This is a genomic window from Pseudoalteromonas rhizosphaerae, from assembly GCF_902498845.1.
Lineage (GTDB): Bacteria > Pseudomonadota > Gammaproteobacteria > Enterobacterales > Alteromonadaceae > Pseudoalteromonas > Pseudoalteromonas rhizosphaerae.
On sequence record NZ_CABVLM010000006.1, the window covers coordinates 57,538 to 172,880 of the forward strand.

The following is a 115,343-nucleotide window of genomic DNA, read 5'->3' on the forward strand; positions in this document are numbered from 1 at the left end:
GAAGCAATCAATTGCTCTAAACTACCATCATGATAATCATCACGAAATAGTTTATCTAAGCCTAACATGGTTGAAAGTAACGCAGCGACCCAAATAATACCAGGTGCCATACGGCTAAGTAGACCGGGCTCAGGACCAATTGCTAACGGAAATAATGTAATAACAATTAAGAAGAACAAAATGGGGTTTACGATTTCAGCACGCTGGCGAAATGCCAGCTGTAAATCTTTTTTACAAACGGCACTAAATAGCTGCCAATATGAATGCTGGCGTAACATCAGTGTCGGTACTCCAGAGTAACGGTTTGCAACTCATTAAAGTGGGTCGTTAAGTCTTGGTGGGTGGTTAATAAAATCGCCCCACCTTGTGCTAGGTGAGCTAAAAAGCGTTGCTGCAAAAATGCGATACCGGCTTTATCTAAGGCTGTAAATGGCTCATCCAGCACCCATAACTTCGCATCATTAAGCCAAAGTCTGATCAACGCAACACGACGTTGTTGACCAGCAGATAGAGTACGCACAGGTACATCTTCAAGACCAACTAAGCCAATTTTAGCTAATAATGAGTAAAGATCTTGCTCAGTGTCGTAACCTTGAATCTGTAACCAAAATCGCAGGTTTTCAATCGCACTAAGTTGGCTATTCACCCCTGTTTTATGGCCGATAAATAACAATTGCCGGGCAAATTCATCATAATTTTTAGCAATTGATTCACCTTGCCACATAACTTGTCCTTCATCGGGCGCAGAAAAACCCGCAATTATACGCAGCAAGGATGTTTTACCAGCCCCATTTGGGCCTGCTAATTGCATGATTTGGCCTGATTTCAAGCTGAAATTAAGATCCGCAAACAAACAACGTTCTTGCTTGATGCAGGTGACGGACTTAATGTGTAACAAGATGATGATTCTCTATACCCAAAATTAGGCGTTAGTCTAGCATAATGATAGGGTAATACGAATAATGCTTTGCACCGATTAACAAAAACTTGATTTAAAATAATGAACAAACCTACACAGATAACATTAGCGAATTCGCTTCCTGTCAGTCATTCGTCGCACAATGGCGTTGCACAGCAATTACCTGTTTTCAGCGAGCAAACACTCAGCGCTAAAAACATCGTGTTCGCCAAAGGCTCTGTGCAGATGGAAGTCTATGTTGATAAGCATTGGCAAACATTACGTTTAGCTACAACTGGCACTGAAACAAACACTCAAAAAATTGCCAGTGCCGATATTCAACTCAGTAATGATGGTAAACAACTCACTATTTTACCAAAGCAAGCTGAGATCAGCTTGCGTCAAACAAACCAACTGCAAAGTGTTTTAAATTTAATTAACAGTGGTGTTCAGGTCGAGAATAAACCTTTGTCGTTGCAAATTATTTTACAGCCTGCTGCAAAATTACTGTTAAATCAGTTACACGCCAGTATTCCTATCAATAAAGAAGTCGCCCAACTACTGCACAGTGAGCAAGATCTAAAAGCAATAATTACCCCGAACCGCAATAATTTTACCTTAAGTGTTGTTAATCGCTTTGCTGATACACTCCACCAGCAGCCAATCAGCCAAGCAAAACTTGCTCTTTGGCTCAGTAAACTGGTACCGAATGGGCAGCTACAGCTAGATAAAAATACCGCAGTACTGAGCTTTAATAATTATAATGGCAATATTAAGCTCGCACTGCAGCAACCGTTAAATAATCACAGCACACACTCAACTCAGCCTGGTGGGGTAATTCAAAAAGTACAATTAAATGCGCTTAATGAACAATTAATAATAAAAACGCAGCTACCAAAAATAGCTCTGCAGTTAAAAAATTCATTAGCCCATACTTTTAATTCATTGCTACAAAAAAGCCATGTAGCTGGTCAGTTTAATACGCAAACAAGTGTCGCACCTAGCAGCCCCTTATTGGTCAGCAGCAGCCCAATAAGCTCGTGGTTGCAAGACAGTTTTGCTGACTTAAAAACCCGGATCAGTGACGCTGTACGCTATTTTGAAAGCAAACCATTTAGTCAAGTCACCAATAAATCAGCTGTAGCACAATCACTAACACCAACAGATCAAACTGCACAAACCTTACTACCCAAATCACTCAGGCAAATAAACCTTGTGGCAATGGCGACAAGCAACACCCAACCATTACTGACAGATATTAGCCAAGGTACCGCGCTGCCAAAGCATTATCATCAATCGCCTCCCCTGGTACAGTTATTTCAGCGATTAAAAGCCGGTTTAGCAAGTATTACAGAGCCTAATGCGGTTAAAAATAACAGTACTAATGCGGCGCCACTGAGCAAAGATACCGATAACTACAAACAATTAAATAAACTAGCTGCCGCGATTCAATCCAGCGAGCAAACTACAGTAGCGCAAAATAAAACACCGCAGGTTACTGTTAATCCAAAACAAGCAGCATCTGATATTAATGCTCAACCTGCTCAGCTAAACAAAGAACCTATCGCTAAAGCGCTAGCACACAGTCCCGAACAAGTTCTACCCAGCAAAACCAATAGTACAACTGTCAATGTCAGTGATAATAGCGCTGTCGCCAAAACAGTTATAGCCGATGCTCAGCAAAAATTAAAAACAACTCCACCTTTTGCTGCAGGAGTAGATACCAAAGTAGCATCTCTAACAGCACAGCTAAACAACGACAATCTAAAAGCAAGTACTCACTTACATATAGAAGCACTATTAAAAGGACCGATAACCAGCGCTTTGCCAGCCAGCCAGATTAGCTTGCCACTGGAAGCCAAATTATTGGCACCACTTTTAAAAACGCCTATCGAAAAGCCGCTACCTAATTTTAAATCAGCAGCAAACTACGATAAACAGCATATCGCTTCACAAATTAATAAACTAGCAGCGACCAAAGTAAGTGATAATGTCGATTTAAATCGGCTAGTCAATCAAGCTTTTAGCCGCATGATTGACAGCCAATCGTTGCAACCGTTAACCATTCAACGAGAAATACTCAGTGTTTTGCGTCCAGAAAGCTTAACAACTAGTGCCCTGCAAAATAGTTTTAGCCAATCTATTGAGCATTTGGCAGTGGCGATTTTAGCGGCTCCAAGCTTAGCAAATATCAGTGCGTTGAATTTTAACAGTCAAAGCTCACTTGATGCTTTATTACAAATATTAGTGCCTAACTTTAAAGCAACTAACCCACAGAAACTGCAAGAACAATTACTACAGCCACAATCACAAGCCTTAGCGGCTGAGCTGAGCCAAATAAAAACTGCAATTAGCCAAATTAACAGCACCCCCATCAATCAGCAGCCTGATAATAATCCGTTAGTACAATTTTTACTGCCGATGCGACTGCCACCGGAAACCGCACAAACAGAAATTTCATTAGGACAATATAAAAAACCAAGCCAAAATAAACTCGAAGATAAAAATGTTTGGTTTGTGCGACTTAATTTTGATTACGCTGAGCTTGGCCAATTACAGATCACCGCTGAATTAATGGATAAAGCACTCGATTGTCAATTACTTGCCTCAAGCCAAGATATCACCGCAATGGCTCATCCGCACCTTGAGAGTTTGCGTCATAAATTAACAGCTCATGGCCTACAAGTTGGTGAAATGAAGCTAAGCCAAGGTGCGCCGCAACACCAAGCTTTTTATCAATCCCATGCCATTATTAATATTAAGGTTTAAGCCATGAGTGAGATACCAAAACATAAGTCTGCAATTGGTTTAGTTTACGAAGCCGGTCGTACTCCTACAGTCAGTAGTAAAGGGTTTGGTGAGCTCGCAGAAGAGATCATTAAAGCTGCAGAAGAAAAAGGAATTTTGATCCACAAAGATGAAGCATTGGCTAAAACGTTATCGCATTTAGAGCTTGGCGAAGAGATCCCAAGAGAACTGTATTATGTGATTGCCGAACTGATTGCTTTTTCATATGTACTACGGGGTAAATTCCCACCAGGCTGGCAAGACTTTCAAGGCAAGTTAAATATTCAGGCGTAAAAAGTAAAAGGCGCTAATTAGCGCCCTTTTGATGATGTAACGACATTAATAGTTCTGCTTCGGCACGCGGAAGTTCACACTCTCGTATGATCTCTTCAATATCGGCACCTAGTTCAACCATTTTCACTGCTCGAGAATAAATTTTCGCATCAGGATCGTCATATTTTTGCGCATCTTGTAACTGCGCTAACTCTTGATTTCGCTGCTCTACAGCAACTAAGCGCTTACCAATACTTAGCATACCGGTGCGCATTTCTGCGACTTCACTGCGTAAAATACTGAGCTGTTGTTGAGTTTCTTGCAGTTGCAGTATTTTGCTTTTTAATGCTGCAGCGTACTTATTATTATTAATAAAAATTAGTCCCAAGCATACTAACACCAGTACAATTGAGACTCCAAGCAACGAGTATAACAACATAGTTTTTCCGTAAGCGTTATAAATCGCTCAACTCATCCCACTCTTCGTCATTTAGTAATTTATTTAAATCAACTAAAATCAATAATTCACCATCACGATTACTGACACCTTGAATAAACTTGGCACTTTCTTCAGTACCAATGTTTGGTGCACTATCAATTTCTGAGCTACGCAAATAAACCACTTCTGCTACACTGTCGGCTAAGATACCAATGACTTGCTCTTCAGCTTCAATAATTAATACTCGTGAATTGTCTGTTGCTTCTGCAGACATCAAACCAAATCGTGCACGCGTATCTATTACTGTTACAACATTGCCACGTAAATTAATAATCCCTAAAACATAGCTTGGAGCACCTGGTACTGGAGCAATTTCTGTGTAACGCAAAATCTCTTGCACTTGCATCACATTCACACCATAGGTTTCTGATTCAAGCTTAAAAGTTACCCACTGCAATACTTCATCATTGCCATCGGTATTTTTACTGCTTGATAATAATCTTTGTTCACTCATGTTATTACTCCGAATATCGTTACTGGTCGCGGCTATCTAAACCTTGCTCTAATAATTGACCTAAGCTTTGCACATCAATTAAGGCACACATTTTTTCTTTAATTACACCTGCAAGCCAAGGCCGCTTGCCACTTTTAGCTCGCCATTTCACATCTTCACTGCGTAGTGTAATGTTATTAACCAGCTTTTCAGCCAACAATCCCCATTGGCTATTACCTAAAGTAATTAAGTATTGGTAGTTTAATTTGTCTTCTAACTCTTGGGTATACTTTTCTGGCATCACCCAAAGCGCTGTATCAACTACATTAAGATTCTCATCACGATTTAGCATCACTCCTTTAAACCACTTGGGTTTACCAAAAAGCTGATTAACTTCACCTAATTGATGAATACCACCTAATGCTTTTAATGGTACTGCGAGGGTAAGCCCTGCCACTTCAAAGAATAACGCCTGAAACTCACCATCAAAATAATCTTCTTGACGCTGTACAGGAGTTTTAGCTTCAGCAACATTTAGCTGTTCACTCACTTTAGCTATATCTTTGATATTAGCTTGGATCTGTGGTTTCTCAAGGGGCGCGGGTATTTCTTCCTCAATACTAGTCTTTGGCTCATCAAGTGCGTTTGGCTGCACAATGGTTTGCTGCGACGCCTTGAGTGGCATTTTATTGCTACTTTCTGTGGATGGAACTTGTTCGAGTAATTTTGCAACCGGGTGTAAGTCTGTTGACTCATCGTCTTCGCACAGTAAAGCCCCCAAGTACTGGGTCATTACTTTTTCATTAGCAAATAATTGCTTACTCATTCATTAACCTTGTTCAATCAAATAATCGAGTAATGCGCGATAAGCATAAACACCTCTTGAGCGTGGACAATACTGAATCGGTACTTGTTGAGCTAAACTTGCATCACGGAACTTAGTGTCTACGGGTATTACCCCTGGCCATACTTTTTCTTGGTACGTTTGCTGTAATGTTTTATATGCTTCAAGGGATGCATTAGTGCGCTTATCATACATTGTAGGGATAATGGTATATTGATACTGCTTTGATTGCGAGCTTTGCATTAATTCCATGGTCCGCATCATTCGGTCAAGTCCTTTGAGTGCTAAAAACTCAGTTTGTACTGGCACTAAAATGCGTTCACTTGCAGCCAATGCGTTAACCATTAATACACCTAACACTGGCGGACAGTCTAAAATAGCGTAATCATAGTGCTCACTAATTTTTGCTAAAGCTTTTTTTAAGATAAGCCCCATTCCGGTCTTATTACCCATACTGCGGTCAAGTGTCGCGATTGCCATCGTTGCAGGAAGAATATCTAAGTTATCTATGTTCGATGGACACAAAGCTTGCAATATTTCTTCACTTGCCATGCTGTTTCCACGGGCAAATATATCATATACACTGACTTCTAAATCTTCTGAATCAATGCCAAAGTAATACGTTAAAGATGCATGAGGATCGGTATCAATCAGTAATACTCGCTTTCCTTGCAGCGCTAATATACCAGCTAAGCTCACAGCCGTGGTCGTCTTCCCTACTCCACCTTTTTGATTTGCTACCGTCCAAATTTTCACATCACACCTTATTTTTGTTCGTTGCGCGTTGTAATTCTTATACCACCGTGTGGGAGTTGGATCACTTTAATAGTGTTGTCATCACTTGGCAACTCAATTGGTTGCTCTGCTTCAGTTTCTGTTGCTGGTTGCTCGGTTGTAACAATGGGCTTGGGTGGCAAACCATATTTTGATAATGCAACGACTACTTTACGATTTTCAGCACGTCCTTGCTCTGTATCATTATCAGCAAAAGGTGAATACTGTCCATATCCTTCAATAGCCATGCGCGCAGGGTTGATACCTAATGCATCAAGTTCGACTAAAATCGAGGTCGCTCTTGCAACAGATAGCTCCCAATTAGAACGAAACATTTCATTATGAATGGTTTCATTATCGGTATAACCACGCACTCTGACGTAGTTATCTACTGGGGCAATAATATCGTTTACTAATTTTATCACTGCTTTCGCGCGTTGATGCGCCACCGCACTGCCACTGGAAAATAACATTCCTGAGCTTAATTCAATGATCAACCAGTCTTGGTGCAACTCTAAACTTGCTTCGCCATCGCGTATTTCATCGATCAAGGCTGATTGTAATTTAGTTAATAAGCTATCTAAAGGTTTGCCTAAGTGTTTTTGTTTTATATTACTGGTATCGCTTTGTCCATCCAGTAACTCTGGGCCAGCTTCTTGCTTTTGAATACTTTCACCAAACAGTAGTTCGTTTTCAGGAGTCACTCTATCGGTTAATAAACCGGTCCCCGTCACGCCTTGACCCTCTTGACTATACTGACGAGCTGACTTGTCAAAAACCTGCTCTAGCGAATCAGATAAAATTTGGAAGCTTTCTTCTTTATTAATCGCAATCGCATACATCACTACAAAGAATGCAAACATAATAGTCATGTAATCAGCGTACGACACTAGCCAACGTTCTGTATGCTGACTTTTGGTCGATGAGTGACGAAGTCGACGGCGCATCATAATAATTATTCTTGCAGCTGACTTGGACGCTCTACACGATACGCTTCAAGTTTCAGCTCAATATTGACAGGGCTATCACCTTGGCTCATGGCAATAATTCCTTCAGCTAATAACTCATGAAACAGCATCTTTTGTTCTACTTGTTGTTTGAGCTTATTAGCCATAGGTAAAAACAATAAATTTGCTAAGCCAACACCATAAATGGTGGCAAGAAAAGCAGTCGCAACCCCTGCACCTAACTTTTCAGGTTCAGTGATAAATGACATCGCTTGGATCAGACCAAGCACTGCGCCTAATATACCGATGGTAGGACTGTAACCGCCCAACGCCTCATACACTCGACTGGCTTCAAGCAGCCGTTCTCTTTCTAGCAACAAATCAATTTCTAGTGTGTCTCTGAGTTTTTGCTCACTGTTGCCATCAATCAGCAAACTCAAGCCTTTGGCAACGTAAGGATCTGGATGGGTTAACGCTATTTCTTCAAGTGCTAAATACCCTTCTTGGCGGGCTTTTTGTGACCAACTTTTAACTTGCTCAATTGCTCTGTTGATATCGTAACTTGGTGGGAAAAATACCCAGTGGCTTATTCTTAATGCTTTATTAAACGTACTTGCTGGTGTTTGTAGCATTACAGCACCTAACGTACCGCCCAACACAATAATTAATGCCGGGCCATTAAATAAAGCACTCACAACACCGCCTTCTAGTGAGTAGCCATAACCAATCGCCAAAAGTGCAACGAACAGGCCTAGAAACGACAACTTATCCACAACCAATCTCTCGAACTAACCGATTAGCAACGTCTTCAAGCGCAATGCTTGCTGATGTTAACCCTGCGTTAGCAACCGCTTGTGGCATACCATATACCACACTGGTTTTTTCATCTTGTGCCCAAATAGTAGCGCCGGCTTGTTTAAGCATTCTTGCACCGTCTCTTCCATCTGCGCCCATGCCTGTAAGTACCACAGCTAATACATCACCTTGGAACGATTTGGCTGTACTTGCAAAAGTAACATCAACACTTGGTTTATAGGTGATCCGGGCACTATCGTCTTCAAAAACACGTAAAGTGCGATTGCCAGCCCGTCCCTCAATCAACATTTGTTGACCGCCCGGCGCTAGATACGCGACGCCTGGAATTAATCGATCGCCTTGTTGCGCCTCTTTTACTTTTATTTTGCACAAGCCGTTTAAACGTGCGGCAAATGCTGGCGTAAACGCAGCTGGCATATGCTGTATTAACAAAATAGGGTGCGGAAAATTAGCGGGCAACTGAGTCAGAATTGTTTGCAGTGCAACAGGTCCTCCCGTTGAAGTACCTATTGCAACTATTTGATATTTCTTTCCTGAAGCGCGAGTGTTAGCTGCAATATTAGTCGCAGGTGCAGCGCTCCGGTTAAAGCTTCGATCTGGTTGAGTTATCGCAGGGCGACTTGTTGTACCTGCAGAAACGGGAGGTATTGGTGCCGATGCAGGAGGCGTTGTCGGCCGACTAAAGCGCGAAAGACGCTTGCGTCCAATTTCTTTTACTTTATTTTGTAATAACTTAATCGCATCTTCATTATTACGAGCAATATCTTCAAATTTTTTCGGTAAAAAATCTAGAGCACCCGCATCAAGTGCGTCTAAGGTTGCTGTTGCGCCATCACGAGTCAGTGAGGAGAACATCAGAATAGGGGTTGGATTTGCTGCCATGATTTCTTTTACAGCACTAATGCCATCAAGCACGGGCATTTCAACATCCATGGTGATTACATCTGGACGAAGTTGATTTGTTTTATCGACCGCTTCTCGGCCATTTACCGCAAAACCAATTACTTCGATATCCTTATCTTGCTCGAGTATTTCGCTCACTCTGCGGCGAAAGAAACTTGAATCATCAACAACTAAAACTTTAACTGCCATTGGCATACTCTTGTTAAATTTTATCTGTGAGAGCCATATTTAGCCCTCACAATAAGATAAGAATTGGCCTAACCTGCGTAGTGTTTTAACAGGTTTGGAACATCTAAGATCAGCGCTATACCACCGTCAGACGTGATCGTTGCACCTGCCATACCAGGTGTTCCTTGTAGTAAAGCATCAAGCGGTTTAATAACAACTTCTTCTTGACCAATCAATGAATCCACTACAAAACCAACTTGTTGCGTACCAATTTGTACAATTACAACATGGCCTTGAGCTTTGCGTAATGATCTGTCAGCACCTTTAACTAACCAATGTTCTAAATAAAACAACGGTCGTGCTTTCTTACGAACAATAATGGTTAATTGACCATCAACTACATTCGTTTTAGTTAGATCTAGGTGGAATATTTCATTAACACCAGCCAGTGGTAATGCAAATGTTTGCTCACCGACAACCACCATCAATGTCGGCAAAATAGCCAACGTTAACGGTACTTTAATTTCTAGGATTGTGCCTACACCTAGCTCAGATTGAATACTCACAGAACCATTTAGTTGGGTAATTTTGGTTTTCACCACATCCATACCCACACCACGACCCGAAATATCAGAGATCTGTTCTTTGGTGGAAAAGCCTGGTGCAAAAATAAGGTTATAGGCTTCTGTATCAGATAATCGAGCTGCTTGCTCGTGATCAAGCACCCCTTTATTGATTGCTATTTTTTTCAGTTTTTCAGGGTCCATACCTGCACCATCATCACGAATGGTGAGCAAAATATGATCACCCTCTTGCGATGCTGATAAAGTAACAGTCCCAGTTCTTGACTTACCTGCCGCTTCACGCACATCAGGCATTTCAATACCATGGTCAACCGAGTTGCGCACCAAGTGGACTAAAGGATCTGCCAGTGCCTCAACTAAGTTTTTATCTAAATCGGTTTCTTCACCCACGAGCAGTAAGTTAATGTCTTTTCTCAAACTGCGGGCTAAATCACGGACTACGCGAGGAAAACGACCAAACACTTTCTTGATCGGTTGCATCCGCGTTTTCATTACCGCACCTTGCAAGTCTGCGGTTACTACATCAAGATTCGAAATGGCTTTACCCATCGCTTCACTTTCAGTATTGGTTGCTAAACTGACTAAACGATTGCGAACCAATACCAGTTCACCAACCATGTTCATTATTTGATCTAGGCGTTTTGTATCAACACGCACCGTTGTATCGGCTTGTGGAGGAGCTGGTTTTTTAGCAACAGCTGTCGTCGCTGGTGCGGATTTTTCAGCTGCTTTCACAGGCTCAGACACTGCTGGTTTGGGCACTGGCTTTGCTGCGGCAACAGGTGCAGGTGTTGGTGCTGCTGCTTTTTTAGCAGGTGCTGGCTCAGTCTCAGCGACCGCTTGTGGCGCGCTGCCTTTACCATGTAATTCATCAAGTAAAGCTTCAAATTCATCATCGCTGATTTCATCTGGACCATTACTTTTCGTCGGTGATGAAGGTGCTTGGGCCGGCTTAGGCGCAGCACTTTCGGTGCCTGCAGTATCTTTATTACTTACTAGACCGAAGCTACCAATACCGTGCAATTCATCCAATAAATTATCAAATTCATCGTCAGTAATATCACTATTTGATGATTCATTGCTGACAGTGGTTGTTGGCGTTATAGGACTTTGCCCTTGTCCGTGGAGCTCATCAAGCAGACTCTCAAATTCATCTTCTGTTATCTCATCGATTTGAACATCTTTTTGATCGCTATCAACTTGACCATCAAATAATGAGTCTAGCGCAAATGGATCGTCAGAATCATCTAAAATATCATCAGCATCAACAACAGGGATATCGCCTGCAGGTTCAGCACTGCCAGTTAATTCTTCAGCCGTTGGCGGCAGCCCCAATTTATGTAAAACAGCGAGTAATTCTGGATTTGCTGGTTCTGGTTTTTCTCTACTTTGGATAGTCGCAAACATTTCGTTAATGGTATCGAGTGCTTGCAAGATCACGTCCATCAGCTCGGAATTAACCTTACGAACACCTTGACGCAATAAATCGAAAACGTTCTCTGCACCATGGCAAGCATCGACTAGTTCAGTCATGCTTAAAAAGCCTGCGCCGCCTTTTACCGTATGAAAACCACGGAAAATTGCATTGAGTAATTCAGTATCATCTGGGTTATTTTCAAGCTCCACCAGCTGTTCTGACAAAAGCTCAAGAATTTCTCCAGCCTCTACTAGAAAATCTTGTAAAATATCTTCATCGACTTCAAAGCTCATGCAGTTTTCTCCTCTTAGAAGCCCAAGCTTGATAATAAATCATCAACATCATCTTGTCCTGAGACAACATCATCACGAGATTCTTTATCAATAATTGGCCCTTCAGGGCCTGCAAGTGTATTTTCAGCAGGCGGTTTTTCAATGACTGGTGCTATTGTTTTTGTTTCGTTATCATCTTGGCTGCCAAATGCTGTCAACAAGTGGATCAAGCTGTCTTCTACTTCTCTAACAAGCTCGATAACCCGACGGATCACTTGACCGGTTAAATCTTGAAAATCTTGTGCCATTAACACATTGGTCATGAGTCCTTGCAACTCATCCGTTTTAGTTTGCGAGCTATTCATGAACTTATCTAAGCTATGGCAAAGTGTTTTAAATTCACCTAGCTCGATTTCACGATTCATTAAACGATCCCAAGTGGGTTTAATGTCTGAAATGTCATCTGCAAGCTGTTGGGCAATGGGTAAACTTGCTTCTACAGCATCCATGGTTTTATTAGCAGCGTTTTCGGTCATTTCCATAACATAGTTAAGACGCTGCTTCGCGTCGGGTAGTGCATCTTTGGTCAAATCAGCTAAACGTGTATCAAGCTCAAAATTTTTCAACGCATCATGAAGCTGACGCGTAAGTTTGCCTACTTCGGCAAATAATTCTGATTGCTCTTTTGACGCCGCATCAATAATTAACTGATCAGCTTTATCTTGTTCACCGTTTTCAAGGTAAACCACAAGCTGACGGGCTTGTTCTAAACTGATCTGAGGCGCAGCAGGTGCTGACATAAGCCTCTCCTATTTATTTAACCTAAACGCTCAAACACTTTTTCCAATTTGGTTTTCAGTGTTGCAGCTGTAAATGGTTTAACGATATAACCGTTAACACCAGCTTGTGCAGCAGCAACAATTTGTTCTTTTTTAGCTTCTGCTGTTACCATTAAAACAGGAATGTGTTTCAGGCTGTCATCGGCCCTAATAGCGCGCAAGAGATCGATTCCTTGCATGCCAGGCATGTTCCAATCTGTAACTACAAAATCAAATTCTTGATTCTGCAACATCGGTAAAGCTGTTGAGCCATCGTCAGCTTCTTGTACATTTGTAAAACCCAAATCTCTTAACAGATTTTTGATAATACGTCTCATCGTCGAAAAATCATCAACAACAAGAATTTTCATGTTTTTATCCAAAACATCCTCCGGTGAGGTCTGAACCTATATTTACTTACTACTAATTAATCCAGTCATTGATTTTTGCTTTGAGCTTAATCATCGCCTGACCATGTATCTGACTCACACGCGATTCACTTACATCGAGTATATGTCCAATCTCTTTTAAATTCATTTCATCGTTATAATACAGCGACAATACTAACCCATCTCGTTCAGGTAAAGATTGTATAGCTGTTAATAATGATTGATTAAAGCGTTCATTTTTAACGTTATTAAAGGGCTTGTCCAGTGCTAAATCATGTCCCACTGGTGTGATAACATCTTCATCTACCCCTAAGTCTTCTATACCTAACACTTTACTTGAATTTACATCACTAAGAATATGATGGTACTCATCTAGCGTAATATCAAGTTTTTCAGCAACTTCACTGTCTTTAGGTTCTCGATTCAGGCTGCTTTCTAGCTCACTAATCGCTTCAGCGACTCTGCGGCTATTACGGTGCACTGAGCGTGGAGCCCAATCACCTCGGCGCATTTCATCCAGCATCGCACCACGGATACGAATGCCTGCAAAGGTTTCAAAGCTTGCACCTTTAGTCGCATCAAAGTTCTTTGATGCTTCAATTAACCCTATCATCCCCGATTGAATCAAATCATCGAGTTGCACACTCGCGGGTAAACGAGCGATTAAATGACAAGCCACTTTTTTGACTAAGGAAGCATGTCGCTCAACAATCACATTTAAATTTTGTGTCGATTGATATCCCATCGCTTTATTCACCGATGCCGTCATAGTTAGCCGTTTACTAATTTTTCTATGAAAAATTCTAAATGACCAGATGGTTGATTAGGTATAGGCCATTTAACTGCTTTTGTCGCTAATGTTTTAAATGCTATTGCTGCTGGGGAACTTGGAAATAAATCAACAATCACTTTCTGGCGACGAGTTGCTTTACGCATATTTTCATCATACGGGACTGTTGCCACCAATTCCATTGAGACATCCAAAAAACGATCCGTTACTTTTGAGAGCTTAGCAAATAGTTCCTGGCCTTCACGCATGCTGCGTACCATATTAGCAACGATTTTAAATTTATACACACCGTGCTCACGACTCAATACTTTGATTAATGCATAAGCATCAGTTATTGAGCTCGGTTCATCACATACTACTACCATGACATCTTGCGCTGCGCGCGAAAAACTTAATACCATGTCAGAAATACCAGCAGCAGTATCAACAATTAATATATCAAATTCGGTATTTAATTCACTAAAAGCGCGAATTAACCCAGCATGTTCTGATGGTGAAAGCTCCACCATACTTTGCGAGCCTGACGTCGCTGGTACTATTTTAATTCCTGCAGGCCCTTCAACTAAAATTTCATCGAGCTCGCATTCACCTGATAGTACATGAGATAGATTACGCTCTACCCTAAGTCCTAACATCACATCACAATTTGCTAAACCCAAATCGGCATCCAGTACTAATACTCGGTTTCCGAGCTGACCCAACGCAATCGCAGTGTTAAGTGAGACGTTAGTTTTCCCTACGCCACCTTTGCCACCTGTTACAGCGATAACTTTAACGCCGTTATTATTGTTTTGACTCATTTTACGCAGGCCACTTGCTTGATCTAATACTGTGTTAATCATACATCCCTACTGTGCTTGACGCTACTGCTTGGCGTCGTGAATGTTGTGCTTTTGTTCTTTTTAAATACAATTGTTCTGCTTTTTTTACTAATTTCTCTGCATTGGCGACCCGAATGTCCTCTGGAACGCGCTGACCGTTAGTAAGATACCCTATTGGAAGGCGATTTTGAATCGCTATACTAATAATCTCACCTAAACTTAATGATTCGTCTAATTTAGTGAAAATACAGCCACTTAATTGTACCTTCTTAAAGTGTCTTACGGTTTCTTGTAAAACATTAATTTGTGCGGTCGCACTGAGCACTAAATAATTGCGAATATCGACACGTTGATTACGCATTAGTGTATTTAACTGCTCAGTTAAACGTAAATCACGTTGGCTCATTCCCGCTGTATCTATTAATACTAGACGCTTATTTCGTAAATGATATAAAACTTCTGCTAATTCATTGGCATCTTTAACTTGTTTTACACCACAACCGATGATTCGGCCATAAGTAGCAAGCTGTTCATAAGCGCCAATACGGTAAGTATCAGTGGTAATAAGCGCAACTTTATCTGCGCCATATTTTTGTGCGCCAAGGGCTGCAAGTTTTGCCACGGTTGTAGTTTTACCAACCCCGGTAGGGCCAACAAGTGCATATACGCCGCCTTGGCGTAGTATTTCATTATTTGTAGTATGCATTTGGTTTTCAACCATTTGCAATAGCGCTTGCCATGCTTGCTGACGTGACACATCGTCCGGAATAAAACAGGCCATTTGCTCTGCAACTTCACTGTCGATACCCATTCCGACTAAACGATCGATCATGCATGCGCGAGTAGGGTCGCGACGCGCTAAATCTTGTTGCATCAAGCCAGATACTTGATACTCAAGTAATTGACGCATCGCTGCCATTTCATCACGCATGGCGGTAATTTCATCTGTTTTGGCTGCACTCTTTGTTGGCATCGGAGTATCTAAATCATCAAAACCACTTTCTAGATCATCATCAAAACCTAAGCTATGTGCTTGCGTTTGTGGACGCGGCGCAGTATCGCGACGAGCAAAATCATTATGTGCTTGTGGTTCATGGCGAGTTTGCTGTGCTTGATGTTGTTGCTGTGGTTGATACTGAGTTGATGTATCAATCCCTGACTGGCTAAACATCGATGCAAGCTCAGGTGAGCGTGGACGCGGTGATTGGCGCTCTAATAATGCTTGTAAGCTATCAGCTACCGCAGCTTGCGGCTCAGGCTGTGAACGTTGTGGCGCAGGTTTAACAAAGTTAGCATTTGTTTGTGCTTGTGCCGTAGCAACATGTGCTTGTGCAGGTGCTTTCGGGGCTGCTTTTTCATAATCAACGGCGGCAACAATCTCTACCCCATTGGCTAATTTTTTATTTGACATGATTACAGCATCTACACCGAGTTCATCTTTAACTTCTTTCAGTGCGGTGCGCATATCTTTAGCAAAAAAACGTTTTATTTTCATGGTTCAACCCCTTTAAAATCCGATTATTGGCCTACTGAGCTGACAATCTTGATCTGTCTTTCGTCTGGTACCTCTTGATAAGACATCACTCGCAATCCTGGAATGGTGTACTTAACAAAACGAGATAACACAGTGCGTAACATTCCTGACGTTAGCAATATCGAAGGTTCACCGGCCATTTCTTGGTTTTGATGCGCTTCATTTAATGATTGTTGAAGTCGCTCTGCAAGTCCTGGCTCTATTCCGGCACCTTCGTCGCCTGCATTTTGTAGTGACTGATGCAACATCTGTTCCAACTCAGGCGCCAAGGTTATGACAGGGATTTCTGATGACATTCCAACCGCGTCTTGAACAATTAATCTGCGCAGTGAAATTCGCACTGCTGCGGTTAATACATCAGGATCTTGGCTTCGAGGGCCATACTCAACAAGGGTTTGTACAATTGAACGCATATCGCGAATAGCAACGCCTTCATTTAATAAATTTTGTAATACTTTAACAATTGCTGTTAGTGGTAAAATATCTGGCACTAGCCCTTCAACTAAACGAGGATGACTTTTTGCCAGCATATCTAATAGATTTTGCACTTCCTCGTGGCCGAGTAACAAGGCCGCGCTGTTAGTTAGTAACTGACTAATATGTGTTGCTACCACTGTTGCTGCATCAACCACGGTATAACCGAGTGATTGTGCTTCATCTTTTTGATCTGGTTTGATCCAAATAGCGTCTAGACCAAAGGCCGGATCTTTAGTAGCAATGCCTTTTATTGGACCAAATACTTGGCCAGGATTAATGGCCAACTCATCACCGTGCTTAAGCTCCCCCTCACCACTTGAAACACCCATCATGGTAATTCTGTATGCATTTGGGTCTAACTCTAAGTTGTCGCGAATATGCACCGGTGGAATTAAAAAACCAAGTTCTTGAGATAACTTTTTACGTACCCCTTTAATCCGGTTTAATAGTTCGCCACCTTGTGATTGATCAACTAATGGAATTAAGCGATAGCCAACTTCAAGGCCAATTACATCAACTTGTTGTACATCATCCCAACCTAGCTCTTTTTGCTCTTGCTTGTTAGCAACACCAGTGCCTGTTGCACCACCATTGGTAGCTTCTGCTTCTTTTGCTGCTGCTTCTTTTAGCTTATTTTGCTGGGTGTAATACGCTAAGTAACCAAGTAATGCACCAAGACTTAAAAAGGCAAAATGTGGCATACCCGGTACTAAACCCATCACGATTAAAATACCCGAGGCGATAAATAATGATTTCTCGTTACCGAGTTGTTTCTTAAATTGATCGCCCATGTTGAGCGATTCATTTTGACGAGTAACAACAATTGCAGTGCCAATTGATAACAGTAATGATGGTAATTGTGCAACTAAGCCATCACCAATGGTCAGCAAGGTATACACTTCCATGGCGTTGCCAAAGCTTAAATCATGCTGGATCATACCAACAAACAAGCCGCCAACAATATTGATGATCAGTATTACAATACCAGCAATCGCATCACCTTTTACAAACTTGCTCGCACCATCCATAGAGCCATAAAAGTCCGCTTCACGGGTGACTTCTTCACGGCGATCTCGTGCTTGCTCTGCACTAATAAAACCCGCATTCAAGTCAGCATCAATGGCCATTTGTTTGCCTGGCATCGCATCTAAGGTAAAGCGTGCCGATACTTCAGAGATCCTGCCTGCGCCTTTGGTGATTACCACAAAGTTGATGATAATCAAAATCAAAAACACCACTAAACCAACCGCGTAGTTGCCACCAATTACCACTGAACCAAACGCTTCAATAACTTTACCTGCGGCATCACCACCGTTATGACCTTCAAGCAGCACCACCCGGGTACTGGCAACATTTAGTGCCAAACGCATAATCGTTGCAATCAATAGCACTGCTGGAAACATACCAAATTCAACAGGCTTCATGGTGTAAACTGTCACTAACAACACCACTAATGCTAAAGCTATATTAAACGAGAAAAGAATGTCGAGTAAAAATGGCGGTAACGGTAAAATCACCATGCCCAACGCAGCGAGCACCAGCAAAGGTGTACCAACACCTTTTAAATACTCTTTTTTATCTTTATTAAGTTGTTGTAATACAGCTTTAAATTCCATAATTCTACAATTTCAAAAAATTGACACTAAACGGAATTTGCAATAACTATTCCAAGTTATTAATTACTAGCTTAAAAGAATACTGATTATTCAAATCAATACTTATAGGCATCTGGAATTGGGAGTGTTTTATTCAATTTTGTAGGGCGTTTACCACGGCCTTTTTGAAAGCGTTTAAGCTGAAATACATAAGCTAAAACTTGTGCGACTGCAGTAAATAGTTGGTCAGGGATTTGCTCTCCTACTTCAGCAGTATGATACAGTGCTCGAGTTAGCATGGGGGATTCAAGGATGGGTACCTCGTTACCTATGGCTATTTTCCTAATTTGCATCGCCATCTCATCAACGCCTTTGGCAACGACTATCGGCGCGCCAGCGCGCTCTGTGTCGTACTTTAATGCCACAGAGTAATGAGTAGGGTTGGTAACAACTACATCGGCATCTGGCACATCCTGCATCATGCGTCGCTGCGACATTTGTCTTTGCGTTTGTCTTATACGCGCTTTAATTTGCGGATCACCTTCAGAATTTTTATATTCATCTTTGACTTCTTGTAGAGTCATTTTTAATTCTTTGTGATGTTTATGACTTTGATATGGCGCATCAATCGCAGCAATAATGGTTAAGGTGCAGGTCAGTCCTAAAAACATCCATGCGAGTATCTCTAAGGCATGAATGATATTGCCCGGCGCACTTTCAATACTCAGATGAAGAATTTCATCAAAGAAGGTGTTGATCAAAAAGATAGCAAAGCCAGCTACTACCACAAACTTTAAAATCGATTTCACCAACTCGACGCCCGCTTGTGGACCTAACATCCGCTTTATACCTTTTGCTGGTGACATTTTACTGGCTTTAGGTGCTGCCGCCTCCCAACTAAAGTTAAAACCACCTAACAAGGTATTACCTATGATACCCGCCAGCACAATAATAAACACAAACATCGCCATCGGAAACACTAGCGCATCGGCCACCGCTCCCCACACAGAAAACATTTTAGTGGTATCGTACGTTTCATTACGGTTCAAGCTGAGCATGCGACCCATTATATTATACAGTCCCTTGCCAATCTCAGGTCCGTACATAAGTAATGAAATGGCTGAAAAAATAAGTACAAACATGGTGCCAAGCTCTTTTGAGCGCGCAACTTGACCTTTCTTTTTCGCGTCGCTTACTTTTTTCCCCGTGGGTTCTTCGGTTTTTTCTTGACCTGAATCTTCAGCCATCACTCTCTCCTATGGGGAACAACCAACTAAAGTACACATTAACTCAATCATTTTTAACCATTGAAATTCAAATTGAGTAACAAAGTTACCTAAGGTTGCCCAAATAATGACTAAACCTGCAACCAAGGTAAACGGAAAACCGATTGAAAAAATGTTTAACTGCGGTGCTGCACGGGTCATCACACCAAACGACATATTAATCACCAGCATAGCTGTTAAAGGAGCCAAAGATAGCACCAAGGCGGTAGTAAACATCCAGCCGCCCCACGTCACTATGTCCCAATAATGATCAACCGCCCACCAATTACCGTCGATTGGCAGCACTTCAAAGCTATGCACTACCATTTGGATCATCATTAAATGGCCATTAAATACAAAGAATAATAGCGTTGCTAGAATCAAATAAAACTGCCCAACAGCAGGCACACTCATACCATTAGAAGGATCAACAACTGAGGCGAAACCAAGACCAGTTTGCATTGCTAATATTTGCCCTGCTAACACAAAAGTATTCAACATCAATACAGAAGCAAAACCTATCGCAACACCGATTAACATTTGTTGAATAACTACCAAGATCATCTCAAAAGAGAATAAGTTATTAAATGTCGCAGGCGGAAGTACTGGTACAACTAAAAAGGTAATCATTACCGCTAGACCCATCTTGATCCGCGTAGGCACATTTTTAGCACCCAGCCCCGCCATGATCATAATCATCGAGCTGATCCGTACTAGTGGTAACAAAAAGTCACTCAGCCACTGAATAATAACCGAAAATGGGAATTCCATACTAGCCTGCAATTTCAGGAATAATTAACACTATTCGACTAAAAAAATCCATTAACTCTTGCGTTAACCAATGCCCTCCGACAATCAAGGCGCTGATAGTAATTAATAGCCGCGGCAAAAAGCTTAATGTTTGTTCATTGATTGATGTAGCAGCTTGAAAAACGGCAACCACTAAACCCACTAATAAACCTGGTACCACAATTGCCGATACTAATTTAATAACTAAAAATAATGCATTACTGAGAATATCGACGAAGATTTCTGGTTCCATGGTGCCCTCCTAACCTTTGTAGGCAAAGTATTGTATTTCTATATCAAGTACCTAAGCCAAAACTCTTCGCTAAAGTGCCCATTACTAAACTCCAGCCATCGACAAGAACAAACAACATAATTTTAAACGGCATAGACACAATCATCGGCGAGAGCATCATCATACCCATAGCCATTAAAACTGACGCAACTACTAAATCGACTATCAAAAATGGAATAAAAAACATAAAACCAATAATAAATGCGGTTTGTAATTCACTCGTTATAAATGCGGGGATCAATACAATTAATGGCGTCGCTTCAGGTGAGTCTAACTTGTCATACCCAGCAATTTTAGCGAAGGTTTCTAAATCTTTTATGCGCACCTGTGAGAGCATGAATTCCTTCATCGGCTCTTTAGCTAGTTCAAGTGCTTGAATCGAGGTCACCTGCTCATTTAAATATGGTTCAATGGCTTGCTGATTCACTTTTTGATAAACCGGCGTCATTATAAAAATACTTAAAAATAGCGACATACCTAACAGTATTTGATTTGATGGTGTTTGTTGCAAACCAATTGCTTGGCGCAAAATAGCCAGTACTACAATAATGCGAGTAAATGAGGTCATCATGATCACCGCAGCGGGTATAAAGCTCAGCGCGGTCATAATAGCCAGAACTTGCAAGGTTACAGAGTAATCTTGCGAGCCATCTGGATTAGTCGTAATACTTAACGCTTCAATGCCTTCGGCGTTAACTGAGGGAATAAAAACTAATGCAAAAAGTATAAGCAGCCACTTAGTCATATTATTAATTCTTTTTAATGTGGTTAGTTTGTGGGTTTAATAGCTTGCCAAAACGTTGTGCTAGGGCTGGCAACTCTTTTTCTGTTAACGGGGTTTCTAATTTATGCAGGTAGTTAATACTATGCGGCGTTACACCTAATAAATGCTGACAATTATCAATTTCGACGACCATTAATCGCTCTCGCGCACTTAATGGTAAACTACGCACCACTTTAAATTCGTCGGTATTTGCTAAATTGGGGTTTAGTTTTTTAACCAAAAATGCCAGTACCACAATCAGTACTAGCACCATGATTAAAGACATTACCATTGAGAGTAAGTCGCCCATAGGTGTCGCTGCGGGCAGCACTGAGCTTGCTGCAGTCGATAAAAAAAGCCAACTGCTCATCGCAGCTTTTTGATCCGTTCAACTTGGCTGATCACGTCAGTCAGGCGGATACCAAATTTATCATTAACTACGACTACTTCACCGTGCGCTATCAATGTACCATTAACTAATACATCCAGTGGTTCACCGGCAACACGATCAAGCTCAACAACTGAACCTTGGTTAAGCTGAAGTAAGTTACGAATATTGATTTTTGAACGCCCAACTTCCATCGAAATAGTTACCGGGATATCTAAAATTGTATCGAGTTTGCGTTTTTCTTCGCCACTCATTTCATGTCTAGTATCACTTAACTCATCAAGTTCAGTTACTTTGGCACCGTCAGAACTGTCAGTTCCTTCGGCTTCGGCTAAAGCAGCCGCCCATTCGTCCATTGTATCTTGGTCATCACTCATACTATTAAACCTTTTAATTCTCTTACCAGTCTAAATCTACGCCTTCTGAAAGGTGTAGATCATCTTCTAGTTCTGCTAATTCAGCATCTGAATCAAGCTTTTTGCCACCTTTTGTAAAGACATGCAACTCTGATTTTACTGATTCAGGACGTCTAATTTTTTCACTAATTTGCAGCGCAACGTTATCACGAGAACGACCCATTTTCGCCCTAAAGGTCGGCAGCTCTTCGACAAACACCGTTATGTGCTCTGGCATTTCAACAGGAATAATATCCCCAGCCTTAAGCTCCATAATTTGCGCTAAGGTTAAATCAACTTCAAGCAGTTGTGTTGATATTTCAACTTCAACATCCATAATTTCATCACGTAAGGCTTTGCTCCAACGTAAATCGGTATCTTCAGTGTCTGATTGCACACCAGCATCGAGTAATTCACGAATAGGTTCAAGCATTGAATACGGCAATGCGATATGGAAATCTCCGCCACCGCCATCCAGCTCAATATGGAATGAACTGATCACTACTACTTCGGTGGGGCTGACGATATTCGCCATTGCTGGATTAACTTCTGAATCAAGATATTCAAAAGACACGTCCATTACCGGTGCCCATGCTTCTTTGTAATCTTCAAAGATTATTTTTAATAGCATTTGTACAATACGGCGCTCAGTAGGCGTAAATTCACGACCTTCTATTTTCGCATGATAGCGACCATCGCCACCAAAAAAGTTATCAACCAAGATAAACACTAACCGTGCTTCCATGGTGATTAATCCAGTGCCTTTAAGCGGGCGAAAGCGCACCATGTTAAGACTGGTAGGAACAAATAAAGTGTGGATATATTCACCAAACTTTATCATTTGTACGCCATTGATAGAAACCTCAGCAGTGCGGCGCATCATATTAAACAAGCTAATTCGCATGTGTCGAGCAAATCGTTCGTTCACAATCTCCAGAGTCGGCATGCGACCACGAACAATACGATCTTGTGAAGAAAAATCGTATTGTAGCGTATTACCGCTGCCATCATCACCGTCCTGTAGATCCTCCTCTTCGACTTCATCGACACCATGCAACAGGGCATCGATTTCATCTTGGGATAATAAATCGCTCACGCTGACCCCTTATTGCATTACAAAGCCGGTAAACAACACCCGCTCGATTACTTTACTTCCCTCTACATCCATTAACGCCGCTTGTACTTTATCAAGCGCTGCTACTCGCAGGGTTTCTTTTCCTTCGCTAGTGCCCAGTTCATCTGCGGTGGTGGTTGAAAACACACCAAGCAATGTACCTTCAATTAGTGGAATATGCTTTTTGGCCGTTTCTTCATTCACATCACCGCGCACTAATAATTGCACTTTTATTTGCACAATACGGTCACGACTTGCACCTGGTACGTTAAAAATAAAAGGTCGAGGCATCGCAACATATAAAGCACTGCCAACCTTTGCACCACTGCCACTTACCTCTGCAGTTTCAGTTGCAGGTGCAACCGATTCGTCTGCAAGTGTTTCAGGAGCAGCGTCTGAGCCTGACATCAAGAAAAAGCCAGCGGCACCACCAATTACCAATACCGCAGCAATAATAATTATAATCAGCTTTTTTTTACTTTTACTGCCATCTTCAATTTCTAAATTTGCTTCTTCAGCCATGCCGCTTTCCTTTATGCCTTGATAATAGCGATATTACGAGTGTCACCGCGCACCATCAAGTTATTTATTTTTATAGTCTTATACCTCATATAATAGCAGGTGTTAGGCATAGTAATCTATTGATGATGAAGATTGTTGCCCAGAGCCGCGAATTGGTTGCTGAGTTAATGCAGTTTCCTCTTCATTTTGTTGCTGATTTGCCTGTTGACCACGACCATTTTGTTGTCCGTCACCACCAGTATCACTTTGACTATTCCCCTGCTGGATACTGCTTTCACCCAGTTCAATTCCCTGCTGCGCTAACATTTCCCGTAATCTCGGCATTGATTGCTCAAGGGCTTCTTTGGCTTGCTGATTTTGCACCACAAAGTTAATGTGAGCTTGTTCTGCATCGCTACGAATACGAATTTGCATACTGCCCATTTCTGGCGGATCAAGACGTATTTCAGCTTCTTTATTATTAATGCTTAACAATGCACTCACTCGTTCTTGCAGTAACTTGGCAGCATCACTTTTCATGATATTCAACGCTTGTAGCGCAGTTGGATCAATATTTATTTGTCTTGTCTGTGATGTAGGACTCGCTTGCTGAGCATGCATTACTTGCATATCAGCCAAAGCTTGTTGATAACTTTGCTCACTCCCTTCTACAGCCGTGGCTGTTGTAACTGCAGTGGTTAATCCGGTGAGCTGGCCAAACAATTGATTTACACGTGCCAATGTGTTGTCGCGCACAGGGCTTTGCTCTGCTTTAATATTTTCAGCAAATTGCTCGCTTTTTAGAACATTATCTTGTACTGCCAGTTTCACTTCTTGCTCTTTGCTTGCAGCCTTTATAAGTGCATCTTGTGGAGCAGATACTTTATTTGTATCTGATTTAGCGGTGCTGCTATTGGTAATTGTAGTGCTTACTAAATTATCTGCCATTGACTGAACCGTCAATTGAGCTTTTGACTCAGTCCTTTTTTCAGTACTCTCTGGCTGGGCTAATTCAGTAATCGCCTTATTGATCTGAGTTAATAAAGCCCCTTTGGGCTGCTCATTGCTCACAAAATTTTGTAATTGCTGGCTTAATGCCTGTTTTTGCATAGGGCTTAATAGCGAAATATCTTTACTTAGTTGATTTAGCTCTGCGGTGTTAATTGTCGCAACTGCCGTGGTAGGTTTTGCAACTTCTTTACTATTAAGCGCTACAAATTCAGCCAGCATTTTTTTTAAGTCAGTTATGTTAGCCGGTGATGGATCTTGCTGACGAATGACATCAACCTGAGTTTGTAGCTGTTTTTGCTGCTCCGGTGTTAAGCTCGCCAACAGTGGATTTTCATTTTTTTGCACAGTTGTCGTTGAGTTAAGTAATACCTTGCTGATTTGCTCTAATACAGCACTATTATTATGCTTTGACTGTTCAGCTGCTTTTTCTGATACATCAGTTTGAGAGCTTGAAGCAACACCTTTAACCGCTTCAGCGTCCATTGCTACTTCAGTAGCATTTTTGATTGCTTGTTTAGCGTTAGCAGTAACGTTAGTAACTGCTGCATCTGCAGTTAGTGCTGCGCTCTGTTGAGGTTTTCCTTGCTGAGCAAGCATAGCGTCGGAACCTTTAGCTAATACTTCACGGTCTTGTGGTTTACCTTGGCTTGTATTTGCAGCAGCAATTATTTGAGCTGCGTCATTGTCAACTTGCCCGCTTTTTAACGTAGTCGTAGTAGCAACCGCTTGTTGGATTGTTGGCTGCATTGCCATCGCTTTATTTTGCGATGTCTCTTTTGCGACTTGAATATCATCAATAATAGGAGTAACCGCATCATCAGGCGGAGTGTTCCCCTTTAGCTGAAGTTGTTTATCAATTGCCTCTGCCAGCACCGTTTTTTCTGTAAGTAACGATGGTTTTAGCTGTTTATCGACTAATTGTGCAATCGGATCATCAGTAGCAGGAATCTCTGTATCAATAATAGGCGTAACATCATCAATTGGACGGGCTCCAATGACTTTAACAAGCGTAGGGTCTATTTTTTCCTCGCTGTATTTCCCCAACGTTGAAAGTAATGAGGAATTTTCAACAGTTGGCGTATTATTTACCCGAGTGTCCATGTTATTAGCCGCCGTTATTTGCGCAAGCATTGCATCACCAGACATCGCATTTTCATCACTGTTGTCAGCAGACGTTTCTTGTGCTTTTTCAGCAACAATTACGGCTTCAGCTGAACGAGGCTCAGCACCCGTTGAATTGACCTTGGTAGATGTTTCCGCAGCATTATTGGCACTTTGTAATTGGCTAAAAAAGTCACTATCAGTGCTTTCTTTATCTGCTGCCGCACTACCTTTGGCACTGTCTTTTTTATTTAACTGAACATCCTGCTCAGTTGAGATAAACACTGAAAGATCACTAATAGCCATAATTCACCTAGATTAAAAGTGGCAATTTGCCGCCGCAGTTTGCCAGAATAAATACTTATTACATTAAACAAGCAAATAATATGCCTAAGCTGATTTGAATTAATAAATAACCCTATTTTGGGCAATAGACTATAAAACGCGACGTCTTTGGTAAAATTGATTTGCGGAAAATTCATCAAGCATTTTTTGTTCATTTTTTTGTGCGATCACATTCGCTTTAAGTTGCTGTTTTTCTATTAATTTAGCAACCGCTTTAGCCTTAATCTGCTGTTTCAGCCATAAACTTTGGCGTTGTGAGACAACTTGTTTAGCAGTACTAACTGTATTCGCTTGTTGACGAATGGCTTCTTCGATTTTGGCAATGAAAGCATGATATTGACTAAACCCGGCACTACTTAAACCGGACTTTCCTTTTACATGTAATTGCTGAGTATATTCTAAGCGGAAGTTATTCAAGCCTTGCAATTTTTGTTGATTGCCTTGCAAGTTTTGCTGCGCTTGTAAATAATTTATCCGTAAAGCTTCTTCTTTATCATTTTCTATTTTCAGCAATAAACTGAGCTTATTTGTTGCCATTATGCTTGTCCTAATAATTGCGCAAGCCCTTGTAGGCCATCGTCATAGCTGATCACATCCTTCATGCCTTGTTGTAAAAATGCATTCACTCTTGGCATCATATTAATGGCCTGATCAAGCATTTGGTCGGTGCCTTTTTGATAAGCACCTAAAGTAATCATATCTTTATTTTGCTGGAACATTGAATACACTTGTTTTAACACTCGCGCTTGTTGCATATGTGCTTCTGAGACAACTTGTGGCATCACCCGTGAAATCGATTTTTCTATATCAATAGCAGGATAATGACCACTGTCAGCGAGCTCTCTGGATAACACGATATGACCGTCTAAAATGGCTCGCGCCGCATCAGCAATCGGATCTTGCATATCATCCCCTTCACTCAGTACAGTAAAAAACGCTGTGATAGAGCCTTGCCCTTCGCCGCCATTACCAGCACGTTCCACCAGCGCGGGTAGCTTTGCAAATACTGAAGGCGGATAACCTTTAGTCGCCGGTGGTTCACCAACCGCAAGCGCTATTTCGCGCTGCGCCATGGCATAACGCGTTACAGAATCCAGTAGCAATAAAACATTTAAACCTTGATCGCGAAAGTACTCCGCGATAGTTACCGCACTTTCACAACCTTTCAATCGCATTAATGGCGATGCATCGGCTGGAGCAGCAACTACGACAGAACGCTTACGCCCTTCCACACCGAGTATTTCTTCGATAAATTCTTTTACTTCGCGGCCACGCTCCCCCACTAAACCAACAACTATTACATCAGCTTCTGAGCCTCGGGTCATCATACCCAGTAATACCGACTTACCCACCCCGGAGCCTGCAAATAGCCCCATGCGCTGGCCTTGGCCAACAGTTATCACTGAATTAATAGCGCGTACGCCAACATCCATCGGCTGCGTAATTGGTCGTCGAGATAATGGGTTAATGGAATTTTGTGCAAATTTTAAGTAATGCTCTGCTTTAATAGCTCCAAGCCCATCCAACGGACGCCCTAAGCCATCAACAACACGACCAAGTAAACACATACCAACAGGCAGTCCGGTATCATTTACTTGTGGGATCACTCGCGCACCAGGTAGTACACCAGAAATATGGTCATTTGGCATCAAGTAAAGCGTCTGGTCATTAAAACCAACAATTTCAGCATCAACAAAACCATTCATGGTTTCAATTTTACATTGGCTGCCAACTGGCGCGCGTAATCCTTTCGCCTCTAATGTTAACCCTACAACACGGGTTAAAATTCCCGCAACAGCAGGCGTTGGACTATGAATATGTTTTTGATACTGTTGTAAGCGTTCACTTAATGGGCGTGGTTGAGAACTCATTGCAAACCAAAAATGGAGTTAGATACCACTACTATGCAAAAAACTATCCAACGTTTCTTTGACGCGGGTTTTTATAGTCATATCAATAGATGATTGTGGTGTTTTTACTTGGCAACCACCGCGATCTAAAGTCGGCTCTGCAACTAACTGCCAATGGTTTTCAGCTAGTGCAGCTTCGCCATAACTATTTTTAACCAGTTCAATGTCTTCAGGGTGTAAATGAATACGCACACTTTGCTGCTCATTGGCTAACGCATCGATACACTGCTTTAAACTTTGCAAAATGATTTCAGGGGAGGTTTTAATTTCTTGATAAACTAACGCTTCGGTTAGCATTACGGTTAACTGTACAAGTTGCTTTTCGGCGTCATCATCGACTTTAGCTAATGGCGCTGACAAACTATCTAACAATGCTTTTAGACCCGTTAGCTGTTCTTCAATCAGTGGTTTTACTTCTTCTTGACCTTGTGTTTTACCAAGCTCAATGCCTTCTTTATAACCGGCTTCTTTTCCTTCACCTACGCCTTTTTCAAAACCATCAATATAACCCTGCTCGTGGCCTTGTTTTAAGCCTTCTTCGTAGGCATCTTGACGAATTCGTTCCAGCTCAGCCATCGTTAACGAAGGCAGCTCAGGCTCTTCGGGCTCTAGTGCTTGTTCACTTTCTTCAAGCTCTTTACGATATAAATCGGCCAGCGGTGTACCAAACGCCGTTGAACGACCATCGAATTTTCGAGTGTCTTGCGTGACATCTGGAATTGGCCAGTTTTCTAATAATTCATCAACTGCTTCACTGGCACGTAAAGGACGACCTTGATATTGAGTAGGTTTGCTCATGGTTTACAAGAACTCCTCACCACCACCACCACCAAGCATAATTTCACCTGAATCAGCGAGACGACGTGCCGTAGATAAGATCTCTTTTTGCGCGGCTTCAACTTCGCTGATCCGCACAGGTGCCATTGCTTCTAAATCATCAGCAAGCATCTCTGCAGCCCGTTTTGACATATTGCCGAGGATTTTCTCTTTCAATGCATCATCTGTACCTTTGATGGCTTTCATCAGTACATCTTGTTGGACTTCACGCAAGATAGCTTGAATACCACGATCATCGACATCCATTAAGTTTTCAAATACGAACATTAAATCTTGGATTTGTTGCGACATCTCTTCGTCATGCTCACGGATAGAATCCATCAACTGACCTTCAATATTGGTATCGAGGTAGTTCATAATATCAGCCGCCGCTTTCAAGCCGCCCATTTTCGCAGCTTGCGCACCAGCTTGTCCGGCAAATTGTTTTTCCATGATCTCGTTCAATTCTTGTAAAGCCGCAGGTTGTACTTCTTCAAGGTTGGCGATGCGCATGGTTAAATCTAAGCGCACTTTTTCAGGAAACTGCGCTAAAATTTCGGCCGATTGCTCAGGCTCCAAATACGATAAAACGATAGTTTGTATTTGCGGATGCTCATTGCGAATAATATTGGCAACTTGCTTTGAGTCCATCCATTTCAATGAATCAAGGCCTTTGGCACCGGATCCCATAACAATTTGATCTATCAGGCTTGCCGCTTTATCTTCACCAAGTGCTGCAGTAAGCGCTTTTTTGATAAAATCTTCTGATTGGAAACCAATCGTACTAAAGCTTTGTATTTGCTCTATAAACAAGTTGTGCACGGCACTGATTTTGGCTTGCGATAGATCATCTATCGCCGCCATTGCCATACCCACTTTTTGCACCTGTTTAGGTTCAAGGTGCTTTAATATTTGCGCTGCATCTTCTTCGGATAAGCTTAGCAATAAAATTGCTGCTTTATCTACACCGTCTAATTTATCAACATCAAACGCTGCTGGCAGTTGTTTTTGTTCTTGATCAGTCATCTTCAGTTAACCACGCTTTCACAACTTGTGAGGAGAGTTCTGGCTCATTTGCTACCAAGGCACGAACAGCTTTTAATAAGTCTTCATCGCCATGTAGGTCTGGTAACTGTAGTGTACCATCACTTGAGAAGCCAACCGAAGCAGAATCAAAATCTTTATTTAGCATATCTAGGGTGTTATCACCAATATCTACACCAGAACTAAGCGCATCATCATCATACTCTTCAAGGGTATCATCTGGGTAAATCAAGCGTTTCAACATAGGTTTAACCACCGCCATAATTAGCACTATGATAACCAACGCACCAAGCACTAAACGCACAACTTTCATAAACCAGTTTTGTTCCCACAGTGGTACTTCAATAGCTAAGTCCATCGGTTCACGTACAAACGGTACTGTCACTACTTCTAATGCATCACCACGCTGTAAGTCAAAACCCACACCACCTTGCAGTAAACGACGAATATTTGACAGTGCTTCAACTGAGCGAGGCTCCATAGTCGTTTCACCATTTTCCCCCACTTTTGCCACATAATCGACTGCCACAGACACACTAATTCGACGAATAACACCACTTTGCTGACGTGTGTGGGAGATAGTAGTATCAAGTTCATAGTTACGTGTCGCTTCTTTATGAGTGCGACTGGGTGATGAACCAGAGCCTGCACCACCTTGACCGGCAACTTCAGGAATATTTGAATCTGTTGGAGGCTGATTTGTCAGCGCGCCAGGAATACCGATAGCTAACCCGCCGATGTTGTTTTCTTCAAAAGTGGTTTCGCTGCGTACCGCTGGTAAATCAGGGTTGTAGCGTTTTTGAGTTTCTTCAATCGCGCTAAAGTCCATACTTAAATCGACTTGTGCAGTGTAGTTACCCATGCCAATAACTGGCATTAAGATACCATCTATTTTATCTAGATATTCTTGTTCACGTTTACGTTCAATATCGTATTCTTTGCGTGAGCGAGCAGCTAACGCACTTTGCGAGCCTGAATTAAGTAATCGGCCATTTTGGTCTGTTACAGTTACTCGTGACGGCTCTAAACCTTGCACTGCTGAACCAATAATATCAACAATGGCGTCCACTTCTTCACTACCGAGCATACGACCACGTTTTAAAGTTAATACCACTGTTGCGGATGGTTTTTTCTCACGACGAGCAAAAACATTTTCTTTCGGGATTGCCAATAATACTTTTGCACGCGTGACATTTTGTAGTTCCTCAATCGTGCGCGCCAATTGTTGTTCACGACCATGCTTTAAACGTTCACGCTCTAAACGCTGACTAACACCAAAACCCATATCTTGCATGATAATATCAGTACCCGAGTTCGGCGCTTGCTCAATACCTTCGCGGGTCATTAACAATTTAATATTTTGATATTCATTTTCAGGAACAGAAACCACATTGCCATCAAGTTGATAGTCAATTTTTTGTGCATCTAAAAAATCGAGCGTTTGAATTAGCTCTTCCGTTGGCATTTTTCCAAGTGGACGCATATCTGGTTGACGTGCCCAAATAATCACAAAAATAGCAATCGCTAAACAAATCGCTAATGCAATAATTAAAGTGACCTGACGTAATACATCAACGCCGTTTAATGCACTTAAATAGCCTGACTTTTGTTCTTGTTGATCGTCATTATCAGTTTGGTCGATACCGCCGCCGGCCAAAGCAAGATCTGTTGATTGATTAGATTGCGCCACAATAATTCTCCACTACCTAGTTAAACAGGCATGTTCATGATTTCTTTATAGGCTTCTACAAGTTTGTTACGAACTTGTACAGTAGCTTCAAAGGCAACCGATGATTTTTGTGATGCGATCATCGCATCCGCTAATGACACATTTCGGTCGCCCATTTCTACTGCTGTTACTTTTTGTTTTGCATCAGCTTGAAGGCCATTCACTGTATTGAGAGCATCACTTAACAAATCGCCAAATTGGGCGCTCGAAGTAGGCTGCGCCTGCGTCGGTAATTTGTTTACTTGATTACTACGACCAGCTTCGAGAGCCATAGATTGCATTTCTTGAAATAATGCGCTGTTTTGAATTTTCATAATTGTCTCTGACGATGCAGTTTACTAATAACTTAATAAAGCACAAAGCATGCCAACTAACAAATCATTTAATATCAATCGTTTGAGGTGTGTTTTTGTTGTCAGAGTTTTGACAAGTTTACGCCCAGCAAGGCTGAGCGTAAATTAAATAGTGAAGGAAAACAAAAATTATAGAGGCTTAAGCAGGTAAGGTGATCCCCAAATCACGCATTTGTGCCAATTTATAACGTAATGTTCGTGGGCTGATCCCTAATGTTTCAGCTACATCTTTACGCTTGCCTTGACAACGATTTAGGGTCTCTAAAATAATTCTATGCTCTTTATCTTTAAGTTCATCTTTGTAACTTCCCGAATCCAAGCTTGGTAATTCTTCACGCAGCTGATTGCGTTCTGCTGTCGCTTTTATTGCTGGCGCTTGCAGATCATAATAAGCATCATTAGTTGGTGAACTTGTAACCGCCGAAGTAGTGCTTTCTGGTGCTGAATTAACCGGCACTAAACTTGCTGATAAGGCCGCAGTTAGAGGTGTCTGGGTTAAATTTTCAATAAAAATAGCACTTTCGTCAATCATATCACCGTGGCGTAATATCAGCGCACGCTGGATCACATTATCCAGTTCACGCACATTACCTGGCCAAGTATGAGCTAATAATTTTTTCTCTGCTGGTTCGCTAAGAACAGCGATAGGCTCTTTGCTTTTATTGAGATGACGTTCAATTAAATGCTTTGCCAACACGACAATATCGCCTGGACGTTGACAAAGTGGACGCCACATCAACGGAAATACATTTAACCGATAATATAAATCTTCTCTAAACTGGTGCTTAGCCACAGCCTCTTTTAAATCACGGTTACTGGTAGCCAAAATACGCACATCTAGCTTAATAGTTTTGCGACCACCTAAACGTTCAACTTCGCGTTCTTGTAATACGCGTAGTAACTTAGCCTGTAGGCCTAAATCCATCTCAGTGATTTCATCAAGTAAAATTGTGCCACCTTGTGCTTGCTCAAATTTACCCGGACAAGCTTGAATCGCACCAGTAAACGCGCCTTTCTCGTAGCCAAATAATGTAGCTTCGAGCATATTTTCAGGGATCGCAGCACAGTTTATTGCGACGAATGGCTGCTCTGCGCGATCTGATTTATCATGGATAAAGCGTGCGAGTACTTCTTTACCTGAGCCACTAGGACCAAGCACCATCACACTGGCATCCGATTTAGCAACCCGACTTGCAAGTTCTAATAGCTGAATACTACTCGGATCAGCGACAATCGGGCCATCTGTTTCTTTTTCTGGCTCAGGTAGATAGCGGCTTACCATATTAAGTAGCACTTCGGGCGCAAACGGTTTGGCCATATAGTCAATTGCCCCTAACCGCATAGCCTCAACAGCATCATCAATAGTCGCATACGCTGTCATCATTAAAACCGGTAGATCAGGGTAATTAAGATTAATGCTGCGCAGTAAATCAAGACCACTCATCGCGCCCATTTGCACATCGCTCACGACCAGCGAAAAGCTGTCTTTTTTAAGTAGCACCATAGCTTGCTCGGCACTGTCAGCCGCAACGCAATCTATTCCAGACATTTCAAGCGTATCAATCAAGGCTTCACGAAGCCCTGCATCATCTTCAACCACTAAAATCGTGTTGTTCATATTGCCTCCGCCGATGTTGACTTTGTACAAATAGGTAACAGTAAACTAAAGCAGGCTCCGCCTTGAGCATTGTTCGTTACTGCAACTCGTCCTTGGTGTGCATTTGCGACTGAACTAACCACCGCTAAGCCTAAACCTGTGCCTTGGCTTCGGGTAGTAAAAAATGGTTCAAATAATTTATCAAGTAAGCTTAAATCGACCCCAGGGCCATTATCACTTACAGTAATACACACTAGCTCGGGATCACTCACATCCCGCTGCGCACTTAATTGAACGAGTGCATTACTGCCAACGACTTGAATACTATTGTGAATAAGATTTTGAATGGCACTAGCAAGCGCAGTTTTATTACCCATTATCTCGATATCAGGCTCAGGTAAACTGACCTGTAGTTCACTATTATTAAGTGCGATCATAGCATCAGCGCCAGTTTTCACTTCAGTTAATAATTGCTGCATGGAAACATGTTCAACAACTTGCTGATCGCCACTTTTTGCGAACAACAACATATCGTTTACTTGGGTTTCGAGATCTTTTAAACGCGACATTAACTTAGTATGAAAATTGCCTCGCGAGCTTTCGGGTAACCGCTTTGAACCTAAATTAGCGGCATACAAAATCGCAGCAGACAGTGGTGTTCGCACTTGATGTGCCAAAGATGCCACCATTTTACCCAATGCACTTAAACGCTGCATATGTGCAACGCGTGTTTGTAGACGACGCGTTTCGGTTAAGTCAGTCATTAAGATTAATTGCCCTGGCTCTGGCGCTAATGCCGTTATTTCTAACTTAATTAAGCGTCCATCTTTTAGCGATACTTCATGGCCATCATCTTGTTGGGGCCGAAACGAGCGCTGGATCACACTGAACCACTTTTCACCTTCGAGTGGCTCCCCTAGCATGTCTGTTGCAATTTGATTAGCTTTAGCGATCAAACCGCGACCATCAAGCACCACAACACCCGCAGGCATTGTATCTACTAAATGACTTAACCAACTGGCTTGCTGGCGTAATTCACTTAACTCACCAATGTACTCTTCTTGCAGTAAACATGGGTTATACTGGGTCGCTGTGATAAATTGTGGTTTTAAGACATTAGCTAAGGCCATAATGCATTCTCATTTACAGGATCTAACTAGCTAAATGCACAAATTGTACCAACAATTATATTGATTAATTTCATTTGCTTAGCGTATAAATAACGCGACAAAAAAATGACAAACTAAAATAAGCAAAGCAAGGAGACACTATGAATTCAACAAATTTATGTCGCTGCCCTTGGCTCGATACCAGTAAAGATGACTATGTTGCCTATCACGATGATGAATGGGGGATCCCAGTATATGATGACCAAACACTTTTTGAATTTATTACTCTGGAATCAGCACAAGCAGGATTAAGTTGGTATACGATTTTAAAGAAACGTGATGGCTATCGTCGTGCATTTTTGGATTTTGATGTAGAAAAAGTCGCACAAATGAACGAGCACGATGTTGAACGATTAATGCTTGATGAAACAATTATACGTAATCGTTTAAAAATTGTAGCAACTATAAATAACGCCAAACGTTTTATTGAAATTCAGCAAGAATTTGGCAGCTTCAGTAACTATCAATGGCAGTTTGTAGGTGGTAAGCCGTTAGTGAATGAGTTAGATAAACTTAGTGACTACCCTGCAATCACAGAGGCCTCAACTGCATTTGCAAAAGATTTAAAAAAACGGGGATTTAAGTTTTTAGGTCCAACCACAGTGTACGCCCATATGCAGGCCTGTGGTATGGTGAATGATCACAGTAATGATTGTTTTCGTAAAGCTGAGATTATTGAAAAATACTAGGTGAAAGGTGCTAGGTGCTAGGTGCTAGAAAATCTTCTCTTTGCGCAATTAATCTTGTTGGCGCGGGTTTATCCCGCGCAATTAAAATGTATTCACAAAGAGGCTAAGAGTACGCTGCGCTTATGAAAAATAAAGGTATTAGATTTTTGGGTATTCGAAGCTCGTCGCTCGAAGCCCGTGGCATTTTTTCTTCTCATTTACCCTCATTGTCTTCTCTTTGTGCAAAAGGTTTTTTAGTGATATTCACCATAGCACACCCCGAATTAAAGACGGTGTGCGCGTCAGCAAGCTTAACGCCTACAAGTAATGACGAAACCCATTCTACAGGTGTAATCTCCATCGTCCTTGGTTAATTTTTGCCTAAAGCCTACTACATAACACCTGCTCTTAGCTGTTAATCTCGTGATAGGTTATATTTTTTCATTTTTTCAACTAAGGTTGTGCGGCGTACACCCAAAATCTCCGCTGCACGCGCTACAACATAATCATAACGCTCTAAGGCCTGAGTGATCAGGCTAATTTCCAGCTCAGCTAAATAATCTTTTAACTCAATCCCTTCATCGGGTAAAAGATCTGCCGATGGCTGAATTGCTTCAACTTCTGGCTCATCGTCATAATCACTAAAACCAGTACTGAAAATATCATTGAAAGCATCACGCTCCATCAGCTCTTCAGGATATTGTGGTTCATAAGCATCAACTTCAATATAACGATATTTTGCTGGTAGATCGGGAATATCAACCACTTTATCTGGCAACATGATCACCATACGCTCAACTAAGTTCGCTAACTCGCGAATATTCCCCGGCCATGTGTGCTCTTTTAAACTATCAATTGCCCGCTCAGTGAACTTAGCAGTAGTACCACTTTGCTCATTAATACGGCGCATTAACTCTTTTAATAATAATGGAATATCATCAGCACGTTCTGCAAGAGATGGGTTTTCGATAGGAAAAACATTGAGTCGATAGTATAAATCTTCGCGGAAACTTCCTTGCTCTATCATTTGTTCAAGATCACGATGCGTAGCAGCAATCACCCGCACATCCGCTTGAATTGGTTTTGTACCACCAACCCGCTCATAGCTGCGCTCTTGTAACACTCGCAATAACTTTACTTGCATTTGCAGCGGCATATCGCCAATTTCATCTAAAAACAGCGTCCCCCCTTGAGCAAGTTCAAAGCGGCCCTTGCGCGCTGAAATAGCACCGGTGAACGCGCCTTTTTCATGACCAAACAACTCACTTTCTAACAGCTCCGCAGGTATAGCCCCACAGTTAACGGGTACAAATGGCCCTGTATTACGTTTTGATAGTAAATGAACATTACGAGCAACCACTTCTTTACCAGTACCTGATTCGCCTAAAATTAATACATTAGCGTCCGTTTTAGCAACTTGTTCAATTAAAAAGCGTACATCTTTAACCGCTTCAGTTTCACCAACTAAGCCATCAAAGGTTTTGTGCGGTTTTGCGTGTTTATGCTCATTTGGTAACATCCGTTGATACTGTTGGCAATCATGCAGTAATTGAGTCGTTACATCATGGTTAAAAGGTTCACAGATAAGGCCAACTACATTGGCAATGCTCAACAGTGGTTTAAGGGTTTCACCAATTAATAGAAATGGTATTGTTGGATGGCGCTTGATCACGCTTTCATGATCTAAGCTTTGCAATGCACCGAGGATCACCATACATGATTGCTTTTGGTATTTTTCACATTCTTGTTCAAGGCTTGCATCGTCAAGCAGTTGCACTGCCTCACCAATAAAGGTAAGCGCAGCATGTAAACCAATCGCACGATTATTATTATTGTCTAAAATCAAGATCATTATTTAGCGAACCACAGTTACTACAAGCTATTAATAATTTAAATTGTAAGCGAGTTTGACAGGGATGCAAGCACAAAGCGGCAGTTTTTTGACATAGATGCCAAAAAACAGACACTAAGCTAATTGCAAGTAATACTTAAGAATTACTGTTTTATCATAGCCGTTATAATAACCCTAAAATAGATTCAGCCGATTGGTTAGCTTGGCCACGCAGTGCTATTGACGCTTGAGCTAAAATATCATTTGATACCTGCTGTGAAACCGCCTGAGCATAATCGGTATCTTGAATTCGACTTTGGCTCGCGGCAATATTTTCTTGCTGAGTACCCAGGCCTTTAATAGTGCTAGCCAATGTATTTTGAAAAGCACCAAGTTCAGCACGCTGGGCGTTAATTTCGTCCGCCGCTTGGTCACTAATATCAATTGCAGCTTGTGCACCTGCTTGAGTAGAAATATCAATTGTTGATATTACTGATGCAAAACTACCATCCGAAGGAGTAACCGTTTGATTTGCATTCGCATCTGGACCAACTTGAAACGACACCGACTGACCATCAAACAAAGGTTTACCTGCAAAATTGGCATTTTCAAACGTCTCTGTAATCTGACTTTGTAATTGCACCACTTCTTCTTGCAAAGCAGCACGGTCATTATCATTTAATGCGCCATTACCTGCTTGAATAGATAATTCACGAATACGCGAGACAGCATCGTTGACACCCGACAAGTTTGACTCGGTCGCTTGCGAATAAGAAATACCATCATAGGCATTATTCACCGCTTGGCTGTAACCGTCTTGCTGGGAGGTTAACCGATCTATAATTTGCAATGCCGCGGCATCATCTGCCGCAGAGTTGACTTTTTTACCCGTAGCAAGTTGCTCTGCAAGCTTGTTACTGGTTTGCTGTGTTTGGTTTAAAAAACTAGTTGCTGGTGATTGAATTTTCATAACAGGCTCCGACACGCTGATTGGTTAAATTATAGCTTAATTTGCCAAATTTTGCACTTTGTACCATTGTTTAATTAAATTAACTTGGCATCGTGCTTGCTAACCTACTCTGTTAATAGGTAAAGTACTGAGCAGTGTATTAAATTTCACTTTTTGCGTATTTCATTTTTTACTATAACTACGCCAATGATAAATAACTTGGGTAAAACTATGTTCGATAACAAAACAATTTTAATTACCGGTGGTACCGGATCATTCGGTAAAAAATACGTAAAAACGTTACTTGAGCGATACAAGCCAAAAAAAATAATTATTTTCTCTCGTGATGAGTTAAAACAATTTGAAATGCAGCAAGACTTTGATCAACCATGTATGCGTTACTTCATCGGTGATGTTCGCGACAAAGACCGCTTACGCCGTGCAATGCGTGGAGTAAATTACGTTATTCATGCTGCAGCTCTTAAACAGGTCCCTGCCGCAGAATATAACCCGATGGAATGCATCAAAACTAACATTAATGGTGCTGAAAATGTCATTGATGCTGCCTTAGACAATAATGTTGAAAAAGTCATTGCGCTTTCTACTGATAAAGCAGCCAACCCAATTAATTTATATGGTGCGACAAAATTAGCATCCGATAAATTGTTTGTTGCCGCTAATAATATTGCCGGTGGTAATCGCACCACATTTTCAGTTGTTCGCTACGGTAATGTAGTCTGCTCGCGCGGTTCAGTAGTGCCTATTTTCCAAAAGTTTATTGATCAAGGCCGCGACCATATCCCTATCACCCATGAAGAAATGACCCGCTTTTGGATCAGCCTTCAGCAAGGTGTTGATTTCGTTTTAACTAACTTTGAGAGGATGTTAGGGGGAGAAATTTTTGTTCCCAAGATCCCATCAATTCGTATTACTGATTTAGCAACAGCAATGGCACCAAACCTGCCACAAAAAAATATCGGTATTCGCCCGGGCGAAAAATTACATGAGGTGATGTGCCCTTCTGATTTGTGTTTTGATACCTACGAATTTGATGATCATTTTGTGATTGCACCTGGCATTAAATTTAGTAGTCGCAGCAATAATTTTGATACAAATGCATTAAATGAGTGCGGTAGGAAAGTTGAGATCGGATTTGAATATAGTTCTTTAAGTAACCCCCACTTCTTAACGATAGAAGAAATAGCAGCTTTTAATATTCAGGCACTTTTATGATCCCATATGGAAAGCAATCTATTGACCAAGCAGATATTGATGCGGTACTCAATGTCTTACAATCTGACTGGCTCACGCAAGGTCCTAAAGTACCCGCATTTGAAGCTGGCATTGCTAGTTACTGTAAAGTAAAGCATGGCATTGCAGTAAATAGTGCAACATCGGCGTTACATATCGCATGCCTAGCATTAGGCGTTGGAGAAAACGATATAGTCTGGACATCTCCTATTTCTTTTGTAGCATCAAGTAATTGCGCACTTTATTGTGGTGCTAAGATTGACTTTGTTGATATTGACTTAGATACCGGCAACATGTCGATTAAGGAACTTGAGCAGAAGCTGATCCTAGCAGAAAAAAATAACTGCTTACCTAAAGTTGTAATACCGGTACACTTGGCGGGTCAATCATGCGATATGCAAGCCATTTATCAGCTCGCTACTAAATATGATTTTAAAATTATCGAAGATGCCTCTCACGCCATTGGTGCTAAATATTTAGATAAGCCTGTTGGTAATTGTGAGTTTTCAGATATTTGCGTATTCAGCTTTCATCCTGTGAAAATCATCACGTCAGCTGAAGGCGGTATGGCGGTTACAAATGATGATAATTTAGCAAAGCGTTTAAAAAGATTAAGAAGCCATGGGATCACATCAGATGAAAGTGAAATGACCGATGCAAGCCATGGGCCTTGGTACTATCAGCAAATCGAGCTTGGCTTTAATTATCGAATGACTGATTTACACGCAGCGTTAGGGCTTAGCCAACTAAGTAAAGTTGACGAATTTATTAAGCAGCGACATCACCTTGCTAAAATATATGATACACATCTTAATTTAAATTTGGTTCGTCCATTGCAACAAATTGATACCTGTTATTCCGCTTATCACTTGTACATAATTCAACTTAATAATAGCGACGCAACTCGTCATAAAAACGCTGTAACTCAGCTTCGAGCAGTAGGGATCATTGGCCACGTTCATTATATTCCAATACATTTACAGCCATACTATCAAGCTCTAGGCTTTAAGGCTGGTGATTTCCCTAATGCTGAAAAATATTATCAAGGTGCTATCACCCTTCCTCTTCATCCATCGTTGAAAGAGCAAGAAGTGCATTTTATACTGAACACTCTACAGCAAATCTTAAATTAAAGTTTTCAACCTTTTTGACGATATAAACATATTATTTAATGAACCTTGAGGCAACTATGTTACAAACTCACCCGACTTTCAAACTTGCTTTTATTGGCGGGGGTAACACGTCAGCTGTTGGCTATGTACACTTTTGCGCAGCTCACATGGATCATAAATTTCAAGTTGTTGCCGGTGCCTTTTGTCGTAATCAAGAAAATAATCAAGCTACAGGTATTCATTGGGGGATCCCAGCAGAATGTGTTTACGCAGATTGGAAAGAAATGGTCGAAGCTGAAAAGGGTCACATTGATGCTTTTGTAGTGCTCACTCCAACACCGCATCATTTAGAAGTTTTACAGTATTTATTCGAAAAAAAATTACCCGTAATCTGTGAAAAAGCGATGGTTTGTGGACCACGAGAAATTGCAATTCTTCGCCCTTATTATGATCCAAAGAAACAATTTTTAGCTGTTACTTTTAACTACAGTGGCTACGCAATGGTACGTGAGTTAAAGCATTTAATAAATTCAGGAAAGCTGGGAACAATTCAAAAAATTCATTTAGAAATGCCGCAAGAAGGCTTTCGCCGCCCCCCCGATATCGCGGGAAAAACATCACAACCGCAGGCGTGGCGTCTGCGAGATGCTGAAGTACCAACCATTTGCTTAGATTTAGGTGTTCACCTTCATCACCTAAGTAGCTTTTTATTGGGTGAGGAACCAACTCACACATTAGCTGAATTTAGTAACCACTCTCAATATGCTAATTTAGTCGATGACGTACAAATGCTAGTAAAGTATGCCAGTGGCGTCAAAGGCAGCATGTGGATGTCAAAAACGGCTATTGGTCATCGTAACGGTTTACAGATCAGAGTGTATGGAGATACCGGAAGTGTTAAATGGTTACAGCTCAACCCCGATGAGTTAGAACTAAATTTTAATGATGGTAGGCGAGAGATATTAGACCGAGCGGGTCAGTGCGACTACGCCCACCAATTTAGATATAACCGCATGAAACCAGGCCATCCCACTGGTTTTGTAGAAGCATTTGCAAACTTATACAGCGACATCGCTGAAGATTTACAATGTTTTCAACTAGGGCAAAAAAATAACCAACCATACGTATTTGGTTTAGAACACGCCGCAGATGGCTTAAAGTTATTTGCTGCTGCTAAACGTTCGACACAAACACTTGGCTGGGAAAGCGTGTAATACGCTTAATTACAACTCTCTAGATATGCTTGCTTGATACTCGGTTTATGGATTTTACCCATTTCGGTTTTTGGCAGCCTTTTCATCTCAAACAAAATTCGCGGTTGCTGATAGTCAGTAAGTTCTTTGAATAAATGCATTTGCAACTGCATTTTTGCATTCACTGGCGCAATATCATTACAAACAAAAGATAATAAAATGACTTCTCCAAATTTATCATCACTTACTCCAAAAGCCGCACACTCAGCAATCCAAGGTAAGTAATTAGTTACCAACTCAATATCGCTCGGGTAAACATTGACCCCGCCCGATTTAATAACTTCTTTTGTTCGACCAACATAATAAAGATAATTATCATCATCCAAATAACCAAGGTCACCAGTAAAAAAATAACCATCACTGTCGTAACTCTGCGCAGTTTGCTCTGGTAAGTTATAATATTGTGCAAACGCAGTTGGTGAGCGACAAGCTATTTCACCGATATTACCATTAGACAAAGTATTACGTTCAGCATCACATATTTTTATTTTCAGATTTGGTAAAGGCTTACCTACACTATTGATCGGTACATTCGGCTCGGTTATATCAAAATCACTGATCACCCCCATTTCTGATGCCCCATAACATTCATGAAAACGGCAATTCAAGGCTAATAACAGTGACTTTTTGTCGTCGCTTTCAAGCGTTGCAGAAGATGATACAACACACTTCAAGCTTGTTAACTGCGCTTTTGCTAACTCTGGGATCAAGGCCTTTAGTTGACTTGAAACAGCAAATAAAAAACTAATTTTATGAGTATTGATTGCATCAAGCCAAGCATTAACTGAGAACTTGGGTAAAATAACTACACTTGCGCCCAACATTAGTGGCATCAGTAAAGAGCGCTGTGCAAGTGAATGATATAAAGGTGTTGAAACCAACACAACATCGCTTTTATCTAATTGGTAATACTGAGCCGTCGCATCAAATGCGCGAACAATTTTAGTCGCTTGAGTAAATACTATTGGCTTAGGTTGACCAGTAGAACCTGAAGTCATGGTAAGAATATAAGGTAAATTGATATTTTCTACTGGAAACTCATCATATTGCGCCGTGGATGCAGACATTACATTGACCAAATCAATCAAGTTATCACTATTGCCACCTATCGTAATTATATTGTCGGAAGCTAAAACATCATTATTAACAAGTTGTTCAGCCACACTTATCCATGCTATAGCATACTCGCAATCAGCTACTTGTAACGCTTTTGATAAAGCCTGTCCTTTAAGAGTTAGTGGTAATGGCGCAAGCGCAATACCCAGTTTAGCCGCAGCTAATAAACAATATGTAAACTCGAGGTTATTTGGACAAAATAACGCAACTTTATGTCCTTGCTTAATTCCTAACTGAGTCAGGCCAGCAGCTAAAGAATCAACCTTATTTATTAGTTGTTGGTAGTTAATTTGGGTCTGTTGATATATACACGCAATTTTCTCAGGTTGAGTAACCGTATGTGATTGAACAAGCTGGTATATATTTTTATTGTGCATTTGGGTCCCACATTACAAAATTAAACTGCTCATCGGCCAAAGGAAATAACTGTTGCGTTACTTTATATTCTTTTGAATGTATTGGTATTGCCACAAATCCCATATAGCGATTTAGCAAATTTACAAATTTGTTGTCTTTATGGATCACCGCAAGCCAAATAGCATTGGGATGACTCGCTTTACAAAACTCAAGTTGCCATTGAAGGGTCAGCATAGCCAAATTAAAAGGCACATCATTGCACGCCGTAAACCATCCACCATATAAATAATCATTCGATTTTTCAGATATATGCTGATGCCATACATAAACAGCAGGAATACCTCTTTGTTCAACAACGTATGATTTCCTTTCACTTCGAAACCACCATAGGTAATGATCGAGTCTTGGAATATCATTACTGACAGTCATCTTCTGTGAATTACTTGGTAAGTTCCTAGCAATTAAGTAATTATTTACATCGCTATCCTCAACCTCACGTACTGCATATTCTGTTGTAAGTTGGCCAATGTAGTTTACTGCTCCTACTTGGACATTTATATCAGTGACGTGATACGGCTGCGCTTGCAAAATTGCAGCAACTCTCTTTACACCTAAGCCATCAACAGTAACGGTAGCTTTATGACGTAGTCTTTTAATACGAGGTAAATAACTAATAAGATCTGCCAAACGAGTACCCAATAAGATCGCATGAGAATCTAAAAATTTATCTAAATGTAGAAAGTGTCCTAACTGTTGTAAATGGGTAATATCATTTTCTTGATTAACTGCAATAGAAAATGTAATTGCAGGTACTTTTAATGCGGCCAGTTCATATAATGATGTACCCAATGCTCCAATAAATAGATCAGTATTGCGATATTCATTTGCTAGAGACAAGGGAGAACATAAAATCGTTATGTTTTTAAATTTCTCTTCAAGGCGAATAATCGCTTGTTTATTTTCTGCTTTCGGACCAATTACAATCGTAAACTGGACCCGACTATGTAGATAATGAGGTACAGAATTAACTAATGATGCAAAAATGCAAAGATCGCCACCGCCACCCAAAGAGCAAAAAATATTCGTTTTATTTTTACTTTGCGAAACGTGCGTATCCAAAGCCAACGCTTGGCTAAAAGAGGGAGCTAATAATGAAAAATCCGGCCCTAAAAAATGACGAGTTTTTGCTGGTGATTTTTTATCATAACGTTTTTGGGTTAGCTCCCCCATCCACTTAGCATCGAATAAAAAGTCACAATAATGGTCTCTGCCAAGGTCATCAAAAACCGCTAATTTATTGCCCTCGCTATAAATTTGTTTTTCATATTCAACGTCTAAATCGTAATGATCCAGTATTACCAAATCAGCATTTGAGGTTTTTATTACTCTTAATAAAGTAGCAATATCTTGTTGAGACGCCGTTTCAACAAAATGTATATCATCACATACTAGTTCTTGTATAAAAGGCGCTACATCAGCTTTTTGAATATCCAAAACCAAAGTTATACTTGCCTGAGCATTTGACTGCAACTCAAGCAACAGCCATTTTATACGCATTAAATGTCCAATGCCTAAACACGTAGAAACTCGAGCTACAATATTCATTGCTTACTCAATAGCGTTTCAATCAAACCACCCACGGTTGCATTATTCTCATCCATAAGTTCATCTGGACTCAGATGAATATTTGTAAGCATCTCAAGCTCCATGATCATGCTAAGAATTTCAAATGAATCAATGCTACCTGAGCCAATAAAATTAAAATTATTAATATTTTGCTTTGAAATACTAATACCTCGTGCGATTAAAAAATCACAAAAAAAACCCTGCAACAGCTCTTCGTTTATCATGCTAATTATTCCATATCCTGCCAACATAACTGTGTACCACGAGGTAAAAACAGGCGCGCTTTCCTACCAATAACATTCGGTAATTCTTTCGGGGCTAACTCACCACCACCCGGTCGAAGGTTCGCAACATTATCAATGGTTAAAACATCTCCTGATGCAACATCTTTAGTCGTGTATAAGCAACGGCGATTAGGTGAAGGTTTAAGGGGATAATGTATTGTTCCAATAGCTTTTTCGACTTGTCGAACACCATGTATTAATGCTTTAAGTTCATCTGGTGTCATTGAAAAAAAACTATCAGCCGTTTCATTATCTTTGCTTAATACAAAGTGTTTTTCGATAACATGGGCGCCAAAAGCGACTGATGCTATGGGTACATCATTCCCTAAAGTATGATCAGAAAGTCCTACAGGACATTTAAAACTATCCGCTAGATGAGGAATTGTGGCTAAATTTATCGACTCCGCGGGAGCTGGATAAGTACTAGTACATTTTAATACACACAGCTCTTTAACGCCTGCTTGCTCTGCAACTTGAACCGCATCAGTTATTTCAGCTAGGGTTGCACCACCTGTTGACATAATCATCGGCTTTCCAGTCGCAGCCACCTTTCGAATCAGATCATGATCTATCAACTCTGGCGAAGCTATTTTATATGCAGGTGAATCAAAAGATTCCAATAAATCGACTGCAGAATCATCAAATGGTGAAGAAAAAATAGTGATACCGATTTCATTCGCCAGCTGAATTAAAGGGGCGTGAAAATCCCATGGCATATATGCCCCTTCGTATAAATCATATAAATATTGTCCTTGCCATGGACCTGTTGCTTCAAAATGCGGTAATTTACAATCCATTGTTAAAGTATCTGCGCGGTAAGTTTGTAACTTTATCGCATCAGCTCCGGCCTCTTTTGCGGCTCTAACTAACGCTTTCGCCTGCTCTAAATTTTGACCATGGTTTGCTGACATTTCGGCAATAATATACACAGGATGACCTAGCCCAATTTTTCTACCATCGATGGTAATTTCAGAATTAAACGCCATTTGCGCCCCTTAAATTGCACTGTCAAAAAATCATTAAATCAAAGCAAATTTCATACCTAATTATCTACAATAGCTTACAATTTGATAAACTATATTGATCCAAAAGGATTTTAACTTTTAAGTTATGTGCAAGAGTGTAATGATTTGCTATATTTATCTCAATAATAATTACGATTACCAGTGACCATGTCTGATGTATTAATAATAATTCAAGCACGTATGACATCAACCAGATTGCCTGCCAAAGTGATGTTGCCGCTGTGTGGCAAACCCGTGTTACAAATTATGCTTGAACGCTTACCAAACTGGCACGATCAAATCATTGTCGCAACAACTAATGATGGCACTGAGCAGCCTATCTTGGATTTATGCACACAGCTGAATATTAAAACCTACCAAGGAGATACACAAGACGTACTAAGCCGCTATTATCTAGCAGCTAAACACTATGATGCTCAATCAACTACAACCATAGTTAGGTTAACCAGTGATTGCCCACTGATTGATGAAGTGCTTTGTACGCAAGTAATTAATAAAAGAACTAGTCAAAATTATGACATGGTTAATTTAGGCCCGCACAGTGGTTACCCTAGGGGCCTAGATTGTTGTGCTTTTTCTTTCAAATTATTAGAAAATACTTATTTAAAAGCCACATCACCCGCCGATCGTGAACATGTGACGTTAGGCATGGCAAAATTTAATACCATAACGACCCACACATTCAGTGCGCATGAAGATTATAGCCACTTTCGCCTAACACTTGATGAACCAGACGATTACAAAGCAATTACCGCTGTTTATGATCACTTTTTGAATAAAGTTGATTTTTCTTATAATGATTTAATAAAAACATTAAAGGAAAACCCTCACATCACCGATATAAATAAACACGTAGAGCAAAAATCTACTTAAGTTAGGCATAATAATTGTATGTCATTGAACATTATATTTATGACTACCAAAGAATTAGAGAATATTAAATGAATCCAAAAACAATATTAGTTACCGGTGCAACTGGCTATAAAGGAACCGTATTGGTTCCAAAGCTACTGGCTTTAGGCCATCGCGTAATCGCGTTTGACATCCAATGGTTTGGTAATTTTTTGCCCTCTCATGACAACCTCTCAGTCATTAAAGGTGACGTACGCGACACTGATACGATTAACTTAGACGGTGTGGATTCTATTATTCATCTTGCTTCTATCGCAAACGATCCCTGTGGTGATTTAAACCCTAAATTAACATGGGAAGTGAGTGCGTTAGCAACTATGCGCTTAGCCGATAAAGCAAAGCGCTGTGGAATAAAACAGTTTATTTATGCGTCATCGGGTAGCGTATACGGCGTTAAAGATGAAGAGCAAGTAACTGAAGACTTAACGCTTGAGCCTATTTCTGAATACAACAAAACGAAAATGGTTGCAGAGCGTGTACTTCTTAGTTATGCCGACGACATGGCGGTACAAATTTTACGCCCAGCAACTGTATGCGGTTTATCTAAACGAATGCGCTTAGATGTTTCTGTCAATATGCTGACAATGCAAGCTCTAAAAAATGGAAAAATCACAGTGTTTGGCGGCGATCAAGTCAGACCAAATATTCATATTGACGATATTACTGATCTCTATATTTATATGCTGGATAATCCAGAGAAAGTCTCTGGTGTCTTTAATGCAGGGTTTGAAAATATCTCAATTATGGATATAGCAAAAATGGTACAGGCTAAAATAGCATGTGAGATTGAGGTTACTCCTTCAAATGACCCTCGTTGTTACCGTATTAATTCAGATAAGTTACTATCTACCGGTTTTACACCCAATAAAAATGTCGACACAGCCATTACCGAAATTATTACAGCTTACAAACAAGACTTACTTAAAGATGAAGACCATTTTTACAACCTTAAATGGATGCAAAGAGAAGTTTTATGACTAACAACCAATCTGCAACCACTATAGCCAAGGATTCAGTGAAAAACCTGACAACAAACTATGTGAACACCCTAACGGATGTATTAAAACAGTTAGATAGTGAACAAGTTAAGAGTCTTGTTGATACCTTACTTACTATGAAGGCAAATAACGGCACTTTATATTTATGTGGCAATGGCGGCTCAGCAGCAAATGCAATCCACCTTGCAAATGACTTTACATTTGGTATTAGCCCAGAAGGTAATGCATTAAAAGTTGAAGCATTACCAGCAAACAGCTCTGTTTTAACTTGCCTAGGCAATGACATTGGTTATGAAAATATTTTTGCACATCAGCTAAAAGTTAAAGCAAACAGCAATGATATTTTACTTGTTTTATCTGGTAGCGGTAACTCTGAAAATATAATTAGAGCGACTCAACAAGCACTCGACATTGGCATGAAAACAGTGGGCATTTTAGGGTTTTCTGGCGGTCAAGTTAAGCCGATGCTTGACCAAGTTTTCCATTTCGAAGTCCAAGATATGCAGATATCAGAAGATACCCAAGTTATTGTCGGGCATATTTTAATGAAAGCTCTATATCAGGAATTACAGAATGACTGATTCACCAATTATTGTAATAGGAAGTAATTCATTTTCTGGCGCTTCGTTTTGCTCGCACATGCTAAAGCAAGATAAAAAAATAATCGCGATCAGCCGCTCAGAAGAACCTGTGAATGCATTACTTCCTTATAAGTGGCTAGATCACCAAACACAAAACTTAGCGTTTAAGCAACTCGATCTAAATTATCACTTAGATGAAATATTAGCACTCATCAAACAAGAAAATGTTGGCACAATTTATAACTTTGCAGCGCAAAGTATGGTTGGCCAAAGCTGGGAATATCCTGAACATTGGTTTATGACCAACGCAGTATCAACCATAAAGTTACACAATGCACTTCGTCAACTCGATAGTTTAGATAAATACATACATATCTCTACACCTGAAGTATACGGCAGCTGCGAAGGATTGGTTCCTGAGCATAGGAACTACCAACCAAGCACGCCCTATGCTGTATCACGAGCCGCTGCCGATATGAGTCTTCATACATTTTCTGATGTTTATGATTTCCCAGTTGTTTTTACTAGGGCAGCCAACGTGTACGGTGAAGGACAACAACTGTATAGAATAATTCCAAAAACAATACTATCTATATTATTAGGCAAAAAGCTACCGCTTCATGGTGGCGGCTACTCTACCCGCTCATTTATCCATATTGATGATGTGTCTAGTGCAACACAGTTAATTGGAGAGCAAGGACGTAATGGCGAAATTTATCATATTTCAACAGAGCGTATGATCACAATCCGCGCAATTGTGGAGATGTTATGCAAAATGTTAAACGTCCCATTTGAACAGACATGTGAAATAACAGGTGATCGACTTGGTAAAGACGCTGCTTACCTGCTTGATACTCAAAAAATCAGATCAGAATTACAATGGCAAGACAGTATTTCACTCGAAGACGGCCTTGCCAAAACAATTGATTGGGTCAAAAGCAACCTTGATACTCTAAAAACACAACCACATAACTATATTCATAAAGCCTGAGGTATTCATGCTAGGAAAAGAATTAGATTTATTAAAAAACTACCCTAAATCAAAAAGAGACACTAAGGGAAGAGCCAATGTAATTACCGAAGCTGATAGAGAAATTGCTCGCCAATATGGTAAAGATTTTTTTGATGGTGATCGTACCTATGGATACGGTGGTTTTAGCTACATGTCTCGCTTTTGGCAACCGGTTGTTCCTGATCTTCAATCTCACTTTCAATTAACAAAAGAAAGTTCTTTACTGGATGTAGGTTGCGCCAAAGGCTTCATGCTCTATGACCTGCAACAGCATATCAAAGGTATAAAATTAGCTGGGTTGGATATTTCTAGTTATGCTTTAGAGCATGCCAAAGAAGAAGTTAAGCACTTACTTCAACAAGGGGATGCAAAGAGTTTACCTTTCGATGACGACAGCTTTGATGTCGTTATGTCAATCAATACTATCCATAATTTAGATGAAAAAGAATGTGCTATCGCGTTACAAGAAATTGAACGTGTAAGTAAAGGAAAGTCATTTATAACTGTTGATGCCTATCGAAATGATGAAGAAAAAGAGCGTATGCTCGAATGGGCATTAACCGCAAAGACCATCATGCATGTTGATGATTGGAAGGTATTCTTTAAAGACCATGGTTACACTGGCGATTTTTACTGGTTCATACCATAGAGATAACTATGAATTTAGAGCAAATAGCAGCAAAAATTCGATACACATTATGTGACGTATCGAGTAAAACAAAAACCCCACACTTGGGTAGTTCACTGTCATGTACTGATATATTAACAGCACTTTATTGGCAAGTACTCAATGTAGAACCATCAACACCATCAATGCCAAGCAGGGATTACTTCTTGCTTGGTAAAGGCCATGCTGCAAGTGCACTTTATACCACACTTGCCTATAGGGGGTTTTACCCAGTGGCAGACCTTTATCAACACGGGCAAACCGACTCTGTTTTTGAAGAGCACCCCGGTATAAACTCCCCTAAAGGAGTTGATACAGTTTCGGGATCACTTGGCCATGCACTTTCACTTGCAACAGGTATGGCATTAACCTGTAAAATTCAAAAAAGAACCAATCGCTTTTATGTTCTCATGGGCGATGGTGAGCTCAATGAAGGAACGATTTGGGAAGCGGCCATGTTTGCAGCCGGTAAACAATTATCCAATCTCGTTGCCATCATTGATTTTAATAAACTTCAAGGCACTGGTGAAAGCTGTGAAATAATGCACCTTGAACCATTAGAAGAAAAATGGCGGGCATTTGGCTGGCACACAATTCGCCTTGATGGTCATAATATTTCGGCTATCACCGACGCTTTAATGGATGCGCAATCTTACGACAAACCGGTGTGTATAATCGCTGATACAATTAAAGGAAAAGGTATTTCTTTCATGGAAAACGATAACAACTGGCATTATCGTATACCAACCCAAGATGAAGTTGAAAAAGCAAAACAGGAGTTGGGGTTAAAATGAGAAATGCATTTGCAAATTGTTTGACTGAATTAGCTAAATCCGACACCAGTTTAATGCTTTTCTACGCTGATATCGGTAATCGTTTATTCAATAACCTAAAAGAAATTGCTCCCGATAGAACAATCAATGCAGGTATCGCCGAAGCAAATATGGCCTCAATGGCTGCGGGCTCCGCAATGATGGGCCAAAAACCTTTTATTTATACTATTACGCCATTTACTACAGCGAGAAACTTTGAACAAATAAAAATAGATATCGCTTATCAAAACCAACCCGTTATCATCGTTGGCACGGGCTCAGGCTTATCGTACGCAAATTTAGGTCCCACCCATCATTCGTTTGAAGATATCGCATTAATGCGAAGCTTGCCAAATATGAATATTGTATGCCCTGCCGATTCAGACGAACTCAGCGTATTGATGCCCCAATTAATCAAACTCAACCAGCCGTGTTACTTTAGAATTGGTAAAAAAAATGAGCCAAAGGTTCACAAAATTTTACCTAACCTAAAGTTTGGACATGCATATACAATGCAAGAAGGTCAAACAGTCGCAATATTAGCAACGGGCACTATTATGCCACTCGCGCATGATTTACTCATTGAACTTCAAAGTAAAGGCATTAACGCCGAGCTTGTTAGTTTTCATACAGTAAAACCCCTTGATACTCAATATTTAGCCTTAGCTTGTGAGCGCTTTGAACATATAATCACTCTTGAAGAACACAATGTGAATGGCGGCTTTGGCAGTGCCGTACTTGAATATATTAGTGAACAACCTAAAACACCAAGAGTACACCGTTTTGGTATCCCAGATAGGTTTATTGATCAAGTTCATAGTACTGAAGATGCACGTAAAAAAGCAGGTTTAACTGTTTTAGATATAATCACAACACTAAAAAATAGAGCTGTAATATGATTATCGGTATCGATTTTGATAATACTATTGCTGACTATACAGGTGTGTTTCATCGCGTTGGAGTGAAATTAGGCTGGCTTCCAAAACAAGTGGGACAAACAAAAGAAGATGTGAAAGCATACTTTATTAATGCTGGAAATGAACCAAAGTGGACTGAATTACAAGGTATCGTATATGGGAAAGAAATTAACCAAGCTAAACCATACCTAGGTTGCCTAGAGGCAATAAAAAGCTTAAAAAAAGAAGGCCATAGTATTTTCATCGTGTCGCATAAGACTAAATACCCAATTATTGGTGATAAAACTAACTTTCATATTGCGGCCACTAATTGGCTAAAAAGTCATGGTTTTACTAATTGTACCGATGGACCTATAGCCTCTGAAAACATATCATTTCATGAAAAACAAGAAATAAAAATAAAGCGGATTTCAACTCTCCAATGTGATTTTTTTATTGATGATCTTAGTAGTGTCTTAAATAGCGCTTTATTTCCATTACCAACAAAAAAAATTCTTTTTAATCAAAAGCCACATCCGAGCATTGAGTTAAATACGGGTGATTGGAAGAAAGTTCATCCAATGATTAACTCTTTCATAAATAGGAGGAGTTAAAATGGTGATTTGGCTAACAGGTCGTCAAGGTGCAGGGAAGACAACCTTGGCAAAAATATTGCATAACATATTGGATGAAAAGTTAAATAAAGTAATCCTTCTTGATGGAGATAAACTGCGAGAGGTTTTGGGTAATCATAATTACGATAATGACTCTCGCTCAGCACTAGCAATGACCTATGCTAGGCTATCAAATATGCTATCTCAACAAGGAGCTACCGTTATATGTGCAACAGTATCCATGTTTCACAGTGTCAGGGAATGGAATAGGTCAAATAACGAACAGTATTTTGAAGTGTATATTAAAGTTGAACCTGACGTATTAATTAAAAGAAACCAAAAACAGCTATATTCTGAAGCTGCGCTAAATAATAAGAATTATCTACATGGGTATGATATTCCTTTTGAAGAACCATTAGCACCGGATTTAATACTTAATAATAACGGTCTAGAAACGCCGCTTGAAGCAGTCAACAAAATTGTAATGGAATTAATAAAATGAAAAAAAAACTTGGTGATTTCACTGGCCTAGCAAAAAATTACTCATTATATAGACCTAGTTACTGCCCTTTAGTATGTAAAGCCATTTTAGGGTTAGTCGATAAGAATAATAATGAGATCGATTTTGTAGATGTCGGTGCTGGTACTGGTATTTGGACTCGTATGATCAACCACGCTGGCTTAAATAGTACTGTCGCAATTGAGCCTAATGATGATATGAGAAAGCATGGTATTTTGGACAGTCAAAAAACAAACATCACCTGGGTAAATGGCTCTGGTGAAAATACAACGCTAAATGACAACAGTGCCGATTTACTTTCCATGGCTTCATCATTTCACTGGGTAGATTTTGAAAAAGCAATAAAAGAATTTTCTCGAGTACTACGCCCGGGCGGTTTTTTTACAGCAGTATGGAATCCTCGACATATTGAGTGCAATCCATTACTTGTCGAAATTGAAGAAAAGTTATATGAAATAGCGCCTCATATAAAACGCGTATCATCTGGGAACTCTGATTTTACCGATACACTAACTGAACGTCTAAAAAATGCCGATGTATTCTCCGATGCTATTTACTTAGAAGGGTTTCATACTATAAAACAAACACCTGAAGAGTATTTAGGCGTCTGGTGGTCAGTGAACGATATTCGAGCACAAGCAGGTGAAGATAAATTTATACAATTTATGGCTTTTGTCGAAGAAAAAACAAGCAACTTAGATTTTATTGAAACAACCTATAAAACAAGAGCTTGGCTAGCTAGAGTCCGTTAGAATGATTTTTACTACCAAATCGCAAAATCTAATGTCTTTACAGAACATTTTAACAACTGCGAAGATACTCCCGCAATTCTGTTTTACAGCAGAACAATGGAAAAATGAATCTAACGATGTTCTGAATAGTTTTTTTACATTATATAAATGGAGTGATAAAAAGCTAATTGTAAGGAGTAGTGCTGTCTGTGAGGATAGCGCCTTTCAATCATATGCTGGTTATTATGACTCCATACTCAATGTCGTAGGAGTAAAAAAACTAGAAAGTGCGATAGAAAGTGTTTATCAATCATTTGAAAACTACACCCCTAATGATGAAATATTCATTCAACCAATGCTGGAAAATGTAGACATTAGTGGAGTCGCTTTTACAAAAGATCCTTCTAACAATACGCCTTACTATGTTTTAAACTACTCATTGTCCAGTTCAACTGACGCCATAACCGCAGGTACTTCCAATGAGAATGTCAGTTATATATCAAAGCAATTTGATGGATTAGATAAAGATTCTTGGCAATTTAAATTATGCTCTCTATGTAAAGAACTCGAAAAAATATATGGGCTTGATGCACTAGATATTGAATTTGCAGTTGATAAAAACAAACATTTATACCTATTTCAAGTTAGACCCTTGATAATTAAAAGCCTAGATAATTTTTGCGATCAAGAACATTTTAAAATATTAAAAACGCTAGAAGCGACTATAAGCAGATTCATAAAGCCACACCCTTATTTAAATGGAGAACGCTCTGTTTTAGGCATTATGCCTGATTGGAATCCAGCCGAAATTATTGGTGTTCGACCTCGCCCACTCGCTCTTTCTTTATATAAAGAGTTAATTACCGATTCAACATGGGCATATCAAAGAAATAATTATGGTTATAAGCAACTAAGAAGCTTTCCTCTTTTACTTTCCTTAGCTGGCTTACCTTATATTGATGTAAGAGTAAGTTTTAATTCATTTATACCTAAAGATACACCTGATAGGCTTGCTGAAAAATTAGTTAATTATTATATAAACGAATTAAAAAATGCCCCCGAAAAGCATGACAAAGTTGAGTTTGATATTATATTTTCTTGCTTTACTTTAGATTTGAATGAGCGTTTAAAACGCTTAAGTGAAGCTGGATTTTCCGAATCTGAATTAATAACATTCACTGAATCACTAAAAAAATTAACAAATAATATAATTAAAAATGATGGCTTATGGAAAAAAGACATCGAAAAGATTAACACACTCCCTAATCGTCGAATAAAAATATTAAGTAGCGACTTATCTAAAGTAGAGAAAATCCACTGGTTACTGGAAGATTGTAAAAGATATGGCACACTTCCATTTGCAGGGCTTGCGAGAGCTGGTTTTATTGCGGTGCAATTTTTACGCTCAATGGTTGCTAAAAATATAATAACAGAGCAAGACTACAATAAGTTTTTGTCTTCAATTGCGACTGTTAGTTCCACATTAAAACAAGATTTCATTAACCTCCCTCTATCAAGTTTTTTACAGCAGTATGGGCATCTTCGCCCAGGCACATACGACATACTTTCTCCTCGTTATGACAAGGCACCAGAGCGTTACTTTAATCAATCAGATAAAAATGTTGAAGAGCAAACTTTCGATAACTTTACTTTGAGTTTAGAACAGCTTTCCGCCCTTAAAGAGTTATTAGAAAAAAGTGGCATTGAACATGATGTGATATCTCTGTTCTCATTTATAAAAGGTGCAATAGAGGGAAGAGAATATGCCAAGTTTATCTTCACTCATAGCCTAAGTGATGCCCTTGAGCTTATTACAGAGTTAGGACTTGAACATCAGTTAAATACAGATGATATGTCATATGTTGATATATCATCCATACTTAAAACTTATTCAAGTAGCGATGATCTACTAAATATTATTAAAAGCTCTATCGATACTGGGAAAAAAAATCACCTAAAAGCACAACAGATCACACTCCCGCCACTAATATCGAGTCCATCTGATGCATACTTTTTTAACTTGCCTGAAGGTGAACCTAACTATATTACACAAGGTAAAATAGTTGCCGAAACAACGATGAACCCAGCTGCACATGAAGAACTGGCAGGAAAAATTGTTTTTATTCCTTCAGCAGATCCTGGATTTGATTGGTTGTTTTCTCATCCAATTGCAGGGCTTATTACTAAATATGGGGGATGTAATAGCCATATGGCGATTAGAGCTGGTGAACTTAATATACCTTCAGTTATCGGCGCGGGGGAAATTTTATATGCAAAATGGCTTAAAGCCGAAAAATTAGAGCTAGATGCAAACAATAAAAAAGTGATAATTATCAGATGAAATTAATTGGTATAACACAACGAGTTGATATTCATCCAACCTATGGTGAACGTCGTGATGCTTTAGATCAGCGATGGTATCAATTCTTTTTATATTGCGGATTCATACCAATTCTAATCCCTAACTGTATAAAAACTTGTCGTGCTCTGCTTGCTAGAGTCCAGTTAGATGGCTTTGTTTTCACAGGAGGCAATTCGCCAATGCACTATGCTGGGGATGCCCCAGAAAGAGATGATGTAGAGGCTTTTCTAATAGAACATTGCGAAACTGTAGGCTTACCTATTCTAGGCGTATGCAGAGGCATGCAAATGATACAACTTCATTATGGTGGCTCGTTAGACTGTATAAAAGGCCACGTTAATAAGATAATTGAAATAAAAACGGATGAAGAGCAGTTACCTAGATTTGTAAACTCATATCATACTCTAGGGACGACTATAACAAAAAAGCCTTTATTAACAAAAGCTAAAAGTAGTGACAATATAGTCAAAGCAATAGAGCATAGCCACTATAGTATCTTTGGGATTATGTGGCACCCTGAAAGAAATACCCCCTACTGCGATGAAGATATACAACTTTTCAAGGATATATTTTAAAATGAAAGCCATTATACTTGCCGCAGGTACAGGCTCAAGACTCGAGCATTTAACAACAGATAAGCCAAAGTGCTTAGTGGAGTTATGGCACGAACCATTGCTTAAAAGACAATTACGCCAACTCAACTCTTTAGGAGTAAAAGACACATTAGTCATCACAGGGTTTAAAAGTGAAGCAATATTAGAGTATACAAATAACATTGTGATTAATACTGAATACGATAGCTCGAATATGGTATTCAGCTTAGCTAAGTCAATCGATTGGATTAAAAAACATGCTGACGAAGAATTCATTATTCTCTATGCAGACATTGCCTATCATACCGATACATTAAAAGAACTAATTAAGCATAAGTCTTCATTCCCTTTAACTGTCCTTGGTAATTTAAAATGGCAAGAACTTTGGGAAATGCGTATGGAAAACCCATATGATGACGCTGAAAGCTTTATATACAATGATCAATTAACATTAATAAATATTGGTAATAAGCTTACAAGTCAATCACAAGCAATGGCCCAATTTATGGGGATGTTTAAAGTAGAAGCAACAGTGCTAATAGAGCAACTGCAACTATTTATTAATGAATCTCATGATTTTAGTGTAAAAAATATGTATATGACTTCGCTTTTACAAAAATTAGCGAACCAATATTTCGTCGACGTACTTTTAATCGATGGTCGCTGGATTGAACTTGATACATTAGCTGATTACACTCTTTATAATAAACAAAATCGCCTTTTCTTTGGCTTAGACTAAGAATAATAAATGTATACAATAATATATGGTATAAGTTCACCGACAGAACTATTTTTAAAATCTTCAATCAATACAGGTAATAATCTATTTGCTTGTACGGATGGTGGAGAGTCCTACAAAGGCACTCAAGCTCTTAGCCTTGAAGATTTGGCGTTAGTCCCTCATGATCAAATTGATAGAATTATTATTTGTTCCATGTTTGTTTCTGAAATATGTAATGGTTTACGTGAAAAAGGCCTGCCATTAGAGCGCACTTATTTTTTTGACCATACAAAGAAAAAACTAATTCATTACAATGCATTATTAGCTAAGCAAGTCAGTAGTGAAGATATCTTATATGCCGTTTACGACCTATCAGTTCATTTAGCATGTTTTGATGTAATTAACTTTGTGGTGTTAGCTGAAATTGCGAGAATAGAGCAACATAAAACACATATTCAATTTATTTTAGTCCACGATCGTTCAACAGTCGGTGAAAACTTTAATACACTTCGATTTCATGATGCTGATGATTACGCATGGCGGATTGAGAAAATAGTCAAAACAGTTTTTACCTGTGTTCCTAGCTACATATCTATTACTGAATTTCCTTTTAAAGAGGACGCTTTTATTTTCCTTGCAACAAAAGAGAACGTCTTCCCTGAATCGTATTATACAAATAAAAAGTCACCTGCTATCAACACTCTCTTACTAAGAAGTGTACCTTTGAAATATGATATGAGCGTCCTCAGCGCACCTTTAGTAGGTAAAAATCTTGCTGCATCTTTTTTAAATTCATTACCCGATAATAAAAAGATCATCGTAATAACACTTCGAGAATACGAAGCGCAGCCAAAAAGAAATAGTGACATTGCTCAGTGGTCTGCATTCCTTGATTCACTTGATTTGACAATATATTGCCCTGTGATTATAAGAGATACATATCAAAGCACTGAAAAACCTGACGACAGGTTAAAAAAATACATCCACTGCCCCCAAGCTTCAATGGACTTTTGTGTCCGTTTGGCACTGTACGAACTAGCCTATATTAATATGGGAGTGTCTAGTGGGCCTAACTACAGTATTAGCTTTGTTAAGGGGGCCCGCTCTATAATTTTCCAAATGATTGATGAAAACAATCCTGCGAGCTCATCTTGGACAGCAAAGCGTTCGGGTTTAGAAATAGGAAAAGATTTTTTCTTTAATGATAGTAAACTTCAAATGACTATTTGGGAAAAAGACGACTTGAATCATCTACAGCACGCTTTCGATATATTAGTAGCGCGTATTAATACATTAACAAAAATCAATCCCCAACAAGCAGGTCAGTAATATGAACTTTAAAGTCGCGGTCGGAGTATGCTATGGCAGAGGGGGCTCTTTTTTTCTCCACTCACTCCTTGATGGGCATCCAGAAGTCATTAGCCTCCCCCCTTATATGATGAACTTGGCTCAGCATATTTTTAATACAGCGGATCTTGAAAATAAAGAATTTACCGAACAATTCATCTTAGACTTTAACAATCTATTTGTTGAAAGTTACTCTCAATGTGTTAGTAACCAGTATATTAACTTTAATAATAATATGGCTAGAACGCAAACAGGGTTACTAAATTTAGATAAGGAAAAGTTTAAAGAAGCGCTTATTTTAGAGTTAGAAAATAAGCCTAAAGCATTCAATATTCGATTTATAGCTATTCATATTATTATCTATCAGCTTCTAGGCATTAACACTTCAGATAAAAAAGTTATTTTTTATCAATTACATACTCCTAATTATACTGTAATGAGGAAAATGTATGACGAGTTCAATCACTTATTAGTTTGCCATTCAGTAAGAGATCCTATCGCGTCTTTTATTAGGATGTCTCTTGCTCATTGCAATGACTTGCAAAAGTTACCTGACTATGAAATATCGTTAGGGAGATCTACGGTTGAGTCATGCTTTAGACATTTCTTATATGCTGGAAGCGATCTAACTGGATGTGAAAACAGTAAGAGCCTAGCGATAAAGTTAGAACAACTCCATGCAACCCCTCAACAAACACTTCAACTGGTTACCTCATTTTTACAAATAGGATGGCATGATATTTTACTTGCTGAGACGATTAATCATGGTCAAAATTGGCAAGGGATCATCGGGGATACTACAGGCTTTAATCTTGAAAAAACATTAAACAATAATAGAAAGTATCGCTCTTATGTTGATGAATATGACTTAATTCGATTAGAAAAAATTGCTCGCCAACGTTTTTTAAAATGGGAATACCCTCTGCAATATGAAGATATCACAGAAAAATTAGATTTTGAAAAACCCTATGCTTTCGAGACGTTTTCATTAACTGTATCGAATAAAAATAAAAACCTAACAGATAGAAATGTTGATGCCGATATAACAGTCTGTAGAGGCGAATTACATACAGCCATCCTTAAAACGATCAATTATATGCCAGAGCAATTTGGTGCATTTACCTCAATTTCAACAAATGAGTAATTATTATGGATAACCAAGAACCAACTTATATAGAAGACTACCATGACTTTTTAGACGAAACAGAGCAATCAAAGTTGGGACTAATGAGTAATGGAACGTGGGATCTAGATCCAAGACGCCTCGGTATTATGCTTTCACGATATAAATTTGTATCAAAGATGCTCTCTGGACATAAAAAAACGGTGGAGATTGGTTGTGGTGATGCATTTGGTAGTCGTGTCGTCAGACAAGAAGTTAAGGAACTAACCGTTGCCGATATAGAGCCTCGTTTTATCGAAGATATTATTAAACGTAACTCTGTTAAATGGCCATTAATCCCTGTTGTACATGATATTTTAGAGAAGCCATTTGAGAGCACATTTGATTCGGCCTATTCCTTAGATGTACTTGAACATATTCCTGCAAAATTTGAAGATACATTTATCAATAATATAAAACTATCGCTCAACAATGACGGGGTTGTCATTTTAGGTATGCCATCGTTAGAATCTCAACAATATGCATCACCAGCAAGTAAAGCAGGCCATATCAATTGTAAATCTGGCCATGAATTTAAAGCGCTATGTGATAAGCATTTTAAGCATGTGTTTTTATTTTCTATGAATGATGAAGTTGTCCATACAGGCTTTTATCCTATGGCACACTATTTACTTGCTTTGTGTGTTAAATAATTAAATGAACGATTTTTTATATAAGCATTTAAAAGCTCCCTGTCATATAAATGAAATTTCAGGCGGTGCAAATAGTCGTGTGTTTAATGTTAGAGATAGTGAGAATGAGTATATATTTAAGCAATTTTTTACTAAGAACAATGATTATAAAGCTAAATGTGAGCGAGAATTTTTATTTTTAAAGGCACTAACCCAATATAAAAAAAATAACACAGCTACACCAATTGCCTGCGATATTGAGTTGGGTTATTTACTTATGTCAAAACTACCTGGTGAGAAAGTAACTCAACCAACAGAACAAAATATAAAAAGTGCATTTAGTTTTATTGTTAATTGTAACTCTCAGCAGCAACAATTACAGATAATAAATGCAAAAGATGCAGTAAAAAAACTAGCTGACTTTGAATTACTTGTTACCAATCGTTTTTCAATAATTCAAAAGCAAGAGGTTATTTCATCAGCTTTTTTAAGTTTAGTTGAAAATAAAATAATGCCTTTTTTTTATAAAGTACAAAAAGACAACCGTCAACTTAATGGGCAAATGTCGCTTGACTGCAATTACTTATCGCCTTCAGATTTCGGTTTTCATAATATTTTAATTGATCACAATGAGCTTTATTTTTATGATTTTGAGTATGCTGGCATCGACTCACTTTGGAAACTTACAGCCGATTTTTTCTCTCAACCTCAAATCCCTGTGCCTATTGATAAAATAAGCATTATTAAAGAGTTGCCGTTATTTGGTTTTTTAACTAAAAACAAAAGAGAATTTATAACCGCTTTTCAAATGACTAGAATTAAATGGTGTTTTATTATTGGTAATGTCTTTATTTCAGAAATATATAAAAGAAGGGAATTTGCGGATAAAGCACATATTTTAGATGAAGAAAACACCATAGCAAAAATAGAATGTTATTTAATTGAAACGCATTTTCAAACAAAAATATTAGAAGATATTCTTTAAGGATTATAGCTTGTGAAATGTATCATTTGTAATAATAAAATATCCTCAAGTGTGGATATGTTACATATTAATAAACCAATTGCATCTGATTGTCGAAACGTAAGTTTTACTGCTGATATTTTCCAATGCCAACATTGCCAGCATTACCAAAAGAATATAGACGCTCATTATTTAAATAACATAAATGAAATCTACACTCACTATCGACCTTACTCAGTTCAAAATGGTAAAGAGCAGCTTAATTTTACTGCAGATATCCCATTTACTCGTTGTAGTGAAATACTAAAAATATCAGAGGAATTTTTGCCTCACGCAAATGCTCAATTTATTGATATAGGTACTGGCAGCGGTGTAATGTTAGAGGCTGTTTCACAGCGTTATTCAAACTGGACTAAAAGTGCACATGATGTATCGGGTGATTACCAGTTAAACTTAACTCAGAAATATAACCTTGCCTCTTTTTTTAAAGGCGACTTAAGTAAGATAGATCATCGTTTTGATATAATTACATTGATTCATGTTTTAGAGCATATTACCTCACCACCTCAATTTTTAGATAGTATTAATGCCTTATTGTCTAATAATGGCATAGCCGTAATTCAAGTGCCTAATATTGCTGAGAATGAATGGGACTTTTCTATTTATGATCATGTTTCACATTTCACAAAACATACATTAAAAACACTACTTGATCAGCATTTTAAAAACGTATTCTTTCCTATCAAACAATTAAATAAAGAAATTACTGTTTTAGTATCAAACACCCATGCCTTCCCAAAACAAGCGACAAGCCCAATAAAAAATGAGCTGCCACTTTTAGAATCATTTAATCTAAAAATACAGCAGCTGAAAAAATTACCAGCCTGCCACATCTTAGGGACGGGTCCAGCAGCGAGCTTTTGTGCTCATTTTTTAGGTGAAAAATTTCTTGGCTGGGTCGATGAAGATCCTTTAAAAATAGGCAAGGTTATGGCAAATAAAACTATACAAGATGCGAGTGAGCTTCATACATCTCCAATCTTTCTACCTTACCCCTTGTCACAAGTTGAGCAAATAAAAAATCGACTTCCGCAAAATAATTATATTTACTAAATGGAAATACATAAATGAAAGCTGCAGTGTTATTTAAAACAGGAGAGCCTTTAAGAGTGATAGATAACCTCGTTGCTCCTACACTCATAAGAGGGCAAATAAAAGTAGATATCATCTATACTGGGTTATGCCACTCACAACTAATGGAAGCCAAAGGGCTTAGAGGTGAAGATAAATACTTACCTCATTTATTAGGTCACGAAGCTGTCGCAAAAGTAAAAGAAATTGGTCCGCAAGTAAGTAAGGTCGCGATTGGTGATATTGTTGTGCTTGGTTGGATAAAGGGGGAAGGAATAGATGCCCCAGGTGGTATTTATACATACAACGACATTAAAATTAATGCTGGTAGCGTAACTACATTCTCTGAAGAATCCATTGTTTCTGAAAATAGAGTCGTTAAGCTTCCAGAAGGTATGCCATTACAGCTTGCTATACTGCTGGGCTGTGCGTTACCAACAGGTGCCGGGCTAGTTTTAAATCAACTAAAGCCCAAAGAAGACACTAATATTGCCATATTCGGTCTAGGCGGCATTGGCCTAAGTGCACTGATCACAACAACATTATTCAAACCAAATAAACTGATTGCTGTTGATATTGAGCCTGAAAAGCTTGAGTTGGCTAAAGCCTTAGGTGCCACTCACTGCTTTAATGCAAATTCACCAACTTACTTAGAAGAAATTAAAGAGTTAACTTCGGGCGGATGTGATTATACCGTTGAGGCGGGGGGGACATGTCGTTCCATAGAAGCTGCTTTTGAAGTAACAAAAGAGCAAGGAGGTGAATGTATTTTTGCCTCTCACCCTAAAGAAGGTGAAAAGATAAGCTTAGAGCCACACGCCTTTCATCGTGGAAAAAAGATATCTGGTAGCTGGGGTGGTAATTCGAACCCAGACTCTGATATACCCAAACTAGTAAATTTATACAAAGAGCATAATCTACCTCTTGATAAACTACTCTCAGCTAGCTATTCATTAGATGACATAAATAATGCGCTGAACGACCTCGATGAACGAAAAATAACTCGCGCATTAATTTCTATCAACCCACAATTAGATCCAATTAATAACTCATGAATATAGATAACCCAACATTAATAATTGGCGGTGATTCTGTTGTTGGTCGTTATCTACGTGATGAAAATCCCGATTACTTTTATACCTCTAGAAAAGAGAATTGCGAAGCTATTTACTTTGATTTACTGCAACTAGACAGTTTTAACATAGTTGAAGCAGCAGTTATTGAACACAATATCAACACAGTAATTATCCTTGCCAGTATAACATCCATTAAACAATGCGAACTGCAGCCTGAACTTACCCTACTCGTAAATGTACAGCGAACTAAATTATTACTTGAAAAAGTGAATAAACTCGGCTGTTTTGTTGTTTTTATATCTACTAATCATGTGTTTGATTGTAAATCAGCTTACAGTGTATGGGATGGGATTAAATTACCCTGCTCAAATTATGGACAGCAAAAGCTTCAAGTTGAAAACTATATCGTCGAAAATAATTTTAATGCGAGTATTATTAGACCATCTAAAATTATTCATCGCCCATACTCTTTAATTGAAAGCATGATCGAATCTCTTAACAAAAAGCAGGTGTTTAATGCATTCAATGACCATTACTTTGCACCAATATCAATTCAATTTTTTTCAACACTGTTAAAACTGATCATCCAAAATAAAAAGAAAGGGATTTTTCAAATTAGTGGAAAATCAGATCTAAGCTATTATGTTTTTTTAAGAATGCTTGCGAGTAAATTAGACTTAAACTCATCTTTAATCACACCTGTAAGTGCACTCTCAAAAGGTGTTACTCCAAATAAATATGGAACCCTTGAAGCGTATAATCCTCTAAGCAATACTTTACTATATCAATCTATTGAAGATACCATAAACGATTACTGCCAAGAAAATTAAGGTCATAAAGTGAAAAGAAAAACGGTTTTAGTCATCGGCAATTTCGATATACTCCATCCAGGGCATATTAGGTTGCTAAAGTTCGCTAAAGAATGCGGTGATTACCTTATAGTCGCAGTGAATAATGACAGCAATATGCTAATAAAAAGTAGGGTATCAGAATTGCATCGCCTTGAAATGGTTCAATCACTTGAGTGTGTGGATGAAGCATTTTTGACTGAACTATGCAGTAATTCTTTAATTGCAAATTATCAGCCTTACGCAGTTGTGAAGGGTAAAGAGTTTGAAGAAAAAGAAAACCCTGAATACAAAGCACTGAAAACATATGGGGGAAAGTTGATTTTTGGCTCTGGTGAGTTTGAATCTAATTCCGAACAATACATTACAAGAACAATAAGCCATGGTCATAACTTTGATTACAAAAAATGTCAAAGTTATGCAACAAGGCATCAGTTTGATTATCAATCAATCAACACGGTATTCTCTCAATTTCGTAAAAACCGTGTTGCTGTAATTGGCGAAATAATCGTTGATGAATATATTCAAGGTACGGCTGTAGGTTTATCTCAAGAAGATCCTACCATTGTAATGACACCAGATAGAACAGATACTTTTCTAGGCGGGGCTGCAATTACAGCAGGCCATATAAAAGGGCTTGGAGCAAAAAATGTAAAGCTTTTTTCTGTACTTGGTAAGGATGATAAGGCTGAGTACGTAAAAAGTCATATTAAAAAGTACAATATTGAAACTGTACTTTTAGATGATAGCAGCCGTCCTACACCATTAAAGTCGCGGTACAGAGCCGGGAATAAAACACTTCTAAGGGTAAACCAAGTTCGCCAACATAAAATATCTAAAGAAATTCAAACTGACTTATACCACCAACTTCAAAGTAACATCCAGAATTTTGATTTGTTGGTATTTTCTGATTTTAATTATGGATTACTACCTCAAACGCTTGTCGAAAAAATCATTCTATTATGTAAAAAAAATAATGTACGTATTGTCGCTGACAGTCAAACATCATCTCAAGTTGGTGATATCGCGCGTTATAAAGATATGATGCTAGTTACACCAACAGAAAAAGAAGTCCGTGTTGCTCTGAATAATATTGATGATGGCCTACCTATTTTAGCGCAAAAACTTTGCGAAAAGGCAAATCCAACATTTTTAGTTATTACCCTTGCAGGAGAAGGTGTTTTTATCCATCTGCCAGATCAAAACGGTCAATGGGAAAATGATATGCTGCCAGCTATTAACAGTAATGCGGTTGATCCTGCGGGTGCTGGTGATTGTTTCTTAGCGGCTAGCAGCCTTGCTTTATGTTCAGGCGCTACGCCATGGCAAGCATTTTATATTGCCAGTATCGCAGCTGCTTGCCAAGTTGATACACTCGGAAACCAGCCACTGTCTTTTAACACTCTGCAACAACGTGTTTTGGAGTCATTTAAACTATGAAAGCAATATTATTAGCAGCAGGATTAGGCACTAGACTCAAACCTCTAACCAATACGATTCCAAAATGTTTAGTGCCTATATCTGGCCGCCCTCTTTTATCTTACTGGTTAGAAAAATTAGCTAATTTGGGTATAAATGAAATACTTATAAACGTTCACTATCTCGCTGAACAAGTAGAAAACTACATAAGCCAATCCCCCTATAGAGATAAAATAACCATCGTTAAAGAAACCGCATTACTTGGCACTGGCGGAACATTAAAAAACAATGCTCAATTTTGGAAAGATGAAGAAGTAATCGTTATTCATGCTGATAATTTTTGCCTCAGTGATTTAAGCGGCCTTATTAATTCACACAACGTTAAACCTGCTCATGTAGATATGTCGCTATTACTATTTACGTCGAATCAACCAACTCAATGCGGCATTGTCGTTATGGATGCTGATAATGTTATCCATGAATTCCATGAAAAAGTGAGTAACCCACCAGGAAACTTAGCAAGTGGAGCGTTGTTTGTTTTTTCTGACTCTGTTTATGAGCGGTATTTTAAAGAATTAAAAGAACATACCTTTTACGATTTAAGTAAAGATATAGTGCCTAATATGATTGGAAAAATGCAAGGATGGATCGTAGATGATGAGTATATAGATATCGGCACGCCCGAGAGCTATGAGCGTGCCCAAAAACTAATATAAAAAATTTACACGCCTTTATTCATCACTTTAAGTTGTTCGTCATTGAGAAAATCACAGGGCTTTTTGTAATTCTCTTCAAAGTAGCTTTTCATATCAAAAATGTAATCTTGCCAAAGCGAGAAAAGTTCATCAAATTGTTCTAATGTAAATGCTTCATTTTCATAACTATAAAGCAATGTAATTAGTGGGCAGTGATAATATAACAATGACCCTTTCATCATATGATAAATATGACCTAATGGTGAATTTTTAAATGAATACACATACCGTTGCTGTCTTTTAAGCAAATCTGCAGCTTCTTTGATTGTTGTATAATGCTCGTTACTAATAACTAACAGATGGTCACACATATCAATAAAGCGCTGTATTTCGTAATCTTCATCGTTTAATTTATCCAAATTCAGGTTTTCAAAATATCGCGTCTTGATTAACTCCAGCAAAGGAGGCTTATCTAAGCTGTTTTCTGAATCAATTAATATATCAGCAGCTAATGAAATAGCGCCTTTAATTTTAGCCCCGTTACCAATATTGAATACATCAACTGCAGGAAATATTTCCAACAGCTTTTCTATTTGGCTATGCGATACTTTGTATAAATCATTAGTGTAAACAAAGCTATCACTTAAATTACCAGGTAAAGTTTTTTCCGTGACAGGTGCACAACTGATTCCTTTTTCATCATCTTTATATTTTTTATAAAAACTGTGATCACTATGATGTTTACCTGTGGGTAAGCTTCCATTATCAACACCAAATAAATACACATTTTTAAAACCAAAATTTAAAAATAACGAGAGTGCAGTATTAGATACAAGTGGATTACTATATGGAATTAATGGCAGTGTTTTAGAGCGATTTTTTAATGATAAAAAATTAATGAAATCAGTACCACCTTCATTCCCTTTTAATGCTAACCCTGACCACTTATATAGCTCGGTTGTCTTAGGATGGACCATATTAACGGCTAGTAAATTAACTCGTTTATACGCTTCGATCGGTAAGGAATCAGCGACTATTTTGTAGTTTGCATAAGGTCTCTCTACTAGTACATGAAAGTCCGCCTGGATCCCCAATCGCTCTAAAGAAACAATGGCAGATCCTGCAGCTACAACAATCCCTTTATTCTGATTATTTTTCAAATATTCAACAGCTTCATCTAAAGATGGGCCATTGCCAATTATAAATACAGGTATATCTAATAACGAAGCAGGTAAACTCGCTTTATTTGTAAGAAAAGACTGATTACTTTCAATATGAGCTATCGAGTGTGCAAACCCAGTTATTGCATCATTGAAAAAGCCGTGCCCCATTTGAAAACGAAAATAATCCGCAGCCCAATTGGCTATTAACTCATTAATTTCACGTCCAGGTGTATGCTGATAACAAAAGCTTCTTACAGCGGAAAATGCTCCTATATCTTCAACTACATTTTCTAAATCTTTAATGAAAGTATTTTTATCTGCACCTAGATTAAAGAATAAACAATTTCCTTTTTCATCAATCTTTTCAATAATATTGGCCCAATCAATACAGAATAAACTGGCATAAAATTGTTCAATATCAGGCTCAATAATAAATAAATAATCGAATTCAGTATGATTTAATAATTCAGGTATGTGATAACCTAATCCTACTCCAAAAATAATTCCCGATGGGAAGTGGCAAGGTAATTGGGCTATTTTTTTCTCGTCATACTCGCGCAATTTACGCATAAACTGACCAAGCTTAACCATATACTCTGTATGAAGACGTTTATCAGAACTGCTATCTGGGTAGCCTGTATAATCTGTTAAGCTAAAAACAGGATGTTCAATCTGACGCCTAACCTGCTCCTGGCTCTGCTCGAGAGGGTTTTGAGAATAAAGGGGAGCTAATGCATTTTTAGGTATAATATTTCCATGACCACTTTGCGTGACATGAATACAAAAATCATCGCGGAGTTGCAGCTTAGATAAAGCTGCTACAATCTCAGGATAATAATGAGTGAAACATTGCCAATTCTTTTCAAATCGCTCATTTGCTTCTGTAGCAAAAATCGCCTCTCTTTCTTGATGTTTAATAGTTTTTTCAAGTTTTTCTGAGATGTGCTCAAGCTCGTTATTAATATCTATATTCTTTATCATGTCGGTTACCTACTTGATATTTTTATACACATTTATTTTTTTTTGCGTATTAATATGAACACCAAGTTCTTTTGCAGCCTGCTGTTTTTTGAGGCTTATTTCTAATACCGTAGTATTCAATTTGATTGAAAAATCCGATAAAAATAACACATCGTTTTCGCTGAGGTTCTCAGGTGAGGCAAAGAGAGCTTTCAATGTTCTATCAATTAATAGTAACTTGCTTTGAGCTGACTCTATATCACCTTCAGCTAAATATTGATTAATTACAGACAAATCGGGGGCTAACTGAGACAATAAACTAGCCGACATTAGCATCTATACCATTTTCACTAAGTGTTTTTTCTCGAACGTCGTGAGGAATAGCATCCCAAGCAGACTTTATTTCTTTTAATAAATTAGATACTTCTTCAACAATTGCAGGATCATTTTTTATTGTTGCATCAACTAAGCGATCTATCATATAAGAATAAAGTGCATATAAATTATCAGTCACTTCACCACCAACTTTAAAATCTAAACAGCCCCTTAAGGCTTCAATAATAGCAGTCGCTTTAGATAAATGTTCGGCCTTCGCTTCCATATGTTTTCTTTCAATAGCAACTTTAGACATCACCATTTTTTCAATCGCACCCGCCATTAACATTTGAATTATTTCATAGCGATCAGCACCGGCAACACGGGTCTTGAGTGCTTCTTTCTGATAATTTTTTACTTTGGCGTTATACATATTAAAACCCTTTTAAATCAAAATTAATTTATGATTTGTTTCTTGTAAATCCAGGTAAGCTCGCAAGCTGCGCTCCTAAGTACTGTTGTGTTGATTGCATTTGCGCCAGTAACACATCTAAACCCGCATATTGCTTTCTAAGCCTACTTTCTAATTCGGTCATTCTAAATTCATGCTTTAGTACATCATCTTCTAAATCAGTGACCTGTGTATTTAAATTATCTTCTCTTTGCTTTAAAATGCCTTTTGAACTTACGTAATTATCTAAAAAAGATTCGAACTGTTTAGCAACACCATTTTCACCAGCAAAAGCCTTTCCGATATCATCAAAATTTTCATCCATTGCTGTATTTAAACTGCGGACTAAAGTTGATTTTTCTAGATAACCTTTCTTATCAACACCCAAGCCAATATCAAAAATACTTGTGAAAGGCCCTGCATCCGTTAAATTTGTAGAAAGCATATTGACCATTTGTGAGCTCAAAGTACGAATGGTTGCATCGCTATTTAAAGGTTTTCCGACTCTCGATTGCAGACCTAACTGCCCTATAGCATTGTTATAATTAGCAATAAATTCATCAATTAATGTTGTAACGCTCTCACGGTCATAGCTAACAGCCAACTTTGCCGTCTCTCCATCAACGCTTTGTCGTTTAGCAGTGATCGTCATATCTTGCACAGCATCTTTAAAGGTATTTGTGTCGTTTGTTATTGTTATACCATCTACTTTTATAACTGCACTTTTTGCTTTATTTCCAGCTGTTATACCAATACCACCGCTATCAGGAGGTCCACCATTAGCATCAGTAGATACATTGTCTAGCTCAGCATTATCATTAGTAATTACCAAGTCATTACCAGTACCACTCACACTCGAAGTAAGAACCAACTTTGACTCTGTACCAGTATTTATTATATTTGCTGTTACACCAAAATTATCATCTGAGTCATTGATTGCGTTACGTAAATCAGCTAATGTCGCACCCGCATCAAGAGTTAGATCAAAGCTTTTGTCTCCAGCAGCAAATGACAAGGTGCCTCCAGAAGCAGTAACCACATCATCCGTTGACGTAAAACCCGTCTTTGATGTCGCTCGACTGCCCTGAGCAACTTCTAATACTTCGATTTTAAAGTTGCCAGGCGTAATATCTTTTGTTGGGGTAACTGAGACGAGATCACCGTCATCACTTGTTGGTTGAGTGATATTAGCAATACGTTTATTAAAATTATCAGGATCTGCTAGCTTTTTTATTGTGTCTTGTAGCTTGGATAACGCAGACTTGATCTCTCCGATTGAAGATAATTCAACTTCTAACGACTTGTCCTTTTTTGCAAAGGCATTCATTTTTGGAACATTTTCGGCATCAACAGATGCTTTAATGATACTTTCGAGATCCAGCCCAGATCCAATACCTGCGGATGTTATAAGTGGCATACTTCTCTCCTACTATCTGTTCCAAAAAATATTATACAGTTTGATTTAGTAACAAACCTTTGTTAGTTAGTTTATCGGCAAATTCATCTAAAGCTTTAGCAACTTCTCTAAACTCTTCAGTTGGAATTTCACGAATAACTTCTTCGCTTGTTTTATCAAACACTTTAATTATTGGTGGATCACCCTGCTCATCAAATTCAAATTTTAAATTTGTTGCCGTCACAGGAATATATTTATTTAATTTCTCTAAGTTTTCTTTCACTTCGTCGATCAGTGCTTTTCTTTCACTTTCAGAATCAAGTTGCTGACTATTATCAACAAGTGCGGGCTCTCTACCAGCAATTTTTGTACCAGCTTTTTCAACAGTTGCTTTTTTACTTGCTTCGTTTAACTCATTTTTATTTGTAAAAGATGAATTAGCGGTGAAGTTTTCACTCGATTTAATTATTCCACCTAAGTCAGCCATAGTAGCTCTCCTTCAAAATACAAACAAAGTATAAGTCATTATCGAGACAATATCTCAATAATGACCTAATTAACCGTCTAGCCTAGTAACGATAATGCTACTTGTGGACGCTGGTTTGCTTGACTCAAAATAGATTGGCTTGCTTGTTGTAATATTTGAGATTTAGTCAAATTAGCTGTTTCGGCAGCGAAATCAGTATCTTTAATACGTGACTTAGCAGCACTCAAGTTTTCTGAAATGTTAGATTGGTTACGAATAGTTGATTGAAAACGATTTTGCACAGCACCGAGTTCGGCACGCTTTTTATCAACTACTGCAATCATTGCATCCATACCAGCCATTACCGCTTGTGCGTTAGCTTGAGAAGATACACTAATACCACTTGCTGTAAATACAGTTGCAAAGTCGGTATTATCAGCTGAAGCACCAACCTGCGAACTAATTGTTCCCGCAGTAGCACTTAAGCTTGCACCTGTCACAGCACTTGCTACACCTGCAATACCTGACATAGTAAAGCCATTATTACCCGCAACCGAGTTTGCAGTGCCACCAACAGAAGCCATACTAAAACTAATATTCTGTACAGCATCAGCACCAACTTGGAAGTTAGCTGAGAATGAACCATCTAGGAGATTTTGACCACCAAATGTTGTATCTGCAGCAACACGATTCACTTCTTCTGATAATGAACGAATTTCTTCTTGTACTGCTAAACGATCTTCATCTGTATTTGAACCGTTTGAAGCTTGTTGAGCAAGAGTACGAATACGCTGGAACATTGACGTAGTCTCATCAAGTGCGCCTTCAGCAGTCTGCGCAAGTGAGATCCCATCATTAGCATTTCGGTTACCTTGATTCAAACCATTTATTTGACTAGTTAAACGGTTAGATATTTGCATGCCTGCAGCATCATCTTTTGCACTATTAATGCGAAAACCTGATGATAGACGTTGAAAGGATGTATCGAGCTGGTTACCAGATTTCATCAACTGGCGTTGTGCGTTCAATGAACTCACATTAGTATTTACATATAAAGCCATAATAGCCTCCGCTTTATCATTTTAAATAGAATAACAACGGGATACCCCTACCCTGTTATTACTCCAGACTGAGAGTCCTAGATTTTTAGTTCTCTAAGTCAGTTATCGTCAGATAAAACGGAAACTTTAGCTTTATTTATAAATTTTTAACAACGTTATACTATTTTAACCCTGTAACAAGCTTAATGCAGCCTGAGGCCTTTGATTTGCTTGACCTAATATTGTTTGGCTAGCTTGTTGTAAAATTTGGTTTTTAGTTAAGTTAGCAGTCTCCATTGCAAAATCAGCGTCTTTAATTCTGGATTTAGCAGAGGCTAAGTTTTCAGAAATATTGGCTTGATTTCGTATTGTCGACTGAAAACGGTTTTGTACCGCACCTAATTCAGCGCGTTTTTTATCAACTACCGCTATTAGCGAATCCATACCCGCAAACACAGCCTGTGCATTTACTTGTGATGACACACTAATACCAGCGGCTGTAAACACAGCAGAAAAATCTAATGTTGTTGATGCCGTTGCGCCATCAACTGAGCTTACATTAGCTGCGAGCGTTGAAAGTGCTTTACCACCCACGGCTGAAGCAACACCAGCAACACCTGATATAGTAAAACCACCATTAGCAGCAAGAGAATTTGCTGTATCGCCAACAGACTGCATACTAAAACCAATAGTCTGTACAGCATCCGCACCTACCTGAAAGCTTGCAGAATAGGAGCCATCTAGTAAATTTTGACCACCAAATGTAGTGTCTGATGCAATCCGGTTAACCTCATCAGATAACTGCCTAATCTCTTCTTGAATAGCCAGCCTGTCTTCGTCAGTATTAGAGCCATTTGCTGATTGCTGAGCAAGGGTTCGGATACGCTGAAATGTTGACGTTATTTCATCAAGCGCACCTTCAGCCGTTTGTGCCAGCGAGATACCGTCATTCGCATTACGATTGCCTTGGTTTAAACCTAAGATTTGCGATTGCAAACGATCAGAGATTTGTAAACCGGCGGCATCATCTGCTGCGCTGTTAATACGTAAACCAGATGACAAACGTTTAAAGGAAGTATCTAAGTCGTTGCCAGTTCTTTCAAGCTGTCTTTGCGCATTGAGCGCGCTGACATTCGTATTTACAAATAAAGCCATAATAAACTCTCTTCTTATCTGTCAAATTAAAGCCACTCTTTAATTTAATGAGTGGAATTTTGACAAAGTGACCAGTTACTACAGTCAAGTTAAGTTGACTGGGGGCAATAAACTGCCACTTTGCAGATTAATTTAAATCGTAATAAGTATTCAGCAATCTTTAGGCCAACTTTATAGGTAGAGTTGCATTGAATTATAAAAAACGAGAAAAGGGCCTATAAGGCCCTTTGAAGATAAGTTTGAGAGTGGGTATGCCTAACACTTACTATTGGCATAGTTTGTGCTTTAACAATTATGTTCTTACAAATGTTAGAACAATACAGGATTTTTAAGCGCCTCCGCTTTATCAATCCGTTTCAGCGCCTTTGTTAATACCCCATTAAACAAAGGCGCTACATTCTTAGTCAATTAATTGACTATTTCCAACCAATTATCCTAGAAGACTTAATGCAGCCTGTGGACGTTGATTAGCCTGGCTAAGAATTGTTTGGCTAGCCTGTTGTAGAATCTGCATTTTTGTTAAGTTTGCAGTTTCTTGAGCAAAGTCAGTATCTTTAATACGTGATTTTGCAGCACTTAGGTTTTCTGAAATATTTGACTGGTTACGAATCGTTGATTGAAAACGATTTTGTACTGCACCGAGCTCAGCACGTTTTTTATCAACAACTGCGATTAATGAATCCATGCCAGCCATTACCGCTTGCGCATTCGCTTGTGAAGATACGCTAATGCCGCTTGCTGTAAATACCGCAGCAAAACCTGTAGCATCAGCTGATGAACCTACTTGCGAACTAATTGTTCCAGCTGTAGCACTTAAACTTGCGCCTGTTACCGCACTGGCAACCCCTGCAATACCTGACATGGTAAAACCGTTATTACCAGCGATTGAGTTAGCCGTACCGCCAACTGACGCCATACTAAAGCTGATATTCTGTACAGCATCTGCGCCAACTTGGAAATTCGCGGAGAAAGAACCGTCTAAAAGGTTTTGACCACCAAACGTTGTATCTGCTGCAACACGATTTACTTCTTCAGATAATGAACGAATCTCTTCTTGCACCGCTAAACGGTCTTCATCAGTATTTGAACCATTTGCTGCTTGCTGTGATAATGTTCTGATACGTTGGAACATTGATGTTACTTCATCTAATGCACCCTCAGCTGTTTGTGCTAATGAAATACCATCGTTTGCGTTACGGTTACCTTGGTTCAAACCGTTAATTTGTGATGTTAAACGGTCAGAAATTTGTAGACCTGCCGCATCATCTTTCGCACTGTTAATACGAAAACCTGATGATAAACGTTGGAATGATGTATCCAGTGCATTACCAGAATTATTTAATTGTCTTTGTGCGTTTAACGCGCTAACATTTGTATTTACATATAAAGCCATGATATCTCTCCAGAAGTAAACTTATCATTTACTCTCAAACTTACTAGATTAAGCAGTGGTTGTTATTTACAACGCTTTGCTTGGTTAATTAAGTTATCGGTCTAGCAAAAAAATCCTTTAGCTTTTTTTTTATTTTTTTTCCATTATTTTTTAAGCTCATGTAATTTAATGAATTTTATAGTGACTAAATTAATAAAGCTCATTAAAAAACTAAAAGGATTATTGTGCAGGTCTTTTTCTTCAGGAAATTATTAAGCTGTTAAATAGTAAGGAGATGATCTTAAAAGGCTGGGGAAATACGAGAGTAAGGCAATATATTGCCTTACTCCTTTACTTACTTATAAGTAATCGAACAGTGATAATTTAGCCAAGCGGCCAAAAGTTGCCTGCGAGGCTTGTAGTGCAGTTTCTTGCTTCGTGAGTTCAGTAATGGCCTCAGCCATATCGAGTTCAATTAAATCTGCACGAGAAGATTTGTTATTTACATCAAGGTCACTATTAGATTGCGTGATTTTCTCAGCTGTATTTAAGCGCCCACCTAAACCAGCCTGTGTTAAAGAGACCTGATTTTTACTGTTATCGATTTGGACCATGGCCGATGCCAATACTTGGTCATAATCTTCTTGACTAATTGTTGGGTCAGTTAACCCAGCAATTAAATCGCTTAATGTGTTTAAAATATTTTCTTTTTTCGGCGCTTCTAAAGTAAAGTCTACCTGCCCGTTTGCAACTGGGCTAATATCAATTTCCATCCCAGCAAATTTAATTTTTGATCCCTCAAAGCTGCCAGAGCTGATCACACTTCCACCTTGTTCAACCTGATATGTATTAGGTGTACCTGGGGTTGTTATAATATTAAACGTATTTGCTCCGGCCGCGGCTGCAGGATCAGCGTTATAATTTGCTTTATGAAAAGCATCAAACTGAGCTTGCTCGCGTACATACACTTTTGCGCTAGTGATCCCTCCTGAAACAACGCCGTCATTAGAGGCAACATTCAACCGGGCATTGACCTTTTCAAACGTATCAACCCCATTATCACTGGATTTAATTTCAACTCCTTCCGCTACTTTAATTTTATGCTGGCCTTGGTCGCCACCATAAACATATTTGCCAGTTGAAGAATCAAGCGAATAGGTTTGGGTGTTATCTTGATAGCCTGAAAATATATACTTACCATCTTCAGTTTTAGCATTCATTAAATCAAGCACACTACTTTGTATAGATTTAATCTCTTCAGCAATACCTTCACGATCGATATCGGTATAAACACCATTACCTGCTTGAATTGCCAATGTATAGGCTTTTTCAAGTGAGCCTTTAATATTTTCAAGCACACTGTCTTGAGTCTTTAATCGACTCGTTAGCATGGTAATGTTTTTACTGTATTGCTCATTCGCTTGTATACGATCGGTATACAGTAACGCCCGTGCTGTTGCCGATGGATCATCTGAAGCTGTAAGCACTCGCTTTTGGGTATTAACTTGCTCTTGTGCTTTATTGACATTTTGCTGATTATTCAAAATCGAATTAACACTGTTTTGATACATCAAATTATTAGATAAACGCATAATTACCTCGCAGCATTAAGTAAAGTGTCAAATATAGAACGGGCTGTTGAAAGCACTTGTGCAGACGCCGCATAAGATTGTTGAAACCGCAATAAATTGGCAGCCTCTTCATCAAGGTTAACTCCCGAGAGTGATTCATACCAGGCTTCAGACTGTTGAGCTAATGCCTCAAAAGCAGCACCATTGGTCTTCGCTTGATTGGTAACAACACCAATATCAGTAACTAACCCTGCATAGGCTTGATTAAATGTTTTATGATTATCAGCCGATGCGGTTGTGGTAACATTTTGCCGCACTAGCTCGCCACTTTGTAACCCAGCTAACATTAAGCCATTGCGGTTATCGTCAAAACCACCTTCATTAAACTCCAGTGTAAAACTATCACCTACCGCTGTGGTGCCTTCAATATCAAAATCAAAACCGTAACTATCATAAGGAGGGCCAGCTTGCTCTAGTAGATTTTTAGCAGGTGGAGTAATCGTAAAAGTCGAGCTGCCGTTATTGTCTGTAATTGTATATTCATTAGCATTAGCGGTTTTCACTATCGTGATATCGCCATTTGCTAGATCCGGAGGCGTCGTGGCTGTAAAGCCACCCGAAGTCACACTAGTAACAGTCCCTGCTGATATATTGCCATTACCTGTATTGTTTATATTATCTGCCGTACGAATTGGAGAAGCCAGCGCTAGCGCTTCTGGTCTATCGGTAGCCAGTGTTAAACTCGATGCAGCCTCGGCATTCAGTTTAACTGCAAATTTATCGCCAACATTACCAGTCCCTGTAACGTTTAATTGTAAACCAAAAGATTCCCCACCGGTCATAGTCGATGAATCAATAACGCCAGCAACTATATTGGCGGTTGAGGGAGAGCCTAATGGTTCACCTTTATTATCGACCGGTTGTATTTCTACCGTTGTGCCACTGGTATAAGTAACAATAAAGTCACTGGCAGGAATTTCACTGCCTTTACCTGGTTCTAAGGTAGCCGTCATGCTTGAATTGCCTGTATTGGCTTGATAAGCGTGACCGCCAATCGTTGGGATTGTAAAAATATCACCACCGAGCTCGCCATTACCGTCCATTCCTAAACGGTTTTGTTGATTAAAAGCATCAGCAATCGCAAGCCCCATTTGGCCAAGTTGGTTTTGTGCTGGCACTAAAATGTCATCACGAAATGCTAATAATCCGCCAATTTTACCTTTAAGCTTAGTCACATCAACATCAAGCGGCACAGCTTTGCCGCCATCTATGTCTAAATGTAATTCTTTAAAATTAGGATCAGGATCGCCCGCCATCGAAAATAAATTAAATGCGCCATCTTGCATTACTAATGATTCGCCGGTGCCCATAAATACGAGCTTTTCACCGTTGGGGCCATCAAGTGTCTCTACATCAATTAATTCCGATAACTTACGAATAGCAAGGTCTCTTTCGTTGTACGTGGTGCTTGAGTTTGCCTCGTTACGCGTACCATTTACGGTAGCTATTTGCTTATTCAAGCTGCTAATATTTTGAATTAATGTATTCGCTTCATCAGAAAATATTTCTAACTGATCATTCACGATATTTTTTTGATTAAATACAATGCCTGATAAGCGATCCATTTGATCAATCAAATTTTTTGCATCCGTCATTACGAGCGATCGTGCAACTGAGGATGATGGCTGATTTAAACTTTCCTGCACATTATTGAATAACGAATTCATACTAGTCGATAGACTATTGGATTCTTGAGAAAACAAACTATCAACCCGGCCAGCCTCAGTCACAAATTGGTCGAAAAAGGTTTTATTTGAGGTATCACGATTGAGTTGCTTTTGTGCAAACTCATTTAATAAACGATAGGTTTCTCCACGACCGACTTGGTTATCAATCATGGTCATATGCTCTGTACGCTCGCGTACATAACCTACCGTATTAACATTGGTAATGTTCTTACTGGTGGTTTGCAGTAACTCAGAGCTAGCTCGAACTCCTGAGCTTGCAATGTCAAATAAGTTAAACGACATGTTAATTTACTCCTTGGCGAACCAATGATGTCGCCAATGTCTTAAGCTCTGTGTGGTTTAGCACTTGCTTAATTTTGTCAGCGTAATTGGGGTCAGTGGCATAACCAGCTTTTTGTAATGAATCTAAAAAGGCAGCCGGTTTTGCGGTATTTTGTAGCGCTTCTTGGTAACGTGGGTTTTCTGTCAAAAACTGCACAAAGTCATTCACACTCTCTTTAATAGAATCATATGCACGAAAACTAGCTTGTTTTTTAACTGGTGTGCCTTGCTCAAATTCAAGCGTCATTTTGTTGGCTTTCTCACCTTGCCAGCTTTTATCTGATTTAATATTGAATAAATTAAAGCTGCTATTACCATCACTTTTATTAATGATATGTTTCCCCCAGCCAGTCTCAAGAGCTGCTTGTGCAACCATCACAGCGGGGTTCAAACCAATTTTTTCAGCGGCTGTTTTGGCATGTTCCCAAACACTACTGATAAAATCTTCTGCATTTTCAAACTGAGGTTTTTGCGCTGTTGATGAGCTGCTATTAACAGCCTGAGTGTCAGCCGTCTTATCAGCGTTCTTGCTGGTTGCACGTTGATCACTGGTAAAATCATCGACAGTGCGCAGCACTGAACTAGGGGTAAATTTTTTTCCGTCAGGAGAGAGTTGTTGCACTATGAGATCGGCTAAACCCAATGAACCTTTTGAAGATAAATCAACCGATAACTGTTGATCATGCATTTCTTCAAAAAACTTTACACCACTGGAGTTAAAAGGACTGTCTTCGTCTTCAAACGCTTCGTTTGCTTTACGCATGCTTTTTAGAAGCATTTGCGTAAAAATAGATTCAAATTGTGCCGCTGCTTTTTTGAGCGCTTCTTTTGATGCTTCAGGCGAGGCACCACTTTTTAAGGCATCTTGACGTAACGTATTAAGATTGCCTAAATCAAAGAAGTTTTGTTTATCGAGATGATTAGTATCCATCAGCAATTTGACACAGTGATTAATAATAGTATTAATAATGCAATAATTAAGCCAATGCGAGTTTGCGAGTTTGCGAGTTTGCGAGTTTGCGAGTTTGCGAGTTTGCGAGTTTGCGAGTTTGCGAGTTTGCGAGTTTGCGAGTTTGCGAGTTTGCGAGTTTGCGAGTTTGCGAAAGTATAAAAGCGTTGATTAATTATGCAAGTCAAGCCCCCCTAAATGCAAGTTAACACAAACTTAGGGGGTCAATATGGTTTAAATAACCACGAGTTGACCGCTAATGGCACCCGCTTCTTTTAATGCTTCAAGGATTGCCATTAAATCCCCCGGTGCAGCACCTACTTCATTAATTGCGCGTACTAAATCGTCAAGGCTCACACCTGGGTTGAATACAAAGGCTCGTGAATCATCTTCGTTAACATCAATAATACTTTGATTAGTAACGGCAGTTTCCCCTTCACTTAATGCGTTAGGCTGCGATACATTTTGCTGTTCTGCGATCGTAACGGTAAGACCACCATGGGTAATTGCCGCCGCTTGTAACCGCACGTTTTTGCCGATCACTATGGTGCCAGTGCGTGAATTTACAATAATTTTTGCCGAAGTATCGGCAGGTTTAAACTCTAAGTTTTCAAGCGTAGACAAATAAGCAACACGCTGCGACGCATCACGCGGGGCAATAACACGAATTGAAGCGGCATCAAGGGCATGTGCACTGTCTGGGCCGATAAGCTCATTAATGGTTTGCTCCAAACGTTTAGCAGTAGTGAAATCAGGACGATTTAAATTAAAAGTTATGTAATCACCTTGCATAAAAGGACTTTTAATTGCCCGTTCCACCGTTGCGCCATTTGGAATACGTCCTACCGTGGGCGTGTTCATTACGATCTTACTACCATCAGCTCCTTCGACACCTAACCCGCCAACAATTAGACTACCTTGCGCGATAGCATAAGTATTTCCATCAACCCCTTTCAAAAAGGTTTGTAGTAATGTTCCACCACGTAAGCTACCCGCACTACCAATTGACGATACAGTAATATCGATTGTCTGCCCTGGCTTTCTAAATGCAGGTAATTCTGCATGCACAGCAACCGCTGCTACATTTTTGATTTTGGGTTTTAAATTCGATGCCATGGTAATACCAAAACTATTTAGCATGGCTTTAAAACTTTGTTCAGTAAAACGACTTTGCTCACCGGTGCCAGGTAAACCTACTACCAGACCATAACCAACTAACTGGTTTGAGCGAACACCTTCAACCATTGAGACATCCTTGATACGTTCAGCGCTAGCAATAGAATGCCAAGCTAATAAACATATACACAGCAACGCTTTCAAGCTATTCATATCAACATCCTTTAAAAAGGGAACAGAGAGCTGGTGAAGAATCGAGTTAACCATCCTGCCGTTTGAGTCTCTTGCATTTGCCCTTTACCAGAATACTGAATACGCGCATTCGCGATTCTGTTAGAGGTCACAGTATTATCTGCAGTAACATCTTGCGGACGAACAAGTCCTTCCAGACGAATAAATTCTTCGCCGGTGTTTAAAGTCAGCCATTTTTCACCACGGATCACTAAATTACCATTAGGTAATACCCGCATAACATTCACGGAAATATCACCAAATAAACTATTAGATTGATTTGACTTAGTATCACCTTTGAATTTAGCACCGCTGCCCACACCAAACTGAATACTATCGCCACCAATATTAACCGGTAGTCCGCCTAACCCAATGACAGGATCTAAGCTGGCATCACTTTGTTTATCCGTTTCAGTTTTAGCTGCTTTAGATGATTGCGTCGATTCTTGCAGTTTAACTGTAATAATATCTCCGGTGCGTAACGCTTTTTTATCTGAATATAAATCGTTTGATAAATTGCTATCAAACAATGAGCCTGTCGGTACAACTTGCGCTGCAGCAGGCTCTGGGTACATAGGAGCATAGTATGGATCATCTTGAACCACGCTGTGGTTTTGAGTCGTCATACAACCACTCAATATAAATGCACCCGTTAAGATTATAGATAAATTACGCATAACTTTGCTCCGAATTAGTTAAAGTTGCTGACTGATGTAACTCATCATTTCGTCAACCGCTGAAATCACCTTTGAATTCATTTCATAGATACGTTGAGTTTCAATTAGGTTAACTAACTCTTCGGTTACATTTACGTTAGAGGTTTCAAGTGCGCCTTGGACAACAGTGCCTAATCCTTCTAGACCAGGGTTACCTTGTACAGGTGCGCCACTGACGGCCGTTTCGGTATATAAATTTTGGCCTACAGGCTCTAGACCTGATGGATTGATAAAGTCACTGATCGTTAACTGACCAATCACCACATTCTCAGGTTGTCCTTCTATTTTCACCGATACCTCACCATCTTGTGATACGGTAATTGACTTCGCATCATCCGGTACATTCATTTCTGGCTGCACAGGAAAACCTGCACCAGCAGTAACAATACGACCATCTTCATCCGTGGTAAATTGACCATTTCGCGAATAGGCGATATTGCCATCGGGCTGTAAAACTTCAAAAAAGCCTGGCCCTGATATCATCCAATCCAATGAGTTTTCAGTGGTTAACATGTTACCTTGAGAAAAGTTCTTCTGATTAGCAACTACTTTGGTACCAGCACCAAGCATCAGACCAGAAGGCATCTCTGTATCTTGTGATGAACGCCCCCCTGGCTGATTAATATTTTGATAAAGCAAATCTTCAAATACAGCACGACTTTTCTTATAACCAACAGTACTGGCATTGGCTAAATTATTTGAGATAACCGAAATATCGGTTTGTTGAGCATCAAGCCCCGTTTTACTTATCCACAATGCAGGATTCATATTAATGTCCTCTCAATAAAGTTAAACAATACGCAGCAATTGAGTTTGACGTTCGTCAATTTCTTCAGCCGTTTTCATTAACTTAACTTGTAATTCAAATTGGCGTTGATGGCTTATCATATCCACCATCTCATGTACCGGATTCACATTTGACATTTCCAAAGTGCCACTCATTACTTTCACATCATTAGAGATGTCACAAAATCCACATATACCATTTTCCAGTAATTCGGATTTTGGTCGAAATAAGCCATCATTGCCTTTTTCAAGCTCAGAATTATTTGCCTTAATTACCTTCAAACGGTCAACAACTTCTAAAAAGTTAGCCGGCGCACCTTGCGGGCGAACTTGGATTGAACCATCGTCACTAAATTCGACTTTCTCCACCGGCAATGGCAGAATAATCGGCCCACCTTCGCCAATAACTTGACGCCCGTGACTGGTGATCAAAGCGCCATCAGGGGTGATATTCAACGTGCCAACTTTAGTATATGCCTCATTACCTGAAGCATCTTGCACTGTAAGCCACCCTTTATCGCTCATAGCAATATCAAGATCACGTCCAGTTTCAACAATACCGCCGGAAGTCATATTAGAGCCTGGCCGTTCCTGCATAGTAAAAACACGTGTCGGTAAGCCTTCACCAAAAGCTTGCATTGAGCGCGCTTGCGCGAAGTCAGCTTTAAAGCCTGTGGTATTGGCATTTGCTAAATTATTTGCTTTAAGCTCTAGGCCCCGCAAACTTTGCTTAGCTCCAGACGCTGCAATGTAGACCATCTTGTCCATAACATCGACTCACGTTAAAAATCTATAACATGACAAATGCAAGATAAGTGCCACAATAAAATGACGTAATAAATTACAAAATATAATCAAGCACAAATAAAAAAGGCTGCTAATAAATAGCAGCCTAGGTGTCGGATTGTAAAAAATATTAAAACGAGATTAACGGATCTGCAAAATAGCTTGCTGTAGTGTTGAATTCACTTCGAGTGCACGCGAGTTAGCTTGGAAGTTACGCTGTGCGCTGATCAAATCAACAAGCTCATTGGTTAAGTTCACGTTTGATTGCTCTAATGCTGATGAGCTAATCTTACCAAATGCGCCTGAATTTGCTTCACCCGCTACAGGGTCACCTGAAGTTAAACTTTTCTTCCATGACGTATTGCCTACTTGTTGTAACCCCTGTGAATTGGGAAAACGGACTAACGCAACTTGACCTAGGTAGTTAGAGTCACCATTACTATAAGAAGCAACAATTTTTCCATCAACACCAATGTCTATATTTGCCAACCGTCCCACAGCAGCACCATCTTGAGATAATACTTTATTTTCAAACTTGCCTGCATGCTGGGTCGGGATTTTTGCAGAGGTACCTGCTTCATCACGCCAGTTGATAGTTACATTATTAGGAAAGCTAGCACCATTGCTTAAAAACCCTGTCAAATTAGTGCTATCTAACACAACAGGGTTAAATGTATTGCCTGTATTTGCGGTACCATTGGTGTTAAGTGGTAAGCCGTTCGCATCAAACTGAAATGTTGAAATTGGATTAAATGGTCCAGTAGCGCCTTGCGAGCTTCCATCAGGATTGAATGCTTGACCGTCTAACGTGGCATAGGTTTGCCACTCATTAGCATTACCTGTAACAGCTGCATCCGTTTTCACAAAAAACAATTGCATAGTATGCGGCTCACCTAGCGAATCATAAACATTGGTTGAGGTAGAGTGAGTATATGACCCTGATTGAGTTGGATCAAATGGTGTAATAGTCGGTATATCTTTGGTCGAATCCAACCGAAAAGACGAATATACACTTGTTGTAGCCCGCGGGGAACCTGATGAATCAGGAATTTGAATCGCCCCAGAGGAGGTTAAACTTACTGATGTTGCATCTCCACTAATTTCATCAACAGGAAAGCCTTGTAAGTAATTACCTTGTGCGTCAACGATAAAGTTATCTTTATCTAATTTAAACGCCCCTGCACGAGTGAATGTTTTATCTTGTGAGCCTAACTCATTGCTAAGAGCAAAGTATCCTTCACCTCCTATAGCAAGATCGAGTGAATTTTTAGTGCCTAATGTTGAACCTTGGTGAAACTGCTGTGCTACAGATGCTGTTTGTACACCATCACCATTTTTAGTTTTACCCGAAGAAAAAACTGATGATGAATAAACATCGGCGAACTCAGCTCTCGATTCTTTAAAACCGTAGGTATTTACATTAGCGATGTTATTAGCAGTAACATCCAAATCTTTTTGTGCGGCAGCAATGCCAGTTAATGCAATATTAAAACTCATAATTCACCTCTAACCTATAAAATTTATCACGCAATTTCTGCTACATCAGACAGCTTAACTGCCCCTTCTTTAGTATTAATAATAATACCGTTAGCGCCATTAATATTGACGCTATCAATATTTTTATAAGAGGCCATGGGTAAACTAGTAAATTCTTCGCCCATGTTGCCCTCTGCTTTGATATTGTATTCTCCTGGCGGAAGGCTCTCACCGTCTTTATTTTTTCCATCCCAGTTAAAACGTAAGCCACCAGCAGGTTTATCACCTAACTCAATTATTCTCACTAGTTGTCCGGAAGCATCTGTAATACTGAGCCTTAAATCTTTAACGGGACTTTCAACAGCAATCATGCCAGAGACATCACCACTGCTGTTAAGATCTAATGTATCTGATTCAACTAAAGCTTTTTTACCTACCAGAGTTGATGCTTGCAACGCTGAGTTAGAGGTCATTGAAGCAGCTAAAGACTCAAACTTTGAATTTAAATTTGAGATACCTTCTGCCATGGTAAAGTTCGTCATTTGTGCAATCATTTGGTCGTTGTCCGCAGGTTTACTGGGATCTTGAAACGACAGTTGCTGCGTTAATAATGAAAAGAAATCTTCTTGCGTTAAGGCATCACTTTTCTTTTCGCCAGCTTTTTCGACAGTATCTTGCTTACTCGGCCAACGAAGCGAATCTATATAACTTGATGACGCAGTGTTAATGTCGTTACTCATAATCTAACCCTCAATTACCGCTGCCCAAGCAACAGTGTTTTACTTAACATTTGCTTCGCTGCATCAGCAACTTGCACATTGGTTTGATAAGAGCGTGAGGCGGAAATCATATTAGCCATTTCTTCAACGACATTAACGTTAGGTTTGTAGATATAACCATTTTCATCCGCACTGGGGTGATTTGGGTTATATTCAATTTGCAGTGGTTTATTACTCTCTACAATGCCTAGTACTTTAACGCCAACAGACGATCCCTGCGTATTACCAGTTGATTCTGATGCTTTCATCAGTTCAGCTGCAAAAACAGGGTGACGCGCCCGGTAAGTTTTGTCTTGGCTTGAGCTAATGCTATTGGCATTGGAAATATTACTTGCGGTGGTGTTCAAACGCACATTTTGCGCACTCATACCACTACCTGAAATATCAAAAACGTTATATAAACTCATGCTTAGGCTCCTTGACTACCGAGGGCTTTTTTAAGGCCTTTAATTTTACTACTCATAAATTGCAGGCTTGCCTGATACTCTAATGAGTTCTTTGTATACAAGTTTCGTTCCACTTGTATATCAACCGAGTTACCATCACCTGTATCTGCTTGATTTGGCGAACGAAACATTTCACTATTACCGATATAACGACTACCACCGGCAATGTGATTCGGGTTAGTTGTTACCATGTTATTGCCGCCTTGCTGGTGGCTTTTTGCCGCTTTCAATGCTGAAGCAAAGTCGATATCCTTCGCTTTATAGCCCGGCGTATCAGCATTAGCGATATTGGTTGCTAATAACTCAGCACGTTGCGAACGGATCAACATTGCATGAGGATGAACCCCAAATGCTTTATCAAAACTGATAGCCATAACCATCTCCAAAAAATTGACTTAAGATGATTAATGCAAAAGGTGAGCCAACTAGGTTAGTGTTTTATGATGTGTTTAATTTTTGATTTAAAAAGAAAAACGATGTGGAGGCACATCGTTTTATCGTATTCTAGATTCGGCTTTACTACCGATGAGACTTGAGTTACTTGTGTTTTAGCGCGTTATTTACGCTGGTAAGTTATTTCTTTTGATAAATAATACCAGGATTACAGCGTACCATATCAAACTCGTTACTTAACCCTGACATAGACTCTGAAGCACCTAAAAATAAATACCCCTTAGGGTTAAGTGCTTGAGCAAACTGAGCAATAATTTTGGCTTTCACCTCAGGTGCAAAATAAATCAGCACATTACGGCAAAAAATAATATCAAATTTGCCCATTAGTGCGTATGAATCTAATAAATTAAGGTGTCGAAAACTCACTAATTTTTTTATTGAGTCGTTAACTTGCGCCATCCCATTGCCGCTATCTTTGAAGAACTTCTTCCTGCGCTCTACCGACAGCCCTCTAGCTAAAGCAAGAGAGTCATATTCTGCATGTTTACACATATCTAACATAGTATTAGAAATATCGGTGCCGATGATCTGCGCGCCCATTTTTAATACACCCGGCTGCTTAGCTTGAAACTCAGCGACCGACATGGCAATAGAATATGGCTCTTGTCCTGAGGAACTTGCCGCTGACCAAATTTTCAACGGTCGACGCAACTCTTTATGCTCTGGGAATAACTTACTTTGTAATAGTTCAAACGGGTATTGATCCCGAAACCATAAAGTTTCATTGGTCGTCATAGCATCAACAACTGCGGCACGTAACTGCCGCTCATGCGGACTCAGTGTTTTACTGACCAATTGTGACAATGACTCAACATTGAAACGAACCATTAGCGGAGCAAGCCTGCTTTTGACTAAATAAAGCTTATTATCACCCAAAACAATGCCACATTGTTGCTCTAAAAAAGAACGAAACTGATCGTACTCGCTTTGTTGTAAATGCTTATTTTCCAAAGTAACACCGCCTTTTCAAATTAGTCACAATGAACCCATTTTTTCACTGCTGTAGCTAACTCATCCGGATTGAACTTAGCAATAAAGTCATCAGCCCCCACTTTTTCAATCATCGCTTGATTGAACACACCACTGAGTGATGTATGCAGAATAACATGTAATGGTGCTAACTTTGGATCTGCTTTTATTTCAGCCGTGAGGGTATAACCGTCCATTTCTGGCATTTCAACATCGGAGATCAATAAACCAACTCGCTCGGTAATATCATGCTTACAGTCAAGTGCAGCAATTTCCCGAAGGCGAATTAATGCTTCTTTCCCGTTTTTAGCAAGCTCTGTCTGCACGCCTAACGGCTCTAGAGCACGTTTAACTTGATTACGAGCAACGGCAGAGTCATCGGCAATAAATACGATGCGCTCACCTAAGTCTTTTTGAATTTCACCATCATTAGCTATTGCTGCACTGACTTCAGTATTTACCGGGCAAATTTCATTTAATATTTTTTCTACATCAAGAATTTCGACTAACTCATTTTCAATTTCGGTCACTGCTGTTAAATACGAATATCTGCCAGCCCCAGACGGTGGCGGCATTATTTTTTCCCAATTCATATTTACAATTCGCTCAACGCCGCCAACCAAAAAACCTTGTACGGAGCGGTTATATTCAGCAATGATAATAAAACTATCTTTAATATTCTCGATCGCGGGGCCACCTACAGCCATTGATAAATCAATAACAGAAATAGTTTGCCCACGTATATGTGCGACACCTCTTACATAGGCATTTGACTTCGGCATGTTTGTTAAAGGAGGGCATTGCAGTACTTCTCTCACTTTAAACACATTAATACCAAAGCGCTGCCGCCCTCTTAGCTTGAATAATAATAATTCAAGCCGGTTTTGCCCAACCAATTGAGTACGTTGGTTAACTGAGTCTAAAATGCCTGCCATTTCAATCTCCTGAAGAAAGCGAATAAGAACGGAACAATAATTGCTTTCTTTCTGTAAAGCTACATAACTACACGGGAGCGTCTGTTTATTGACGCTAAATATTTATACCCTGTTTTCAACCATAAGCATAGTCGAAACATTATGAGTTTGTTAAAAAAAAGCCGAAGATACAGTGTTTTTTATTTTCTTGCTAGCTTATGCCTAGTAACTCCACTGTATGCGCAAACATATAGCAAAGAACAATTGCAAGAACTTGCTGTATCCCATGTCTATGATCAATTAGACCCTAATACTGCCGATGATAAGGAACTCAGTGCTCTAACATTGGATAGCCGGATCCCTGATCGTGGCTGCAACAGCGACCTTGCATTTAATATTCCTACTGAGCCGCCATTTAATCGCCAAATAACCGTACAAATAAAATGTGATGACCTCAATGGTTGGAGTCAATATGTTCATGTACGTATGATTGAACTCACCCCTGTGATTATAGCCACTGAAAATTTAAGTCGGGGTGAGGTTATTGAAGCTCATCATTTACGTTTGATTATGAAACCAAAACATTTCGTAAGAGCGCAGTATTTACAAGATCAAGAGCTGCTGATTGGTAGCCGCAGCAAACGTAATATCCGCAGTGGTTACCCTGTTGCATTAAATCAAATCTGTATGGTCTGTAAAGGCGATAATGTCACTATTTTTGCAATAATTCGAGGATTGAAAATAAAAACTTCCGGTTTAGCACTAGAAGATGGTACTTTAGGAGAGCAGGTAAAGGTTAAAAATGCAAAGTCAGGGAAAGTTTTAAATGCCCGCGTTGATGGTGTTGAGTCTGTGCAGGTAATTATTTAAATTTTCGTATTTGTGCTAAAGTTTCTAACATGGTTGCCGATAACAAGGCATGTGTTGGATAATGTATAGGTTAAAATCATGGTAAGCCAAGTAAATAAAGGTCAGCAACAGGCTAATGTGTTGACCAATGCTAAACAGCAAAAAATTGATTTACAAAATAATAATGCTAATACTGCGCAAGCAACTACGCCAAAAGCGACTGCTGACTCAGTAAGCTTAACGCCACAAGCGCAACAATTAAAATCTTTGCAAGACAAAGCACAGCAATCTTCTGGTTTTGATAGCAACAAAGTGGCTGAGCTAAAAAAAGCAATTACTGAAGGTAAATATCAAATCGATGCTGAAAAGCTAGCTAAGAATATCGCTGCATTTGAGTTTGATGTCTATGGCTGATCACACCAATTTGATCAGTTCTAAACTTGTTATGCAGCTAAATTGCTTAACATCCCTTGCTGATATCTTAGAAGATGAATTAACCGCTATAGCCTCCCGTCGTGGCGAGGGCCTTAAAGATATCGCGAAACAAAAACTTGCCTTTTTAAGTCAAATTCAAACGTTAGATAAAGAACTAAAAGCCTTATTTGCAGGTAATGACGTTGAATCTGACGAAGTAACAAGCTTAACGAGTGATGTGCATAAGCTATTAGAGTCATGTAAAAAGAAGAATGACGTTAATGCTCATGCAGCCCACCATGCACAATTAACAGTAAAACAATTAAAAGACATTTTGATTGGTGTGCCAACCTCTACAACATATGACCAAGATGGTAGTGTTGTTCATGGTAACAGTAAGATCGTCCATAACTTAAAAGCATAATTTGACTCCTACTTTTAGTTTTACAAAATTCCCTTTGTTTATTTTTCTTTCCCTATTTAAAATTATCTCGAAAGTGATTAAGCGCGGGACAACCCGCGCCTTATATCTTTTGCTTAACAATAATTAACTATCAATTTGATTATTGCCGCTTTCGATTAATTTCTTAATCATTTCCTCTGATTGATTTTGCACATCAAGAGCAGGCTCCGCAGTAGCTTTCTGCTGTGCTGTAAACACCAGACTATTACTCTCACTCACAGGGTCGAGTGCGAGCAAGTTATTTTGTTCACTCTCTGCAAGAAGATCTGCAACTGTTAATTGACTCAGTTGTGGTGTTAATTCAGATACCGGAGCAACACTGCTAATTTTACTTAAATCAATACTATCATCGTTTGATGATAATAATTCAGTACTATTATCACTGCCACTGAATTCAGCACTAGGTTCAACACCTGCAGAGCTAACATCCACTCCATTTATCTCAAGGTCCTGACCATTAATATCAACCACTCTTATATTACCGATTGAATCTGTAATGCTAAAGCGAGCATCGCTTAAGCCTGCGCCAAGTAAATCGGCCAAATTTACATCAACAATGCCGATATTCCATGTGCCATTATTTACAACAGCCCCACCATCACTTAATAAGGTGATCCCGAGTGCCAGCGCATTATCAAGCCTTACAATAGCTCCATCTTCAGCATCAGTTTCACCATCAAAACCTGTCACAACTAGGCCTAACAATATACTATTTGTATCTATGTTCGTAAGTGATGGCGGGATAGTATCTATCTCAAGACCTGTCATCGCAGAGGTAGCAGTGGTATTCCCAGCAATATCTGACACCGTTGCACTGACGGTATAACTGCCATCAAGCAGAATATCGTTTGGTGAAATACTCCAACTACCATCGCCTTGCGTAGTAGTTGTTACTGATGTTTGCGCTATACCATTATCAAATATCAGCGTGACTGTGCGCCCTGCTTCACTCGATGTGCCGCTGATTTCAGGTGTCGCATCATTGGTTAATATAAGCCCACTCGTAATGGCAATAGTCGGAGCAACCGTGTCAATAACACCTGATTCTTGTACCGTGGTGGCATTACCGTATTCATCCTGCACGGTCACATCCACAGTATAACTACCCGCTGCAAGTGCTGTATTTGGTTCAATTAACCAATTACCGTTACTCGCAGTTGTGGTTGTAACCGTTTGCGTGTTACCTGCCGCATCAGTAAACAATACAGTAACTTGGCTATTTCCAGGTGCACCAGTTACTGTGCCGGTGATCTGAGGTGTTAAATCATTTGTGTCACTGATTACATCAATAGCAATAACAGGACCCGTTAAATCTAATGTTAATGTCGCGGTATTGCTACCTTGATTACCTGCACTGTCATTAACCGAGGCGGTAATTGCGACACCCCCTTCAGCCAGTGGTTGATTTGATGCAACACTCCATACTCCCCCAGGTTGTACCATAGCAGTAACGGTATCTGTCGTACCTAAGCTATCAACTAGTACTATGGTAACTATTGAACCGACTCCCGCATCAGTGCTACCCGATATTACTGGTGTTGCATCGCCACTAGTACCAGGCTCATTAATAGTCAATACCGGTGCAGTAATATCAACTAAACCGCTAACACTAGCATCTGCTGTTAGCCCTGCTTCAGTGACTGTCGCTGTAACAGTATAAATACCTTCGCTAAGAGCTTGAGTAACTAAGACAATCCACAAACCATCGACTACTGTTGTATTATAAATTTGTGTCTGGGCCGCGCTATCCGTCACTGTAACAACGACTGCACTGCCATCGACAGCGTCACTACTGCCACTGAAATTGGGAGTTGTGTCATTGGTATCTGCAGGAGCAACAATTGCAATGCTTGGTGCACTGGTATTCAATAATCCAGTTACCGACGTTGAGGTTGTTGAATTACCCGCTAAATCAGTAATACTTGCAGCGACTGTGATAGTGCCGTCAACCAGTGAATCTGTAACATTAATTGACCAACTGCCATCGGCTTGTACTTGCGTCGTATAAGTATAACTGGAATTATTATCGGTAACTGTGACGCTCAATTGCGTACCTGCAGGCTCATTAGTTAAACCACTGAGTTGAGGGGTGGCTATATTTATAGTCCCTATAGAATCAACCGAAATAGTTGGCGCACTGGTATCGATCATAGCCGTTGTTGAAGCTGTTGTAGTCAGGGCCGCACTATCGGTCACTGACGCTGTTGCTGTGAATGTGCCATCCGGTAAAGCTGCTGCCGTGGCTTGCCAATTACCATTACTATCTATAGTAGCAATTAAATTTTGAGTATCACCATTACCATCCACCACAGTAATAGAAACCGTGCTACCTTGTGGCTCATTTGAATTACCACTAATGGTTGGCGTACTATCATTAGATAATGATAATGGCGCTATAGTTAACTCCGGTGCTTCTGTATCTATACTTAGGTTCGCTGTTTGATTGACGCTATTACCTGCACTGTCACTCACAGTCGCATTAATATTATAATCGCCATCAGTAAGAGTCGTTGTAGTGACTTGCCATAGGCCAGATCCATTTACTAAGGTTGTTAGTGTTTGGCCATCAATGGTTACGGTTACCGTTGCTCCTAACTCATTACTTGTACCGCTAATTGTTGGAGTCGCATCACTGGTAATTGATAAAGGATTTATAGTGAGTGTTGGCGCGGTAGTATCAATTACACCACTGGCCGTCTGCTCAGTTAGGTTGCCGACTCCATCGCGCACACGTGCTTGAACCGTATATTGTCCATCACCTAAGTCTTGCGGTACATTAACTGACCAACTGCCATTCGCTTGCACTGTCGCGCTAAAGGTTTGTGTTGCAACTCCTTGACCAGTTACCACCAATGTTACTTGCGCTCCCTCACCTAAATCAGTGGTTCCGCTAATAGTTGGGGTGCTATCCATCGTCAATGCAGGGGTAGATAACGTTAGTTCAGGCGCCGTATTATCAAAATCCAAAGTACTAATAGTCGTGGTATTGCCAGCCGCATCGGTTGCCGAGGCTTCAACGTAAGCTAGTGTCAGTAATGATACCGATAAATTCAATACGCTCCAATCACCGTTCGCATCAACCGTTGCAGTGTAAGGTAAACCAACAGCGCCTCCCACTAAATGGTTTGTAATGGTAACAACACTGCCTTCAGATAAATCTGATGTGCCAGATAAGGAAACCAAACTGCCTAGAAGGAAAGAAGGGACAATCGTAAGTGCAGGTGGTGTAATATCGACTTCACCGCCCGTTTTACTGTCTTCTCCTTGATTACCCGCCATATCAGTGATTGTTGCTTTTACGGAATAAACACCTTCAGCTAACGCGGTGTTTGCAGCTGCTTGCCAATCACCTTGAGCATCCGTAGTAACTGTTACAACCTGTTCAGTACCACTTGCGTCAGTAAAGGTCACCTCAACAGTGGCATTCGCTTCATCAGATGTCCCACTAATAAGTGGCGTTGTGTCTTGTGTTAATATCAAACTACTTTGATCAATTGTGATCTCAGGGTCAATACTATCTATAACAGCATTAGCGGTTAGTTGCCCTACATTACCCGCAGTATCGGTGACCACAGCAGTGACTGAGTAAGCGCCTTCCGCAAGTGCTTGGGAAGCTTCGACTTGCCATGTTAAATCTGCTGCGAGTGTTGTATTGATGGTATGACTAGCCCCTTGTGCGTCAGTAAAAGTAACAGCAACGGTGTTGCCAGCAACAGCCCCCACAGCTCCCCCTGAAACAATTGGGGTTTTATCTGCGGTGCTGCTTAATGGATCAATCAACACTGTTGGTGGAGTTAAATCTATTTCACCTGTTGTTTGAGCCAAATTGCTATTCCCAGCAATGTCAGTGATAGTTGCAGCAATGCTATAACGTCCTTCTGCAAGCGCACTTCCAAGCGCTACAGACCATGTACCATTTGCTTTAACTGTTGCCTGCGCAGATTGCTCTGTGCCAGTACTATCAGTGATCAATAATTCGACTATAGTGCCTTGCGCAGCGTCTGATGTGCCACTAATTAATGGTGTTGTATCATTTGTAATACTAGGCGAATTGACAGCCAATGTTGGTGCGGTTAAGTCTATTGCTAGGCTAGTACTTGACGAGCCAGTTAAACCGTCCTCGCTGACAACTGCATTCACTGTATAGCTGCCTTCAACAAGTGCATTACTGACATCAATAGTCCATTGCCCAGCCAAAGCTTGAGTAGTCAATGTTTGCACAACAATGCCCGAGGCAATAATTTCAATCGTTACATTCGTACCATCTCTGGCATCGGTGGTACCAGAGATGGTTGGTGTTGTATCCATCGTTGCTTGTAAACTCGCAATCGAGATAGTCGGCGCATTAGTATCCAATGTTGCGTTACTTGAAGCCGATGCTTGATTGCCAGCAGTGTCACTCACATTAGCCGTAATAGTAATTGCGCCATCGTTTAATGCATCAATAACTTGAACTGACCATCTGCCATCTGCTTGTACAACAGCAGTTAGTTGATAACTGTTTGAGTCATCATTGACATTCACTGTTACCGTGGCGCCTATTTCATCACTACTCCCTGAAATCATCGGTGTACTATCATTAAATGTGCCTAGTCCGTTCAAGGTTAAACTAGGATCTAATGTATCAACCGTGCCATTACCTTGAACTGTGCCTATATTGTTAGCGGCATCAGTAATAGTAGCCGTAACAATGTAGTCACCATCAGCAATATCAGCGGTTGGAGTTGCTGAATAACTGCCATCGGCTTGCACTAGTGCAGTAAATTGCTGAGTGTCACCGTTTGCATCAACCAACACGATAGCCACTTCAGTTCCCTGCGGCTCTGTTGATGTACCAGAAATTGTTGGCGTCGCATCGTTGCCCACTTCAAGGGCTGTGATTGTAAGCACTGGTGTCGTGCTATCTATAGTCAGTGTCGCAGATGCCGTTTGTTGATTACCTGCATCATCGGTGATCGTTACATCAACCGTGTAATCACCATCAGTCAATGCACTTGGTAGCGTTACTTGCCAAGTGCCATCACTTGCCACTGTCGCTTGCAACGTTTGTCCTGCAATTGTGACCGATACATCTCCGCCTATTTCATTACTGCTGCCAGTTATTGTTGGGGCAGTATTTGCTGTTGGCGCTAAATTATCGATAAATAAACTTGGCGCCACACTATCAATCACTCCAGTCGTTTGCTCAGTAGTCAAATTACCAACCCCATCGCGCACAGAGGCAGTAACGGTATAGGTTCCCTGTGCAATAGCTTGCGGCACAGATACTGACCAGGTTTGATCAGCCTGTACCACTGCGGTAAATGTTTGGCTGACATTATCACTATCAACCACGGTCAAATTAATCACAGTGCCTTGACCCATATCCGTATCACCTGAAATAACTGGCGTTGTGTCGTTGCTCAACGCGTCAACACTGACAGTTAAATCAGGTGCTACGTTATCAAAATCGAGTGTGCTGACCGTACTGATATTTCCTGCTGCATCAGTTGCGCTGGCAGTAATATAGGCAAGGTTAAGTAATGGCACCGTTAAGTTAAGTAATTGCCAATTACCATCAGCATCTGTAGTTGCCGTATAACTTGCACCAATTAACCCTCCCACTAAATGTTCCGTGATAGTGATGGTGCTTCCCGCTGGTAAGTCTGAATCACCTGATAGCGATACTAAATTGCCAAGTAAGAAGGAAGGTATAATTCTCAGTTCTGGGGCGATGGTATCCACCACGCCATTGTCACTGGCGTTGCCGGTATTACCTGCGGCATCGGTGATACTGGCAGTCACTGTGTATGCACCATCAACCAGCGGTTGCGTGGCCTCAGCGCTCCAATTACCACTGGCATTAGTTTGCACTGTCACGGTATGGCTGCCGTTAGCATCCGTAAAGGTAATCGCAATGTCACTGCTGGCTAGATCCGATGTGCCTGTCACCACTGGCGTATTATCATTCGTCAATGCGGGTGCATCAATGGTAACGCTTGGCGCGGTTGTATCTATCACCCCAGTTTCGCTATCGGTGCCGGTATTGCCTGCGGAGTCTGTCACACTGACATTGACTGTGTACTCGCCTTCGATAATCGCATTACTGGCCTCCACGGACCAATTGCCTGCGCCATCCGTTGTTGCTGTCGCGCTTTGTACTGCGCCATTGGCCGCGATGATTGTAACGTTCACTTGCGTACCCGCTGGCACGCCACTGCTTTGACCACTGATGAGCGGAGTAACATCACTGCTATCTGCCAGCGCATTCACGCTAATGACCGGCGCGGTGACATCAATTAACCCGGTCACACTCGCACTGGCTGGGTTCCCCGCTTGATCTGATACACTTGCAGTAACCGTATAAGTGCCTTCTGCTAATGCATCCAGCGCCGGCACTGACCATGTGCCTGATGGTGTCATTTGCGTAGTGACTGTGTGTGAATTACCCGCGGCATCATTAAACACCAGCGTCACAATACTGCCCTGTGGCGCACTGGCGGTGCCACTGATGGTAGGCGTGGTATCGTTACTATCGGCTGGCGGATTAATACTGATATCCGGCATGGTGGTATCAATGATCCCAGTGACGCTGGCGGTGCCTTGATTGCCTGCGCCATCTTCAACGCTCGCAGTCACCGTAAAGTCACCTTCAGCGAGCGCACTCGTTGCCGTGACGCTCCAAGTGCCGCCATTGACCGTGGTTTGCACTGTCTCCGCAGGATTTATACCATCATTGATCACCACAGTAACCACACTGCCATCCGCAGCACTACTGGTACCGTTGATTGTCGGGGTGGTGTCGTTGGTTTCACCTATCGCGTTGATGGTAATACTCGGGGCTAAGGTGTTAAGTGTAAAGGTATCAGTGGCACTGTTGCTGTTGCCCGCTGCATCACTGACACTCGTAACCACCGTGTAATCATCATCGCCGAGGACTGGCGAGGTGACCGCCCACTCACCATTGGCATCAACTGTGGCACTGAGTGTGGTAATTATTCCACCGCTGTCTGTGACTGTTAGACTAATCACTGTCCCTTGTGGCTCTGATGAGGTGCCACTGAGTGTTGGCGTGTCATCATTAATTGCACCCAAGTTATTAATGCTGATCAACGGATCTAAGGTATCCACACTGCCAGTGCCGGTGTCACTGCCGGTATTACCTGCCGCATCGGTAATACTGGCGGTCACTGTATAACTGCCATCCGGTAAGCTTGGTGCTGTTACTTGCCATGAACCATCAGCGAGGACGGTGGCACTTAATCCATAACTATCGCCATTGACATCCACGATACTGATGTTGACAACGGTGCCCGTAGGCTCGGTTGAGGTACCCGTAATCGTTGGTGTCGCATTGTTTCCAAGGCCATTATCATTAACCATAACAACAGGCACTGAGGTATCAATATTGCCTGTTAAGGCCACTTGAGTATCATTTCCCGCCGCATCGGTAATGACGGCATCGACGGTGTAATCGCCCTCGCTCAGGCCGTTCGGTACTTCGACTGACCATTGACCATTGCTTTGTACTGTCGCGCTCAGGGTTTGTTCAACCCCGTTAGCATCGGTGACCACTAAGGTCACTGTGCCACCGATTTCATTGCTGGTGCCACTGAATACCGGGGTGACGTCACTGCCATCACCCACGCCTTGCACTGTAAGACTCGGCGCGGTGGTATCAATCACACCACTAATTGAGTCGGTGGTTTCGTTGCCAACACCATCAAGGACACTGACATCAACACTAAACGCACCATCAGGCAGCGGGGTTGTCGGGCTAATTACCCAATCACCATTGGCATCCACGGTGGCCGTGAGTGTTTGCGTGTTGCCATCTTTATCAGTAACAACCACCGTCACTGCAGTCCCTTGACCCGCATCAGTGGTCCCACTAATGGCTGGGGTGTTGTCATTGCTCAATGTATCGACGCTCACCGTGAGCGTCGGTGGTGTGCCATCAAAATCAGTCGAAGTGATCGTGCGCACATTACCTGCTTCATCACTGGCACTGGCAGTCACAGAGGCCACTGTTAGCAGTGGAATGGTTAAGCCCACAAGCGTCCAGTCGCCATTCGCGTCAGTTGTAGTGGTATAGGTTGCGCCTATACCGCCACCAATGAGATTTTCAGTGATGGTGATAGTACTACCAGCAGGTAAATCGGAGGTACCGCTGAGAGACACTAACTGTCCTAATAGGAAGGTGGGCACAAACGCAAGCTCTGGTGGAATTGTATCCACCACGCCGATGTCACTGGCGCTGGCTGTATTGCCTGCGTCGTCGGTGATACTGGCAGTCACTGTGTATGCACCATCAACCAGCGGTTGCGTGGCCTCGGCACTCCAATTACCACTGGCATTGGTTTGCACCGTTACTGTATGGCTGCCGTTAGCATCCGTAAAGGTAATCGCAATATCACTGCTGGCTAGATCCGATGTGCCTGTCACCACTGGCGTATTGTCGTTCGTCAATGCGGGTGCATCTATAGTGACGCTTGGCGCGGTTGTATCTATCACCCCAGTTTCGCTATCGGTGCCGGTATTGCCTGCGGAGTCTGTCACACTGACATTGACTGTGTACTCGCCTTCGATAATCGCATTACTGGCCTCCACGGACCAATTTCCTGCGCCATCCGTTGTTGCTGTCGCACTTTGTACTGCGCCATTGGCCGCGATGATTGTAACGCTCACTTGCGTACCCGCTGGCACCCCACTGCTTTGACCACTGATGAGCGGAGTAACATCACTGCTATCTGCCAGCGCATTCACGCTAATGATCGGCGCGGTGACATCAATTAACCCGGTCACACTCGCGCTGGCTGGGTTTCCCGCTTGATCTGATACACTTGCAGTAACCGTATAAGTGCCTTCTGCTAATGCATCCAGCGCCGGCACTGACCATGTGCCTGATGGTGTCATTTGCGTAGTGACTGTGTGTGAATTACCCGCGGCATCATTAAACACCAGCGTAACTATGCTGCCCTGTGGCGCACTGGCGGTGCCACTGATGGTAGGCGTGGTATCGTTACTGTCGGCTGGCGGATTAATACTGATATCCGGCATGGTGGTATCAATGATCCCATTGACGCTGGCGGTGCCTTGATTACCCACGCCATCTTCAACGGTGGCGATAACACTAAAGTCACCTTCAGCTAAGTCACTGCTGGCCGTGACACTCCATGTGCCGCCAGTTACGGTGGTTTGAACTGTCTCTGCGGGGTTTATTCCATCATTTATCACTACCGTGACAACACTGCCATCTGGCGCATCACTGCTGCCGTTAATGGTCGGTGTAGTGTCGTTGGTTTCACCTATCGCGTTGATGGTAATACTCGGCGCTAAGGTGTTAAGTGTAAAGGTATCGGTAGCACTGTTGCTGTTGCCCGCTGCATCACTGACACTCGCAACCACCGTGTAATCATCATCGCCGAGGACTGGCGAGGTGACCGCCCACTCACCATTGGCATCAACCGTTGCACTGAGTGTGGTAATTATTCCACCGCTGTCTGTGACTGTTAGACTAATCACTGTTCCTTGTGGCTCTGATGAGGTGCCACTGAGTGTTGGCGTGTCATCATTAATTGCACCCAAGTTATTAATGCTGATCAACGGATCTAAGGTATCCACACTGCCAGTGCCGGTGTCACTGCCGGTATTACCTGCCGCATCGGTAATACTGGCGGTTACTGTATAACTGCCATCCGGTAAGCTTGGTGCTGTTACTTGCCATGAACCATCAGCGAGGACGGTGGCACTTAATCCATAACTATCGCCATTGACATCCACGATACTGATGCTAACAACGGTGCCCGCAGGCTCGGTTGAGGTACCCGTAATCGTTGGTGTCGCATTGTTACCAAGGCCATTATCATTAACCATAACAACAGGCACTGAGGTATCAATATTGCCTGTTAAGGCCACTTGAGTATCATTTCCCGCCGCATCGGTAATGACGGCATCGACGGTGTAATCGCCCTCGCTCAGGCCGTTCGGTACTTCGACTGACCATTGACCATTGCTTTGTACTGTCGCGCTCAGGGTTTGTTCAACTCCGTTGGCATCGGTGACCACTAAGGTCACTGTGCCACCGATTTCATTGCTGGTGCCACTGAATACCGGGGTGACGTCACTGCCAGCACCGACACCTTGTACCGTGAGACTCGGCGCGGTGGTGTCAATCACACCACTAATTGAGTCGGTGGTTTCATTGCCCACACTGTCGCGAACACTGACCTCAACACTAAACGCACCATCAGGCAGTGGGGTTGTCGGGCTAATTACCCAATCACCATTGGCATCCACGGTGGCGCTGAGGGTTTCGCTGTTGCCATCTTTATCGGTAACAACCACCGTCACTGCAGCCCCTTGACCCGCATCAGTGGTCCCACTAATGGCTGGGGTGTTGTCATTGCTTAGTGTATCAACGCTCACTGTGAGCGTCGGTGGCGTACCATCAAAATCAGTCGAAGTGATCGTGCGCACATTACCTGCTTCATCACTGGCACTGGCGGTGATCGAACTAAGTGTTAGCAGCGGAATACTCAACCCAACTAATGACCAATTACCTGCTGCGTCGGTGGTCGCGGTGTAGTTTATCACCCCACCACCGAGTAGATTTTGAGTAACAGTAACAGTACTTCCTGCTGGTAAATCTGAGGTACCACTAAGCGATACTAACTGCCCTAATAGGAAGGTAGGCGTAAATGCAAGCTCTGGTGGGATTGTATCCACCACGCCATTATCACTGGCGCTGCCGGTATTGCCTGCGGCATCGGTGAGACTGGCGGTAACCGTGTACGCACCATCAATAAGCGGCTGCGTGGCTTCTGCACTCCAATTACCACTGGCATCTGTTTGTACTGTCACCGTATGGCTGCCATTGGCACCCGTAAAGGTAATGGCAATGTCACTATTAGCTAGATCCGATGTCCCTGTGACCAGCGGCGTATTGTCGTTGGTCAATGCCGGTGCATCGATAGTGACAATCGGCGCTGTTGTGTCTATCACCCCACCATTTTCTGTGTCACTGGCGGTATTGCCGGCGGCATCGGTGACACTAGCATCCACTTGGAATGCGCCTTCTGCAAGTGGGATCGGTACATCCACCGACCACGTACCATCAGCCAGTACCGTCGCAGTTAAAGTTTGCACCGTGCCGTTAGCATCTGTCACAGTGATACTTACCAGTCCACCAATTTCATCACTGCTACCAGTAATGGTAGGCGTGCTATCGCTCGTTGCAGCAAGCGGATCAATATCAAAGCTTGGCGCTTGGGTGTCGATCACCCCGCCGTTTTCAGTGTCACTGGCGGTATTGCCCGCCGTATCAGTGACGCTGGCATCCACTTGGAATGCGCCCTCTGCCAGCGGCGTCGGTACATCCACCGACCAAGTGCCATCAGCTAATACCGTCGCGGTTAAGGTTTGTACTGCGCCAGTGGCATCAGTGACAATCACGCTGACGAGTCCACCAATTTCATCACTGCTACCAGTAATCGTTGGCGTGGCATCGTTCGTTGCAGCAAGTGGAACAATATCAAAAGTAGGCGCTTGGGTGTCAATTACTCCGCCGTTTTCAGTATCAGACGCGGTATTACCTGCCGCATCAGTGACGCTGGCATCCACTTGGAATGCGCCCTCTGCAAGCGGCGTCGGTATATCCACTGACCACGTACCATCTGCCAGTACCGTCGCAGTTAAAGTTTGCACCGCACCGTTTGCATCAGTGACGATGACACTGACGATGCCACCGATTTCATCACTGCTACCGGTGATGGTTGGCGTGGTATCGTTCGTTGCAGCAAGTGGATCAATATCAAAAGTAGGCGCTTGAGTGTCAATTACTCCGCCGTTTTCAGTGTCACTGGCGGTATTGCCCGCCGCATCAGTGACACTGCCATCCACTTGGAATGTGCCCTCTGCAAGTGGAGTCGGTACATCCACCGACCACGTACCATCTGCAAGCACTGTCGCGATTAAGGTTTGTACTGCCCCCGTCGCATCAGTGACGATGACACTGACGATGCCGCCAATTTCATCACTGCTACCGGTGATGGTGGGCGTGCTGTCGTTCGTTGCAGCAAGTGGATCAATATCAAAGGTTGGCGCAAGAGTATCGATCACTCCGCCATTTTCTGTGTCGCTAGCGGTATTGCCGGCGGCATCGGTGACGCTGGCATCAACAACAAATGCACCTTCTGCAAGCGGGGTCGGTACATCCACCGACCAACTGCCATCTGCAAGTACTGTCGCCGTTAAGGTTTGTATATCACCATTGGCATCGGTGACTGTAATGCTCACCAACCCACCTATTTCATCACTGCTGCCAGTGATGGTAGGCGTGCTGTCGTTGCTATCAGCCAACGGGTTGATATCAACCGTCGGTGCAAGAGTATCGATCACCCCACCATTTTCTGTGTCACTGGCGGTATTGCCGGCGGCATCGGTGACACTAGCATCCACTTGGAATGCGCCCTCTGCAAGTGGGTTCGGTATATCTACCGACCACGTACCATCTGCCAGTACCGTCGCAGTTAAAGTTTGCACCGCACCGTTTGCATCAGTGACAATCACGCTGACGATGCCACCAATTTCATCACTGCTACCGGTGATGGTGGGCGTGCTGTCGTTCGTTGCAGCAAGTGGATCAATATCAAAAGTAGGCGCTTGAGTGTCAATTACTCCGCCGTTTTCAGTGTCGCTGGCGGTATTACCTGCCGCATCAGTGACGCTGGCATCCACTTGGAATGCGCCCTCTGCAAGCGGCGTCGGTATATCCACCGACCACGTACCATCTGCCAGTACCGTCGCGATTAAGGTTTGTACTGCCCCCGTCGCATCAGTGACGATGACACTGACGAGACCACCAATTTCATCACTGCTACCAGTGATGGTTGGCGTGGTATCGTTCGTTGCAGCAAGTGGATCAATATCAAAAGTCGGCGCAAGGGTGTCAATCACCCCGCCGTTTTCAGTGTCGCTGGCGGTATTACCTGCCACATCGGTCACGCTGGCATCCACTTGGAATGCGCCCTCTGCAAGTGGCGTCGGTATATCTACCGACCACGTACCATCTGCCAGTACCGTCGCGGTTAAAGTTTGTACTGCCCCCGTCGCATCAGTGACGATGACACTGACGATGCCACCGATTTCATCACTGCTACCAGTAATCGTTGGCGTGGTGTCGTTGCTATCAGATAACGGATCAATATCAAAAGTAGGCGCTTGAGTGTCAATTACTCCGCCGTTTTCAGTATCAGACGCGGTATTACCTGCCGCATCAGTGACGCTGCCATCCACTTGGAATGCGCCCTCTGCAAGTGGGGTCGGTATATCCACCGACCACGTACCATCTGCAAGTACTGTCGCGATTAAGGTTTGTACTGCCCCCGTCGCATCAGTGACGATGACACTGACGATGCCGCCAATTTCATCACTGCTCCCGGTGATGGTGGGCGTGCTGTCGTTCGTTGCAGCAAGCGGATCAATATCAAAAGTAGGCGCTTGGGTGTCAATTACTCCACCGTTTTCAGTGTCGCTGGCGGTATTACCTGCCACATCGGTCACGCTGGCATCCACTTGGAATGCGCCCTCTGCAAGTGGTGTCGGTATATCTACCGACCACGTACCATCTGCCAGTACCGTCGCAGTTAAAGTTTGCACCGCACCGTTCGCATCTGTCACAGTGATGCTTACAAGTCCACCAATTTCATCACTGCTACCAGTGATGGTTGGCGTGGTGTCGTTGGTTACAGACAACGGATCAATATCAAAAGTCGGTGCAAGTGTGTCAATGATCCCCGTTGCCTGAGCATCACTTGTTAAGCCATTTACAGTGATACTTGCATTAACCGTAAATTCACCTTCGGCAAGCGCATCTTGTGCATCTACACTCCACACACCTGCTATGACGGTTGTGTTCAGAGTTTGGCTATTATTATTACTATCAGTAATTACCACGGTGATAAGTGTACCGTCAGGGGCATCAGACGTACCACTAATGGTTGGTGTTACATCATTGCCATCAGCAACCGTATCGATACTAATACTTGGTGCGTTACCATTTAAAATAAAGGTATCAGAGGCCGTTGCTTGATTACCTGCAGTATCCGTTATGCTCGCATCGACATTAATGGCGCCGTTTTGTAATGCAATAGGTACTTCTACTGACCAACTGCCATCGGTATTTACTATCGCGGTTAAGTTTTGTGAATTTACACCATCGGTAACAACTAAGCTCACAACACTGCCCGCTGGTTCATCAGTTTGACCACTAATGATCGGCGTACTATCGCTAACTGTATCTAAATTATCAATCGTTAATATGGGAGCGGTAGTGTCAATTATACCCGTTGCATTATCAGACACGATATTGCCTAAGCTGTCTGTTAATGTGGCATTAACGCTAAATCCACCCTCAACTAATGCAATTGTTGGTGTAACACTCCAATCACCATTATTGTCTACTTGTGTCGTTAATAATTGCGTTTGACCATCAAAACCAGTTATCAACACACTGACAGTATCACCTGCAACAGCATTAAGACTAGTTCCTGAAATGCTTGGAGTCGTGTCGTTTGTTTCTCCAATCACATCTATTGTCACTGATAGTAAACTCGAATCAATAAGACCGGTTTGCGTATCTGAAGCTTGATTGCCAGCATTATCTGTCACTGATGCAGTAACGCTATAGCTCCCTTGCGCGAGTGCGCTGTCAACTTCGATAGCAAAACCTCCATCGGCAAGCACGCTGGTCATTAATGTTTGTTGCACACCATTTGCATCGGTTACAACAATAGTAACCATAGTACCAACTGCCACACCGCTGACTTGACCCGAAATAACCGGCGTATCATCAGCCGTATTTGCCAATGGCTCTAAATTAATAGTCGGTGCAGTAAGATCAATTAGGCCTTGCGCAACATCAGTTGCTTGATTACCCGCGGTATCTGTTACTGACGCAGTAATAGAAAACTCACCTTCGGAAATTGCTTGGTTAGTGCCAACTTGCCAACTACCATCAGCATTCACTGTAGTGGTTACAGTTTGCACTGTGCCTGCACTATCAACCAAAATCACAGTAACTAAAGTACCTGCTTCAACACCCGAGACTACACCTGAGATAATCGGAGTCACATCATTAGAATCAGCAAATGAGTCAATACTGATGGTCGGAGCAGTCAAATCAATTAGCCCTGTTTCGGTATCTTGGGCTGTGTTTCCTGCTGTATCTTGCGTTGTGGCTGTCACCGTATATGGCCCTTCGGCTAAAGCACTGGCCACTGCTATGCTCCAAACTCCACTGGCATTTATTTGTGTGATAACCGTTTGTTGCTGACCGTTACTATCTACAATGGTGACTGTTACTTGGCTTCCGGCAGCCAACCCTTGGGTAATACCTGAAATCGTCGGTTGTTGATCATTACTATCTACTAATGGATCGATATTGATCAGTGGGGCAGTTAAATCTATAGTACCCACTGCCGACGCTGAGCTGCTATTACCAGCTGGATCCGAAACGGTGGCTTGTACTGTATAATCGCCCTCCACCAATGCATTAATAACGTCAACTTGCCAATTGCCATTGCCGTCGGTTGTAGCCGTCAGCGTTTGCTGTTGCCCATCACTGCCTGTAACTAACAGAGTCACTGTTGTACCTGGCGGCACATCTAATACTGAGCCTGATATTAATGGTGTTGTGTCATTGCTATCGTTCAATTGATCAATCGAGATGACTGGACTGGTTAAATCTACTACACCAGCTGCACTATCTTCGGCTTGATTACCAGCGCTATCAGCGACGCTGGCTGTCACTGTAAATTGACCTTCAGCCAGTGCATCAACAACCTCTACAGACCAACTGCCATCAGCTGTAACCGAAGCAGTTAAAGCTTGCGCAACGCCGTCACTAGCTACAACGGTTATTGATACAAGCGTACCCGTAGCTACACCATTTACCGACCCCGTCAATGTAGGAGTCACGTCATTGGTATCAGCAATTGCATCAATCACAATTACTGGCGCGGTTAGATCTATAATGGCTGTAGTTTGTGCATTACCTTGGTTACCAGCTTCATCAACCGCATTTGCTTGAACACCATAAGGACCTTCAGCCAAAGCTGCGGTGGTAACACTCCAATTACCTTGCTCATCAATTTGCGTCACAAACGTTTGCACTTGCCCACTGCTATCAGTCACCGTAAGCGTTACATCATCACCGGCCACCAGCCCGACTACGAAGCCTGTAATTACTACCACTGGCGATGTCGAATCAGCAAGTGTATCAATACTCACAAGCGGTGCTGTGGTATCAATATCGGCAGCAATGTTATCTGAAATTGGATTGCCATCAGGACCAGTTGCTGTAACTTCCACAACAATTGGGCCATCTGGTAATGGTTCTAATACCGGTGAAGTGAAGGTGCCATCAGGTTGCACAACAACATCAATCGTTTGTACATTACCCAAAGCATCGGTGATTGTAATTAATACTGTTTGACCCACTAAATTAGTCGATGTACCTGAAATAATCGGTTGCGGGTTATTAATTAAGCCAATGTCATTTAACTCTAAACTACCAATTAACGCGGTTTCGGGCACCACCCCATCGGTCGTATCACGAAGAGAAAAAATGCCATCATTGTTAGCTGTAAAACTATCATCAAAAGATAAACTACTTGGATCAATACCCTCAGCGATACGTGCAAGTTCCACAAAGGAAGTACCTCCACCAGAACCTGTTGCAGCATTACCACCAGCGGCAGTGGCTTCTAATGTATCCAGTAAATCACCACCACTTTCAAGGGCACTCAAAAAATCACTGACATCTTCACTTAAAGGAGAGGAGGATGCCTCATCTGCAGTATTCGGTTGGTTTAAGCTAGCAATGGCATCATCAATACTATCATCAAAAATTGTTGTTTCTGAGCTATCGCGGGTCGTTTTGGCAACAAGGTCGGGGGTGATTCTTACCCGTTGATTGGCAGGAATAGACAGAGACATACCTTTGATATCGATCATAACCGAGGAGTTCTCAGCAGTGATAATAACATCACCAACCGTCAGCGCGTCCCCCAACGATAATGCCCGAATTGAACCATCTTCTAAAACAATCCCAGCTGAGCCTTGAATGTCTATGATCAGTAATTGATTTGCGTCCATTTTGCTGCCTTTAATCAAGAGTTATACCTTTGTATTACTCAAATTTAGGACATCACAGCCAAAAGGATACTGGACTAAAGTACAGGTTTTTAATTTTTAAAATAGTATTAAAAGATTAAAAAACTGGTAGAAATTAATTTTTGTACTTTATCAAAGTTCTATTTGCACAAATTGATTTCGTTGTCTAAAACTAAATTTAATTGCCCATAAATTTGGATCTAAGAGGACGAAATGGCTAAGAAAACTAACTTTACCGGTACTAGATTTACAACTCTAATTGGTTTGGTTTTAGCTGCAAATGGATTTACCCCCAATCTTTATGCAGAACAAACTTCGATCATGCCTTTAACTTATGTAGCCGACAAAGCGATTGCGAGCAACCCAGAAGTTCAGCAAGCTTGGCATGCTTTTAAAGCATCTGTTTATGGCATTGACGCAGCACAATCTGGGTATTTACCGACCCTAGACGCATCAGTCAGTGCCGGCTATGAAAAGCGCAACTACGGCGTAGAAGATGAATACAATCGAAATACGGCAGAGTTAACATTACGACAAATGCTCTATGATGGTTTCCAAACATCTAATACAGTTAAACGCTTTGAGCGAATTCAGCTCATTCGCTATTTTGAAATGCTCTCCCAAGCAGAGCAAACCGCCCTGCAAGCAAGCGTTGCCTACCTTGATGTACAGAAGTTCACCACGTTAGTTGAGCTGGCACAAAAAAATCTTCAAGAGCATGAATCGGTTTATCAGCAAATTGAGCAAAGTGTTGGTGCTGGAGTTGCAAGAGCTGCCGATCTTGAACAGATCAGCGGCCGCCTATCACTTGCACAATCAAATGTAATGACTGAATACGCAAATCTCCATGATGTTAGCGCACGCTACTTACGCATAGTCGGCGAACTTCCTCAGCAAGGCACCGTGGCTGCAAAATTAAATGAAGACAGCATCCCCATTTCGATTAATCAAGCTCTTGATATTGCCTATAAAAACAGCCCAAATTTTTATGCATCGCTCTACAATATTGAAGCGCAGCAAGCAAATGCCCAATCGCAGAAATCCGCCTTTCATCCAAAGGTTGATTTATCCGCCCGATATGGCTCCCAAGATCGCGATGAACTTGGTTTTAATCAAACCCGTACCGAAGCCCGGGTTGGGATTGATGTACGTTACAATCTCTATAACGGGGGCCTCGATAGCGCTAATTTAGAACAAGCTTATCAAGAAGTTAATATTGCAAAATACCAGCGAGATCAATCCTGTATCGAAATTCGTCAAAATCTGCAAGTTGCTTATAACAATGTCAAAGTACTTGAAAGTAAATTACCAGCCCTTGACCAGCATCGCCGCTCATCAGACAAAGTAAAAGTTGCCTATAAAGATCAATTTGATATTGGTCAACGCACGTTATTAGATGTGTTGGATGCAGAAAACGAGTCATTCCAGTCAAACCGTTCCTATACAGCAGCACTTTATGAACGTCAAAGTGCCATATTAGCGATGCTAGCAGAAATGGGAAAACTACTTCCGACACTTAATGTAAGCTCAGACAAATTCCCGAAAATCACTGAATTAACAGATGATACTATTGCCCATAATGCCGAGTTTATCTGCCCTAAATACGATGTTGCAGCAACAATCAATCGGCAAGCATTTTTGCAAAAAAAAGCCCAACAAGATAACGCCTATATGAGCATGACTGCGATGCCCAGTTATCTCAATGCACCGACCTTAAATAGCAGTACATTTAGTGATGATGATAATGACGGTGTTGCCAACGAACAAGACGATTGCCCTTCGACCCCAACCTTGACTGAGGTAGATGAAAAAGGCTGCACTAAATACAACAGTAATACTAATAACGTCGAGATCGGTATTCCGTTCGTGGCTGATTCAAGTGTTGTGCGCCCTGAGTATTTGCAAGAAATCGCACGCCTCGCTGATTTTTTAAAATCACACCCATCTAAAAATGTTGAAATACAAGGGCATGCTTCACTCGAAGGGCCTGCTCTTTACAATAAAAAACTATCAGAAAAACGAGCATTCTCCGTGGCTGAAATTTTAATTCAGCAATACGGTGTTGCCCCTAAACGGGTTAAGTCACTCGGTTATGGAGTAGATAAACCAAGAATTAATGAGATCTCTGTTCGAGCTAATGCCGCTAACCGCCGTATTGAAGCGGTGATCACAGACACAGAAACTGGCAATAGCTTTGTTGCGGCAAGTTATTAATCTGAACTAGTTAAACAATATAAAGTGGTATTGGAAGCTATATGGAAATAGATGATGAAATCGGTCATGGTGGTATTTTAGTCGACTGCTTAGCAATTTTATGCCACTACCATGATCGTGAATTTTCCCGCGAAACCTTGCTAAATGGGCTTCCTCTTGAGCAAGGTAATCTTACTCCTTCTGGTTTTTCAAGGGCTGCAAAACGCATTGGTTTTAAAACTAAAGTTGTAAATAAACAACTTATTAAAATCAATACGGCATTATTACCCGCTATTTTACTACTAGAAAATAATCAAGCCTGTGTGATCACTGCACTGGATCCGCAATTACACACCGTAGAAGTTATTTACCCTGAACTCAGCGATTCGGCAGTAACCTTACAGATTACAGAACTGAGCAAAAATGCCACTGATATTGTTATTTATACACGTCCTGAATTCACCTTTGATGCCCGCTCGCCAGTGCTGCAAAAACTATCTAAAGACGGCTGGTTTTGGGGCGTGATAAAAGAATGTCGATCCTTGTATAAAGACGTGATTATTTCAGCCATTGCACTAGGCGTACTTTCAATTGCGATGCCATTATTTGTTATGAACGTGTATGATCGAGTGGTACCAAATCAAGCTGTTGAAACACTATGGGTATTAGCCATTGGCGTATTAATCGCGCTGACCGCCGACTTCATTTTAAGGTTAGTACGCAGCTATTTTGTCGAACTAGCAGCAAGTCGTATCGACGTAAAAGTCTCCGCAGTTATTATGGAGCGAGTACTGGGTATGCAGTTAAAAAACCGCCCTACATCGGCGGGCTCATTTGCCAGCAATATCCAGTCATTTGAAGCTGTACGAGGATTTTTCAGCTCAATCACGCTTATCGCTTTGGTTGATTTACCCTTTGTACTTTTATACCTCACCGTGATTGCTATCATTGGCGTACAGCTTAGTATCCCGATCATTGTCGGAGCACTGTTGCTACTATGCTATGCCTTAGCCGCCCACCGTAAATTAGAAGCGCTATCAGAGCAAACAATGAAAGCCAGTTCAATGCGTAATGCTATTTTAGTAGAGAGTCTCACCAATATCGAGGACGTTAAAAGCTTTCATAGTGAATGTAAAACCCAGGCTGCATGGGAAAAATCAACCATTTATATTGCTCGGGTTAATGCACAGAGCCGGCTGATCTCCGGTTCAATTGCTAACTCAGCCACTTGGCTACAACAATGTGTTGGCGTGATAATTATGATTATTGGGGTGCACTTAGTTATTGCTGGTGATTTAACCCAAGGAGGCTTGATCGCCGCCTATTTATTATCTTCACGCACTATGGGGCCAATCGGTCAATCTGCCGCTGTGTTAGCACAATTTCACCATGCCGCTATTGCCATGCATTCACTCAATGAAATAATGGAAAAAGAAATTGAGCGTCCTGCAGGAAAGCATTGGTTAAGTCACCCCGTTTTACGTGGTGATATAGAGTTTCATGATGTGCACTTTAAATATGCTGATGACAGTAACGAAGCATTATCAGGTGTATCATTTAAAATCAAAGCCGGTGAAAAAGTGGCTATCCTAGGACGTAATGGCTCAGGAAAAAGCACGCTAGAGAAGTTAATCCTAGGGCTGCATGAGCCAAATTCAGGATCAATTTTAATTGATAACACCGATATTCACCAAATAGATCCCGCAGAATTACGCCATAACATTGGTTATGTTCCACAAACTATCTCACTATTTTTTGGCACCCTCAAAGACAACATCACCTTAAGTGCATGGCACGCCAAAGATGAACAAATTATTAGTGCTTGCGAGCGTAGCCAATTATTCGATCTTATAAACTCTCATCCTGATGGCTTTGACCTACAAGTTGGCGAACAAGGTCGCTTACTTTCTGGTGGACAACGCCAAGCTGTGGGAATGGCTCGAGCATTGATCAATGATCCACCCATACTCATTCTCGATGAACCAACCTCAGCACTGGATCATAATAGCGAAGCCAAAATCATCGCCAATTTAAAACAACACAGCCAAGATAAAACCTTACTTGTTGTTACTCACAGAACCTCATTACTTGAGTTAGTCGATCGTATTATCGTAATTGATAATGGCAAAATTATCGCCGACGGTGCAAAAGCCAACGTTATCGCGTCTCTCAATAATCAAGCCGTAGAGCGTGCCTCATGAGTAAAAATAAAATCACTATAGAGCAACGCTCTTTTGAATCTGTCGGTCGTGCCATTGAGACTAGTAAAGGACAAAAGCCATCAATATTTAATAACTTATTTAAAGGCTGGTTATCCCCACCTAATAGCCAAGATTGGGTGGTCGATGCACAATGGGAAAAAATGCAACAGCAACCAGCCAGTGCCAAGTTTCTGCTATATTTAATTTGTTTAAGTATGGTGTTGCTGGTTGTTTGGTCTGCATTTGCAAACCTAGATGAAGTTGCTCGTGGTGAAGGCCGAGTGATCCCATCAAATAAATTGCAACTGATCCAATCCTACGATGGCGGCATGGTAGAGCAAATTAATGTCCGCGAAGGGCAAATCGTCAATGCTGGCGATGTATTAATAAAAATAGACCCTACCAGATATATTTCGAACTTTAGAGAAAACCAGTCAAAAGTGTTGTCACTCAGTGCCAAAGTAGCGCGTCTTGAAGCTCAGACTAAAAAACAACCGTTAATTTTTGATACTAAACTCACTGCTGATGCGCCGGGAGTCGTGATGCACGAACAAGCACTTTACACCAGTAATAACCAAGAGCTTGAACAACAAGTCGCAATTCATAAACGCCAATTAGAACAACGCCGTCAAGATCATATCGAAGCACAAGCAGCCCTGCAACAGCATAGCAATGCCTTACGATTAATAAACCGCGAACTACAAGTAACCCGCCCATTACTGCGCTCAGGCGCAGTATCTGATATCGATATTATTCGTTTAGAACGCCAAGCTGTTGATTTAAATGGTGAGATAAATCGCACTAAGGCAGTTATTAATCGTAGCCTTTCAGCTATTAATGAAGCGAAGAATAAAGTAAACGAAGTCGAATTATCTATGATAAACCGTTGGAATAATGAGCTTTCTGAAGCACGGCTGCGCCTAGATGCAATCAAAGAAACCGAATCTGGTTTAGCAGATAAAGTCACCCAAACTGAAATTCGCTCTCCGGTTAATGGCACTGTGCAACGCCTGATGGTCAATACCGTCGGTGGCATTTTACAACCAGGTAGTGATGTACTTGAAATAATACCGCTGGATGACCAACTGATTGTAGAGGCCAAAATCCCTCCGAAAGACATTGCTTTTTTACGTCCGGGACAAGCTGCGATGATCAAATTTAGTGCCTACGACTTTGCTATCTACGGTGGACTAAGCGCCGAAGTTATACAAATTAGCGCAGACACCATTACTGATGAGCGAGACAACACTTTTTATTTAGTACAGCTGAAAACGGACAAAAGCCACTTTGCCGAAAACCTAACAATTATTCCAGGAATGACAACTCAGGTAGATATTATTACTGGTAAAAAAACCGTGTTGGAGTACTTGCTTAAACCGGTATTACGAGCAACCTCATTAGCAATGACTGAGCGTTAATTAATATTATTCTTACATTTTTAATATGGAACTATAATGCGCCAAAGTGTCTTTATCACCGAAGCTAAGTTTATTTCACCCCACTGGCAAGCAGCCTATCCTGAATGTGAAATACGCGAGCAACAGCCTAACAGTATTACCGCCGATACAATTTTATGGATCTTAGCGAGCAGTCCTGACTGGCTTAGCATAGTAAAAAAACACAGTGAAAAACGTATTCCAGTGATTGTTATGACTAAAGAGCTAAACATGGCAGAGCTTTGTGCTGCACTACAAGTGGGTGCTCGTGGTTATGTTGAAGCACTTGCAAACCAAGTGATTATTGAACAAGTTGCAGAAACAGTTATCAGTGGCGGCATCTGGTTGCCAGGGCAGTTATTATCGAACTTAGTGGGGGTATTATCAAAGCAACCTATCAGCTATAAACACTCTTGTGATCTAACACTACTGACAAAGCGCGAACGCCAAGTAGTCGATATCGTGGTCACCGGTGCCAGTAACAAAGCAGTAGCAAATAAATTAAATATTACCGAGCGTACAGTAAAAGAGCATATGAGCTCTATATTTAGCAAACTCAAAGTACGTGACCGTATGCAGTTAATGCTAGTGATCAAAGGTGTTTGAACAAGCTAGCGAAAACCAAACCTAACTAACCTGAACTAATGTAAATGCTCGTCTTCTACTGGTGGTTGAACAATAATGCCATCAAACCCTAACTCTTGTAGGGTCTTTTTATCTTCAGGATTTTTCACACCTTCGGCAATCACTTTGATCCCAATTGAATGCGCAAGCGAACACACGCCTCTTAAAAAAGTCTGGTTGTCTTGGCTGTAACTAATATTGTGCCCGTAGACGCTATCAATCTTTATCATTTCGAGACCTAACTCTTGAATTTTGTTAATTTTATTAAATTCAGGACCGACTCTTTTCAGTGCCACTTTAGCGCCCATACTTTTCACCTGAACACAAAAACGTTTAAATAGCGCAAACTCCGAAACCGCAATACTTTCACGCACATCAAAGCAAATATGCGCTGCTAACTTTGGAAATGCATTTAAGTAGGTCAATATTGCTGCAAGCGCGGCATCATCGAGTAATGTTTCTTGTGACAACTCGATCGAAATAATATTTAAATCTTCGCGTTGCTCAAATGCCCTTACCAAATATTTGATCAGTCCCCAATCTAGTCGAGCAAGTAACTTCAATCGTTTTGCCCATTGCCAATAATAACCACTGCGATAAAGTTCACCATTGAGCAATAAACTCAAGCTCACTTGGTTTTGTAATAACTTACCCGAAAAAGATTTAACCGGATAAAGCAACACATCTAAATCATTATTATCTAACGCGCGCTCAATCGCCTCACGCCAACTAGCAGCGTCAGAAAATAATTCATTGCGCTGCTTATTATTATTAATTTGAACCTGTATTGTCGGCTCTGCCACGGCGGCTTTTAATAAATTATCGACCCGTTTTAATAATGTAAAACGGCTATCTTCACGCTCTATATAACTACAACTGTGTGGGATAGTTAAACCAATATGACTGTATTCTGCCAGTAAAACTGCATGTTGTTTAAGTACCTTCGAACTCAGACTTTCGATATCATCAGTGTCATTTACCAATACCGCAAAATCGCTATGAGACATACGGGCAATATGACTTGCTGAAAAACGATCTTCATTGGCTTCTAAAAAAGCGACCAATGTTTGTGTAAAGCGGCGTAAAAAAGCCACCATCTCAACACGATTGATTTGCTCACTGATCAGGTCAAGATTGACAATACGAAATAAAAATAACGCGCCATGAGCATGTTCTTTTGATTGCTCCAATTGTGCTTCTAAAGTGGCACAAAAATACTCTCGATTCGCCAAGCCAGTTAATTCATCGTGCTGGCTTTTAAAACGAAACTCCTCTAAGCGTTTATTATCTTCTTTAATAATACGACTAAAGCGCGTTGACAGAAGATTCATCGAACTAACTAACCGAGCAAATTCATACGTTTTTGGTACTTTAGATTTAATAAAACGTTTATCACCTAGCGCATTTGCTTGCTGCACAACATCATCTAACGGGCGTAAAATTCGACTTAAAAAATGAGCACTCGCTATACATGCGGTAATCGCCACCATAAAAAAACTCCAGAATAATCGAATCGCGCTCTCCCATAGCGCTTGCTCTGTGTATTGACTATGGCTTTCTACATATAAAGTACCAAACTGCTGCCAGCCATCGCTCACTTGCGCAACGCCTGGCATCACATGTAATTGATAAAGATGATGAAAC

The 115,343-nt window shown here is 40.8% G+C and carries 97 protein-coding genes (2 of these 97 only partly in view); 35 read left to right on the top strand and 62 right to left on the bottom strand.

All coding sequences use genetic code 11. From position 1 onward, the window contains the following. Together ccmB and ccmA are read right to left on the bottom strand one after the other, a co-directional pair. Positions 1-278 carry the 5' portion of a heme exporter protein CcmB gene (ccmB, locus tag PSR9079_RS10730; RefSeq protein ID WP_145239323.1) on the bottom strand. The gene continues 409 nt to the left of window position 1, outside the view, so only the first 278 of its 687 coding nucleotides appear in the window; its start codon is at positions 276-278; the stop codon falls past the left edge of the window. Beyond that, positions 278-898, bottom strand: coding sequence for a cytochrome c biogenesis heme-transporting ATPase CcmA (gene ccmA / locus PSR9079_RS10735; RefSeq protein ID WP_149981467.1), 621 nt, complete (start codon positions 896-898; stop codon positions 278-280). Before ccmA ends, ccmB begins: the two co-directional genes overlap by 1 nt. Positions 899-1,000: 102 nt before the next feature. On the opposite strand from ccmA, the gene fliK reads away from it, so the two are divergent. Both fliK and PSR9079_RS10745 read left to right on the top strand, forming a co-directional pair. After that, positions 1,001-3,667: a flagellar hook-length control protein FliK gene (gene fliK, locus PSR9079_RS23955; protein ID WP_246175531.1), complete on the top strand. Its 2,667-nt coding sequence runs from the start codon at positions 1,001-1,003 to the stop codon at positions 3,665-3,667. 3 nt (positions 3,668-3,670) lie between these two features. Further along, a complete protein-coding gene (locus PSR9079_RS10745; protein ID WP_145239329.1) occupies positions 3,671-3,979 on the top strand; it encodes an EscU/YscU/HrcU family type III secretion system export apparatus switch protein in 309 nt (102 codons plus the stop codon). A 13-nt stretch (positions 3,980-3,992) separates the two neighbouring features. Here the strand turns inward: PSR9079_RS10745 and PSR9079_RS10750 are convergent, their stop codons facing one another. The 31 genes from PSR9079_RS10750 to PSR9079_RS10900 all read right to left on the bottom strand — a co-directional run bounded on the left by PSR9079_RS10750 (position 3,993) and on the right by PSR9079_RS10900 (position 34,582). Next, a complete protein-coding gene (locus tag PSR9079_RS10750; protein ID WP_145239332.1) occupies positions 3,993-4,397 on the bottom strand; it encodes a DUF2802 domain-containing protein in 405 nt (134 codons plus the stop codon). A 16-nt stretch (positions 4,398-4,413) separates the two neighbouring features. After that, complete coding sequence (locus PSR9079_RS10755) at positions 4,414-4,911, bottom strand: chemotaxis protein CheW (RefSeq protein ID WP_145239335.1); 498 nt, start codon at positions 4,909-4,911, stop codon at positions 4,414-4,416. 19 nt (positions 4,912-4,930) lie between these two features. Then, positions 4,931-5,716, bottom strand: a complete 786-nt coding sequence (locus tag PSR9079_RS10760; RefSeq protein ID WP_149981468.1) for a chemotaxis protein CheW — start codon at positions 5,714-5,716, stop codon at positions 4,931-4,933. Between the two features lie 3 nt (positions 5,717-5,719). Beyond that, positions 5,720-6,490 (bottom strand): ParA family protein, encoded by a 771-nt coding sequence (locus PSR9079_RS10765; RefSeq protein ID WP_149981469.1) that lies wholly within the window; start codon positions 6,488-6,490, stop codon positions 5,720-5,722. An 8-nt stretch (positions 6,491-6,498) separates the two neighbouring features. Next, positions 6,499-7,458 carry a flagellar motor protein MotB gene (locus tag PSR9079_RS10770; RefSeq protein WP_149981470.1) on the bottom strand — a complete coding sequence of 320 codons (960 nt, stop codon included), beginning with the start codon at positions 7,456-7,458 and terminating at the stop codon, positions 6,499-6,501. Between the two features lie 5 nt (positions 7,459-7,463). Next, positions 7,464-8,228 (bottom strand): flagellar motor protein, encoded by a 765-nt coding sequence (locus tag PSR9079_RS10775; protein ID WP_149981471.1) that lies wholly within the window; start codon positions 8,226-8,228, stop codon positions 7,464-7,466. Next, positions 8,221-9,363: a protein-glutamate methylesterase/protein-glutamine glutaminase gene (locus tag PSR9079_RS10780; RefSeq protein WP_149981472.1), complete on the bottom strand. Its 1,143-nt coding sequence runs from the start codon at positions 9,361-9,363 to the stop codon at positions 8,221-8,223. The genes PSR9079_RS10775 and PSR9079_RS10780 overlap by 8 nt, the downstream gene beginning before the upstream one ends. A gap of 68 nt (positions 9,364-9,431) precedes the next feature. Next, positions 9,432-11,636: a chemotaxis protein CheA gene (locus PSR9079_RS10785; protein ID WP_149981473.1), complete on the bottom strand. Its 2,205-nt coding sequence runs from the start codon at positions 11,634-11,636 to the stop codon at positions 9,432-9,434. 14 nt (positions 11,637-11,650) lie between these two features. Then, complete coding sequence (locus PSR9079_RS10790) at positions 11,651-12,415, bottom strand: protein phosphatase CheZ (protein ID WP_149981475.1); 765 nt, start codon at positions 12,413-12,415, stop codon at positions 11,651-11,653. 17 nt (positions 12,416-12,432) lie between these two features. After that, the gene (cheY, locus tag PSR9079_RS10795) at positions 12,433-12,816 is read right to left on the bottom strand and encodes a chemotaxis response regulator CheY (RefSeq protein WP_016708035.1); all 384 of its coding nucleotides are present in this window, start codon (positions 12,814-12,816) and stop codon (positions 12,433-12,435) included. A gap of 40 nt (positions 12,817-12,856) precedes the next feature. After that, positions 12,857-13,567, bottom strand: coding sequence for an RNA polymerase sigma factor FliA (locus tag PSR9079_RS10800; protein ID WP_149981786.1), 711 nt, complete (start codon positions 13,565-13,567; stop codon positions 12,857-12,859). 26 nt (positions 13,568-13,593) lie between these two features. Further along, positions 13,594-14,454: a MinD/ParA family ATP-binding protein gene (locus tag PSR9079_RS10805; protein WP_149981477.1), complete on the bottom strand. Its 861-nt coding sequence runs from the start codon at positions 14,452-14,454 to the stop codon at positions 13,594-13,596. Further along, positions 14,447-15,928: a flagellar biosynthesis GTPase FlhF gene (gene flhF / locus PSR9079_RS10810; RefSeq protein WP_149981478.1), complete on the bottom strand. Its 1,482-nt coding sequence runs from the start codon at positions 15,926-15,928 to the stop codon at positions 14,447-14,449. Before flhF ends, PSR9079_RS10805 begins: the two co-directional genes overlap by 8 nt. Before the next feature lie 23 nt (positions 15,929-15,951). Then, positions 15,952-18,060, bottom strand: coding sequence for a flagellar biosynthesis protein FlhA (gene flhA, locus PSR9079_RS10815; RefSeq protein ID WP_149981479.1), 2,109 nt, complete (start codon positions 18,058-18,060; stop codon positions 15,952-15,954). Between the two features lie 95 nt (positions 18,061-18,155). Then, entirely contained in the window at positions 18,156-19,286 is a 1,131-nt protein-coding gene (flhB, locus tag PSR9079_RS10820; RefSeq protein ID WP_149981481.1) for a flagellar biosynthesis protein FlhB, read from the bottom strand. A 9-nt stretch (positions 19,287-19,295) separates the two neighbouring features. Beyond that, positions 19,296-20,075 (bottom strand): flagellar biosynthetic protein FliR, encoded by a 780-nt coding sequence (gene fliR / locus PSR9079_RS10825; RefSeq protein WP_145239372.1) that lies wholly within the window; start codon positions 20,073-20,075, stop codon positions 19,296-19,298. A gap of 1 nt (position 20,076) precedes the next feature. After that, the gene (fliQ, locus tag PSR9079_RS10830) at positions 20,077-20,346 is read right to left on the bottom strand and encodes a flagellar biosynthesis protein FliQ (protein WP_145239376.1); all 270 of its coding nucleotides are present in this window, start codon (positions 20,344-20,346) and stop codon (positions 20,077-20,079) included. 43 nt (positions 20,347-20,389) lie between these two features. Beyond that, complete coding sequence (fliP, locus tag PSR9079_RS10835) at positions 20,390-21,130, bottom strand: flagellar type III secretion system pore protein FliP (RefSeq protein WP_149981483.1); 741 nt, start codon at positions 21,128-21,130, stop codon at positions 20,390-20,392. 4 nt (positions 21,131-21,134) lie between these two features. Further along, entirely contained in the window at positions 21,135-21,518 is a 384-nt protein-coding gene (fliO, locus tag PSR9079_RS10840; protein WP_149981484.1) for a flagellar biosynthetic protein FliO, read from the bottom strand. Further along, complete coding sequence (gene fliN / locus PSR9079_RS10845; protein ID WP_149981486.1) at positions 21,515-21,913, bottom strand: flagellar motor switch protein FliN; 399 nt, start codon at positions 21,911-21,913, stop codon at positions 21,515-21,517. The genes fliO and fliN overlap by 4 nt, the downstream gene beginning before the upstream one ends. Positions 21,914-21,935: 22 nt before the next feature. Further along, positions 21,936-23,027, bottom strand: coding sequence for a flagellar motor switch protein FliM (gene fliM / locus PSR9079_RS10850; protein ID WP_149981487.1), 1,092 nt, complete (start codon positions 23,025-23,027; stop codon positions 21,936-21,938). A gap of 9 nt (positions 23,028-23,036) precedes the next feature. Continuing rightward, positions 23,037-23,567 (bottom strand): flagellar basal body-associated protein FliL, encoded by a 531-nt coding sequence (gene fliL, locus PSR9079_RS10855; RefSeq protein WP_149981489.1) that lies wholly within the window; start codon positions 23,565-23,567, stop codon positions 23,037-23,039. A 102-nt stretch (positions 23,568-23,669) separates the two neighbouring features. Then, positions 23,670-25,964: a flagellar hook-length control protein FliK gene (locus PSR9079_RS10860; protein WP_149981491.1), complete on the bottom strand. Its 2,295-nt coding sequence runs from the start codon at positions 25,962-25,964 to the stop codon at positions 23,670-23,672. Positions 25,965-26,093: 129 nt separating this feature from the next. Next, entirely contained in the window at positions 26,094-26,540 is a 447-nt protein-coding gene (gene fliJ / locus PSR9079_RS10865) for a flagellar export protein FliJ (protein ID WP_149981493.1), read from the bottom strand. Further along, a complete protein-coding gene (gene fliI / locus PSR9079_RS10870; protein WP_149981495.1) occupies positions 26,540-27,874 on the bottom strand; it encodes a flagellar protein export ATPase FliI in 1,335 nt (444 codons plus the stop codon). The genes fliJ and fliI overlap by 1 nt, the downstream gene beginning before the upstream one ends. Positions 27,875-27,892: 18 nt before the next feature. Then, positions 27,893-28,711, bottom strand: a complete 819-nt coding sequence (fliH, locus tag PSR9079_RS10875; protein WP_145239404.1) for a flagellar assembly protein FliH — start codon at positions 28,709-28,711, stop codon at positions 27,893-27,895. 3 nt (positions 28,712-28,714) lie between these two features. Next, entirely contained in the window at positions 28,715-29,755 is a 1,041-nt protein-coding gene (fliG, locus tag PSR9079_RS10880) for a flagellar motor switch protein FliG (RefSeq protein ID WP_145239407.1), read from the bottom strand. Further along, positions 29,748-31,463, bottom strand: coding sequence for a flagellar basal-body MS-ring/collar protein FliF (gene fliF, locus PSR9079_RS10885; RefSeq protein ID WP_149981496.1), 1,716 nt, complete (start codon positions 31,461-31,463; stop codon positions 29,748-29,750). Before fliF ends, fliG begins: the two co-directional genes overlap by 8 nt. A 20-nt stretch (positions 31,464-31,483) precedes the next feature. Next, the gene (gene fliE, locus PSR9079_RS10890) at positions 31,484-31,816 is read right to left on the bottom strand and encodes a flagellar hook-basal body complex protein FliE (RefSeq protein WP_149981498.1); all 333 of its coding nucleotides are present in this window, start codon (positions 31,814-31,816) and stop codon (positions 31,484-31,486) included. Between the two features lie 178 nt (positions 31,817-31,994). Continuing rightward, positions 31,995-33,473, bottom strand: a complete 1,479-nt coding sequence (locus PSR9079_RS10895; protein ID WP_149981499.1) for a sigma-54-dependent transcriptional regulator — start codon at positions 33,471-33,473, stop codon at positions 31,995-31,997. Next, positions 33,470-34,582, bottom strand: a complete 1,113-nt coding sequence (locus PSR9079_RS10900; RefSeq protein WP_149981500.1) for a sensor histidine kinase — start codon at positions 34,580-34,582, stop codon at positions 33,470-33,472. The genes PSR9079_RS10895 and PSR9079_RS10900 overlap by 4 nt, the downstream gene beginning before the upstream one ends. 140 nt (positions 34,583-34,722) lie before the next feature. Between PSR9079_RS10900 and PSR9079_RS10905 the strand changes: the two genes are divergently transcribed. Beyond that, complete coding sequence (locus PSR9079_RS10905) at positions 34,723-35,310, top strand: DNA-3-methyladenine glycosylase I (RefSeq protein WP_145239421.1); 588 nt, start codon at positions 34,723-34,725, stop codon at positions 35,308-35,310. A gap of 394 nt (positions 35,311-35,704) precedes the next feature. On the opposite strand, the gene PSR9079_RS10910 is transcribed toward PSR9079_RS10905, so the two are convergent. Together PSR9079_RS10910 and PSR9079_RS10915 are read right to left on the bottom strand one after the other, a co-directional pair. Further along, positions 35,705-37,141, bottom strand: coding sequence for a sigma-54 dependent transcriptional regulator (locus tag PSR9079_RS10910; protein WP_149981502.1), 1,437 nt, complete (start codon positions 37,139-37,141; stop codon positions 35,705-35,707). Positions 37,142-37,304: 163 nt separating this feature from the next. Further along, on the bottom strand, positions 37,305-38,090 hold the full coding sequence (locus PSR9079_RS10915; RefSeq protein ID WP_149981504.1) for a flagellin N-terminal helical domain-containing protein: 786 nt from the start codon (positions 38,088-38,090) through the stop codon (positions 37,305-37,307). Positions 38,091-38,300: 210 nt separating this feature from the next. Here PSR9079_RS10915 and pseB point away from each other — a divergent pair, with 210 nt between their 5' ends. The 3 genes from pseB to PSR9079_RS10930 are packed head-to-tail and all read left to right on the top strand — an operon-like array spanning position 38,301 to position 41,646. Further along, a complete protein-coding gene (gene pseB, locus PSR9079_RS10920; RefSeq protein ID WP_149981506.1) occupies positions 38,301-39,302 on the top strand; it encodes a UDP-N-acetylglucosamine 4,6-dehydratase (inverting) in 1,002 nt (333 codons plus the stop codon). Continuing rightward, positions 39,299-40,453, top strand: a complete 1,155-nt coding sequence (gene pseC, locus PSR9079_RS10925; protein ID WP_149981508.1) for a UDP-4-amino-4,6-dideoxy-N-acetyl-beta-L-altrosamine transaminase — start codon at positions 39,299-39,301, stop codon at positions 40,451-40,453. Before pseB ends, pseC begins: the two co-directional genes overlap by 4 nt. A gap of 56 nt (positions 40,454-40,509) precedes the next feature. Continuing rightward, positions 40,510-41,646, top strand: coding sequence for a Gfo/Idh/MocA family protein (locus PSR9079_RS10930; RefSeq protein WP_149981510.1), 1,137 nt, complete (start codon positions 40,510-40,512; stop codon positions 41,644-41,646). 5 nt (positions 41,647-41,651) lie between these two features. Here the strand turns inward: PSR9079_RS10930 and PSR9079_RS10935 are convergent, their stop codons facing one another. From PSR9079_RS10935 to pseI, 4 genes are read right to left on the bottom strand one after another with little or no spacing between them, the layout of a single operon-like run. Further along, positions 41,652-43,178, bottom strand: coding sequence for a class I adenylate-forming enzyme family protein (locus PSR9079_RS10935; protein ID WP_149981511.1), 1,527 nt, complete (start codon positions 43,176-43,178; stop codon positions 41,652-41,654). Beyond that, entirely contained in the window at positions 43,168-44,763 is a 1,596-nt protein-coding gene (locus PSR9079_RS10940) for a hypothetical protein (protein ID WP_149981513.1), read from the bottom strand. Before PSR9079_RS10940 ends, PSR9079_RS10935 begins: the two co-directional genes overlap by 11 nt. Further along, positions 44,760-45,008, bottom strand: a complete 249-nt coding sequence (locus PSR9079_RS10945; protein WP_149981515.1) for a hypothetical protein — start codon at positions 45,006-45,008, stop codon at positions 44,760-44,762. Before PSR9079_RS10945 ends, PSR9079_RS10940 begins: the two co-directional genes overlap by 4 nt. 5 nt (positions 45,009-45,013) lie before the next feature. Further along, entirely contained in the window at positions 45,014-46,054 is a 1,041-nt protein-coding gene (pseI, locus tag PSR9079_RS10950; RefSeq protein WP_149981517.1) for a pseudaminic acid synthase, read from the bottom strand. Positions 46,055-46,240: 186 nt separating this feature from the next. Here pseI and PSR9079_RS10955 point away from each other — a divergent pair, with 186 nt between their 5' ends. The 22 genes from PSR9079_RS10955 (at position 46,241) to PSR9079_RS11060 (ending at position 66,807) form a co-directional block, all read left to right on the top strand. Continuing rightward, on the top strand, positions 46,241-46,966 hold the full coding sequence (locus PSR9079_RS10955; RefSeq protein WP_149981519.1) for a cytidylyltransferase domain-containing protein: 726 nt from the start codon (positions 46,241-46,243) through the stop codon (positions 46,964-46,966). A gap of 68 nt (positions 46,967-47,034) precedes the next feature. Next, the gene (locus tag PSR9079_RS10960) at positions 47,035-47,982 is read left to right on the top strand and encodes an NAD-dependent epimerase/dehydratase family protein (RefSeq protein WP_149981520.1); all 948 of its coding nucleotides are present in this window, start codon (positions 47,035-47,037) and stop codon (positions 47,980-47,982) included. Then, entirely contained in the window at positions 47,979-48,584 is a 606-nt protein-coding gene (locus PSR9079_RS10965; RefSeq protein WP_149981522.1) for an SIS domain-containing protein, read from the top strand. The genes PSR9079_RS10960 and PSR9079_RS10965 overlap by 4 nt, the downstream gene beginning before the upstream one ends. Further along, the gene (locus PSR9079_RS10970) at positions 48,577-49,575 is read left to right on the top strand and encodes a GDP-mannose 4,6-dehydratase (protein WP_149981523.1); all 999 of its coding nucleotides are present in this window, start codon (positions 48,577-48,579) and stop codon (positions 49,573-49,575) included. Before PSR9079_RS10965 ends, PSR9079_RS10970 begins: the two co-directional genes overlap by 8 nt. Before the next feature lie 7 nt (positions 49,576-49,582). Then, positions 49,583-50,245: a class I SAM-dependent methyltransferase gene (locus tag PSR9079_RS10975; protein ID WP_054453867.1), complete on the top strand. Its 663-nt coding sequence runs from the start codon at positions 49,583-49,585 to the stop codon at positions 50,243-50,245. Positions 50,246-50,253: 8 nt separating this feature from the next. Next, positions 50,254-51,057, top strand: coding sequence for a transketolase (locus PSR9079_RS10980; protein ID WP_149981525.1), 804 nt, complete (start codon positions 50,254-50,256; stop codon positions 51,055-51,057). Then, a complete protein-coding gene (locus PSR9079_RS10985) occupies positions 51,054-51,974 on the top strand; it encodes a transketolase family protein (protein ID WP_149981527.1) in 921 nt (306 codons plus the stop codon). Before PSR9079_RS10980 ends, PSR9079_RS10985 begins: the two co-directional genes overlap by 4 nt. Next, positions 51,971-52,585: an HAD family hydrolase gene (locus tag PSR9079_RS10990; protein ID WP_179959172.1), complete on the top strand. Its 615-nt coding sequence runs from the start codon at positions 51,971-51,973 to the stop codon at positions 52,583-52,585. Before PSR9079_RS10985 ends, PSR9079_RS10990 begins: the two co-directional genes overlap by 4 nt. Before the next feature lies 1 nt (position 52,586). Next, positions 52,587-53,087, top strand: a complete 501-nt coding sequence (locus PSR9079_RS10995; protein ID WP_149981529.1) for an adenylyl-sulfate kinase — start codon at positions 52,587-52,589, stop codon at positions 53,085-53,087. Further along, positions 53,084-53,857: a class I SAM-dependent methyltransferase gene (locus tag PSR9079_RS11000; protein WP_149981531.1), complete on the top strand. Its 774-nt coding sequence runs from the start codon at positions 53,084-53,086 to the stop codon at positions 53,855-53,857. The genes PSR9079_RS10995 and PSR9079_RS11000 overlap by 4 nt, the downstream gene beginning before the upstream one ends. 31 nt (positions 53,858-53,888) lie before the next feature. Next, positions 53,889-56,177 carry a PEP/pyruvate-binding domain-containing protein gene (locus PSR9079_RS11005; RefSeq protein ID WP_218939778.1) on the top strand — a complete coding sequence of 763 codons (2,289 nt, stop codon included), beginning with the start codon at positions 53,889-53,891 and terminating at the stop codon, positions 56,175-56,177. After that, the gene (locus tag PSR9079_RS11010) at positions 56,174-56,773 is read left to right on the top strand and encodes a gamma-glutamyl-gamma-aminobutyrate hydrolase family protein (protein WP_149981534.1); all 600 of its coding nucleotides are present in this window, start codon (positions 56,174-56,176) and stop codon (positions 56,771-56,773) included. The genes PSR9079_RS11005 and PSR9079_RS11010 overlap by 4 nt, the downstream gene beginning before the upstream one ends. A 1-nt stretch (position 56,774) precedes the next feature. Beyond that, complete coding sequence (locus tag PSR9079_RS11015; protein WP_179959173.1) at positions 56,775-57,530, top strand: phosphocholine cytidylyltransferase family protein; 756 nt, start codon at positions 56,775-56,777, stop codon at positions 57,528-57,530. Positions 57,531-57,539: 9 nt separating this feature from the next. Next, positions 57,540-58,841 carry a hypothetical protein gene (locus PSR9079_RS11020; protein ID WP_149981538.1) on the top strand — a complete coding sequence of 434 codons (1,302 nt, stop codon included), beginning with the start codon at positions 57,540-57,542 and terminating at the stop codon, positions 58,839-58,841. A 1-nt stretch (position 58,842) separates the two neighbouring features. Next, on the top strand, positions 58,843-60,003 hold the full coding sequence (locus tag PSR9079_RS11025) for a sulfotransferase (RefSeq protein WP_149981540.1): 1,161 nt from the start codon (positions 58,843-58,845) through the stop codon (positions 60,001-60,003). A gap of 5 nt (positions 60,004-60,008) precedes the next feature. Next, a complete protein-coding gene (locus PSR9079_RS11030) occupies positions 60,009-60,674 on the top strand; it encodes a class I SAM-dependent methyltransferase (RefSeq protein WP_054203340.1) in 666 nt (221 codons plus the stop codon). A 4-nt stretch (positions 60,675-60,678) separates the two neighbouring features. Next, entirely contained in the window at positions 60,679-61,638 is a 960-nt protein-coding gene (locus PSR9079_RS11035) for a phosphotransferase (protein WP_149981542.1), read from the top strand. A gap of 57 nt (positions 61,639-61,695) precedes the next feature. Next, positions 61,696-62,730 carry a class I SAM-dependent methyltransferase gene (locus tag PSR9079_RS11040; protein ID WP_149981544.1) on the top strand — a complete coding sequence of 345 codons (1,035 nt, stop codon included), beginning with the start codon at positions 61,696-61,698 and terminating at the stop codon, positions 62,728-62,730. 14 nt (positions 62,731-62,744) lie between these two features. After that, on the top strand, positions 62,745-63,803 hold the full coding sequence (locus PSR9079_RS11045; protein WP_149981545.1) for a zinc-binding dehydrogenase: 1,059 nt from the start codon (positions 62,745-62,747) through the stop codon (positions 63,801-63,803). Further along, positions 63,800-64,654 carry a sugar nucleotide-binding protein gene (locus PSR9079_RS11050; protein ID WP_149981547.1) on the top strand — a complete coding sequence of 285 codons (855 nt, stop codon included), beginning with the start codon at positions 63,800-63,802 and terminating at the stop codon, positions 64,652-64,654. The genes PSR9079_RS11045 and PSR9079_RS11050 overlap by 4 nt, the downstream gene beginning before the upstream one ends. A gap of 9 nt (positions 64,655-64,663) precedes the next feature. Continuing rightward, on the top strand, positions 64,664-66,112 hold the full coding sequence (locus PSR9079_RS11055; RefSeq protein WP_149981549.1) for a PfkB family carbohydrate kinase: 1,449 nt from the start codon (positions 64,664-64,666) through the stop codon (positions 66,110-66,112). Then, entirely contained in the window at positions 66,109-66,807 is a 699-nt protein-coding gene (locus tag PSR9079_RS11060) for a nucleotidyltransferase family protein (RefSeq protein ID WP_149981551.1), read from the top strand. Before PSR9079_RS11055 ends, PSR9079_RS11060 begins: the two co-directional genes overlap by 4 nt. A 5-nt stretch (positions 66,808-66,812) precedes the next feature. Here the strand turns inward: PSR9079_RS11060 and PSR9079_RS11065 are convergent, their stop codons facing one another. The 21 genes from PSR9079_RS11065 to PSR9079_RS11170 form a co-directional block, all read right to left on the bottom strand. After that, positions 66,813-68,930, bottom strand: a complete 2,118-nt coding sequence (locus PSR9079_RS11065) for a motility associated factor glycosyltransferase family protein (protein WP_149981553.1) — start codon at positions 68,928-68,930, stop codon at positions 66,813-66,815. Between the two features lie 9 nt (positions 68,931-68,939). Further along, on the bottom strand, positions 68,940-69,239 hold the full coding sequence (locus tag PSR9079_RS11070) for a hypothetical protein (protein ID WP_149981555.1): 300 nt from the start codon (positions 69,237-69,239) through the stop codon (positions 68,940-68,942). After that, positions 69,229-69,657, bottom strand: coding sequence for a flagellar export chaperone FliS (gene fliS / locus PSR9079_RS11075; RefSeq protein WP_149981556.1), 429 nt, complete (start codon positions 69,655-69,657; stop codon positions 69,229-69,231). Before fliS ends, PSR9079_RS11070 begins: the two co-directional genes overlap by 11 nt. Positions 69,658-69,685: 28 nt before the next feature. Next, positions 69,686-71,092 (bottom strand): flagellar filament capping protein FliD, encoded by a 1,407-nt coding sequence (gene fliD, locus PSR9079_RS11080; RefSeq protein WP_149981558.1) that lies wholly within the window; start codon positions 71,090-71,092, stop codon positions 69,686-69,688. Positions 71,093-71,123: 31 nt separating this feature from the next. Further along, the gene (locus tag PSR9079_RS11085) at positions 71,124-71,558 is read right to left on the bottom strand and encodes a flagellar protein FlaG (RefSeq protein WP_149981560.1); all 435 of its coding nucleotides are present in this window, start codon (positions 71,556-71,558) and stop codon (positions 71,124-71,126) included. A 77-nt stretch (positions 71,559-71,635) separates the two neighbouring features. Beyond that, positions 71,636-72,598, bottom strand: coding sequence for a flagellin N-terminal helical domain-containing protein (locus tag PSR9079_RS11090; protein WP_149981562.1), 963 nt, complete (start codon positions 72,596-72,598; stop codon positions 71,636-71,638). 165 nt (positions 72,599-72,763) lie between these two features. After that, complete coding sequence (locus PSR9079_RS11095) at positions 72,764-73,732, bottom strand: flagellin N-terminal helical domain-containing protein (RefSeq protein WP_149981563.1); 969 nt, start codon at positions 73,730-73,732, stop codon at positions 72,764-72,766. A 430-nt stretch (positions 73,733-74,162) separates the two neighbouring features. Then, positions 74,163-75,125 (bottom strand): flagellin N-terminal helical domain-containing protein, encoded by a 963-nt coding sequence (locus PSR9079_RS11100; RefSeq protein ID WP_149981565.1) that lies wholly within the window; start codon positions 75,123-75,125, stop codon positions 74,163-74,165. 338 nt (positions 75,126-75,463) lie between these two features. Further along, on the bottom strand, positions 75,464-76,696 hold the full coding sequence (gene flgL, locus PSR9079_RS11105) for a flagellar hook-associated protein FlgL (RefSeq protein WP_149981567.1): 1,233 nt from the start codon (positions 76,694-76,696) through the stop codon (positions 75,464-75,466). Between the two features lie 2 nt (positions 76,697-76,698). Next, positions 76,699-78,705: a FlgK family flagellar hook-associated protein gene (locus tag PSR9079_RS11110; RefSeq protein ID WP_149981569.1), complete on the bottom strand. Its 2,007-nt coding sequence runs from the start codon at positions 78,703-78,705 to the stop codon at positions 76,699-76,701. A gap of 1 nt (position 78,706) precedes the next feature. Next, on the bottom strand, positions 78,707-79,675 hold the full coding sequence (gene flgJ / locus PSR9079_RS11115) for a flagellar assembly peptidoglycan hydrolase FlgJ (RefSeq protein ID WP_149981571.1): 969 nt from the start codon (positions 79,673-79,675) through the stop codon (positions 78,707-78,709). A 252-nt stretch (positions 79,676-79,927) separates the two neighbouring features. Further along, complete coding sequence (locus PSR9079_RS11125) at positions 79,928-81,022, bottom strand: flagellar basal body P-ring protein FlgI (protein ID WP_149981574.1); 1,095 nt, start codon at positions 81,020-81,022, stop codon at positions 79,928-79,930. 11 nt (positions 81,023-81,033) lie between these two features. Further along, the gene (gene flgH, locus PSR9079_RS11130) at positions 81,034-81,717 is read right to left on the bottom strand and encodes a flagellar basal body L-ring protein FlgH (protein WP_149981576.1); all 684 of its coding nucleotides are present in this window, start codon (positions 81,715-81,717) and stop codon (positions 81,034-81,036) included. Between the two features lie 18 nt (positions 81,718-81,735). Continuing rightward, positions 81,736-82,524 carry a flagellar basal-body rod protein FlgG gene (flgG, locus tag PSR9079_RS11135; protein ID WP_149981578.1) on the bottom strand — a complete coding sequence of 263 codons (789 nt, stop codon included), beginning with the start codon at positions 82,522-82,524 and terminating at the stop codon, positions 81,736-81,738. A 21-nt stretch (positions 82,525-82,545) separates the two neighbouring features. Beyond that, positions 82,546-83,310, bottom strand: coding sequence for a flagellar basal body rod protein FlgF (locus PSR9079_RS11140; RefSeq protein WP_149981580.1), 765 nt, complete (start codon positions 83,308-83,310; stop codon positions 82,546-82,548). 159 nt (positions 83,311-83,469) lie between these two features. Then, a complete protein-coding gene (gene flgE, locus PSR9079_RS11145; protein WP_149981582.1) occupies positions 83,470-84,825 on the bottom strand; it encodes a flagellar hook protein FlgE in 1,356 nt (451 codons plus the stop codon). A gap of 26 nt (positions 84,826-84,851) precedes the next feature. After that, the gene (locus PSR9079_RS11150; protein ID WP_149981583.1) at positions 84,852-85,544 is read right to left on the bottom strand and encodes a flagellar hook assembly protein FlgD; all 693 of its coding nucleotides are present in this window, start codon (positions 85,542-85,544) and stop codon (positions 84,852-84,854) included. Between the two features lie 14 nt (positions 85,545-85,558). Further along, positions 85,559-85,990: a flagellar basal body rod protein FlgC gene (flgC, locus tag PSR9079_RS11155; protein WP_149981585.1), complete on the bottom strand. Its 432-nt coding sequence runs from the start codon at positions 85,988-85,990 to the stop codon at positions 85,559-85,561. Positions 85,991-85,992: 2 nt separating this feature from the next. Next, entirely contained in the window at positions 85,993-86,403 is a 411-nt protein-coding gene (gene flgB, locus PSR9079_RS11160) for a flagellar basal body rod protein FlgB (RefSeq protein WP_149981587.1), read from the bottom strand. A gap of 199 nt (positions 86,404-86,602) precedes the next feature. Beyond that, a complete protein-coding gene (locus PSR9079_RS11165) occupies positions 86,603-87,433 on the bottom strand; it encodes a CheR family methyltransferase (protein ID WP_149981589.1) in 831 nt (276 codons plus the stop codon). Between the two features lie 20 nt (positions 87,434-87,453). After that, positions 87,454-88,386, bottom strand: a complete 933-nt coding sequence (locus tag PSR9079_RS11170) for a chemotaxis protein (protein WP_149981591.1) — start codon at positions 88,384-88,386, stop codon at positions 87,454-87,456. Positions 88,387-88,527: 141 nt separating this feature from the next. On the opposite strand from PSR9079_RS11170, the gene flgA reads away from it, so the two are divergent. The 3 genes from flgA (at position 88,528) to flgN (ending at position 90,052) form a co-directional block, all read left to right on the top strand. Next, on the top strand, positions 88,528-89,235 hold the full coding sequence (flgA, locus tag PSR9079_RS11175; protein ID WP_149981592.1) for a flagellar basal body P-ring formation chaperone FlgA: 708 nt from the start codon (positions 88,528-88,530) through the stop codon (positions 89,233-89,235). A 78-nt stretch (positions 89,236-89,313) separates the two neighbouring features. Further along, entirely contained in the window at positions 89,314-89,628 is a 315-nt protein-coding gene (gene flgM, locus PSR9079_RS11180) for a flagellar biosynthesis anti-sigma factor FlgM (protein WP_149981594.1), read from the top strand. Next, the gene (gene flgN / locus PSR9079_RS11185; protein ID WP_149981596.1) at positions 89,621-90,052 is read left to right on the top strand and encodes a flagellar protein FlgN; all 432 of its coding nucleotides are present in this window, start codon (positions 89,621-89,623) and stop codon (positions 90,050-90,052) included. The genes flgM and flgN overlap by 8 nt, the downstream gene beginning before the upstream one ends. A 123-nt stretch (positions 90,053-90,175) precedes the next feature. On the opposite strand, the gene PSR9079_RS11190 is transcribed toward flgN, so the two are convergent. Then, complete coding sequence (locus PSR9079_RS11190; protein ID WP_149981598.1) at positions 90,176-107,227, bottom strand: Ig-like domain-containing protein; 17,052 nt, start codon at positions 107,225-107,227, stop codon at positions 90,176-90,178. Positions 107,228-107,458: 231 nt separating this feature from the next. Here PSR9079_RS11190 and PSR9079_RS11195 point away from each other — a divergent pair, with 231 nt between their 5' ends. The 4 genes from PSR9079_RS11195 to PSR9079_RS11210 are packed head-to-tail and all read left to right on the top strand — an operon-like array spanning position 107,459 to position 113,681. Further along, a complete protein-coding gene (locus PSR9079_RS11195; protein ID WP_149981600.1) occupies positions 107,459-109,459 on the top strand; it encodes a TolC family outer membrane protein in 2,001 nt (666 codons plus the stop codon). A gap of 41 nt (positions 109,460-109,500) precedes the next feature. Further along, the gene (locus PSR9079_RS11200; protein ID WP_149981602.1) at positions 109,501-111,639 is read left to right on the top strand and encodes a type I secretion system permease/ATPase; all 2,139 of its coding nucleotides are present in this window, start codon (positions 109,501-109,503) and stop codon (positions 111,637-111,639) included. Then, positions 111,636-113,057, top strand: a complete 1,422-nt coding sequence (locus tag PSR9079_RS11205; protein ID WP_149981606.1) for an HlyD family type I secretion periplasmic adaptor subunit — start codon at positions 111,636-111,638, stop codon at positions 113,055-113,057. Before PSR9079_RS11200 ends, PSR9079_RS11205 begins: the two co-directional genes overlap by 4 nt. A 36-nt stretch (positions 113,058-113,093) precedes the next feature. After that, positions 113,094-113,681, top strand: a complete 588-nt coding sequence (locus tag PSR9079_RS11210) for a response regulator transcription factor (protein ID WP_149981609.1) — start codon at positions 113,094-113,096, stop codon at positions 113,679-113,681. Positions 113,682-113,716: 35 nt separating this feature from the next. Here the strand turns inward: PSR9079_RS11210 and PSR9079_RS11215 are convergent, their stop codons facing one another. After that, on the bottom strand, positions 113,717-115,343 hold the 3' portion of the coding sequence (locus PSR9079_RS11215; protein WP_246175532.1) for a bifunctional diguanylate cyclase/phosphodiesterase. 350 nt of this gene lie beyond the right edge of the window; the window shows 1,627 of its 1,977 coding nt (coding positions 351-1,977); its start codon lies off the right edge, out of view; it ends in the stop codon at positions 113,717-113,719.

Excerpts from the sequence above, each read along its gene's own strand:
- fliK (WP_246175531.1), top strand. The coding sequence starts at position 1,001 with ATGAACAAACCTACACAGATAACATTAGCGAATTCGCTTCCTGTCAGT.
- PSR9079_RS10745 (WP_145239329.1), top strand. The coding sequence starts at position 3,671 with ATGAGTGAGATACCAAAACATAAGTCTGCAATTGGTTTAGTTTACGAA.
- PSR9079_RS10750 (WP_145239332.1), bottom strand. The coding sequence starts at position 4,397 with ATGTTGTTATACTCGTTGCTTGGAGTCTCAATTGTACTGGTGTTAGTA.
- PSR9079_RS10755 (WP_145239335.1), bottom strand. The coding sequence starts at position 4,911 with ATGAGTGAACAAAGATTATTATCAAGCAGTAAAAATACCGATGGCAAT.
- PSR9079_RS10760 (WP_149981468.1), bottom strand. The coding sequence starts at position 5,716 with ATGAGTAAGCAATTATTTGCTAATGAAAAAGTAATGACCCAGTACTTG.
- PSR9079_RS10770 (WP_149981470.1), bottom strand. The coding sequence starts at position 7,458 with ATGATGCGCCGTCGACTTCGTCACTCATCGACCAAAAGTCAGCATACA.
- PSR9079_RS10780 (WP_149981472.1), bottom strand. The coding sequence starts at position 9,363 with ATGGCAGTTAAAGTTTTAGTTGTTGATGATTCAAGTTTCTTTCGCCGC.
- PSR9079_RS10785 (WP_149981473.1), bottom strand. The coding sequence starts at position 11,636 with ATGAGCTTTGAAGTCGATGAAGATATTTTACAAGATTTTCTAGTAGAG.
- PSR9079_RS10790 (WP_149981475.1), bottom strand. The coding sequence starts at position 12,415 with ATGTCAGCACCTGCTGCGCCTCAGATCAGTTTAGAACAAGCCCGTCAG.
- PSR9079_RS10800 (WP_149981786.1), bottom strand. The coding sequence starts at position 13,567 with ATGGGATATCAATCGACACAAAATTTAAATGTGATTGTTGAGCGACAT.
- PSR9079_RS10805 (WP_149981477.1), bottom strand. The coding sequence starts at position 14,454 with ATGATTAACACAGTATTAGATCAAGCAAGTGGCCTGCGTAAAATGAGT.
- flhF (WP_149981478.1), bottom strand. The coding sequence starts at position 15,928 with ATGAAAATAAAACGTTTTTTTGCTAAAGATATGCGCACCGCACTGAAA.
- flhA (WP_149981479.1), bottom strand. The coding sequence starts at position 18,060 with ATGGAATTTAAAGCTGTATTACAACAACTTAATAAAGATAAAAAAGAG.
- flhB (WP_149981481.1), bottom strand. The coding sequence starts at position 19,286 with ATGGCTGAAGATTCAGGTCAAGAAAAAACCGAAGAACCCACGGGGAAA.
- fliR (WP_145239372.1), bottom strand. The coding sequence starts at position 20,075 with ATGGAATTCCCATTTTCGGTTATTATTCAGTGGCTGAGTGACTTTTTG.
- fliQ (WP_145239376.1), bottom strand. The coding sequence starts at position 20,346 with ATGGAACCAGAAATCTTCGTCGATATTCTCAGTAATGCATTATTTTTA.
- fliP (WP_149981483.1), bottom strand. The coding sequence starts at position 21,130 with ATGACTAAGTGGCTGCTTATACTTTTTGCATTAGTTTTTATTCCCTCA.
- fliO (WP_149981484.1), bottom strand. The coding sequence starts at position 21,518 with ATGAGCAGTTGGCTTTTTTTATCGACTGCAGCAAGCTCAGTGCTGCCC.
- fliN (WP_149981486.1), bottom strand. The coding sequence starts at position 21,913 with ATGAGTGATGACCAAGATACAATGGACGAATGGGCGGCTGCTTTAGCC.
- fliL (WP_149981489.1), bottom strand. The coding sequence starts at position 23,567 with ATGGCTGAAGAAGCAAATTTAGAAATTGAAGATGGCAGTAAAAGTAAA.
- PSR9079_RS10860 (WP_149981491.1), bottom strand. The coding sequence starts at position 25,964 with ATGGCTATTAGTGATCTTTCAGTGTTTATCTCAACTGAGCAGGATGTT.
- fliJ (WP_149981493.1), bottom strand. The coding sequence starts at position 26,540 with ATGGCAACAAATAAGCTCAGTTTATTGCTGAAAATAGAAAATGATAAA.
- fliI (WP_149981495.1), bottom strand. The coding sequence starts at position 27,874 with ATGAGTTCTCAACCACGCCCATTAAGTGAACGCTTACAACAGTATCAA.
- fliH (WP_145239404.1), bottom strand. The coding sequence starts at position 28,711 with ATGAGCAAACCTACTCAATATCAAGGTCGTCCTTTACGTGCCAGTGAA.
- fliG (WP_145239407.1), bottom strand. The coding sequence starts at position 29,755 with ATGACTGATCAAGAACAAAAACAACTGCCAGCAGCGTTTGATGTTGAT.
- fliE (WP_149981498.1), bottom strand. The coding sequence starts at position 31,816 with ATGAAAATTCAAAACAGCGCATTATTTCAAGAAATGCAATCTATGGCT.
- PSR9079_RS10895 (WP_149981499.1), bottom strand. The coding sequence starts at position 33,473 with ATGAACAACACGATTTTAGTGGTTGAAGATGATGCAGGGCTTCGTGAA.
- PSR9079_RS10900 (WP_149981500.1), bottom strand. The coding sequence starts at position 34,582 with ATGGCCTTAGCTAATGTCTTAAAACCACAATTTATCACAGCGACCCAG.
- PSR9079_RS10905 (WP_145239421.1), top strand. The coding sequence starts at position 34,723 with ATGAATTCAACAAATTTATGTCGCTGCCCTTGGCTCGATACCAGTAAA.
- PSR9079_RS10910 (WP_149981502.1), bottom strand. The coding sequence starts at position 37,141 with ATGATCTTGATTTTAGACAATAATAATAATCGTGCGATTGGTTTACAT.
- PSR9079_RS10915 (WP_149981504.1), bottom strand. The coding sequence starts at position 38,090 with ATGAAAATTCAATCACCAGCAACTAGTTTTTTAAACCAAACACAGCAA.
- pseB (WP_149981506.1), top strand. The coding sequence starts at position 38,301 with ATGTTCGATAACAAAACAATTTTAATTACCGGTGGTACCGGATCATTC.
- pseC (WP_149981508.1), top strand. The coding sequence starts at position 39,299 with ATGATCCCATATGGAAAGCAATCTATTGACCAAGCAGATATTGATGCG.
- PSR9079_RS10930 (WP_149981510.1), top strand. The coding sequence starts at position 40,510 with ATGTTACAAACTCACCCGACTTTCAAACTTGCTTTTATTGGCGGGGGT.
- PSR9079_RS10935 (WP_149981511.1), bottom strand. The coding sequence starts at position 43,178 with ATGCACAATAAAAATATATACCAGCTTGTTCAATCACATACGGTTACT.
- PSR9079_RS10940 (WP_149981513.1), bottom strand. The coding sequence starts at position 44,763 with ATGAATATTGTAGCTCGAGTTTCTACGTGTTTAGGCATTGGACATTTA.
- PSR9079_RS10945 (WP_149981515.1), bottom strand. The coding sequence starts at position 45,008 with ATGATAAACGAAGAGCTGTTGCAGGGTTTTTTTTGTGATTTTTTAATC.
- pseI (WP_149981517.1), bottom strand. The coding sequence starts at position 46,054 with ATGGCGTTTAATTCTGAAATTACCATCGATGGTAGAAAAATTGGGCTA.
- PSR9079_RS10955 (WP_149981519.1), top strand. The coding sequence starts at position 46,241 with ATGTCTGATGTATTAATAATAATTCAAGCACGTATGACATCAACCAGA.
- PSR9079_RS10960 (WP_149981520.1), top strand. The coding sequence starts at position 47,035 with ATGAATCCAAAAACAATATTAGTTACCGGTGCAACTGGCTATAAAGGA.
- PSR9079_RS10965 (WP_149981522.1), top strand. The coding sequence starts at position 47,979 with ATGACTAACAACCAATCTGCAACCACTATAGCCAAGGATTCAGTGAAA.
- PSR9079_RS10970 (WP_149981523.1), top strand. The coding sequence starts at position 48,577 with ATGACTGATTCACCAATTATTGTAATAGGAAGTAATTCATTTTCTGGC.
- PSR9079_RS10975 (WP_054453867.1), top strand. The coding sequence starts at position 49,583 with ATGCTAGGAAAAGAATTAGATTTATTAAAAAACTACCCTAAATCAAAA.
- PSR9079_RS10980 (WP_149981525.1), top strand. The coding sequence starts at position 50,254 with ATGAATTTAGAGCAAATAGCAGCAAAAATTCGATACACATTATGTGAC.
- PSR9079_RS10985 (WP_149981527.1), top strand. The coding sequence starts at position 51,054 with ATGAGAAATGCATTTGCAAATTGTTTGACTGAATTAGCTAAATCCGAC.
- PSR9079_RS10990 (WP_179959172.1), top strand. The coding sequence starts at position 51,971 with ATGATTATCGGTATCGATTTTGATAATACTATTGCTGACTATACAGGT.
- PSR9079_RS10995 (WP_149981529.1), top strand. The coding sequence starts at position 52,587 with ATGGTGATTTGGCTAACAGGTCGTCAAGGTGCAGGGAAGACAACCTTG.
- PSR9079_RS11000 (WP_149981531.1), top strand. The coding sequence starts at position 53,084 with ATGAAAAAAAAACTTGGTGATTTCACTGGCCTAGCAAAAAATTACTCA.
- PSR9079_RS11005 (WP_218939778.1), top strand. The coding sequence starts at position 53,889 with ATGTCTTTACAGAACATTTTAACAACTGCGAAGATACTCCCGCAATTC.
- PSR9079_RS11010 (WP_149981534.1), top strand. The coding sequence starts at position 56,174 with ATGAAATTAATTGGTATAACACAACGAGTTGATATTCATCCAACCTAT.
- PSR9079_RS11015 (WP_179959173.1), top strand. The coding sequence starts at position 56,775 with ATGAAAGCCATTATACTTGCCGCAGGTACAGGCTCAAGACTCGAGCAT.
- PSR9079_RS11020 (WP_149981538.1), top strand. The coding sequence starts at position 57,540 with ATGTATACAATAATATATGGTATAAGTTCACCGACAGAACTATTTTTA.
- PSR9079_RS11025 (WP_149981540.1), top strand. The coding sequence starts at position 58,843 with ATGAACTTTAAAGTCGCGGTCGGAGTATGCTATGGCAGAGGGGGCTCT.
- PSR9079_RS11030 (WP_054203340.1), top strand. The coding sequence starts at position 60,009 with ATGGATAACCAAGAACCAACTTATATAGAAGACTACCATGACTTTTTA.
- PSR9079_RS11035 (WP_149981542.1), top strand. The coding sequence starts at position 60,679 with ATGAACGATTTTTTATATAAGCATTTAAAAGCTCCCTGTCATATAAAT.
- PSR9079_RS11040 (WP_149981544.1), top strand. The coding sequence starts at position 61,696 with ATGTTACATATTAATAAACCAATTGCATCTGATTGTCGAAACGTAAGT.
- PSR9079_RS11045 (WP_149981545.1), top strand. The coding sequence starts at position 62,745 with ATGAAAGCTGCAGTGTTATTTAAAACAGGAGAGCCTTTAAGAGTGATA.
- PSR9079_RS11050 (WP_149981547.1), top strand. The coding sequence starts at position 63,800 with ATGAATATAGATAACCCAACATTAATAATTGGCGGTGATTCTGTTGTT.
- PSR9079_RS11060 (WP_149981551.1), top strand. The coding sequence starts at position 66,109 with ATGAAAGCAATATTATTAGCAGCAGGATTAGGCACTAGACTCAAACCT.
- PSR9079_RS11065 (WP_149981553.1), bottom strand. The coding sequence starts at position 68,930 with ATGATAAAGAATATAGATATTAATAACGAGCTTGAGCACATCTCAGAA.
- PSR9079_RS11070 (WP_149981555.1), bottom strand. The coding sequence starts at position 69,239 with ATGTCGGCTAGTTTATTGTCTCAGTTAGCCCCCGATTTGTCTGTAATT.
- fliS (WP_149981556.1), bottom strand. The coding sequence starts at position 69,657 with ATGTATAACGCCAAAGTAAAAAATTATCAGAAAGAAGCACTCAAGACC.
- fliD (WP_149981558.1), bottom strand. The coding sequence starts at position 71,092 with ATGCCACTTATAACATCCGCAGGTATTGGATCTGGGCTGGATCTCGAA.
- PSR9079_RS11085 (WP_149981560.1), bottom strand. The coding sequence starts at position 71,558 with ATGGCTGACTTAGGTGGAATAATTAAATCGAGTGAAAACTTCACCGCT.
- PSR9079_RS11090 (WP_149981562.1), bottom strand. The coding sequence starts at position 72,598 with ATGGCTTTATATGTAAATACTAATGTGAGTTCATTGAACGCACAACGC.
- PSR9079_RS11095 (WP_149981563.1), bottom strand. The coding sequence starts at position 73,732 with ATGGCTTTATTTGTAAATACGAATGTCAGCGCGCTCAATGCGCAAAGA.
- PSR9079_RS11100 (WP_149981565.1), bottom strand. The coding sequence starts at position 75,125 with ATGGCTTTATATGTAAATACAAATGTTAGCGCGTTAAACGCACAAAGA.
- flgL (WP_149981567.1), bottom strand. The coding sequence starts at position 76,696 with ATGCGTTTATCTAATAATTTGATGTATCAAAACAGTGTTAATTCGATT.
- PSR9079_RS11110 (WP_149981569.1), bottom strand. The coding sequence starts at position 78,705 with ATGTCGTTTAACTTATTTGACATTGCAAGCTCAGGAGTTCGAGCTAGC.
- flgJ (WP_149981571.1), bottom strand. The coding sequence starts at position 79,675 with ATGGATACTAATCATCTCGATAAACAAAACTTCTTTGATTTAGGCAAT.
- PSR9079_RS11125 (WP_149981574.1), bottom strand. The coding sequence starts at position 81,022 with ATGAATAGCTTGAAAGCGTTGCTGTGTATATGTTTATTAGCTTGGCAT.
- flgH (WP_149981576.1), bottom strand. The coding sequence starts at position 81,717 with ATGCGTAATTTATCTATAATCTTAACGGGTGCATTTATATTGAGTGGT.
- flgG (WP_149981578.1), bottom strand. The coding sequence starts at position 82,524 with ATGAATCCTGCATTGTGGATAAGTAAAACGGGGCTTGATGCTCAACAA.
- PSR9079_RS11140 (WP_149981580.1), bottom strand. The coding sequence starts at position 83,310 with ATGGACAAGATGGTCTACATTGCAGCGTCTGGAGCTAAGCAAAGTTTG.
- flgE (WP_149981582.1), bottom strand. The coding sequence starts at position 84,825 with ATGAGTTTTAATATTGCATTAACTGGCATTGCTGCCGCACAAAAAGAT.
- PSR9079_RS11150 (WP_149981583.1), bottom strand. The coding sequence starts at position 85,544 with ATGAGTAACGACATTAACACTGCGTCATCAAGTTATATAGATTCGCTT.
- flgC (WP_149981585.1), bottom strand. The coding sequence starts at position 85,990 with ATGAGTTTATATAACGTTTTTGATATTTCAGGTAGTGGTATGAGTGCG.
- flgB (WP_149981587.1), bottom strand. The coding sequence starts at position 86,403 with ATGGCTATCAGTTTTGATAAAGCATTTGGGGTTCATCCTCATGCAATG.
- PSR9079_RS11170 (WP_149981591.1), bottom strand. The coding sequence starts at position 88,386 with ATGGCAGGCATTTTAGACTCAGTTAACCAACGTACTCAATTGGTTGGG.
- flgA (WP_149981592.1), top strand. The coding sequence starts at position 88,528 with ATGAGTTTGTTAAAAAAAAGCCGAAGATACAGTGTTTTTTATTTTCTT.
- flgM (WP_149981594.1), top strand. The coding sequence starts at position 89,314 with ATGGTAAGCCAAGTAAATAAAGGTCAGCAACAGGCTAATGTGTTGACC.
- flgN (WP_149981596.1), top strand. The coding sequence starts at position 89,621 with ATGGCTGATCACACCAATTTGATCAGTTCTAAACTTGTTATGCAGCTA.
- PSR9079_RS11190 (WP_149981598.1), bottom strand. The coding sequence starts at position 107,227 with ATGGACGCAAATCAATTACTGATCATAGACATTCAAGGCTCAGCTGGG.
- PSR9079_RS11195 (WP_149981600.1), top strand. The coding sequence starts at position 107,459 with ATGGCTAAGAAAACTAACTTTACCGGTACTAGATTTACAACTCTAATT.
- PSR9079_RS11200 (WP_149981602.1), top strand. The coding sequence starts at position 109,501 with ATGGAAATAGATGATGAAATCGGTCATGGTGGTATTTTAGTCGACTGC.
- PSR9079_RS11205 (WP_149981606.1), top strand. The coding sequence starts at position 111,636 with ATGAGTAAAAATAAAATCACTATAGAGCAACGCTCTTTTGAATCTGTC.
- PSR9079_RS11210 (WP_149981609.1), top strand. The coding sequence starts at position 113,094 with ATGCGCCAAAGTGTCTTTATCACCGAAGCTAAGTTTATTTCACCCCAC.